The sequence below is a fragment of the uncultured Muribaculum sp. genome, from assembly GCF_910583865.1.
In the GTDB taxonomy this organism is placed as follows: domain Bacteria; phylum Bacteroidota; class Bacteroidia; order Bacteroidales; family Muribaculaceae; genus Muribaculum.
Genome location: NZ_CAJTYX010000003.1, coordinates 1 through 98736, shown reverse-complemented (window position 1 = coordinate 98736; position 98736 = coordinate 1). Strand labels below are relative to the sequence as shown.

At 49.4% G+C, this 98736-nt stretch carries 99 protein-coding genes; 47 read left to right on the top strand and 52 right to left on the bottom strand.

What is annotated here, in order from left to right; all coding sequences use genetic code 11:
• Nucleotides 1-284: 284 nt before the first annotated feature.
• On the bottom strand, nucleotides 285-1082 hold the full coding sequence (locus tag QZ303_RS01640) for an alpha/beta hydrolase (protein ID WP_295728175.1): 798 nt from the start codon (nucleotides 1080-1082) through the stop codon (nucleotides 285-287).
• Between the two features lie 148 nt (nucleotides 1083-1230).
• On the opposite strand from QZ303_RS01640, the gene QZ303_RS01635 reads away from it, so the two are divergent.
• From QZ303_RS01635 to asnS, 3 genes are all read left to right on the top strand, one after another.
• The gene (locus QZ303_RS01635; protein ID WP_295728172.1) at nucleotides 1231-1686 is read left to right on the top strand and encodes a Fur family transcriptional regulator; all 456 of its coding nucleotides are present in this window, start codon (nucleotides 1231-1233) and stop codon (nucleotides 1684-1686) included.
• A gap of 431 nt (nucleotides 1687-2117) precedes the next feature.
• A complete protein-coding gene (locus QZ303_RS01630; protein ID WP_295728169.1) occupies nucleotides 2118-3698 on the top strand; it encodes a pseudouridine synthase in 1581 nt (526 codons plus the stop codon).
• Between the two features lie 94 nt (nucleotides 3699-3792).
• Complete coding sequence (gene asnS / locus QZ303_RS01625; protein ID WP_295728195.1) at nucleotides 3793-5193, top strand: asparagine--tRNA ligase; 1401 nt, start codon at nucleotides 3793-3795, stop codon at nucleotides 5191-5193.
• Between the two features lie 88 nt (nucleotides 5194-5281).
• Here asnS and ettA read toward each other — a convergent pair whose 3' ends face one another.
• The 9 genes from ettA to holA form a co-directional block, all read right to left on the bottom strand.
• Entirely contained in the window at nucleotides 5282-6967 is a 1686-nt protein-coding gene (gene ettA, locus QZ303_RS01620) for an energy-dependent translational throttle protein EttA (RefSeq protein WP_295728166.1), read from the bottom strand.
• A 27-nt stretch (nucleotides 6968-6994) separates the two neighbouring features.
• A complete protein-coding gene (def, locus tag QZ303_RS01615; RefSeq protein ID WP_295728163.1) occupies nucleotides 6995-7564 on the bottom strand; it encodes a peptide deformylase in 570 nt (189 codons plus the stop codon).
• Nucleotides 7561-7974 (bottom strand): Holliday junction resolvase RuvX, encoded by a 414-nt coding sequence (gene ruvX / locus QZ303_RS01610; protein WP_363322813.1) that lies wholly within the window; start codon nucleotides 7972-7974, stop codon nucleotides 7561-7563. Before ruvX ends, def begins: the two co-directional genes overlap by 4 nt.
• Before the next feature lie 115 nt (nucleotides 7975-8089).
• Nucleotides 8090-8875, bottom strand: coding sequence for an SDR family oxidoreductase (locus QZ303_RS01605; RefSeq protein WP_295728156.1), 786 nt, complete (start codon nucleotides 8873-8875; stop codon nucleotides 8090-8092).
• A gap of 163 nt (nucleotides 8876-9038) precedes the next feature.
• Nucleotides 9039-9605: an HdeD family acid-resistance protein gene (locus tag QZ303_RS01600; RefSeq protein WP_295728152.1), complete on the bottom strand. Its 567-nt coding sequence runs from the start codon at nucleotides 9603-9605 to the stop codon at nucleotides 9039-9041.
• A 192-nt stretch (nucleotides 9606-9797) separates the two neighbouring features.
• Nucleotides 9798-10553, bottom strand: coding sequence for a triose-phosphate isomerase (gene tpiA, locus QZ303_RS01595; protein ID WP_295728150.1), 756 nt, complete (start codon nucleotides 10551-10553; stop codon nucleotides 9798-9800).
• Nucleotides 10554-10628: 75 nt separating this feature from the next.
• Nucleotides 10629-11891, bottom strand: coding sequence for a BT_3928 family protein (locus QZ303_RS01590; protein WP_295728148.1), 1263 nt, complete (start codon nucleotides 11889-11891; stop codon nucleotides 10629-10631).
• Between the two features lie 19 nt (nucleotides 11892-11910).
• Nucleotides 11911-12453: a DUF1599 domain-containing protein gene (locus QZ303_RS01585; protein ID WP_295728145.1), complete on the bottom strand. Its 543-nt coding sequence runs from the start codon at nucleotides 12451-12453 to the stop codon at nucleotides 11911-11913.
• Nucleotides 12454-12481: 28 nt separating this feature from the next.
• Nucleotides 12482-13519 carry a DNA polymerase III subunit delta gene (gene holA, locus QZ303_RS01580; RefSeq protein ID WP_295728142.1) on the bottom strand — a complete coding sequence of 346 codons (1038 nt, stop codon included), beginning with the start codon at nucleotides 13517-13519 and terminating at the stop codon, nucleotides 12482-12484.
• A 131-nt stretch (nucleotides 13520-13650) separates the two neighbouring features.
• Between holA and QZ303_RS01575 the strand changes: the two genes are divergently transcribed.
• Nucleotides 13651-14124 carry a type I restriction enzyme HsdR N-terminal domain-containing protein gene (locus tag QZ303_RS01575; RefSeq protein WP_295728193.1) on the top strand — a complete coding sequence of 158 codons (474 nt, stop codon included), beginning with the start codon at nucleotides 13651-13653 and terminating at the stop codon, nucleotides 14122-14124.
• Here QZ303_RS01575 and QZ303_RS01570 read toward each other — a convergent pair.
• Nucleotides 14112-14726, bottom strand: a complete 615-nt coding sequence (locus QZ303_RS01570; RefSeq protein ID WP_295728138.1) for a porin family protein — start codon at nucleotides 14724-14726, stop codon at nucleotides 14112-14114. The genes QZ303_RS01575 and QZ303_RS01570 overlap by 13 nt on opposite strands.
• 101 nt (nucleotides 14727-14827) lie before the next feature.
• On the opposite strand from QZ303_RS01570, the gene QZ303_RS01565 reads away from it, so the two are divergent.
• The 14 genes from QZ303_RS01565 (at nucleotide 14828) to QZ303_RS01500 (ending at nucleotide 29471) form a co-directional block, all read left to right on the top strand.
• A complete protein-coding gene (locus QZ303_RS01565) occupies nucleotides 14828-16039 on the top strand; it encodes a site-specific integrase (RefSeq protein ID WP_295728134.1) in 1212 nt (403 codons plus the stop codon).
• Between the two features lie 425 nt (nucleotides 16040-16464).
• Nucleotides 16465-17007 carry a UpxY family transcription antiterminator gene (locus tag QZ303_RS01560; protein WP_300300893.1) on the top strand — a complete coding sequence of 181 codons (543 nt, stop codon included), beginning with the start codon at nucleotides 16465-16467 and terminating at the stop codon, nucleotides 17005-17007.
• Nucleotides 17008-17021: 14 nt separating this feature from the next.
• Nucleotides 17022-17549, top strand: a complete 528-nt coding sequence (locus QZ303_RS01555; RefSeq protein ID WP_295728129.1) for a hypothetical protein — start codon at nucleotides 17022-17024, stop codon at nucleotides 17547-17549.
• A 63-nt stretch (nucleotides 17550-17612) separates the two neighbouring features.
• Complete coding sequence (locus QZ303_RS01550) at nucleotides 17613-18935, top strand: UDP binding domain-containing protein (protein ID WP_295728126.1); 1323 nt, start codon at nucleotides 17613-17615, stop codon at nucleotides 18933-18935.
• A gap of 25 nt (nucleotides 18936-18960) precedes the next feature.
• On the top strand, nucleotides 18961-20265 hold the full coding sequence (locus QZ303_RS01545) for a hypothetical protein (RefSeq protein ID WP_295728124.1): 1305 nt from the start codon (nucleotides 18961-18963) through the stop codon (nucleotides 20263-20265).
• A gap of 78 nt (nucleotides 20266-20343) precedes the next feature.
• Nucleotides 20344-21564: a lipopolysaccharide biosynthesis protein gene (locus QZ303_RS01540; RefSeq protein ID WP_295728120.1), complete on the top strand. Its 1221-nt coding sequence runs from the start codon at nucleotides 20344-20346 to the stop codon at nucleotides 21562-21564.
• Nucleotides 21542-22654 carry a glycosyltransferase gene (locus tag QZ303_RS01535; protein ID WP_295728117.1) on the top strand — a complete coding sequence of 371 codons (1113 nt, stop codon included), beginning with the start codon at nucleotides 21542-21544 and terminating at the stop codon, nucleotides 22652-22654. Before QZ303_RS01540 ends, QZ303_RS01535 begins: the two co-directional genes overlap by 23 nt.
• A 275-nt stretch (nucleotides 22655-22929) precedes the next feature.
• Nucleotides 22930-23925, top strand: coding sequence for a glycosyltransferase family 4 protein (locus QZ303_RS01530; protein ID WP_295728115.1), 996 nt, complete (start codon nucleotides 22930-22932; stop codon nucleotides 23923-23925).
• Nucleotides 23912-25165: a hypothetical protein gene (locus QZ303_RS01525; protein WP_295728113.1), complete on the top strand. Its 1254-nt coding sequence runs from the start codon at nucleotides 23912-23914 to the stop codon at nucleotides 25163-25165. The genes QZ303_RS01530 and QZ303_RS01525 overlap by 14 nt, the downstream gene beginning before the upstream one ends.
• A complete protein-coding gene (locus QZ303_RS01520; RefSeq protein WP_295728110.1) occupies nucleotides 25131-25967 on the top strand; it encodes a glycosyltransferase family 2 protein in 837 nt (278 codons plus the stop codon). Before QZ303_RS01525 ends, QZ303_RS01520 begins: the two co-directional genes overlap by 35 nt.
• 159 nt (nucleotides 25968-26126) lie before the next feature.
• On the top strand, nucleotides 26127-26786 hold the full coding sequence (locus tag QZ303_RS01515; RefSeq protein WP_295728108.1) for a DUF4145 domain-containing protein: 660 nt from the start codon (nucleotides 26127-26129) through the stop codon (nucleotides 26784-26786).
• A 91-nt stretch (nucleotides 26787-26877) separates the two neighbouring features.
• The gene (locus tag QZ303_RS01510; protein WP_295728106.1) at nucleotides 26878-27981 is read left to right on the top strand and encodes a glycosyltransferase family 4 protein; all 1104 of its coding nucleotides are present in this window, start codon (nucleotides 26878-26880) and stop codon (nucleotides 27979-27981) included.
• A 140-nt stretch (nucleotides 27982-28121) separates the two neighbouring features.
• Entirely contained in the window at nucleotides 28122-28655 is a 534-nt protein-coding gene (locus QZ303_RS01505) for a CatB-related O-acetyltransferase (protein WP_295728103.1), read from the top strand.
• A gap of 48 nt (nucleotides 28656-28703) precedes the next feature.
• Entirely contained in the window at nucleotides 28704-29471 is a 768-nt protein-coding gene (locus tag QZ303_RS01500; protein ID WP_295728100.1) for a glycosyltransferase family 2 protein, read from the top strand.
• A 166-nt stretch (nucleotides 29472-29637) separates the two neighbouring features.
• Here QZ303_RS01500 and QZ303_RS01495 read toward each other — a convergent pair whose 3' ends face one another.
• Entirely contained in the window at nucleotides 29638-29889 is a 252-nt protein-coding gene (locus tag QZ303_RS01495; protein WP_295728097.1) for a GlsB/YeaQ/YmgE family stress response membrane protein, read from the bottom strand.
• Nucleotides 29890-30015: 126 nt separating this feature from the next.
• Nucleotides 30016-31905: an ABC-F family ATP-binding cassette domain-containing protein gene (locus QZ303_RS01490; RefSeq protein ID WP_295728094.1), complete on the bottom strand. Its 1890-nt coding sequence runs from the start codon at nucleotides 31903-31905 to the stop codon at nucleotides 30016-30018.
• A gap of 240 nt (nucleotides 31906-32145) precedes the next feature.
• Here QZ303_RS01490 and QZ303_RS01485 point away from each other — a divergent pair, with 240 nt between their 5' ends.
• The 10 genes from QZ303_RS01485 to QZ303_RS01440 all read left to right on the top strand — a co-directional run bounded on the left by QZ303_RS01485 (nucleotide 32146) and on the right by QZ303_RS01440 (nucleotide 41361).
• Entirely contained in the window at nucleotides 32146-33168 is a 1023-nt protein-coding gene (locus QZ303_RS01485; protein WP_295728092.1) for a sugar kinase, read from the top strand.
• Between the two features lie 56 nt (nucleotides 33169-33224).
• Nucleotides 33225-33893, top strand: a complete 669-nt coding sequence (locus tag QZ303_RS01480; RefSeq protein WP_295728089.1) for a bifunctional 4-hydroxy-2-oxoglutarate aldolase/2-dehydro-3-deoxy-phosphogluconate aldolase — start codon at nucleotides 33225-33227, stop codon at nucleotides 33891-33893.
• Between the two features lie 153 nt (nucleotides 33894-34046).
• Nucleotides 34047-34244, top strand: a complete 198-nt coding sequence (locus QZ303_RS01475) for a YtxH domain-containing protein (protein WP_295728087.1) — start codon at nucleotides 34047-34049, stop codon at nucleotides 34242-34244.
• A 30-nt stretch (nucleotides 34245-34274) separates the two neighbouring features.
• Complete coding sequence (locus tag QZ303_RS01470; protein WP_295728085.1) at nucleotides 34275-34487, top strand: YtxH domain-containing protein; 213 nt, start codon at nucleotides 34275-34277, stop codon at nucleotides 34485-34487.
• A gap of 99 nt (nucleotides 34488-34586) precedes the next feature.
• Complete coding sequence (locus QZ303_RS01465) at nucleotides 34587-34961, top strand: phage holin family protein (protein ID WP_295728082.1); 375 nt, start codon at nucleotides 34587-34589, stop codon at nucleotides 34959-34961.
• A gap of 4 nt (nucleotides 34962-34965) precedes the next feature.
• Nucleotides 34966-35268 (top strand): hypothetical protein, encoded by a 303-nt coding sequence (locus QZ303_RS01460; RefSeq protein WP_295728080.1) that lies wholly within the window; start codon nucleotides 34966-34968, stop codon nucleotides 35266-35268.
• A gap of 292 nt (nucleotides 35269-35560) precedes the next feature.
• Nucleotides 35561-37504 carry a 1-deoxy-D-xylulose-5-phosphate synthase gene (gene dxs, locus QZ303_RS01455; protein ID WP_295728077.1) on the top strand — a complete coding sequence of 648 codons (1944 nt, stop codon included), beginning with the start codon at nucleotides 35561-35563 and terminating at the stop codon, nucleotides 37502-37504.
• 4 nt (nucleotides 37505-37508) lie between these two features.
• Nucleotides 37509-38843 (top strand): Trk system potassium transporter TrkA, encoded by a 1335-nt coding sequence (trkA, locus tag QZ303_RS01450; RefSeq protein WP_295728075.1) that lies wholly within the window; start codon nucleotides 37509-37511, stop codon nucleotides 38841-38843.
• Between the two features lie 15 nt (nucleotides 38844-38858).
• Complete coding sequence (locus tag QZ303_RS01445) at nucleotides 38859-40379, top strand: TrkH family potassium uptake protein (protein ID WP_295728072.1); 1521 nt, start codon at nucleotides 38859-38861, stop codon at nucleotides 40377-40379.
• A gap of 25 nt (nucleotides 40380-40404) precedes the next feature.
• Entirely contained in the window at nucleotides 40405-41361 is a 957-nt protein-coding gene (locus tag QZ303_RS01440) for a tRNA-dihydrouridine synthase family protein (protein WP_295728069.1), read from the top strand.
• Between the two features lie 30 nt (nucleotides 41362-41391).
• Here QZ303_RS01440 and QZ303_RS01435 read toward each other — a convergent pair whose 3' ends face one another.
• Nucleotides 41392-41760, bottom strand: a complete 369-nt coding sequence (locus QZ303_RS01435) for a YraN family protein (protein ID WP_295728065.1) — start codon at nucleotides 41758-41760, stop codon at nucleotides 41392-41394.
• A gap of 22 nt (nucleotides 41761-41782) precedes the next feature.
• Nucleotides 41783-42784 carry a hypothetical protein gene (locus tag QZ303_RS01430; protein ID WP_295728062.1) on the bottom strand — a complete coding sequence of 334 codons (1002 nt, stop codon included), beginning with the start codon at nucleotides 42782-42784 and terminating at the stop codon, nucleotides 41783-41785.
• A 272-nt stretch (nucleotides 42785-43056) separates the two neighbouring features.
• On the opposite strand from QZ303_RS01430, the gene QZ303_RS01425 reads away from it, so the two are divergent.
• The 10 genes from QZ303_RS01425 (at nucleotide 43057) to QZ303_RS01380 (ending at nucleotide 58029) form a co-directional block, all read left to right on the top strand.
• Complete coding sequence (locus tag QZ303_RS01425) at nucleotides 43057-43905, top strand: patatin family protein (RefSeq protein WP_295728059.1); 849 nt, start codon at nucleotides 43057-43059, stop codon at nucleotides 43903-43905.
• A gap of 395 nt (nucleotides 43906-44300) precedes the next feature.
• Complete coding sequence (locus QZ303_RS01420; protein WP_295728056.1) at nucleotides 44301-45713, top strand: gliding motility-associated C-terminal domain-containing protein; 1413 nt, start codon at nucleotides 44301-44303, stop codon at nucleotides 45711-45713.
• A gap of 97 nt (nucleotides 45714-45810) precedes the next feature.
• Complete coding sequence (locus QZ303_RS01415) at nucleotides 45811-46710, top strand: lytic transglycosylase domain-containing protein (protein WP_295728054.1); 900 nt, start codon at nucleotides 45811-45813, stop codon at nucleotides 46708-46710.
• 7 nt (nucleotides 46711-46717) lie between these two features.
• Complete coding sequence (gene uvrA / locus QZ303_RS01410) at nucleotides 46718-49633, top strand: excinuclease ABC subunit UvrA (protein WP_295728051.1); 2916 nt, start codon at nucleotides 46718-46720, stop codon at nucleotides 49631-49633.
• Nucleotides 49634-50506: 873 nt separating this feature from the next.
• Complete coding sequence (locus tag QZ303_RS01405) at nucleotides 50507-51097, top strand: helix-turn-helix transcriptional regulator (protein WP_295728049.1); 591 nt, start codon at nucleotides 50507-50509, stop codon at nucleotides 51095-51097.
• Nucleotides 51098-51147: 50 nt separating this feature from the next.
• Nucleotides 51148-51792 (top strand): carbohydrate-binding family 9-like protein, encoded by a 645-nt coding sequence (locus QZ303_RS01400; RefSeq protein WP_295728047.1) that lies wholly within the window; start codon nucleotides 51148-51150, stop codon nucleotides 51790-51792.
• A gap of 74 nt (nucleotides 51793-51866) precedes the next feature.
• Entirely contained in the window at nucleotides 51867-53036 is a 1170-nt protein-coding gene (locus QZ303_RS01395; RefSeq protein ID WP_295728045.1) for an HlyD family efflux transporter periplasmic adaptor subunit, read from the top strand.
• Between the two features lie 5 nt (nucleotides 53037-53041).
• Nucleotides 53042-56170 (top strand): efflux RND transporter permease subunit, encoded by a 3129-nt coding sequence (locus QZ303_RS01390; RefSeq protein WP_295728042.1) that lies wholly within the window; start codon nucleotides 53042-53044, stop codon nucleotides 56168-56170.
• On the top strand, nucleotides 56148-57356 hold the full coding sequence (locus QZ303_RS01385; protein WP_295728039.1) for a TolC family protein: 1209 nt from the start codon (nucleotides 56148-56150) through the stop codon (nucleotides 57354-57356). Before QZ303_RS01390 ends, QZ303_RS01385 begins: the two co-directional genes overlap by 23 nt.
• Before the next feature lie 79 nt (nucleotides 57357-57435).
• Nucleotides 57436-58029 carry a superoxide dismutase gene (locus QZ303_RS01380; protein ID WP_295728036.1) on the top strand — a complete coding sequence of 198 codons (594 nt, stop codon included), beginning with the start codon at nucleotides 57436-57438 and terminating at the stop codon, nucleotides 58027-58029.
• 186 nt (nucleotides 58030-58215) lie between these two features.
• Here the strand turns inward: QZ303_RS01380 and QZ303_RS01375 are convergent, their stop codons facing one another.
• The 7 genes from QZ303_RS01375 to QZ303_RS01345 form a co-directional block, all read right to left on the bottom strand.
• A complete protein-coding gene (locus QZ303_RS01375; RefSeq protein WP_295728033.1) occupies nucleotides 58216-59157 on the bottom strand; it encodes a GDP-L-fucose synthase in 942 nt (313 codons plus the stop codon).
• 22 nt (nucleotides 59158-59179) lie between these two features.
• Complete coding sequence (locus tag QZ303_RS01370) at nucleotides 59180-60343, bottom strand: adenylyltransferase/cytidyltransferase family protein (RefSeq protein ID WP_295728031.1); 1164 nt, start codon at nucleotides 60341-60343, stop codon at nucleotides 59180-59182.
• Complete coding sequence (gene fucP, locus QZ303_RS01365) at nucleotides 60336-61610, bottom strand: L-fucose:H+ symporter permease (protein WP_295728029.1); 1275 nt, start codon at nucleotides 61608-61610, stop codon at nucleotides 60336-60338. Before fucP ends, QZ303_RS01370 begins: the two co-directional genes overlap by 8 nt.
• Nucleotides 61611-61617: 7 nt before the next feature.
• Nucleotides 61618-62190 carry a GTP cyclohydrolase I FolE gene (gene folE, locus QZ303_RS01360; protein WP_295728026.1) on the bottom strand — a complete coding sequence of 191 codons (573 nt, stop codon included), beginning with the start codon at nucleotides 62188-62190 and terminating at the stop codon, nucleotides 61618-61620.
• 28 nt (nucleotides 62191-62218) lie between these two features.
• Nucleotides 62219-62695 (bottom strand): SPOR domain-containing protein, encoded by a 477-nt coding sequence (locus QZ303_RS01355; protein ID WP_295728023.1) that lies wholly within the window; start codon nucleotides 62693-62695, stop codon nucleotides 62219-62221.
• Between the two features lie 92 nt (nucleotides 62696-62787).
• Complete coding sequence (locus tag QZ303_RS01350; RefSeq protein ID WP_295728020.1) at nucleotides 62788-64104, bottom strand: DEAD/DEAH box helicase; 1317 nt, start codon at nucleotides 64102-64104, stop codon at nucleotides 62788-62790.
• A gap of 767 nt (nucleotides 64105-64871) precedes the next feature.
• Nucleotides 64872-66371, bottom strand: a complete 1500-nt coding sequence (locus QZ303_RS01345) for a DUF3943 domain-containing protein (RefSeq protein ID WP_295728018.1) — start codon at nucleotides 66369-66371, stop codon at nucleotides 64872-64874.
• Nucleotides 66372-66644: 273 nt separating this feature from the next.
• Here QZ303_RS01345 and asnA point away from each other — a divergent pair, with 273 nt between their 5' ends.
• Complete coding sequence (gene asnA, locus QZ303_RS01340; RefSeq protein ID WP_295728016.1) at nucleotides 66645-67679, top strand: aspartate--ammonia ligase; 1035 nt, start codon at nucleotides 66645-66647, stop codon at nucleotides 67677-67679.
• 91 nt (nucleotides 67680-67770) lie between these two features.
• Here asnA and QZ303_RS01335 read toward each other — a convergent pair whose 3' ends face one another.
• The 3 genes from QZ303_RS01335 to QZ303_RS01325 all read right to left on the bottom strand — a co-directional run bounded on the left by QZ303_RS01335 (nucleotide 67771) and on the right by QZ303_RS01325 (nucleotide 71599).
• Nucleotides 67771-69798, bottom strand: coding sequence for a ComEC/Rec2 family competence protein (locus tag QZ303_RS01335; protein WP_295728014.1), 2028 nt, complete (start codon nucleotides 69796-69798; stop codon nucleotides 67771-67773).
• Nucleotides 69799-69833: 35 nt separating this feature from the next.
• The gene (locus QZ303_RS01330) at nucleotides 69834-70763 is read right to left on the bottom strand and encodes a putative sulfate exporter family transporter (RefSeq protein ID WP_295728012.1); all 930 of its coding nucleotides are present in this window, start codon (nucleotides 70761-70763) and stop codon (nucleotides 69834-69836) included.
• A gap of 74 nt (nucleotides 70764-70837) precedes the next feature.
• Nucleotides 70838-71599, bottom strand: coding sequence for a shikimate dehydrogenase (locus QZ303_RS01325; RefSeq protein ID WP_295728010.1), 762 nt, complete (start codon nucleotides 71597-71599; stop codon nucleotides 70838-70840).
• 194 nt (nucleotides 71600-71793) lie between these two features.
• On the opposite strand from QZ303_RS01325, the gene QZ303_RS01320 reads away from it, so the two are divergent.
• The gene (locus tag QZ303_RS01320) at nucleotides 71794-72495 is read left to right on the top strand and encodes a Crp/Fnr family transcriptional regulator (protein ID WP_295728008.1); all 702 of its coding nucleotides are present in this window, start codon (nucleotides 71794-71796) and stop codon (nucleotides 72493-72495) included.
• A 38-nt stretch (nucleotides 72496-72533) separates the two neighbouring features.
• Here QZ303_RS01320 and QZ303_RS01315 read toward each other — a convergent pair whose 3' ends face one another.
• The 5 genes from QZ303_RS01315 to QZ303_RS01295 are packed head-to-tail and all read right to left on the bottom strand — an operon-like array spanning nucleotide 72534 to nucleotide 77170.
• Nucleotides 72534-73505: an AMP-binding protein gene (locus tag QZ303_RS01315; protein WP_295728005.1), complete on the bottom strand. Its 972-nt coding sequence runs from the start codon at nucleotides 73503-73505 to the stop codon at nucleotides 72534-72536.
• Nucleotides 73489-74568 carry an o-succinylbenzoate synthase gene (locus QZ303_RS01310; protein WP_363322814.1) on the bottom strand — a complete coding sequence of 360 codons (1080 nt, stop codon included), beginning with the start codon at nucleotides 74566-74568 and terminating at the stop codon, nucleotides 73489-73491. Before QZ303_RS01310 ends, QZ303_RS01315 begins: the two co-directional genes overlap by 17 nt.
• A gap of 2 nt (nucleotides 74569-74570) precedes the next feature.
• Entirely contained in the window at nucleotides 74571-75389 is an 819-nt protein-coding gene (gene menB, locus QZ303_RS01305; protein ID WP_295728002.1) for a 1,4-dihydroxy-2-naphthoyl-CoA synthase, read from the bottom strand.
• 34 nt (nucleotides 75390-75423) lie between these two features.
• Nucleotides 75424-75627, bottom strand: coding sequence for a hypothetical protein (locus QZ303_RS01300; RefSeq protein WP_295727999.1), 204 nt, complete (start codon nucleotides 75625-75627; stop codon nucleotides 75424-75426).
• A gap of 31 nt (nucleotides 75628-75658) precedes the next feature.
• On the bottom strand, nucleotides 75659-77170 hold the full coding sequence (locus QZ303_RS01295) for a DNA methylase (protein ID WP_295727996.1): 1512 nt from the start codon (nucleotides 77168-77170) through the stop codon (nucleotides 75659-75661).
• Between the two features lie 1059 nt (nucleotides 77171-78229).
• Between QZ303_RS01295 and QZ303_RS01290 the strand changes: the two genes are divergently transcribed.
• The 7 genes from QZ303_RS01290 to QZ303_RS01260 all read left to right on the top strand — a co-directional run bounded on the left by QZ303_RS01290 (nucleotide 78230) and on the right by QZ303_RS01260 (nucleotide 82140).
• Entirely contained in the window at nucleotides 78230-78454 is a 225-nt protein-coding gene (locus QZ303_RS01290) for a hypothetical protein (RefSeq protein WP_295727994.1), read from the top strand.
• Between the two features lie 11 nt (nucleotides 78455-78465).
• Complete coding sequence (locus QZ303_RS01285; protein ID WP_295727993.1) at nucleotides 78466-78693, top strand: hypothetical protein; 228 nt, start codon at nucleotides 78466-78468, stop codon at nucleotides 78691-78693.
• An 11-nt stretch (nucleotides 78694-78704) separates the two neighbouring features.
• Nucleotides 78705-79136, top strand: a complete 432-nt coding sequence (locus QZ303_RS01280; protein ID WP_295727991.1) for a PcfK-like family protein — start codon at nucleotides 78705-78707, stop codon at nucleotides 79134-79136.
• Between the two features lie 13 nt (nucleotides 79137-79149).
• Nucleotides 79150-80484 carry a PcfJ domain-containing protein gene (locus tag QZ303_RS01275; protein WP_295727989.1) on the top strand — a complete coding sequence of 445 codons (1335 nt, stop codon included), beginning with the start codon at nucleotides 79150-79152 and terminating at the stop codon, nucleotides 80482-80484.
• 55 nt (nucleotides 80485-80539) lie between these two features.
• Nucleotides 80540-80797, top strand: coding sequence for a hypothetical protein (locus tag QZ303_RS01270; protein WP_295727987.1), 258 nt, complete (start codon nucleotides 80540-80542; stop codon nucleotides 80795-80797).
• An 11-nt stretch (nucleotides 80798-80808) separates the two neighbouring features.
• Nucleotides 80809-81024 (top strand): DUF3873 family protein, encoded by a 216-nt coding sequence (locus QZ303_RS01265; RefSeq protein WP_295727985.1) that lies wholly within the window; start codon nucleotides 80809-80811, stop codon nucleotides 81022-81024.
• 66 nt (nucleotides 81025-81090) lie between these two features.
• Complete coding sequence (locus QZ303_RS01260; RefSeq protein ID WP_295727983.1) at nucleotides 81091-82140, top strand: DUF1848 domain-containing protein; 1050 nt, start codon at nucleotides 81091-81093, stop codon at nucleotides 82138-82140.
• A gap of 95 nt (nucleotides 82141-82235) precedes the next feature.
• On the opposite strand, the gene QZ303_RS01255 is transcribed toward QZ303_RS01260, so the two are convergent.
• The 22 genes from QZ303_RS01255 to QZ303_RS01150 form a co-directional block, all read right to left on the bottom strand.
• A complete protein-coding gene (locus QZ303_RS01255; RefSeq protein WP_295727981.1) occupies nucleotides 82236-82913 on the bottom strand; it encodes a hypothetical protein in 678 nt (225 codons plus the stop codon).
• The gene (locus QZ303_RS01250) at nucleotides 82889-83515 is read right to left on the bottom strand and encodes a hypothetical protein (protein WP_295727979.1); all 627 of its coding nucleotides are present in this window, start codon (nucleotides 83513-83515) and stop codon (nucleotides 82889-82891) included. Before QZ303_RS01250 ends, QZ303_RS01255 begins: the two co-directional genes overlap by 25 nt.
• 212 nt (nucleotides 83516-83727) lie before the next feature.
• The gene (locus QZ303_RS01245; protein ID WP_295727977.1) at nucleotides 83728-84234 is read right to left on the bottom strand and encodes a lysozyme; all 507 of its coding nucleotides are present in this window, start codon (nucleotides 84232-84234) and stop codon (nucleotides 83728-83730) included.
• Complete coding sequence (locus QZ303_RS01240; protein ID WP_295727975.1) at nucleotides 84231-84743, bottom strand: DUF3872 domain-containing protein; 513 nt, start codon at nucleotides 84741-84743, stop codon at nucleotides 84231-84233. Before QZ303_RS01240 ends, QZ303_RS01245 begins: the two co-directional genes overlap by 4 nt.
• Before the next feature lie 3 nt (nucleotides 84744-84746).
• Nucleotides 84747-85613 carry a toprim domain-containing protein gene (locus QZ303_RS01235; RefSeq protein ID WP_295727973.1) on the bottom strand — a complete coding sequence of 289 codons (867 nt, stop codon included), beginning with the start codon at nucleotides 85611-85613 and terminating at the stop codon, nucleotides 84747-84749.
• Nucleotides 85614-85616: 3 nt separating this feature from the next.
• Nucleotides 85617-86081 (bottom strand): hypothetical protein, encoded by a 465-nt coding sequence (locus QZ303_RS01230; RefSeq protein ID WP_295727972.1) that lies wholly within the window; start codon nucleotides 86079-86081, stop codon nucleotides 85617-85619.
• A gap of 4 nt (nucleotides 86082-86085) precedes the next feature.
• The gene (locus QZ303_RS01225) at nucleotides 86086-86667 is read right to left on the bottom strand and encodes a conjugal transfer protein TraO (protein WP_295728187.1); all 582 of its coding nucleotides are present in this window, start codon (nucleotides 86665-86667) and stop codon (nucleotides 86086-86088) included.
• 6 nt (nucleotides 86668-86673) lie between these two features.
• Nucleotides 86674-87687, bottom strand: coding sequence for a conjugative transposon protein TraN (traN, locus tag QZ303_RS01220; protein WP_295727971.1), 1014 nt, complete (start codon nucleotides 87685-87687; stop codon nucleotides 86674-86676).
• A 19-nt stretch (nucleotides 87688-87706) separates the two neighbouring features.
• Nucleotides 87707-88906: a conjugative transposon protein TraM gene (traM, locus tag QZ303_RS01215; RefSeq protein ID WP_295727970.1), complete on the bottom strand. Its 1200-nt coding sequence runs from the start codon at nucleotides 88904-88906 to the stop codon at nucleotides 87707-87709.
• Nucleotides 88890-89231: a TraL conjugative transposon family protein gene (locus tag QZ303_RS01210; protein WP_295727969.1), complete on the bottom strand. Its 342-nt coding sequence runs from the start codon at nucleotides 89229-89231 to the stop codon at nucleotides 88890-88892. The genes traM and QZ303_RS01210 overlap by 17 nt, the downstream gene beginning before the upstream one ends.
• 5 nt (nucleotides 89232-89236) lie before the next feature.
• Complete coding sequence (gene traK / locus QZ303_RS01205) at nucleotides 89237-89860, bottom strand: conjugative transposon protein TraK (protein ID WP_290159782.1); 624 nt, start codon at nucleotides 89858-89860, stop codon at nucleotides 89237-89239.
• An 18-nt stretch (nucleotides 89861-89878) separates the two neighbouring features.
• On the bottom strand, nucleotides 89879-90877 hold the full coding sequence (traJ, locus tag QZ303_RS01200) for a conjugative transposon protein TraJ (RefSeq protein ID WP_290159799.1): 999 nt from the start codon (nucleotides 90875-90877) through the stop codon (nucleotides 89879-89881).
• A 15-nt stretch (nucleotides 90878-90892) separates the two neighbouring features.
• Complete coding sequence (locus QZ303_RS01195) at nucleotides 90893-91510, bottom strand: DUF4141 domain-containing protein (RefSeq protein ID WP_295728182.1); 618 nt, start codon at nucleotides 91508-91510, stop codon at nucleotides 90893-90895.
• Between the two features lie 36 nt (nucleotides 91511-91546).
• Nucleotides 91547-91681 carry a hypothetical protein gene (locus tag QZ303_RS01190; protein WP_290456555.1) on the bottom strand — a complete coding sequence of 45 codons (135 nt, stop codon included), beginning with the start codon at nucleotides 91679-91681 and terminating at the stop codon, nucleotides 91547-91549.
• 5 nt (nucleotides 91682-91686) lie between these two features.
• Nucleotides 91687-92403: a hypothetical protein gene (locus QZ303_RS01185; protein WP_290159781.1), complete on the bottom strand. Its 717-nt coding sequence runs from the start codon at nucleotides 92401-92403 to the stop codon at nucleotides 91687-91689.
• On the bottom strand, nucleotides 92400-94901 hold the full coding sequence (locus tag QZ303_RS01180; RefSeq protein WP_295727966.1) for a TraG family conjugative transposon ATPase: 2502 nt from the start codon (nucleotides 94899-94901) through the stop codon (nucleotides 92400-92402). Before QZ303_RS01180 ends, QZ303_RS01185 begins: the two co-directional genes overlap by 4 nt.
• Nucleotides 94885-95214 carry a DUF4133 domain-containing protein gene (locus QZ303_RS01175; protein WP_290387874.1) on the bottom strand — a complete coding sequence of 110 codons (330 nt, stop codon included), beginning with the start codon at nucleotides 95212-95214 and terminating at the stop codon, nucleotides 94885-94887. The genes QZ303_RS01180 and QZ303_RS01175 overlap by 17 nt, the downstream gene beginning before the upstream one ends.
• Nucleotides 95214-95489, bottom strand: a complete 276-nt coding sequence (locus QZ303_RS01170) for a DUF4134 domain-containing protein (protein ID WP_289773223.1) — start codon at nucleotides 95487-95489, stop codon at nucleotides 95214-95216. Before QZ303_RS01170 ends, QZ303_RS01175 begins: the two co-directional genes overlap by 1 nt.
• A 153-nt stretch (nucleotides 95490-95642) precedes the next feature.
• Nucleotides 95643-96329: a hypothetical protein gene (locus QZ303_RS01165; RefSeq protein WP_295727963.1), complete on the bottom strand. Its 687-nt coding sequence runs from the start codon at nucleotides 96327-96329 to the stop codon at nucleotides 95643-95645.
• Nucleotides 96326-96628 (bottom strand): DUF3408 domain-containing protein, encoded by a 303-nt coding sequence (locus tag QZ303_RS01160; RefSeq protein WP_295727961.1) that lies wholly within the window; start codon nucleotides 96626-96628, stop codon nucleotides 96326-96328. The genes QZ303_RS01165 and QZ303_RS01160 overlap by 4 nt, the downstream gene beginning before the upstream one ends.
• Nucleotides 96629-96630: 2 nt before the next feature.
• Nucleotides 96631-97017 (bottom strand): DUF3408 domain-containing protein, encoded by a 387-nt coding sequence (locus QZ303_RS01155; RefSeq protein ID WP_295727959.1) that lies wholly within the window; start codon nucleotides 97015-97017, stop codon nucleotides 96631-96633.
• Entirely contained in the window at nucleotides 97001-97780 is a 780-nt protein-coding gene (locus QZ303_RS01150; RefSeq protein ID WP_295727957.1) for a ParA family protein, read from the bottom strand. Before QZ303_RS01150 ends, QZ303_RS01155 begins: the two co-directional genes overlap by 17 nt.
• Nucleotides 97781-98736: the final 956 nt, after the last annotated feature.

Genomic DNA, 98736 nt, shown 5'->3' with positions numbered 1-98736 from the left:
GCGACCCCGACCTTGGCAAGGTCGTGCTCTACCAACTGAGCTATTTTCGCGTTGGGCAACCGTTTTTTTGCGTTTGCGATGCAAAGGTAGATACTTTTGATGAATCAACCAAATGTTTGGCGCTTTTTTTTAAGAATATTTGGTAAAATGAATTTTTGTAAAGATCAGTCTGTTGGTTTGCAGTCTGTTGCGTGAAACACATTGCATGCCGGTGATAACCTGAACAGCATGCAATGTCCACGGCATAATGGCATTGCATGCTGTTCTTTCCAGCAGGGTGGGTATCAGAATCCGCCAAGCCATGCCTTAAGCTGGTTGAGCATCGCGTCATGATATGCGAATGATTTTTTGTATCCCCATCCATGGCCTCCCGTAGGGTATATAACCATAGACGCCGGGACTCCGGCCCCATGTAGTGCTTGATAATAAAGTATACTATTGGAAGGGATCACGGCCGTGTCATCATCGCTGAGCAGCATTATCGCGCGAGGGGTGTCTTTGGTCACTTTCAACTCGTTGGAATATTCCAGCACTTCGGATTCATTAGGATTCTCGCCTAAAAGGTTTTTCCTGGAACCTCCGTGTGTGATTCCCTTCTTCATTGACACTACGGGGTAGAACAGTATCTGGAAATCTGGGCGTGATGCCGTGTCGGCATGGGTCGCAACTGTGGTGGCGAGATGTCCTCCCGCCGAAGAACCCATTATGCCTATATCTTTGGGGTCGAATCCCCACGTCGCGGAGCTGTCACGCATAACTTTCATGGCGTTTAAGGCGTCCGTTATGGGCAAATCCTTGTTCCCATTGGGGAATGAGTATTCAACAACGGCATATGCTATGCCCATGCCATTGAAATAGGGCACCCAGTCGAAGCCCTCGTGCCCGGTGGCGAGGTGTGAATATCCTCCGCCGGGGAGGTCGACGACCGCGCGCCCTGTCGCAGAGGATGCTGGCGGCAGGAATACCGTCATTTTGGGGTTCTCTACCTTGATTATGCGCGGCGCACCTTTTTGGCCAATGGCACTACTTGATGCGAGGGCGCCGAGTGTGATGGCTGTGATCATTGTTTTTAGGTGATTCATGTGGGATTTTGATTGGTGGTGAATTTGGTGAAAGGCATAGGGTTGCCATTCGGCTTTGTAGTAATAAGAACTGTTATGGTTAACAAAGTTAGAATTTATTTTGGAGTACATCAATTATATTTGCTTATTTTGCATACAAAAAGACGTTATGACTTCCGACAGATGGCATATTGATAATATAGATGATATATATACGACGCTACAGCGCAGGCAGGTGCGCCCTACGGCCAACAGGGTAGCCATATTCCGGGAGCTGTTGAGGGCGAAGTCCCCACTGAGCATGTCTGAACTTGAAGATCGCCTTGAGACAATCGACAAGTCCGGGCTGTCGCGTACGCTTGCTTTGTTCGCCTCGCATCAGATTGTGCATATAATAGAGGATGGCAGCGGTGCGGCTAAATATGAGGCGTGCCATGGTCATGTCGGACATTCGGTGGCGGATATGCATCCCCATTTCCACTGCGAGGTCTGCGGCTCTACGTTGTGCCTCTCTGATTCGCCTGTGCCTGCGATATCTCTGCCGGAAGGATATGAGATTCGTGCTGTGAACTACATGATAAAGGGCGTGTGCGATTCATGTGCCCGCAAAACAAAAGTTAAATAACGCTAAAAATATCGTTGTCATCTCTTTTTCGTATTGAAGGCAATGGAATTATCGGATGTAAATATTGTTCTAATAAAATAGAAATCTTATCTTTGCATTGTTTTTAGGAATCGGTCATGTGAGTTGCCTTTCCATTTCCCATTGGTTCGCTCTCGCCGCAACGGCATCGTATGCTTCTCCCGGCTGAGCGTTGGAGCGGAGTCTGTTACATGATAACGTTTCCTTGGTCAATGTCAAAAAAGATATATTAGTCACTAATAATTTTTATCAACACCAACTGTTTGTAGATCGAGATTTAGCAATTTAGAAAAGAAATGTATCATGTGACGTTGGAACCCGATAGGGCACTCATACTTCACATTGATTAGAGTATGACGCCGAGAGGCCGAAACAAATTCATCAACATTTATCATTGGAATTTCACTTAATTTATGGATACTAACAACGAAGAGAAAAAGCCCCGTAGACCGCGAATAGGTGACCGAATACAGTCGGGCGAAAGCGGTGATGCCGTGTTTAACAACACCAATACTAACTATAATAATAACACATCATCGTCAGATGATGCACAACAGCCGCGTGCCGACTATGGACAACAACGTCCGTATCAGCCTCGTCAATACAACAATCAGCGTCAAGGCGGCTATCAGCCACGCTACAACAACCAGCACGGAGGTGGCGGTTATCAGTCACGCCAAGGTGGCTACAACCGTTATAACAATCAGGGTGGCGGTTATCAGCCACGTTATAATAATCAGAATGCCACACCGGCAACTGAAGGCGGCGAAGCCTCTTCGACAACTACACAGAATACAAATTCTTACGGTTCTGACACTAACCAGCAGGGATATCAGAACGGCGGTTATCAGCCCCGCTACAACAATCAGGGAGGGTATAACCGTCAAGGTGGCTATAATAACCGTCAGGGAGGCTACAACAACCAGAACCGTCAGGGCGGTTACAATAACCAGAACCGTCAAGGCGGCTACAACAGCCAGAACCGTCAGGGGGGCTACAACAACCAGAACCGTCAGGGCGGTTACAATAACCAGAACCGTCAGGGAGGCTACAACAACCAGAACCGTCAGGGCGGTTACAATAACCAGAACCGTCAAGGCGGCTACAACAACCAGAATCGCCAAGGTGGCTATAATAACCGTCAAGGCGGTTATAATAAGAACCGTCAGCAAGGAGGCCCGCGCCAGCAGGGAGGTTTCGGGCTTCCACGTCAGGGAAAGAGCTTCACACCGCGCCCAAAGCGCATAGAGTATGAGATGCCCATACCCGATCCAAATGAGCAGATCCGTCTGAATAAGTTCATGGCAAATGCCGGCATATGCTCACGCCGCGAAGCCGACGAGTTTATCCAGCAAGGTCTCGTAAAAGTCAATGGAGAGGTAGTCATCGAACTTGGTACCAAAATCTCCCACAATGATGTAGTTGAGTATGACGAGAAGGTGGTGACGCTGGAAAGCAAGTGCTATATCCTTCTCAACAAGCCCAAAGATTGCGTTACCACAAGCGATGACCCCAATGGACGCACTACCGTAATGGATCTCGTCAAGGGCGCTTGCAACGAACGCATTTATCCTGTAGGCCGTCTCGACCGCAACACTACCGGTGTCCTGCTCCTCACCAATGACGGCGACCTTGCTTCAAAGCTGACGCATCCCAAATATGTCAAAAAGAAAATCTATCACGTATGGACGGACAAGGACATATCGGAGGATGACATGCAGGCTATTGCCGACGGTATCGAACTTGAGGACGGCCCTATACATGCCGACGCCATCTCGTATGCGACAGAGACCGACCGTAATCAGGCCGGTATAGAAATCCATTCCGGACGCAACCGTATCGTGCGTCGTATCTTCGAGAGCCTGGGATACCACGTTACCAAGCTTGACCGTGTTTATTTCGCTGGACTTACAAAGAAGAACCTGCCTCGCGGTCGTTGGCGCTATCTCACGCAAGAGGAGGTCAACTTCCTGAAAATGGGATCGTTTGAGTAATATATGAAATAGTATGCCGCGTAGTAGTGCGCTATGACATCATTATAGCGCACTACTACGATGTCAATACTATAGCGGCTAACCAAAAGCTATCATACATTTAATGAAAAGAGAAAAAATCATAGACCTTTTCAAAAAGGCCGAACTTATAGGAACAGAAGTAACCGTAATGGGATGGGTGCGTACTCGCCGAGGCAACAAACACGTTCAGTTTGTGGCTTTGAACGACGGATCGACTGTGCGCAACATCCAGGTAGTACTCGATATGGCCCGCTTCTCTGATGAAGAGCTGAAACCTATTACAACCGGTTCCGCTATCCGTGTCAACGGTCGACTTGTCGAGTCGATGGGCAAAGGCCAATCCGTGGAGGTACAGGCTGGCAGTATCGATGTGTTCGGCACTGCCGATCCGGAGTCATATCCGCTTCAGAAGAAGGGCCATACGCTTGAGTTCCTCCGTGAAAAGGCCCATCTGCGTCCGCGCACAAATACATTTGGTGCAATTCTGCGTGTGCGTAGCGCTTTGGCTTTTGCCATCCACCGCTTCTTCCAGGAACGCGGCTTTTTCTACCTGAACACACCTCTGATTACCGGTAGCGACTGCGAAGGTGCGGGAGCTATGTTCCAGGTCACGACGCTTCCGTTGAATGACCTTCCCAAGACCGATGAAGGCGTTGTGGATTATTCAAAGGACTTTTTCGGCAAACCGACGGCTCTGACGGTAAGCGGACAACTTGAAGGTGAACTCGGAGCTACGGCTTTGGGTGCCATCTACACTTTCGGCCCGACTTTCCGTGCGGAAAATTCCAATACTCCGCGCCATCTTTCCGAGTTTTGGATGATAGAACCGGAGGTTTCGTTTTTTGACATAAACGACAATATGGATCTTGCTGAAGCGTTCGTGAAGTACTGTATCTCATACGCTCTTGATAATTGCCGTGATGATATCGAATTCCTTGCCGATCATTACGATAAGGGGCTCGTGGATCGGCTTAATTTTGTCATCCACAATGACTTCGTGAGGCTGACCTATAGCGAAGGGGTAAAGATTCTCGAGGAGTCGGGGCATAAATTCGAATTCCCCGTATATTGGGGCGCAGATCTCCAGAGCGAGCATGAACGTTTCCTTGTGGAGGAGCATTTCAAGAAGCCCGTCATCCTCACCGATTATCCCAAGGAGATCAAGGCATTCTACATGAAGCAGAATGAGGATGGCAAGACCGTAAGGGCCATGGATGTGCTTTTCCCGAATATTGGGGAAATTATCGGTGGCTCGGAACGTGAGGAAAACTACGACAAGCTGCTTGCGCGTATCGAAGAACTTGGCATTCCTATGAAGGACATGTGGTGGTATCTCGACACCCGTCGTTTCGGCACTGTACCTCATTCCGGTTTCGGCCTTGGATTTGAACGTCTCGTACTTTTTGTGACCGGTATGACCAATATCCGTGATGTGATACCGTTCCCGCGCACTCCTAATAACGCAGAGTTCTAAGGCGTTGAATACGATAACAATTAAGGGTGCTAACCGACTGTCGGTTAGCACCCTTAAATTTATATAGCCTATCAAGCGGCGACAGGTGTTATTCCATCAGCTTACGATAGCGGCGTCGCGGTAGCTCTTTGCCTCCGTTGCGTGCGCGCTTGAAATCCTCGTAATCGGAGTATGAACCTTCATAAAACACTACATTTCCATCAGGCTCGAATGAAAGTATATGAGTGCAGATGCGGTCAAGGAACCAACGGTCGTGGCTTACGACTACGGCACATCCGGCGAAATCGTCGAGGCCTTCCTCCAGTGCACGCAATGTGTTGACATCGATATCATTGGTCGGCTCGTCGAGCAGTAACACGTTGCCTTCCTCTTTAAGAGCCATGGCGAGATGCAGTCGGTTGCGTTCACCGCCGGAAAGGACTCCGATTTTCTTTTCCTGATCGGCGCCGGTGAAATTGAATTTCGACAGATAGGCGCGGGCATTTATGTCGCGACCGCCCATTCGGAATGAGTCGGTACCTTGTGAAATCACCTCATATACCGACTTTTCGGGAAGAAGGTCGTGATGGCGTTGGTCGACATAGGCGATTTTCACAGTCTCTCCGACATCGAATGTGCCGGAATCGGCCTTTTCCTGACCCATGATCAGACGGAAAAGCGTAGTCTTACCCGCCCCGTTGGGACCGATTACTCCGACTATCCCGTTTGGCGGAAGAGAGAATGACAGGTCGGAGAATAACTGTTTCTTGCCGTATGCCTTTGCAAGCCCGGTTGCTTCAATCACCTTATTGCCGAGACGAGGGCCATTGGGGATGAATATCTCCAACCGCTCTTCGCGTGCTTTTTGATCCTCATTGAGGAGCTTGTCATATGAATTAAGTCGCGCCTTTCCCTTGGCTTGACGGGCTTTCGGCGCCATACGCACCCATTCGAGTTCGCGCTCAAGGGTTTTACGGCGTTTAGATGCCTGCTTTTCCTCCTGTGCCATGCGTTTGGTCTTTTGATCGAGCCATGAAGAGTAGTTGCCTTTCCATGGAATTCCTTCTCCTCGGTCGAGTTCGAGAATCCATCCGGCTACATGGTCAAGGAAATAGCGGTCGTGTGTGATGGCGATTACCGTGCCGGGATATTGCTGGAGATGCTGTTCGAGCCAGTCGATTGACTCAGCATCAAGATGGTTGGTCGGCTCGTCGAGCAAGAGCACGTCGGGCTGCTGTAGCAACAGGCGTATCAAAGCCACACGACGGCGCTCGCCTCCAGACAGGGTTGATATTTTCTGGTCGTCGGGAGGGCACTGCAATGCGTCCATCGCGCGTTCAAGTTTTGAATCTATATTCCACGCATCGGCGGCATCGAGCTTGTCCTGCAACTCGGCCTGACGCTGAATGAGGGCGTCCATTTTGTCGGGATCCTCAAGAATGTCGGGATCACCGAATGATTCGTTGACCTTCTCGAATTCAGCCAGCAGATCCATGACCGGCTGAACGCCTTCGCGCACGACCTCGATTACGGTTTTGTCGGGATCAAGTTGCGGCTCCTGTTCCAGATAACCCACAGAGTAACCGGGCGAAAATACAACTTCGCCCTGGTAGCTCTTGTCGATACCGGCTATGATCTTGAGTAAAGATGATTTTCCCGAGCCATTCAGGCCTATTATGCCGATTTTGGCACCATAGAAAAACGAAAGGTAGATGTTTTTCAGGACTTGTTTTTGCGGAGGATATATTTTCGATACACCCACCATCGAGAATATGATTTTCTTGTCGTCTGCCATAGAGAAATTTATTTGAGCGGAGGAATCTTATTTTCTGCCTTTCTGAGGAGCGTAGCGCACGGGGTAATCGACACGTTTGCGTCCTGTTATTATAGCCGAAAGCTTTGCCCGCAGAAGCTGACGCCGTATGGCTGAGATATGATCTATATAGAGCTTCCCTTCGAGATGATCGCATTCATGCTGCACGATTCTGGCAAGAAATCCGGAAATTTCCTCCTCATGAGGTTGGAAATCTTCATCGACCCAGCTGAGATGTATGTGTTCCACACGTTGCACGGCCTCTGATAGGTCTGGAAGCGATAGGCATCCTTCGTTACGGGTTTCTGTCGGGCCGTCAAGTATCTCTACCCTGGGGTTGATAAGAGTGAATTTGCGTCCACGGCATTCGGGAAAGGCGTCGCCCACGGCATCTGCATCGATCACTACGATGCGCACGTTGCGTCCGACCTGCGGTGCGGCCAGGCCCACACCATCGGAATTATACATGGTTTCCCACATGTCGGCGACAAATTGTTTTAATTCCGGATAATCCGGAGTCACATCATCCGAGATTGCACGAAGCACTGGATGACCGTAAAGATATACCGGTAGTTTCATTGGTTGAACTGTTTGCTTTGAAGATAATCATTTAGAATGATAGTGGCGGCTATTTCATCGACCACGGCCTTGTCCATGCGGCGTGATTTACGCATTCCTCCGTCAATCATGGAACGATGTGCCAACACGGATGTGAACCGTTCGTCCCAGAATATGATTTCCACATTATCCGGAAGCGTCTTTTTCAAGGCCATGATGCCGGGCCGTATGTAGTTCATTGATTCGGAATCCTCTCCGCGCATGGTCGAGGGTTTGCCGACGATTATGGCATCCACGATTTCATGCTTCATATATTCCACTACCCATTTTGAAAGGTCGCATGTACGCACGGTTGTCAGTCCGGTAGCTACAATGCGCAATGAATCTGTCACTGCGATTCCGCAGCGACGCCGTCCATAGTCTATTGACATTAGCCGTCCCATTCACTGCAAAGTTACAAAATCACGGCCGCATACACAAAAGAGAAAGTCAGAGAATCCTGTCAAAAGATTCTCTGACTGTCTCTCAAGGATATTCCTTTGATGTTCAGTCGGCCGCATCATGCGCGGCAAGCTCGACTTCACTCTTATTATCAGCAGGACGTGACAGATGTATCGGCATCTTGACCCACAGGCGTCCCGGAATCAGTCGCCAGAAGAATACGGCGACAGCCCATCTGCGATCGATTACAGCAATGCGCGTGCGTCGATTCAGCGCTTTGAGTATCATCGGCACTACTTCTTCCTCCTTCATTATCATGGGATACTTCTGAGCCGGATCAAGCAGGGGTGTACGTACCCATCCCGGACGTATGTCCGTAAAGGCGATTTTGATTCCCCGCATGCGTGCCAATTGTTCCAGCGCTTCAATATAGTTCTGCTGATAACGCTTGGAGGCCGAGTAGGCCGCAATCTCGCCTATTCCTTTAGTGCCGGCTACCGACGAGATGATTGCGATATGTCCTTTCCCTACGTTTCTGAAATAATGAAACGCAGTATCGACCATACGGGTGAAACCGACCACGTTGGTCTCAGCAGTGGCTACCTCACGTTTGATTTCGAGTTCGGGATCGAAGAATCCGATTCCGGCCACATGGAAATATATATCCATGCCGCCAAGTTTTCTGATAAGATCGAGAAGCTTGCGTGGTGCTTCCTGTTTCGTAATGTCAATGGCTTCCCATTCAACGGCATCCGGGAACATCTCTTTTAGCGCTTTCATGCGCTCGACCTTTCGTCCGGCCACTCCTACACGCCAGCCTGTTGCAGCCAAAGCCTCGGCCACATGCTCTCCGATGCCGGATGTCGCTCCTACTATCACTATCTTTTTCATATCGATGCGTTTTTATATCTCTAACGCCGGTATATGTCATATTGTTGGATTGGATATGTGGGAATGTAGGCGATTGCCTGACAACACCCTCCCGTCCGGACACAAAAACGGCGGTATGCCGAATTTCGACACACCGCCTTAATATTCGTCTATGGTATGGTGATTACTCCTGCTCTCCTTGTCCTACTTGCGGTTTGATGTCGTAAGCCAGCATACATATTGAGAATCCCCAATAGATGAAGGCAAGCGAGGTAAGGAAGCTTACCATCTCCATGTTCTGTATCCATCCGGCTTCGATAAAGAAAAATCCGATGAGCATAAGTAAAATGCCGTTGATAAGATATAGCCACCAGTATTTTCCTTTATGTCCGTTGACCGAACTGATAATCATGGTGATACCCCAATAAAGGAATATCAATGCAAGAAAGTATGGGAGGATGGCCTCAGAAAGGATTATGCTCCTTACCATCAGGAAGCCGATAAACATGTCAATCATACCTCCTGCAATCCACCATCCCCATCCTCTCGGAAAATGCGGACCTGCAGCTACGATCAACTGAACGATGCCTACGAGAATCAGCAGCCATCCGAATATCTGTGATGCAATGGCATATCCGGCCACGGGCCAGAACCAATAGGCGAAACCGCATATTACCATTACGATGCCGGCTATCAACACGAGCCACCAGCTCTTTGTGTAGCCCAGAAAGTTAAGTTTTGAGAGACTCATAATAAATTTTATTTAGTTGAACTGTTTTATCCTATAACAATACTTTTTAGGAAATAGTTGCAAATGTTATCTGATTTATTAGACACTCTCTGAGATGCTCTTTGGGGGGTGGATGCTTCGGCATACAAATGAAAAGAGTCGTATAGGCATCACATCTGCCTATACGACTCTAAAAGTCTATTCTTGAAAAAATCAGAATGCTGTTACGATTCCCATAAATGATGCTGCGTCGAGGGCGGCGCCGCCGATAAGGCCACCGTCAATATCGGGTTTTGCAAACAGCTCTTTAGCATTTGAGGGCTTGCAGCTGCCGCCATACAGTATGGAAGTGTTGTCAGCGACTTCTTTGCCGTAGCGTCCGGCGATAAGGCTGCGGATGTGGGCGTGCATGTCCTCTGCCTGTTCAGGTGTGGCGGTCTTACCGGTACCGATGGCCCATACAGGCTCGTAGGCAAGGATAATCTTGCCGAAATCTTCAGCGGAAAGATGGAAGAGTGCATCTTCAATCTGTTTTTTTACCACTTCGTTGTAGATACCGTTCTCTCGCTCGGCAAGCACCTCGCCGATGCAGAATATGGGAGTGAGGTTGTTCTCAAGGGCGAGAGCGACTTTTTCTTTCAGGATCTCAGAAGTCTCACCGTAGTACTGGCGACGCTCTGAATGACCGAGTATCACGTAGGTAGCACCTGTAGAAGCCACCATGGGGGCTGAAACTTCACCAGTGTAAGCCCCGGACTTATGGTCGGCACAGTTTTCGGCGCCGAGTCCGAGCTTATCGGTATCGATTACGGCATTTACCGATGCAAGATGGGTGAACGGAGTGCAGATTACGACATCACACTTGGGGGTAACGCCCTTTAAAGCCTCGTTGACATCTTTGGCAAGAGCCACGCCTTCCTGGAGAGTGGTGTTCATCTTCCAGTTGCCGGCTACTACATTTTTTCTCATAGTTGCTAAATATATTATTGGGTTATGTATTTCTATGTGTGAAAGGTGCGTGGCCTTTCAGATGTGCAAATTTACTTATTTTTTTTGATTCATGCGTGAAAAATGCAATTTTACAGCACGACCGCTGCGGTCAAGAATCCAGAGGAAAAGCTCGAGTCCAAGAAAGAATAGCGAGAGTGTCCACATTATGGTCTTGCCTGAAAAACCGAGCGACGGAAGTGTATCAGGTTCAGGTTTGTCGAATATTTCCGAATCAATGGAGTTGAGCGTGCGTTTCCACTGTATCACTCCGTCACGCAGATACACAACAGCGATATTCCCTCGTGCTATCTCCTTTATAGAAGTGTCCTCACTCGTGAATATCGGATACGAAGCCATGGAAAGGTCGCGCCACATATCTATGCCTTCGTTGTCTGAAGCTATGATGGCGGCCATTCGTCCGCCTCTGGAATTTACATGGCGATTTATCTCATTGATAAGGTAGGTCGAGGAGATATCGGTATTTGCCATATCGGGAATCAACAGCAGTACTTCCTCGCCTGTGGAGCCGATGGCTTCGGCGGTCGCCTCGTTACCGTCAGTGTCGTAGACGGTTATCATGCCGTCATACCGGTTCTGGTCGGGTTCAGCTCCCGGTGTTGCCTCTATTCGATCCACAAATGTCCATGAGTCATCGGGAATCGAATCCTCAGAGAATTCCCGTGCCACACCATCTTTCTCATATACAAATACATATGTTGGATCGTCATCACTCATGCCACCTTGTGCGTATAGCCCGAGAGGGGTACCGGTGGGGTAGGACCGGAAATCGACCAGCGGCTGTATGTTGTAGCCGAATATCGCGATGACGAGGATATATATTATGGCGATAACGGCAACGAGCCACTGGCTGTAGGTGGTGAATAATCCACTTACCTTTGAGTTGTTGACAATAAGGTATATGATGAGAATTGTCAGCACGACATTCTTGATGAATGTGGCCGTATTGGATATGACCCACATATCGCCGAAGCAGCCGCAATCGGCCACCGGATTGGCTATGGCGATATATAACGTGAGAGGGAGCATCCCGGCCATCATCAGTCCTATGAGCCATGAGCACGTGCGTTTGTAGCTTCCCGTGAGCAACAGGAAGCCAAGCAGGAACTCCGATGCCGCCAACGTGGTGGCGACGGTGAATACCACTCCATGCGGGACAGGTATCTGCCATACGGCAAGATATTGTTCAATCTTATAGATGAATCCCCAAAGGTCTATAGTCTTGGCCAATCCGGATATGACGAATGTGACACCTACCACTACTCGGCATAGCCATACCGGGAATGTTTTATTCGTCATGATATGACGTTTCGCGGTATCATTTTTTGACTGCGAGCTTGATGAGTGCGAAGGCTGCATAATTAATCATATCCTTATAGTTCGCATCAAGGCCCTCGCTTATGAGCGTGGCCCCTTTGTTGTCCTCAATCTGTTTGGTGCGCCATAATTTCTGGAGAATTATGTCGGTAAAGGATGAAACGCGCATCTTGCGCCATGCTTCATCGTAGTCATGGTTCTTGTCGAGCATCAGAGAAAATGCGCTCTTGAGGTGTCGGTCATATAGTGCAAGGGCTTCATCTACGGAAAGGTCGGCAGTGTCGGCCCATCCTTTCTCAAGCTGGATCAATGCGATTACTCCATAGTTTACTATTCCTATCCACTCCGGGATGACTCCTTCTTCCACCCGATGCTCTCCTTTTGTCTCGAGTGAGCGTATGCGTGCCGCCTTTATATATATTTGATCGGTCAACGATTCCGGACGCATCAACCGCCACGATGAGCCGTAGTCGATAAGCTTTTTCTCGAATATGTCACGGCACATGGCACCTGCCATGCTGAATTCTTGTGCTGTATCTGCCATATTATGATATATGTAGTCAACTATATTGTCAATTGATCACACCCCGTGCGGTGAGGATTCGGAAAGTCAGGTCGTGCATTAGATCGTATGGGTCCTGACGGGATCCGACTCCTTTTGTCGAGGCATCGGTGCGGCGCAGCGCACGCAGGATTTCTACCACCTGGCGGGCGTTGTACTGCCTCATGCCGTTTTTATAGTCTTTCGACAGCCAGTTGCCCTTGCGCCCTAATGCTGCGCATAGCGAAGGCTCACTTTTGTCTCGGGTGTAATGGATAATCAAAAGGTTTGAGAAAAATGTCCACATCATGCCCAAAGTCGGAGGAAATGGGTTGTCCTTGGGATTACGACGGAAATGGTCGATTATGCGGAATGCGGTCTTTCCGTCGCGTAACGATATGGCATTGAGCAGTTCGAAATTGTTGAAGTCCTTGCTCATGCCGATATGGCTCTCTATTACTTCCGGTGTCACCATGGCACCGCGCGGAAGAGCCACCGTAAGTTTCTCAATCTCATTATAAAGCCTCGAAAGGTCAGCGCCTACATAGTCGGCCAACATGGAGAGCCCCTTCTCTTCCACGTGCAGCCCCTTGCCGGTAATCACGTGGCGTATGGCATCGATAAGCGCCCTGTCGCGGAGCTTGATTGCCTCGAACACGACCCCGCCTGCGGAAGAAATCTTTGCCGGCAGATCCTTCGACTTGACTTTTGCTCCGCGTCCGCACACCACAAGTGTGGTGGTCGAGGTAGGAGTGGAGAGGTAGCCTGCAAGCCTGTCGAGCTGCGCCGCCGGCATGGACTGTGCCTCTTTAAGGATAACGACCTGTCGGTCGGACATCATTGGATAGCGGCGGCAGGCATCGATCACAGTGTCTATGTCGGTCTCCGGCCCGTAGAGAGTGTAGAGATTGAAGTCTCGGTCGCTTTCCGGCACTATTTTCTCGAATTCCTCCACAAGCCGGTCAATAAAAAATCCCTCCTCGCCATGAAGCAAGTAGGCGGGAGCGTATTTATGAGTGCCGAGCATAGCCATCAGCTCGGCATACGTGACGGTCTTGGTTGCTGCCATAGCTTATATAAGCCTGAGAATTTTTAAATCGGTTTAATGCCCGGATGCCCGGAAATTTTTGTAAATTTACAAAAAGTTTCCTATACTGCAATCATCACCTTGCTCATATGAATACTTCTCCATGCCATAGCATAACTCCGCTCAATCTTCCGCCGCTCGACGTTTCACGGCTTCGCAGGAACGGGGACGTTGTGGAGATATTTGATCCGTTGCGTGGCAAGCATGTGGCATTGACCCCCGAGGAATGGGTGCGTCAGCATTTCGTCGGCTATATGATGAGTGCCAAGGGATTCCCGGCTGCCCTTATCGCAAATGAGATAGGCCTCACTTTGAACGGGACGAGACGTAGATGCGACACTGTCGTATTCGACCGTAGCGGAAAACCGATGATGATAGTGGAGTATAAGGCTCCGGGGGTGGCGGTGACCCAGAAAGTGTTTGATCAGATCGTGAGATACAATATGGTGCTCCGGGCGAGGTATCTTACCGTTTCCAACGGCTTGTCTCATTACTGTTGCCGCATAGACTATGCCACGCATTCCTATGCGTTCCTGCCCGAACTGCCGGACTTTTCCACCTGCTGCGGCGATAATCAGAACAGGTAGGTGACGCGTATGTCCATCGTACGGTTCTTGGCGCTGAAATGATCGAGCAGCTTGGTCTGTTCGGCATATACCATGCCCCAGGTAAAGGAGTATGACACCTGCCAGTTGCGTTTGATTTCCAGGCCTCCGCCGACAGTAAGCCCCATTTCGCCGTTGGCGTATTCAAGCGCCTTTATATGGCTGTGCCCGAAAAGGAGGCTGAAAGAGGGACCGCCGAACACGAATGGCGCGACATAGTCCTCAAGACCTGCCATCCTGGTCCATTTGAAACGGAGGTGGATGGGGATTTCCAGATAATGCAGGTAGCTGCGTACTGTGCCGAACTCGCGCCACACTTCCTTGTCGCCGAGATGGAGCTTCGCGCCACGCATCTCATAGTAGATGCCGGAACTTATTCCGAAACCGATGCCCGGAAATATAACCTCGGTGGCGACACCCGCCGACATGCCGCATACTTTGTTGACCTCGAAAAGCGACTGTTTGAACTTGAGTGTCGACATGTTGATGCCGAGCATAGGTCCATAGCGTAACTCTGCCGTGGCCTGACGCGGAGCGCTTAATATAGCGACGAGCACTGTAAGTGCGACTAAAAGTCTTTTCATTTCAGATTGAATTTGTCGGCAAAGTTAATAATATTTCCCATAAATCCCCGCTTGCGCACAAAAAAGGTTATTTCGCCTGCTGAATCCAACAACAGACTATTATGGCATCGATCAAAGTGAAATTACGCCAATCCTCCGTCGCAGGCAAGGATGGCACAGTGTTCTACCGGATACACCACCGCAGGCAGACGAGGCAGATATGCGCGGACATACACATTAATAATAAGGAGTGGGACTCCTCCCGGTCGGCCATCGTCATACCCGCCGGGTGCGATTCCGAGAGGGCCGCATCTCTGAATGCCGCGAGAGAATCCCTGCATTCCGATCTGGCGAGGCTGCGCTACGTCATCGACCGCCTCGATGACGCAGGTGTCGCCTACAGTGCCGGCGACGTTGTGGAGCGTTTTCGGTCGCCTGGCGCCGGTGTCGTGTCGTTCACGCGCAAGCTCGTCGACGACCTGAGGAAAGTGGGCAAGAAAAACATGGCCCGACGCTACGAGACGTCTCTTAACAGTTTCCTGCGCTTCACCGGCAACAGGGAGGTGGCATGGGGCGACTTCGACTCCACCCTCACCGCCGGCTACGAGGAGTATCTGCGACGCCGCGGATTGTGCCGCAACTCCACATCCTTCTATATGCGCAACCTCCGCTCCATCGTAAACCGCGCCCTCGAGCGCGACTGCGCTGTCCCGGGCAATCCTTTCAAGCACGTCTACACCGGCATCGACAAGACCGTCAAGAGGGCCGTAAGCCTCAAGACCATCTGCATCATCCGCGACATGGAGCTTGGCGGCTCGCCCCACCTCGAGTTCGCGCGCGACGTGTTCATGTTCGCGTTCTACACCAGGGGCATGTCGTTCATCGACATCGCCCACCTAAAGAAATCCGACCTTGCCGACGGAGTGATCACCTACCGGCGCCGAAAGACTAACCGCCCCATACAGGTGCGCATCGAACCGGAGACGGCTACCACCATAAAGCGTCTGGGCGCATGCGGCTCTCCCTACCTCCTGCCGATAATCACCGACGACTCCGGGAGCGAGGAGGCGCAATGCCGAAACGCCTATTTCCGCATCAACCGCAATCTGAAAAAGATAGGCGAGATGCTCGGGCTGAAAACCCGGCTCACGCTCTATGTCGCCCGCCACGCATGGGCGAGCATCGCCCACCACAACGATGTCCCCGTCTCTACCATAAGCAAGGCCATGGGGCACGACTCGGAGACGACAACGCTCATCTACTTGAGCACGATTGATTCGTCGGCGGTTGATGCGGCCAACCGCAAGATAATGACATTGATGAAAAAAGGGTAGGGCGGCCACGCTTGCGGCCCACGTGTGTTTTAAAAATGATAACTCTCTTGGGAAGAAACTGATACGACACGATATGTCCCTGGTTTTCAGCATGAAAGTTGCGATGGAAATAACCATTGCGCAACTCCGACATGCATTTTCGTCAAACATATCCGCGCCTGAAAGCAAAAATCCAAAGGCAAAACATGGCTATTTCAACTATAATCGCTACCTTTGCGGTGTCGTATCAGTTTCTTCCCAAGAAACATGCGCACAGTACGGATTAAAACCAATCGCACACACGTGACAGAAAAGGTAACCCGCCGAGGCCCGTCAGTCAAGGCACTCCGGCATCCTTTCTTTTTGTACCGAGACTGCAACTGCTTGACTTTCAAAACCGTTTGAAGTCAGGCAGGACTTGAAAAATTATCCGCACCCCACGAAACATGCCTCTCGATCCTTCCGAAAAACAATGGTTTGCCATGCGCGACCTCAGTCGCCGCAACGCCAACGTCATGGCGCATGACACCCTTCGCGGAGAAGGTCTGGAGGTGTTCACCCCCTTGACCGAACTACTCATCACCATACGTGGACGCCGACAGAGACGTCTCGTCCCCGTCATACAGGACCTGCTCTTCGTCCACGAGTCAAAGCGGCGTCTCGACCCGTTCGTGGCCCGCTGCCCCAACCTTCAGTACCGCTACTGCCTCGGCAAGACCGCCGACGAACCGGCCACCGTGCGCGAGGCCGACATGCAGCGTTTCATCCGTGCCGTCGCCTCCACCGACGCCCCGCGCTACTTCATGCCCGGCGAACTCACCGACGCAATGCGCGGCCGGCGCGTCCGCATCATCGGCGGACAGCTCGACGGCTTCGAGGGACACCTCCTGTCCGTGCGCGGAATGCGCACACGCCGGCTCATCGTCGAAATTCCCGGACTCATCTCCTCCGCCGTAGAGGTGCAGCCCGAGTTCATACAATTCATCTGACCGCACACCCACACATGGCTCCCGGACTCGAACTACAGCGGCGCATCGCCGAGAAAAAAGCCGTGATCGGCATATTCGGGCTCTCGCAGCACGGCTTGCGCATGGCCGTCAGCTACGCCCGCGCCGGGTTCAAGGTCATATGCCTCGACCTGCGCGATTTCAAGGTCGATATGCTCCGCCGTGGCATAAACTTCGTCCGCGACATATCCGACTCCGAGCTGCTCGCCCTCGTCAAGCGCGGGCTTATCGTAGCCACCCCCGACTTCTCCCTCCTCCGCACCGTCGACTACCTCGCCATATGCGTCCCGTCGCGCGAGGCCGCCGCTCATGATGCTGCCGGCGCCGCTTCCGACGGCTCCCCCTCCTGCGACATCGCCGCCATCTCCGGCATCGTGGCCTCCAACATCCGCCCCGGCCTTATCATCGGCATCGACGACCGCGCCGAATCCATCCCCCTGCGCTCCCGCATGGAGGCCGCCCTCTCCCGCACCGGCTTCCGCTACGGCTTCGACTACCTATTCGGCACCCTCTCCCCGCAGTAGGGTCATACCCCCCGGTGTGTCCGCATCCATCCCCGACATACAACCATCACCCATATATGACTTATGGAAAAAGAAAGATACAACATAGCCGTGGCCGGAACGGGCTACGTAGGGCTTAGCATAGCCACGCTGCTGGCGCAGCACAACCATGTCACCGCCGTCGACGTGATCCCCGAGAAGGTCGACCTGATCAACAACCGCAAGTCGCCCATACAGGACGACTATATCGAGAAATACCTCGCCGAGAAGCAGCTCGACCTTACCGCCACGCTCGACGGTGCGGCGGCATACCGCGATGCCGACTTCGTGGTCATCGCGGCCCCGACAAACTACGACCCCGTCAGGAACTACTTCGACACCTCCCACGTCGAGGAGGTCATCGACCTCGTCCTGTCGGTCAACCCCGGCGCGGTCATGGTCATCAAGTCGACAATCCCCGTGGGCTACTGCCGCTCGCTCTACCTCAAGTACGCCGCACGCGGCGTGGAGCGCTTCAACCTGCTCTTCTTCCCCGAGTTCCTGCGCGAGAGCAAGGCGCTCTACGACAACCTCTACCCCTCGCGCATCATCGCCGGCATACCCAAGATCATCGACGACCCGCGCTTCGACGGGGAGAACTCCGCCATACTCCGCGTGGCCGACATCGACCGCCTCGACCGCGCCGCCCACACATTCGCTGCCCTCCTCCGGCAGGGTGCGATCAAGCAGGACATCCCGACGCTCTACATGGGCATGAAGGAGGCCGAGGCCGTCAAGCTCTTCGCCAACACCTACCTCGCCCTGCGCGTGAGCTACTTCAACGAACTCGACACCTACGCAGAGGTCAAGGGCCTTGACTCGCAGGCCATCATCGAGGGTATCGGGCTCGACCCGCGCATCGGCACGCACTACAACAACCCCTCGTTCGGCTACGGCGGCTACTGCCTGCCCAAGGACACCAAACAGCTCCTGGCCAACTATGCCGACGTGCCGCAGTGCATGATGTCGGCCATCGTGGAGAGCAACCGCACGCGCAAGGACTTCATCGCCGACCGCGTGCTGCGCATGGCCGGGTGGTACGACTATTCGTCGCAGACCTCCTACAGCCACGCGCCCGAGCAGGAGTGTGTCATAGGCGTGTACCGCCTCACGATGAAGTCGAACTCCGACAACTTCCGCCAGTCGTCCATCCAGGGCGTGATGAAGCGCATCAAGGCCAAGGGTGCGACGGTCATCATCTACGAGCCGACCCTCCCCGACGGCACCACCTTCTTCGGCTCTCGCGTGGTCAACGACCTCGCCGAGTTCAAGCGCCTCTCCCACGCCATCCTCGCCAACCGCACTTCCCCTGACCTCGCCGACGTGGCTTCCCGCGTCTATACCCGTGACCTCTTTTCCCGCGACTAATTATAAAATCTCATACAATAAAATCATGTGGATCATTGACAAAGCTCGGAGAATTAAAACACAGTTACAGATAGAGCATTATCTTGACTTACCTACATCAAAAATCTCCTCAGAGAGGCAAAAATCTCTCTGTTCCTTGTTGCGAGATGCACAAAAAAATGTTCCATTCTACCGCCAATTACTCGCGAATCAATGTATAACTTATAAGAATTGTTTTAATATTCTTCAGTCTTTACCTATAATATCAAAATGCGATTTGCAAAATAATCCATCAATGATTGCCAATTATGTTAGAGACAATTGGAAGTATTGGTTAAATACTGGAGGATCAACAGGAGTTCCCCTTAGATTCCCCATTGGAGGTAGATCAAAATTTGAATTAAATAGAGAACTGTTTTGTCAAGCTGATCTCTATGTTAAAATGGCAGGGACATATAAAATAAGGATTGCAGCCGTTGATGGATCTAGAGTTGATGAGCCTCGAATTAACCATAACGAATATTGGATTGACAAAGGCGAGAATTTCCCATATGGCAAATTTCATTATTCGACACTTCATTTAAACGATAAAACTTTCTACTATTATTTACAACACCTAAATTATACACAACCTGACGTTATTCGAGGATATCCATCGGGCATATATGAATTGGCACAATATATTCAACATTACAGCGAACAATTAAACTTTATCCCCAAAGGGATATATCTTACCAGTGAAAACATTTTAAAATATCAAATAGACACTATTGAAGCTGTTTTTAAATGTCCCGTGTGGGGACAATATGGACATTCTGAAAGTTCCGTATTTGCTATACGCTATCCTCATAGCGATCAATACATCTGCAACCCATTGTATGGTGTTGTTGAAATAATAAAAGAAGATGGTACACATGCAAAAATTGGAGAAGTAGGAGAAATTGTAGTAACCGGTTTTAGCAATAAGGCATTGCCCTTTATACGATATAGAACCGGGGATTTAGCAGAGTATGGAGGAGAATCGAGAGATGGAGTCTTAATTAACCAACTTATGGGCCGCTCTGTAGAGTATATATTTGACAATGCGGGCAAAAAAAGGTTTCTTGTTGGATTAATATTTGGGGGACATCTTAAAGTTTTTAATGATATGTCTGCATGGCAGTTACAACAAGATAAAGTAGGAGAAATAATAGTACGTGTCGTTAAAGGTCTCACTTATTCTGACGAATCTGAAACGGAGTTAATTAATTTCTTTGAATCCAATAATATAAAGCCCAAGATACATTATATCGACAATATTATTAAAACTAAACGAGGTAAACAAATCTTTCTTATTCAAAACATAAAATAGATAAGATTGATTTAAATGTCTAGACTGAATACATACATAAGGAATTTGACAACATATTTTGGTGCTTCCTTAATTCCCATGGCATTAAGCCTGCTTTCTAATCCATGGATTGCCAAAAATATGAGCCCGGAAGATTATGCTATAAGCGGCTACTATAGTTCATACACATCACTTATCCAACCAATTATTATATTCTATCTGATTCATTATTATATTAAAGAATATTATCGAGTAGAGACATCTAAACGATTAGAATTATTTGCTATAATAGCAAGAGCAACTATTTGGTTTTCCGGAATTATCTCAATAATATGTTTCATCGGCATATTAATATATTTGAAAGTCATAAATAACGGATTTCAATTACCTATACACCCTTATCTTGCGTTAATGGTATTTTCACTTCCTCTTTGTGGTTTGATGAATTTACAATTAGCACAGTATCGAATGAAGAGAGAGGCAAATAAATTTTTTTTGCTATCGGTGGCTAATGGAGTATTGAATATCTTTCTTTCAGTTACGCTCGTTGTTATTCTGAAATTGGGAGCAGTAGGAAAACTTTTAGGGCCAATGTTATGTAATGTAATAGTTTTTTTTATAATGCTATGGAAACATCGTCATCTCTTAAAGGTCCCCACTAACCCAATCTATTTCAGACAAATAATAAGATTCTGTTTTCCATTGGCATTAAGTGCAATGTTAGGCTATTTTACTAATGGTTTTTCTACTACATATTTGGAAAAAGTTGGTGAAATTAATGAGTATGGTGTATATATTGTTGGTTATTCCATTGGAAGTTATTTGTCTGTATTTGGAACTGCAATAGGTAATACATTCCAACCCGACCTTTATGAAACTGTAATTAAGAGAAATTGGAAAAAATACATTTCAATAATAATTATTGAGATATGCATGGTGAGTGTAATCGTGTTGATTTTTATATTTCTTGCCCCATATATAATTTCCATTTTAACCGCAAATAGATATACAGATGCGACTCCATATGCTCAGGTTCTGGCACTATCTACAATAACGAGTACAATATATTATTTAAGTAATCAGTTCTCTATCGCTACAAATAAACCAAAATTGTATTTATATACTTCTATAATTGGAAGCGTTATTATTGTGTTGACGATGCCAATGGTTGTTGGTAAATGGGCTTTTTGGGGTGGAGCATGGATGAACGTGTTATCATTTTTGGTACTCACTACAATTAATATTATCCTATTACTTGGCGGCAAATACAGATTAAAAAAACATACTAACTCATCTAATGAAACTTTGCTGCTTCTTTAATTATCCTCCCTTGTATCGTCAAAGTATATACAAGAGAATAGATGATACATTTGATTGCCAATTTTACTTTGGTCGTGAAGTAGAAGGGACTACAAACAGTGGTATCAAGAAACTTGATTTTTCAATCTTTAAGAGATGCCCTAAAGAGTTTGATAACCTCATGGTTTTCGGTCGATACCTTTGGCGAAGAAAGCTTCTACGATTAGCATTTTCTAGTAATGATACATTTATCGTGACAGGAGATTTTTGTTGGACTTATCTTCCATTTCTATTTCTTTGTAAACTTATTGGAAAACGAGTATATGCATGGGGACATGGCGAAAAATCAAACAAACGCAAGGCCTGGAAGTTTGAGAAATACATTTATAGATGGTTGACTGGATATTTTACTTATGGAAATGGAGGACGTAAAAGATTGATGGAATTCGGTATTCCCGGGGAGAAAATACATGTCATATATAATTCTCTTGTAGACCATATTGATGGTGCATCTAATATTGCTTTGAAAAGTGATATCTTGAAGAAGCATTTTGGAAATGGTAATCCGACAATTGTTTTTATCGGAAGATTGACTCCTCAAAAGAAACTCGGTCGACTCTTGGATATGATGTATGCCCATAGATGTCAAGGGTTACAGTACAATATGCTTATCATAGGAGATGGATGTGAAATGGAATCGCTGAAAAAGAAAGCCGCAAAATACGAATTGACCGACACTATTTGGTTCTTTGGCGAATGCTATGAAGGTACAGAACTTAATACCCTGTTGTATAATAGCGACTTGTGCGTGTCTCCAGGTAATGTCGGTCTTACTGCTCTGCATACGATGCAGTACGGAGTTCCCGTAATATCACACGATGATTTTGAAACTCAAATGCCTGAATATGAGGCGATAATCCCCGGCAAAACCGGGGCGTTATTTAAAAAAGATGATATGCACTCTATGATAGAGGTGGTAGCTGGATGGCTGAGTAATCATTCGTCACTTGAGAATAGAAATGTTACACGAGAGGAATGTTATGCGGTAATTAACGAGTATTTCAATTCGACTTATCAGATTGAACTTTTAAAAAAAGTTTTGAAGAAATGAGAGTACTTTGGGTATCTACGTCCAATACATTCTATAATCACACCTCAGACTCTACTAACAGCTCCTATAATGGAGTAGGATGGGTAGCGGCTCAACAGATTGAGATCTTGAAACGTCCCGATATTGAGTTGGCTATCATGTTCATGACAAATCGGATTTCGGATAACCGACGTATCGTCGATGGTGTACACTATTATCCAATAGTTGAGCATGTCGGGATTTGTGCACGGTTAAAGCGATTCTACTTTCCTCCGAAGAGATCAGTATATGATAGAGTGAAAGATCAGGTAGAATCGGTATTGGCAGACTTTCATCCGGATTTAATCCATGTTTTCGGTCTTGAATGTCCTTTGAGTGAGATTATTGAGAATATCGATATTCCGTCTGTCGTGCATCTGCAAGGAATTATAAATCCGGTTGCGATTTCATACCTACCATTCGGTTTCAGTTCAGAAACTCTTAGAAAACATGGAGTATGGTGGAGAGAGAATATATTTAATAATGGTTTCAAGTATTACTATAATGAAACTCTCAGACGCTGTAAACGCGAAAAGCAATTATATAAAGTATTGAAATGCTGTACTGGGCGTACCGATTGGGACAAGGCCGTTACGGAGCTATATGCACCACAATGCCAGTACTATAATGTAAATGAAATACTACGTCCCGATTTTTACTCTACATTACCGATAAATCCAAGGGATAAAATTGAGGTATTAAAAATAGCATCCACTATAAGCGAGACAATATACAAAGGTCTTGACTTGATTGTGAAAACAGCAAAAATATTGAATGAGTTCGATATCAAGTTCGAGTGGCGAATTATTGGGGTAAAAGCTAATTCCGCGTACGTTAATTTGGTGAAACATACTCTTGGCATGCAAATTTCCTCCAACGTGGTATTCGAGGGAGTAAAGAACCCTCAGGAAATTATTGAAATATTAGATACTACCGATGTATATGTTCACCCGTCTTATATTGACAACAGCCCCAATTCTGTGTGTGAGGCGCAACTATTGGGTGTCCCAGTCATTGCCACGAATGTCGGTGGTGTATCTTCTTTGATAACCTCGGGAGAAACTGGCATACTCGTCCCTACAAATGAACCTCATATCCTTACATCAAAACTGATTGAAATCAAAAATAATTTTGAATTACGTAAGATGTTGTCTTTGAGTGGACGAAATGCAGCTCTTAAAAGACATAATTGTAATGATATAATAAATAAAATAATTGCAATTTATCAGAATCTGACAAATGCAAAAGCATAGATATCCGACAATATTTTCAGACTTCAAAAAAAACTGGTTGTTTCTTGTTATTTTGGGGATAGGGACAATACCTTCAATATTCATGGGATACAGCATGTATATTTTAGTTCTTTTGTTCCCTATTATATTATTTAATTCATCAATACGACTTAATGCACCAATAATCGTATCGTTGCTTTTTGGCATATTATACACAATTCCATTATATGCCCATACAAATCCACCTACACCATCGAATGCAGTTTTTTATATGACTTATCCGGTGCTTTTCTATATGATTCCTAATTATCTGTTGGAAAAGTTCAAAAATCCCAATAGCATGTTAATTGTACTGATAATGGTGGTGACTTGTATCGCGAGTTGGTCTATAACGGTGAATATTGAGGATACCGTGGTTTCTGGTGAATTGGTCAATATGAGGCGAGCTTTAAGTGAAAACCTTAAAGATATACAGGGGGTTACAAGTGCGACAAACCATAATATGATGTTAGCATTGGCTATAGGTGGAATAGGTATGCTTTTCTGCCAGACAAGAAGCCATTTTGACAAATCTGTTAAGGTGTATCTCATAATTCTTGGTGGCTTTGCTTTATTCTCAGCTTTTCATTTGGTGAACCGCACAGCAATAGTGTTGGTTGCGGCTGCATGCATTGTAGGCATGTTAGTCGGAGGCATATCTGCAAAAAGAGCCATCGCCCTCACTATGACTACTCTCACTCTGATAATAATCTTTAGTATCGCGATGGAAAGTTCGACATGGGTGTCCGATGTATTATCTGGTTTTGAATCAAGAGAAACAAACTCGGCCTATGGAATGACAACTGTCGGTAACCGAGATGTGAGGTGGCTAGCCGCAGTATCACAAATTCCAATTCGCCCGTTTGGTGATGACGCATTACGATTTATGGGGGGAACGACATATGCACATAACACATGGTTGGACTGTGCCATTCAATCCGGATGGATTCCATTTATATTACTCATATATATCACATGGAAAATGCTTGCTTCCGTAATCAAGGTAGTGAGTAATAAGTGTGTTTCTTTATTTGACCGCTCTTATTTGGCAATACTCACTTCCGTGATGATTCTTCAATTGATGGTTGAGCCTGGTATTCAAGGTGTTTTTCTCCTTTTCTTGATGATTTTTTTCATGTGGTCATATGCAAATGGAATGAATTATAAATATCTTATCTCAAAACGTAATGGGAACATTAGCGATATTACTTACGGTGCATGACCGTAAGGCAAAGACTATAGAATGCTTGAAGAGAGTCCATGACCAGCTTCCAATTGATGGATGGGAAACGGATGTGTATCTGACAGATGACGGTTGTACTGATGGCACACCAGAGGCTGTGTCTGAGTTGTTTCCTTTGGTTAATATCATCCAAGGGGATGGCAATCTTTTTTGGAATCGTGGAATGAGGTTGGCTTGGAAAACTGCCGCTAATACAAAAGATTATGACGCCTATCTTTGGCTAAACGACGATACAAATCTTTTGTTGAATGCAATATCTGTAATGATTTCAGCTTTGGAAAGTGAGCCTGATTCGATTATCGTTGGCTCGACTGCAAATAAGAATAATAATATTACTTATGGTGGACGATTGAACTGTAAACTAATATTACCTAACGGAGAGTTGCAACGATGTAATACTTTTAATGGCAATTGTGTTCTTGTATCAAGATATGCATTCAGTAAGATTGGAAATCTTGATAACGCTTATTCTCATTCTCTTGGAGATATAGACTATGGACTTTGTGCAGCCCGGCTCGATATAAAGGTATATGTTGCACCCGTAGTGATTGGATATTGCGAAAAAAATCCACTCCCTCCCAAATGGATGCGTCCAGAATTATCATTACATGAACGTTATAAGGCCTTATTCACTCCATTAGCCTATACTAATCCTCCTGAATATTTCCATTTCAAGCGTAAACATTGGGGAGTTTTTACTGCTTGTCTTGCCATGTGTTCAATAACGTTGCATTTATTGGCGCCAAAATTATGGCAGAATATTAAATACACCCATGGATAAATTGTATGACATTACTATATTATGGAAAAGCCACATCAAATCAGATGTTATTGCCCGCAATGTGAACGGAATACAAACCATATAGTATTGTTCTCGGCTACGGAGCGGTCGGATGACGAAGATTATTGGTGGGAAAGCACATATTCCGTGGTTAAATGCATGGGGTGTAACGGATTACAGTTCCATAAGGAGGACATTGATGAGTCAGACTTCGAATATTTCGGCGACGGTAACATTCAGCCTAATCCGAGAGTCACGACCTATCCGCGCCAAAGACACAAAGTCGCACCAATAGGCCACACCTGGGACTTGCCACCGATTGTACGCGGACTATATAAGGAGACCATGGCTTGCCTCAACAACGGACGCCTACAGCTCGCCGCCGTAGGATTCCGTGCTATCATTGAGGCCATCTGCCGAGATGCCGAAGTAGCGGGAAAGAATTTGGAGACTATGATTAACCACCTCGCCAAGGCACATATCATAACGGCCAAGGATCGCGAGCATCTCCATGCCATCCGCTTCATGGGCAACGACTCAATCCACAGTTTAAAGAAATATCGCGAAGAAGAAGTCGTAATTGTAGCCCATATTGTCAATGCAATCCTAACGAGCCTCTATATCCTCACCAAGGAGGTGGAAAACCTTGACATGAAGCCCATAAGCCGATACCCCGAGTTTGAGACCATCCTCAACGAGAGCGTAGCCAAGCGTTCGGTGGGTGAGATCGATATACTTCGCAACTTCATCAAGCATGACCGCCGCATACTCTCGGAGGATATCCCGAAGTTTGAGGCTGAACTCCAGGCTCATCGCTGACGGCACATACAAGAAACTATCACTCTGTCCATCACCTGCGGCAGGACGCTCACAGCAATATAAGATTGAAAGCCTGTAATTCTCATAAATAATGGGAAAACTCTGTATCATTTATAACTTCGCACAGCTTTATCGAGAACCAGTATTCCGGCTTATTGATTCGAACTGGGAATGTGACTGGTATTTCGGACGCAACATTACCGATATTAAAGGAATGCCTTCTGACGCCTTGAAACGTACTACGTATGTCGATAATCGCCGTCTAATAGGCCCTATGGAGTGGCAGAATGGAATCGGCAAACTGATGCGTGACAGCCGCTACGATTGCTACCTCATGCTCGGCGAGCCGATGGTGCTCTCCACTTGGTGGAATCTCATACAGCATCGCTTATTTTATCCGCGCAAAAGGGTATATCTTTGGTCTCATGGATGGTATGGCCGGGAAAATTTCGCCAAGAAATGGCTCAAACGCTTGTTCTTTGGATTGGCCGACCATGTGTTTACCTACGGCGAATATGCACGGCAGCAAGCCATCGCCCAGGGATTCGACGGCGACAAGATAACGCCGATCCACAATTCTCTCAATCATGCCGCTCAGTCGAAGTTGCGAGGTGCACTTACACCTTCTGATATATACCAAAGCCGGTTTGGCAACGATTATCCTATACTACTCTTTATCGGAAGATTAACCCATGTGAAGCGTCTTGATCAACTCCTCGATGCGCTCGACATGCTCGCCCGTAGAGGAGAGCATTACAATCTCGTGTTCATTGGCACGGGTGAAGCGCATGCAGAGCTTGAGTCTCAGACGAAGAGTCTCGACCTCGATGACAAAGTATGGTTCTACGGTGCATGCTATGATGATAACCGTAATGCGTCGCTCATCTACAACGCAGACCTATGCGTGGCTCCCGGTAATGTCGGCCTCACGGCAATGCATACAATGGTGTTCGGTACTCCAGTACTTACACATGATGATTTCCCATGGCAAATGCCAGAATTCGAGGCCATACGTCCGGGAAAAACGGGCGCTTTCTTCCATCGCGGGGATGTGGCCGCGCTTGCTGACGGAATAAGCAAATGGTTTGCCACTCACCCGGATCGCGAGGCCGTGCGCCGCGCATGCTACCGCGAAATAGATACCCGTTGGACTCCAGAATATCAACTCGATATCTTGAAGAAATACTTACGATAAATATCTTTACAATGCCTAATATTACACGGATTGTAAGTTTTGGGTTGGACTACTTAAGCAATTTTTTCAACCCCGCTATCTCAAAATTAAGTCGAGTCGAAAAGTCCGTTGTGTCAAGAAAAGCCAAAATATATCGGCATGTGAAACTCGATCATTCCAGTATCGGAGACTACACATATATCGGTCCAAACTCAAGAGTGGTTTATTCTACAGTCGGTAAATTTTGTTCTATTGCCGGAGAAGTGTGTTTGGGCTTGGCAACACATCCATTGACGTATATTTCTTCTTCACCAATATTCATCTCCACGAATAATGCCACAGGCCATCGATGGACAACGAAGAATGTAGATTTTCATGAGTACGTCCCAACAAAAATAGGTAATGATGTGTGGATTGGGACACGGGCCATTATTATGGGAGGAATAACAATTGGTGACGGGGCTGTTGTGGGAGCAGGAGCGGTCGTTACTAAGGATGTACCCCCCTATGCTATAGTGGGGGGGATACCTGCGAAAATAATTCGCTATCGGTTTGATTCTGGAACTATAGATGTATTATTGAGATTAAAATGGTGGAATTTGTCCTCCCGAATTGTCAAGAAAAATATCGGTATATTCCAAAGGGCAGATTTCATAAGGCATTTAGAATCTTTGGAGAAAGGGAGTGCGTTATAGCTCACTATTGGAGAACGGCTTTTTCACAGCAAAATATCAATCTGACGTATGAAAATTTCTATCGTCACCGCCACTTACAACAGTGGTGCGACTCTGCGTGACACCATGGAGAGCGTGTTGGCGCAGGACTACGACGACTACGAGCACTTGATTATTGACGGCGGCTCGAAGGACGATACGCTCGCTATCGTGAAGGAGATGGAGCCGCGCTACGGCGGTCGGCTGCGCTGGATCTCGGAGCGCGACCGTGGCATCTACGACGCCATGAACAAGGGCATACTGATGGCCACGGGCGACGTGGTGGGGCTGCTCAACTCCGACGATTTCTACACTTCGTCCGATGTGCTGTCGACCGTCGACCGCAACATCCGAGAGTACGATGCCGTGTATGGCGACATACACTATGTGGACCCCTCCGACCTGACGCGCCCGGTGCGCAACTACTCGTCGGCGCCATTCCGGAGGTGGAAGATGCGCCTCGGGTTCATGCCCGCGCATCCGTCGTTCTACTGCCGCAGGACGGTCTACACGCGCTTCGGTCTCTTCGACCTCGACTTCAAGGTGGCCGCCGACTTCGAGCAGCTGTTGCGCCTGATCTACGTGAACCGCATATTCACGCGCTATATCCCGAAGGATTTCGTGACGATGCGCACCGGCGGCGCTTCATCGTCGGGTCTGGAGAGCCACAAGCGCATCATCCGCGACCACATGCGCGCCTACCGCAAGAACGGCGTAAGCTCCAACCTATTCTTCGAATCGCTCCGCTACGCCTACCGCATCGGGGAGAAAATCAAGTTCGCCGTCCTGAAAAAATAGCGCCCCACACGCGGAATGAATGGCACGATGCACGCTTAGGCTGACTCTCGGTGCACCATATGTGCTCCGTGCGTTTCCTTGATAATTATAACGACAACGGCCATCCGGAAAGAAAAGTCCGGATGGCCGTTGCTCGTTTAATGGGTTTTATAGAGCGCGACCGGGGTCACCGGTTGGTGGCGCGGCTCAGGATGCCCACAATCCAGAGGAGCACCACGGCACCTACTACCGACGTGATCAGGTTGCCGATTATCCCGGCGGAGGTGATGCCGACGAGGCCGAACAGCCATCCGCCGAGCACTCCGCCTATTATGCCTACTATGAGGTTGACCACCAGGCCGAAGCCTCCGCCGCGCATCAGCTTACCTGCGACGAATCCGGCCAGAATTCCTATCAATATATACCACACGAAACTCATAATCTGTTAAAATTAAGGGGTTATAAATTACATGTGAGACAAAATCGCTCTACATGGTAACGCATCCGGAGTCCGTGCGGTTCAGCGCATGTTTAAAAACAGGGGCGTAGGCTCGGGGAGGAAGGCTCACGATTTCTCGGACAGTTCGAGCCAGCGCATCTCTTTCTCGTCGAGCAGCTCCTTTATCTTCTGATAGCGCGCCGCCTTCGCGGCGATGTCATCAACGGTGTTGCCGCTCGCGAACAGGGAGTCGAGCGCCTGTTTCTCCTGTGTGAGGCTGTCGATCTCCGCAGTAAGCTCCTCGAATTCACGGTGCTCCTTGAATGTCATCTTGTTGGCGTCGCGCTCGCGGCGTGGCTTTGCGCCGGAAGCTGCGGGTGCGGCGCTGCGGGCTTCCGTTTTCTCGCGTTCGATCTTCTCCTGTTCGCGGCGCCATTCGCGATAGTCGGAGTATGAGCCGGGGAAGTCGCGCACCTTTCCCTCGCCTTCGAGCACGAAAAGATGGTCGACGATGCTGTCGAGGAAGAAGCGGTCGTGGCTCACCACCATAAGGCATCCCTTGAATCCGGCAAGGTATTCTTCGAGCAGTCCGAGGGTCACTATGTCGAGGTCGTTGGTAGGCTCGTCGAGGATAAGGAAGTTGGGCGAACGCATCAGCACCGCCGCCAGGTGGAGGCGCGCACGCTCGCCGCCGCTCAGGGTGCTGATGTACTTCTGCTGGTCGGCGGGCGAGAAGAGGAAGCGGTTGAGAAACTGCATCGGGGAGTAGTGCTCGCCGTCGTTGACCACCACGTCCTCGGCCATGTCGGTGATGGCGTCGATCACGCGCTTGCCTTCGTCGAAGCGTATGCCCTCCTGGCTGTAGTAGCCGAAGCGCACGGTCTCGCCGACATCCCAGCTGCCGCTGTCGGCGGCCACGATGCCCTGGAGCATCTTTATGAAAGTGGACTTGCCCACGCCGTTAGGACCGATGATGCCGACGCGTTCATAGCGTGCGAAAGTGTAGCTGAAGTCGTCGAGCACCACCTTCTCGCCGAAAGCCTTGCTGACATGCTTTGCCTCGAATATCTTCGACCCGATGTAGCTTGACTTCACATTGAGGTCTACAGTCCCGTCGGCCGAGCCTGCGGCGGCAAGCTCCTGCCTGCGTGCGTTCAGTTCGTGGTAGGCATCGATGCGGTATTGCGCTTTGCCGGCTCGTGCCTGCGGCTGACGGCGCATCCATTCGGTCTCGCGGCGCAGCGTGTTCTTCACCTTCGACATCTCGGCGGCAAGGGCCTCTATGCGCTCCTGCCTGCGCCGCAGGTAGTAGTCGTAGTTGCCGTCGTAGGTGAATATCTGCCGGTTGTCTATCTCGATTATCTTGTTGGTCACGCGGTCGAGGAAGTAGCGGTCGTGGGTCACCATCAGAAGCGTGACACGGCTGCGTTTCAAGTAATCTTCGAGCCATTCGATTACCTGTATGTCGAGATGGTTGGTCGGCTCGTCAAGGATTATCAGCTCGGGGTTGCCCAGTATGACTCTCGCCAAGGCCACGCGCTTCGCCTGTCCGCCGGATAAGTGGTCGGTAGAAGCCGTAAGGTCGGTTATGCCTAGCTGGGTCAGGAGCTGCTTCACCCGATCCTCATACTCCCAGCCGCCTGCGCTGTCCATCAGATGTATGGCTTCGTTAAGCGATTCTTCATCGCCTGACGATAACGCTTCCTCATATCTGGCTATCGCATGGCACATGGCGTTGTCGCCTTGCAGGCAGGCCTGGATCACGTTGTTGCCCGGAGCAAGGGTAGGGGTCTGGTCGAGGATGCCCACGCGCAGATCGTTTCTGAAAACCACGTTTCCCGAATCGGGACTCTCTTTGCCCGCTATTATATTAAGGAGTGTCGATTTCCCCGTGCCGTTCTTGGCGATGATTCCGATCTTGTCGCCTTCATACACGCCAAACGTCACATTGTCGAAAAGCAGACGGTCTCCGTAGCTTTTGGTCAAATTTTCTATTTGCAGGTAGCTTGTTGCCATCTCTCGCTTATTGATGTTGTCGGGCGCAAATTTAAGCAAAAAAGCGATTGTATGATAAATTTATCGCAATAAATTTGCAAATAACAATCGCGTGTGGTAAATTTGCAGTGTTATAAACGTGATATCATCCCCTATGGCATGCTGCTGTGCGGGAATATGCCCAAAACTATCGTGGCGGGAGCATGATATTGACGTTAAAATATTAAATTTGCAGCACCAAATTAATCTCAATAAACAGATATGGGAAAAGTAATCACACTCGGCGAAATCATGCTTCGCCTTTCCCCTGCCGGATGCAACCGCTTCGTGCAGGTTGATAATTTTGATGTAATCTGGGGCGGCGGCGAGGCCAATGTGGCCGTGAGCTGCGCCAACTACGGCCATGAAGCCGTATTCGTCAGCAAACTGCCAAAGCACGAGATAGGGCAGGCCGCTGTAAACGCCCTGCGCCGTTACGGCGTGTCCACCGACCACATTGCCCGTGGTGGAGACCGCGTCGGCATTTATTACTGTGAGACCGGCGCATCCATGCGTCCCTCCAAAGTCATCTACGACCGCGCCCATTCAGCCATATCCGAGGCTGATCCCGAGGATTTCGATTTCGACAAAATAATGGAAGGTGCTGACTGGTTCCACTGGAGCGGCATCACTCCCGCTATATCCGACAAAGCCGCCGAACTTACACGTCTTGCCTGCGAGGCTGCCAAGCGCCATGGTGTCACCGTGTCGGTCGACCTCAACTTCCGCAAGAAACTCTGGACATCCGAAAAGGCACAGTCCATCATGCGTCCGCTCATGAAGTATGTCGACGTATGCATCGGCAACGAAGAAGATGCAGAGCTTTGCCTCGGATTCAAGCCCGATGCCGACGTGGAAGGCGGCAACACCGATGCCGAAGGTTACAAGGGTATTTTTGCCGCCATGATGAAGGAATTCGGATTCAAATATGTCGTGTCTACCCTGCGCGAGTCCTTCTCGGCCACACACAATGGCTGGAAGGCCATGATCTACAACGGCAAGGAATTCTATCAGAGCAAACGCTACGACATCAACCCCATAATCGACCGCGTGGGCGGCGGCGACAGCTTCTCCGGCGGCCTTATACACGGACTGCTCACCATGGCTGACCAGGGCGAAGCACTTGAGTTCGCAGTAGCTGCCTCCGCACTCAAGCACACTATCCCCGGCGACTTCAACATGGTCACCGTCGATGAAGTGAAAGCCCTTGCCGGTGGTAGCGCCAACGGTCGCGTACAGCGCTGATAAGTTAAGATGCCCTCTTAACCATTAAGTTGATTCTGGTTTATATTAAAGAAAAAATGGCAAGATTCGATAAGATACAGGTCCTTCAGAAGATTGGTGACACCGGCATGGTGCCGGTGTTCTATCATAAGGATGCCGAAGTGGCATGTGCCGTGGTGAAGGCATGCTACGACGGGGGCGTGCGCGCCTTCGAGTTCACCAACCGTGGTGATTTCGCCCATGAAGTGTTTGAAAAAGTAGTTAAATTTGCCGCGAAGGAATGTCCCGAGATGGCCATAGGAGTCGGATCGATTGTAGATCCGGCTACTGCGGCTCTCTACATACAGCTTGGTGCATGCTTTGTGGTTGGTCCGCTCTTCAATTCCGAGGTGTCGCGCATATGCAACCGCCGTCTCGTGCCCTATACGCCCGGTTGTGGTACTGTATCAGAAGTCGGTGCGGCCCAGGAGACCGGATGCGACCTCTGTAAAGTGTTCCCCGGCGATGTCCTCGGCCCGAAGTTCGTCAAAGGCCTGAAAGCGCCGATGCCTTGGTCGAAGCTGATGGTCACAGGCGATGTGGAACCGACCAAGGAAAATATCGAAAGCTGGATTAAGGCTGGAGTGTATTGCGTGGGCATGGGTTCCAAACTCTTCCCCTCCGACCGCGTTGCCGCTGCCGACTGGGCCTACGTCACAGCCAAGTGCCGCGAGGCGCTTGCCTACGTGGCCGAAGCCCGAAAATGATTCCGCTCTCCGGATGAGATGGTCAAGTGTGTGTGCAATTCGGTACGGCATACTGAACATTTTAGCAGAAGTTCTGTTTTAATTACAGAATATTCCGACATGGAAAATTGAGTAACATTACATAATTCATTCAAACAAAACGCTAATTTTCTTATGAAACCCTTGCACATAATCCTTTCGGTCATCGGCGGAGCAGTCGCCGGTGCGGCAGTCGGTCTGCTTTTTGCTCCTGAATCAGGCGAAACGACTCGCGACAATATACGTCGTTTCCTTAAGGAGAAAGGCTTGAATCTCCGCAAGGACAAGTTGGAAGAACTTGTCGACGAGATTGCCGATGAAATCAAGAAGTAAGCATACTCTACCGCTAATAACTACGTCGAAATGAACAATACACTCGGACTCATCAGCGCCTTTCTCGGAGGCGCAATCGTCGGTGCCGGCGCCGCTTTGATATTTGCCCCCGAAAAAGGCTCGGATCTCAGGAAGCGCATTGTAGAAATTCTTCGCAGTAAGGGCATACTTTGCTCCGATAGCGATGTCGATGCCCTTGTCGAGAAACTCACGAAAGATCTCGAAGCTGAGGTCTGCGAATGAGTTTTCCCAAGCCACATATGACAACACCGGCCGGAGTCATTCTAAAATGACTCCGGCCTATAAAATCGCCCTCACACATATATTATTTACTCCACGGCCATGAGTGAAAAAACAGAAGAAATGCGTTCCGTATGGAAGGCCATGCTGACGTATCTGAAACTACAGATTGAGAATCTTAAGCTGGTTTCTACAGAAAAGTCGGCTATATTGATGTCTACCTGCGTAGTCGCAGTCGTGTTCGGTATTCTTATGGCTTTTGCATTACTCTTCATATCCATCGGTCTTGTGCTGTTGCTTGCTACGGCATTGCCGGTATTCTGGTGCTTTATAATTATGGGTGGTGTTTATATCGTGGCCGGTATAATCGTATATTTCATGCGCACAACACTCGTCACCAATCCTATAGCGCGATTCTTGTCACGCTTGTTCCTTGACGAGCCTAATGCTGAGAACGACAATAAAAATACCATCTGAAGCCATGGCTACCGATTCATTACCCCCTCACGATCCCGCATCCTCCGCAAGGCGGTGGAACGGCTATACCATAGACGACCTGCGCTATCGTCGTGCTGTAAATCAGGTAAAGACCGAGATGATACGCGAGCAGCTTATGTCTAAGGCTTCCAAGGTTACCAACCTGAAGGCGCTTGGCGCTTTGGGCGGCAATAAGCTTTTAGGTAAGATACTCTCGGGATTCTCTATGCTCGACTATGGAATCCTGGCATTTCAGGGCGTAAAACAAGCTACACGTATTTACCGCTTCATGAAGAAGCGTAGATAAACAGTTTCGCCGGAATTTAATGGATGTTGCATGGGCATGTGACTCCAGTCGCTATGGTGACGCCTGCATTGCTATTGTTTTTGTGAATAAACTTTGGTAATTTTGCATTCTAAACCAGAATGCATGAATGCTTCATTGATTTTCCGGCTAATATGCCTTACGGCATTGTGGATTATACTTTGCTACCTGCTCATAAAGGGGCGGGGTGTAAATCTATGGTCTATATTCGTTATCGTGGCATCGGGAATCACGGTATTTGTGCCTCTTTACAAAAAATACATGCGCAATGGAAATGGAAAAGCCTGACACCCGTCCGGAGGAAGGCGAGAAATACCCCCTTCTTAAAGCCATCGACTCTCCGGCCGACCTGCGCAGACTACCGCAGTCGGCACTCCCTGCCGTGTGCTCTGAAATAAGGGAATTCCTGATCAATTCGCTATCCAAGAACCCGGGACATTTTGCATCAAGCATGGGTGCTGTAGAGATTACGGTTGCACTACATTACGTATTCAACACACCATACGACCGCATTGTATGGGACGTGGGGCATCAGGCATACGGCCATAAACTTTTGACCGGGCGTCGTGACCGTTTTTCGACCAACCGAAAGTTTGGTGGCCTAAGCGGATTCCCGAATCCGGATGAAAGCGAATATGACACATTTACCGCAGGGCATGCTTCCAACTCCATATCTGCCGCACTCGGCATGGCCGTAGCATCAAAGCTGCGCAAGGAACCGCGACGCAATATAGTGGCAGTTATCGGTGATGCCTCCATATCCGGTGGCCTTGCGTTTGAAGGGCTTAACAATGCCGCCATCACTCCCAATAATCTGTTGATAATACTCAATGACAACGACATGTCGATAGATCGCAATGTCGGTGCGTTGAATTCATATCTTACCCATATAAATACTACAAAGGCCTACAATACGTTCCGTTACAAGCTTTACCGGCTCTTGAGACGCATGCATCTCGTAGGTGAGCAAAGCAAAGGTTTCATACTGCGTTTCAACAATAGCGTGAAATCTCTGCTCGGGAAGCAGCAGAACATATTCGAGGGTTTGAACATACGATACTTCGGCCCGTTTGACGGCCATGATATAGACCGTGTGGTACGTGTGCTCAATGACATAAAAGACATGGATGGCCCCCGTATACTGCATCTGCGTACCATAAAGGGCAAGGGATATCGTCCCGCAGAACAGGATCCGGCAAAATGGCACGCTCCGGGACTTTTCGATGCCGCTTCCGGAAAACGGATAAGCGACGGAGGAGCTTCGGGTGTCGCAAAATGGCAGGATGTATTCGGCGAGACTTTGTTGGCTATGGCCCGCGATGACCGACGCATCGTAGGCATCACGGCTGCGATGCCGTCGGGCACCTCTATGAGTATAATGCAGGCTGCTATACCCGAACGGGTATTCGATGTCGGAATCTCTGAAGGGCATGCTGTAACCTTTGCAGGCGGACTCGCGAAAGAGGGAATGCGTCCTTTTGTAGCCATATATTCTTCATTCACGCAGCGCGCTTACGACCAGATAATCCATGACGTTGCCATACAGCGGTTGCCCGTCACCCTTTGCCTTGACCGGGCCGGAATCGTTGGAGAAGATGGCGTGACACACCACGGGGTATTCGACATGTGTTATCTGCGTCCGATACCGGGCATAATAATATCATCCCCGATGGACGAGCTTACATTGCGGTCATTGATGCTTACCTCGGTGAAAGGCAATCATGGCCCGTTCGTGATACGTTATCCGCGCGGCAAGGGCAACGACTCCGATTGGCGTGAAAAGAAGCCGCAGGTAATTCCGGTGGGTAAAGGACGGAAATTACGTTCAGGAAAGTATATGGCCGTCCTCTCTATCGGGCCGATAGGCAGATGGGTGGCTTCGGCGGCCATACGTGCCGAAGCCGAAGGGATAAGCGTGGCACATTACGACATGATATTCCTTAAGCCTATCGACGAGGACATACTTAAAGAAGTCGCCGGAAGCGGCTCTCCTATAATAACCGTGGAGGATGGCATGCGCGAAGGCGGCCTCGGATCTGCAGTTGTAGAGTGGATGACTGCGCATGGCTATCATCCTGAAATAGCAAGAATAGGAATTCCTGATTGTTTCGTAGCGCATGGGAAGGTGCCTGAACTCATGAAACTGTGCGCAATGGATGAAGATGCCATTTTGACAGCCATAAGAGAAATGTCCACAGGGACTTCAATCCAGTCGTAAGATTATGAAAATTGTTATAGTAGGAGCCGGAGAGGTCGGTTCTCACCTTGCAAAACTCCTTTCCCGTGAGGAACAGGATGTAATGCTGGTGGATGACGATGCCGAGCGCCTTGCCAGCATAGATGCCAACTACAACCTCATGACGCTACGTGGAAGTGCCATATCTTTCAACACTCTTCGACAGGCTGGCGTGGAGAAGTGCGATCTTTTCATCGCCGTCACTCCCGACGAGACCCGCAACGTGACATCTTGCGCTATTGCAAAAAGTATCGGAGCTCGAAAGACCGTGGCGCGTATCGACAATTACGAATTCCTCGACAAGCATAACAGTGACTTTTTCACCCGTCAGGGAGTAAATGCCTTGATTTATCCGGAGTATCTTGCCGCTCAGGAAATTGTTACAGCACTACGTCGCAATTGGGTGCGCCACTGGTTTGAACTGCATGACGGCAAACTTGTGATTGTTGGCGTCAAGCTTCGTGAAAACGCCCGTATAGTAGGCATGCACTTGAAGGATTTCGCCCGCACCGAACATAATTTTCACGTCGCAGCAATCAAGAGAAGGCATGAGACGATAATACCCCGTGGCGACGATCTGCTTAAACCGGGCGACATACTATATTTTGCTACTACCAAGGAGCATGTAGGCGACCTTCTTGGACTGTGCGGGAAGGAAGAGTATCGTATTCGGAAGGTAGTGATCATGGGAGGAAGCCGTATTGCCATTCGACTTGCACATATGGCCGGCGACGAATTCAGCATAAAAATAATTGACAACGACATGGCGCAGTGCCGACGTCTGCCGGAAAAATGTCCGAACTGCGACATCGTGTATGGCGATGCCAGAGATATCGACGTGATGCGCGACGAAGGTGTAGATGAAGCCGATGCTTTCATTGCCTTAAGCGACAGTTCGGAAACAAATATACTCACATGTCTTACAGCCAAGGAGCTTGGAATACGAAAGACTGTAGCAGAAGTTGAGAATCTACAGTTCATCTCGGAGGCGGAAGGGCTGAACATAGGCACGGTAATCAATAAGAAACTGCTCGCCTCAAGCAAGATCTTTCAGATTTTGCTTGATACGGACGTTACGTCATCAAAATGTCTGGCTCTTGCCGATGCCGAAGTTGCAGAAATAGAAGTCAAGCCCAACAGCAAAGTCACGCGAGGCCCGGTAAAATCATTGTCCCTCCCTTATGGAATGACTATCGCGGGACTCATACGTGGCGACAAAGGAATGCTTGTGACGGGAAATACACTGATAGAGGCCGGAGACCATGTGGTGGTGTTCTGCTTGTCCGGAGCGCTGCATAAGATCGAGCGCCTCTTTAGCTAACGAAATGTCCGGCATATGATAGCCTGCTTGAACAAGAGAAAGAATGTGATCCAGCGTGTCACTATTTTCGGGAATGTAAGGAAGATAAACTTCCCTATGCTGATAAGGGTGCTCGGATGGCTTCTCATGATTGAAGGAATTTTCATGTTTGTGCCGACGGTCACATCTGTTATATATGCCGAAAGCGACGCAATGGTTTTTCTGTTATCGGCAATTGCGACTCTTGCTACCGGAGCGGTGATGACTTTCTGCATCCGACCATCTAACACTCAGATGGCCAAGCGTGAAGGATTCCTTCTTACAGCCCTCGTGTGGGTGGTATTCAGCTTATTCGGTATGATCCCTTTCATATTCAGCGCTTACCCTCTTAGTGTCACGGACGCGTTTTTCGAGACGATGTCGGGATTTACCACCACAGGCTGCTCTATATTTGAATCTGTAGATGTGTTAAGCCATGGAGTCAACATGTGGCGTTGCCTGACACAATGGCTCGGTGGAATGGGTATAATTCTCTTCACGCTTGCCGTCATCCCCATGCTCAACTATTCCGGAGGCATGCAGATGTTCAACGCTGAAGTCACGGGCATCACACATGAGAAATTGCGTCCGCGCATCAGCCAGACAGCCAAAAGTCTATGGACAATATATTTCGTGCTGACGACAATCCTCACCTTGTTGCTTTGGGCCGGTCCGATGGACTTTTTCGACAGTGTATGCCATTCGTTTTCCACAGTCTCGACCGGAGGATTTTCCACTCATGACAGTAGTATCGGTTTCTGGAATTCCGACTACGTAATGTGTGTGGTCACCGTCTTTATGTTTCTTGGAGGAGTCAACTTCAGTCTAATGTATAAAGCCAGCCATGGGGATTGGCGCTCCCTGTTGCGCAACGATACTTTTATGGCATACATTGCGACGCTGTTTGTGATGTATGTGATTTTCGTGATAAGCATAATTCTCGCCGGACATGCCAAGACAATAGAGTCGGTCACCATCGACCCGATATTCCAGATAATAACCACTATAACGTCTACCGGACTTACCGCCGATAATTTCGAAAACTGGGGGCCTTTGGTGTTGTCACTTTCATTCTGCCTCATGTTTTTTGGAGCATGCGCCGGATCCACGAGCGGTGGCGCCAAAATCGACCGTCTGCTTTATCTGCTCAAAAATACCAATAACGAACTCTATCGGTCGGTACATCCTAATTCCATCCGTTCTGTGCGTATCAACGGCAATGTGATGGCACCTGAGGTAGTCGACAAGGTAATCGCTTTCCTGTGCATATACGTGATGGTAATCGCTGTCGGCGGTATAATGCTTACAGCAATGGGGCTTCCGTTCATGGATGCTTTTTTCAGCTCTTTCAGTTGTGTGAGCAACACCGGACTTGGAGCCGGAGTTACCGGTTATGGAGGTGGATACGAAATAATTCCCGACTTAGGCAAGTGGGTCCTGTCGATACTCATGCTTATCGGGCGTCTTGAGATCTTCACCGTGCTTATATTGTTTACGCGCGCATTCTGGAAGAAGTAACCAAATATAGGGCTGACACACATACATGAATAAGGAGATTTATGCAGCCCCGTTGCAGGGCTATACCGATGGCATGTGGCGACGAGCGCATTCCAAGATTTACGGAGGGGTAACAGCCTACTTCACACCTTTCATACGCATTGAGAAAGATGACGTACGGCCACGAGACATTCGCGACTTGAGTGCAGGCACATTCGGAGATGTAGCGGTCATACCACAGATTATATTCAACAGTACGGATGAGTTCGAGCGGTTGGTAGACAAACTGGCGTCCCTTGGCAAGAAACGCATAGACCTCAACCTGGGTTGTCCGTTTCCTCCGCAGGTCAAGCATGGAAGGGGAGCCGGAGCTTTGCGCCGGGAACTCATGGAAAAGGTTGCGGAGCTAATAAACGGCAGGTATTCAGAATTATACTTCTCCGTCAAGATGCGTCCGGGAATATCGTCATGCGATGAATGGCTTCCATTGTGTGATATTATCAACTCAATGACACTTTCGCATGTGACGATACATCCGCGTATCGCAATCCGGCAATATGAGGGTAAGGCGGATATTGATACATTCAAGAGAATGAATGAGCATATCAACCATCACATAGTATATAACGGAGATCTACGGGCTACGACAGACCTGCATGAAATATCGGACAGGTTCGACGGCACTATCGGTATGATGATCGGTCGAGGCCTATTGATGAGACCGTCGTTGGCGGCTGAATATATCGAGGGGGAAGAATGGAGCAGAAGCCGACGGATGGAGGCTTTGTGTGAATTCCATAGTCTGATTTACGATGGGTATGCCGACCGATTGTGCGGAAACGCCCAGATCCTTTCCAAGATCAAACCTTTTTGGGATTATCTCGAACCGGAAATAGGGCGCAAAGCATGGAAATCTATTCACAAGGCAACTTCTTTGCCCTCCTATTTGTCTTTCGTCGAAAAAGCCTTGGCAGATAGTGGCAATTCAGCTTTTGACATTTAGTTTTTTTAAAAGCTCTACAGCCGATCCCTTTCATATAGGAGGATAAAACGCATCTCGGATATGCTCTATGCCGGTTATGGCGCCGTTCCTGTCTGCCATCACAAGGCATATGTCGAAACGCACTTCGAATGGTATGTCGTGTGATTTCACATAGGCATCGGCCGCACGTATTAGAAGGTGCATCTTGTTGCGGGTCATGCCCTCAATTCCCGATAATCCGGAATCTGAGGTGCGTGTTTTCACCTCGACAAACACCATTGTCGTGCCATCCATTGCCACGATGTCAAGTTCAAGATGACCGATTGACACATTACGCTCGACTATGGCATAACCTTGTGAGGCGAGATAATTGCAAGCGGCATCCTCTCCAATTTTTCCGAGGATATTATGCTTAGCCATAGATATTGGGATTGCCGACAGCTCAGAACAGCTTGTAGGCTATACGGAAATTCACTGACGGGAATACCTTGAATGTATTGATTATGTCAACGTAATCGCCGACTTTTCCATTGACATTCTCTACGTCGTTCACGAGATCGATACCCTCATGCGTGACGATCTTCGGACTGCCCCCCCAGAACATTACACCGGCATCAAATCCGATTGATAGGCGACCGGATTTCCCCACTTCATTGCAATAACCGAATCCAAGATACGGACGAAAACGATTGACAAGCGCCTTGGCACGGACAAGACCGTCACTACCGGGACGCATCATATATGGGCGTCCATCCTTGAAGTCACCGACATGTATGCCAACCGCACCACGTTCGATAAGTTTATCGGCCAATTCAGGGGACATATAGTAGTCATCATATCCCGGTATCATAGGCTCATCCCAATATGCTCCGCTTTTCGCAAAGTCGTAAAAGTGATTGTAGATATTCACTGCAAGAAGAGAGGGCATTTCTTCGATGGTATTGCGTGCGGTGGCTATCTTGCTGGAACCGAGATAGAATCCGGCGGTAATATGCCAACGCTTGTCTGCCCATGGCATTACATCGACCATGAACTTGAAATTCCAGAAAGACGGGCGTCCTTGCATTTCCACGCGTTCATCAACATGTATGTTGGTGATTCCATACATCAGTTCCTGAAGTTTACCGAAATTACTTTCCGTTACACCATACCCGCCTTCAGGACCTACATCTTCCTTATAGCTTGTGATGCTGAATGACATGGGGACTGCAAATTCCGGCATGTAATCGACACCAGCCCGCAGTCGGACCCAATCTGTAACGTTGGTTGACAGATCAAGTCCGATACCGGTTGACCCAAGAGAAAGTCCCACATCAAGATGGTTGAATATATTTTGGTCAATACGTACGCCGTCATCGGCGGCAACAACGGATTTTACATTCTGTGCATTAAGAAGAGTGGGGGAGAGGACCACGGTCAATGCCGCAAGAACTGGCAATTTCATATGTTTGTCGTAGAATAAATGCGTGATTAGTCAAATTAATGCGTAAAGATACGAATTATTTCTAACATATTATGTATTATCGACTTAATTAATGCGGACATTAACATATCGACAAAGCTTACATATGCGTTAATGCGTTTATTTCCAAACGCTTTTGATGACAAGGATAGGCGCGGTATTCAACATAATCAATTTTAACATATTCCCATGGGGTTAAAATGCCGGTAATCACTATATTTGCAATAAGTAAAGTTGAATTCCTCGAGACCATAATGAAACGTGGACTTATTTTAGAAGGAGGCGCAATGCGCGGGCTATTCTCTGCCGGAGTAATCGATGTTATGATGGAACATGGATTGCATCCCGATGGCATCGTAGGAGTTTCTGCCGGGGCTGCGTTCGGATGCAATTACAAGTCCGGGCAACATGGACGTGCATTGCGCTACAACCAGCGCTTCGCGAGAGATTCGAGATATTGCGGTATCCGTTCGCTCATATCGAGCGGCGATCTGTTTAATGCCGAATTCGCATACCATGTCGTGCCGAACGTCTATGACATCTTTGATTCCAAGGCATTCGAATCTAATCCTATGGAATATTATGTCGTATGTACCGATGTGTCTACGGGAAATGCCGTATATCATAAATGCGATAATGGTGGTGACACATTCTTTGAGTGGGTAAGAGCTTCCGCATCAATGCCTTTGGTGTCTAATGTCGTAGAAATTGACGGCATGTATCTGCTTGATGGCGGAATTTCCGATTCAATTCCTTTGGAATTCTTTGAGAATGAGGGATATGATGCGAACATAGTAGTGCTCACACAACCGGAGGGATATATGAAACACAAGACAAGTCTTGCTCCTTTGATGAAAGTTGGGTTGAGAAAATATCCGGAACTTCTTAGGGCTATGTTGCATCGCCATGAAATGTATAACCGGCAACTCGACTTTGTCCGTGAAGCCGAAGCTACAGGCCGCTGCATGGTGATCCGCCCGGAAAACAAATTGCCGATAGGCCATGTTTCTCATAGCCCAGCCAATATGGAACGTGTATATGAACTCGGTCGTCATGCTGCTTTGAAATCCATTCCTGCAATGCGGGCTGTCTGGAAGCAATAATTCGGATCATAAGATGGTCTTAACTTATGGTAATTGTCAAAATCCTGAAGGTTTCATGAGGCGTGCAGAATAAGACAGGGACATATACACATTTGTCCCATAACCTGTATTATGTTAAATTGCATCACGAGGGGGCAAGCCCTGGGTATGGTAGTATCCCCTCCCGACTCTATTGTAGAAACCATATACATGGTAGGTATCGGTCTCCATGAAAAGTCCGAAAAATCCGGGAGACTTCAGAACGTTTTTTCACTTCGTTATTGAATCTGCGTTGTTTATTAAACGACCTCTTACTACGATTTCCTCTTAATTTCCTCTTAATGTTTCGTAAAAATAAGGTGGCAGTATCTGTTTTTGCTTGCCCGTTCTGATAAAACGGATTAACTTTGTATGTTATGGCATACTTAAACGAATACATAAGGTCATCATCCGTCGAAATGACATATGCACGCCTGTGCATGCCACTGTGTCTGGCTGTGTTCGCCCTATCCCCGTCGTTGGCCCGAGCGCAGATAAGCATCGACGGACTGCCCCATGCACCTGTCATCGTGAATCCGGAGCCGTCTACCGGTCTATCGGCCCTATATGTAATAGAGACTATTAGTAACGCATCTGTTACATACGAAGCAAAAAATGCCTCGCGCCCGGTATGGTACACATTTGGACAGATGGGAGCAGCATATGCAGACCCGATTCCGGAAAGTGAAATTGATTATTCCGGCAACGTATCCATATTGGGTAATATTCGTCCGGATTGCGGCTATGTGATTGAGGACGGGAGCAGCCGCACTTATTTCTGGGTTATTGATTACTCCAATCACGAATTAAAACTTAACGCGCTGTCCACCAATGAAGAATCGGATTGCAGCACTATGTTCCTGCAACTTGACGGTCATGCCTCCCCAATTTATTATTATAACATAAACGGACGAAGGCTTGAACTGTCACGTGAGATGACTCTCAGCTATGCAACAATGGAATATTCCGCAGATTCTCAATCATATGTTGAGACTGAGACTAAAGAGACCATTCCTAATGCCGAAGGAGCTATACATTGCGCAGCCGCCCTGTGCGACACGGAATATACTCTTGAAGGAGATAGATTCCTGAGAGCATGGGGTATGCCAGAGCAACAGGTAAGCACACCAATGATCGCAGCGAGACGTGTGGAAGCTCATACCGAGGCACAACAGATATCCGACACCTCGGATAATCAACAGCATGTGTCAACCGGAGACGATAACGGAGCGCTTGGCGGGTCGGCCCCTGTCGAAATAACTTTCTCCGCCCAGGTAACACCTGCGGCGCTTTACACAGAATGGCAGCTGTCAAGCTACCCGGAATTCGACGACATAACACTTCGTGACAACAATCTTGAATTCTCCCGCAGTTTCCGCGACGCAGGCACCGTATATGTCCGTTTCGTCGCAGCCGATGCAAACGGCGGTTGCGAATTCTATTCCGAGGTCTACCAGGTCAATATCGGAGAATCAGATTTGCATTGTCCCAACGCGTTCTCCCCCCAAGGATCACCCGGGATAAACGACGAGTGGAAAGTAAGCTATCGCTCGATTACGGAATTCAAGTGTAGCATTTTCAATCGCTGGGGCATATGTGTCGCCACTCTTGACCATCCATCACAGGGATGGGACGGTAAATACAAAGGGAAATATGTGGGTTCCGGAGTATATTACTATGTAATCAAGGCAAAAGGAGCAGACGGGCGCCAGTACAATCTGAAAGGTGACATAAATATCATAAACTATAACAATGAGGCCGGTCAGGGTACTATGACCCCCGCGCCTTGATCTATTTTAACAACCTATTCACTTAAACGACATGCACTATCATAACAGAATCATAACAGCCGCATTGATATGCGCATTTCTAACCGCCGCGCCTCAAATGCAGGCAAGGCATAATGTCAAGGAGGGAGATGCATCTGCTTTATTCAGCACGGTAATCAATCCCGACATACCCTCAAAACTGGATTTTGCAGGACAGACCATCAATCTCGACCGGGTTGACCTATATGAACGCCTCGACCGAGAACTGACTTCCATGGCATATACCCATGGCAACACCCTGCTGACCATAAAACGCGCCAACCGCTATTTCCCAAAACTACTGCCCATCCTTAAAAAAAACGGTGTACCTGAGGACCTGATATACCTCGCGTGCATTGAAAGCACGTTGAATCCCCGTGCCTACTCTCCGGCCAAGGCCGCCGGCCTATGGCAGTTCATTCCGTCCACCGGCAAAGAATACGGTCTTGAAGTGAATGAATATGTCGATGAGCGTTATCATCCGGAGAAGGCCACTCGTGCGGCATGCCGCTATCTGAAAAACGCTCTTGCAAAGTACGGCAACTGGGAGTCGGTGGCCGCAAGCTACAATGCGGGGATGGCCAGAATCTCAAAAGAACTTGAGGCACAGAAAAGTAAATCGGCCTACGATCTTTATCTCAACGACGAGACTTCCCGATATATATTCCGCCTTCTTGCGATGAAGCTCATCATGGAGAATCCGAAGGCATTCGGCTACCGTATTACCGCAGACCAGCTCTATGCGCCTATCCGTACACGCAAAGTCGAAGTAAACACTCCGGTAGAGGATTGGGCCGTATGGGCCGACAAGCAGGGCATCAGCTATCTCACCCTTCGAGAATTCAACCCTTGGATTCGAGCCAAGTCGCTTCCTAACAAAACCGGCAAGACTTATACTATCGAGATTCCGGTCGCCGATGATATGCTACGTTCTACGCGCAAACAACAGGTGTATAACCATAAATGGATTGTTGAGTAACGAGCTTATGAAAGATAATACACTACTATCAGATAGCGATGGAGTCGTTTCCACGGGAACGGCTCCATCGCGTGAAAAGGCTTCCATTCCCGGAACCGACAAACTTTCGGTGCTCGGTGCACGCGTGCATAATCTCAAGAATATCGATGTAGACATACCGCATAATTCCCTTACGGTGATAACCGGTCTGAGCGGAAGCGGCAAATCGAGCCTGGCGTTCGATACCATCTTTGCGGAAGGACAGCGCCGATACATAGAGACATTTTCCGCTTATGCCCGTAACATGCTCGGTTCGCTCGAAAGACCGGACGTGGATCGCATAACCGGACTAAGCCCCGTAATAGCCATCGAACAGAAAACCATCAACCGCAATCCGCGAAGCACCATAGGCACTACCACAGAGGTGTACGACTACATGCGATTGCTCTATGCCCGCATAGGGGTGGCACGCAGCTATCTCACCGGAAAGACCATGGAGAAATATACCGCAGAAAAAATAGTGTCGCTGATCCTTTCCAAATATGACGGGCGTAAGATATACATTCTCGCCCCTCTTGTGAAGAACCGCAAGGGACACTACAAGGAACTCTTCGAGCAGCTACGCAAGAAAGGGTATCTTACGGTGAGGGTCGACGGTGAACTCCGCGAAATAACATTCGGAATGAAGCTCGACCGCTACAAGAACCATTCCGTAGAACTCGTGGTAGACAGACTGAAGGTGGGCGCGAAGGATTCGACACGCCTGTATGATTCCGTGGAGAATGCCCTACGGCAGGGTGACAAACAAATGATGGTCTACGATGTAGACGACGAAAGCATAGGCCACTACAGCCAGATGCTTATGGATCCGGAGAGCGGAATATCATATCGCGAGCCGGCGCCGCATAATTTCTCGTTCAACTCTCCGCAAGGCGCCTGCCAATGCTGCAAAGGTCTCGGTTATGTTAACATAATCGACCGTCAGAAACTCATCCCCGACCCGTCGAAGTCGATATACAAAGGTGGGATAACGGCATTAGGCGCATATAAGAATAATATGATTTTCTGGCAGATTTCGGCAATATGTGAGAAATACGGTTGCACTATAAAGACACCGATATCAGAACTGCCGGAAGAAGCCTTGAATGATATTCTGAACGGCACGGACGAATGGCTGAATCTGAAAACCGATGGCCAAAGTACTTTCAGCTATTTCCATAGTTATGACGGAATCCTGAAATATATCGAGCTACAGCAATCTGATGACGCAGGCAGTAAAGCCCAAAAATGGAGCGGTCAGTTCTATTCAAGGGCAACATGTCCCGAGTGCGAGGGGCGACGTCTCAACCGCGAAGCCCTGCATTTTTTCGTGGATGACAAAAATATCTCCGATCTTGCACGCATGGACATAGGCGAACTCTATGAATGGGCATGCCATGTCGAGGAGCGGCTCGATTCACGCAGCCGTATGGTGGGTGGAGAGATACTCAAGGAGATACGTTCACGCCTCCGGTTCCTTGTTGATGTGGGACTACATTATCTGTCACTCGACCGGGCTTCCGCTACCTTGTCGGGCGGCGAGAGCCAGCGTATCCGCCTCGCGACCCAGCTTGGCTCGGAACTCGTAAATGTAATGTATATTCTCGATGAGCCGAGCATAGGTCTGCACCAGCGCGACAACAAACGGCTGATCGACTCTTTGAAACGGTTGCGTGACGCCTTCAATACGATAATAGTGGTCGAACATGACAAAGAGATCATGCTTGAAGCTGACTACATTGTCGACATAGGGCCGAAAGCCGGACGAAAAGGAGGCAACGTGGTTTTTGCAGGCACGCCTGAGGAGATGCTTGCCACTGACACGCTTACCGCACGCTATCTGAACGGCGCATGCGTTATAAAGCGTGACAAGGCTCCGCGTATGGGGAATGGAAAATACCTCCGCCTCTATGGCTGCACGGGCCACAACCTGAAAGGAGTCGATCTTGAAATACCTCTCGGCAAGCTCATATGCGTGGCCGGAGTTTCAGGAAGCGGGAAATCGAGTTTGATCAACGGTACGCTCCAGCCGATCCTCAGCCGCCACTTCTACAATTCACAACAAGAGCCGCTGCCATATAAGGCAGTCGAAGGAATTGAGAATATCGATAAGATAGTGACCGTGGATCAATCTCCGTTGGGCCGTTCGCCACGTTCCAATCCCGCTACTTATACCGGTGCGTTCTCCGACATACGTGCGCTGTTTGTAAACCTTCCGGAAGCAAAGATCCGTGGTTATAAGCCTGGGCGGTTCTCATTCAACGTGGCCGGCGGACGTTGTGAGGCATGCAACGGCAACGGGTATAAGACTATCGAGATGAACTTCCTTCCTGATGTGCTCGTGCCATGCGAGGTCTGCGGAGGAAAGAGGTATAACCGCGAGACGCTTGAGGTGCGGTATAAGGGCAAATCAATCGCTGATGTGCTTGATATGACCATTAACCAGGCTGTGGAATTTTTCGCAGGAATACCGTCAATAATCAAGAAGCTGCAGGTATTGCAGGATATAGGCCTTGGGTATATCAAGCTCGGGCAGCCGTCCAATACTCTGTCAGGAGGCGAGAATCAGCGCGTAAAGCTTGCTACGGAGCTTGCAAAACGCGATACTGGGCGCACGATGTTCATACTCGACGAACCGACTACAGGACTCCATTTCGACGATATAAACGTATTGCTCGGTGTGTTGAACCGCCTGGTCGATAAGGGCAACACGGTAATCGTAATCGAGCATAATCTCGACGTGATAAAATGTGCCGATCATGTAATCGATATGGGCCCGGAAGGTGGAAGGGATGGTGGAATGATAATGGCCATCGGAACGCCCGAAGAGATAGCCGGAGGCTCGTCTCCGACAGCTGCATATATAGCGGAGGAACTTGCTGATATATCAAATACAAAAATCTGAAACTCTGAATAATTGAACTAATGAGGTGCTGCGGTGTGTCGAAATTCGGCATACCGCTTTTTTTGTACCATAATGGTGGGGTTTCGTCAATGCCATACTCCTATTGGCGTTTTCAGGTGATAATACATTGAACTGGAACGCAGGAAACGCCGTGTTCTTTTTCGCCAAGGAATTTCTGCTTTAAAACATGTCGATTTATTTGCAAATTTCACATTTCGTGTATTAAAGAGGTGAATGGATGTTAAAATGCAGGGTATAAGGGGATTGTATAGTTAATAATATGTTATTTGCAAATCTTAACACTATTATTTGGCGTTATATTTGCAAATGTCAATTGAATTGTTTTGCAAACAAGAACGTGATTTAGGGTGCAAATGCATATCGAATTAATCCAATTTGCGATTGCAATCAATTGATTTTAAGAAATAGGATTTGCGTCTCTAAATTTATTTTAGTGAAATAATTCTTAAAACTGAATTGTTCGACATGTATGGGGTGTTTATCCAATAGACGCTGAAACTGTTTTCAAATGCAAAAATAAGCCGTTAACATACCAAAATATCATCCACAATTACCAATTACTCATATTAATTAGCTTTAACTATTTAAGTGCATATTTAACTAATTGGGCGATTCGACCAAGGATGTACGCCTTTGCATTTAAATATATGATATAATAACTTATTATTCATATTATTGAGCGCAGAAGTTAAAGCAACAATATAACATATTGAAGATTGTATAGAATGTGTTTGCAAATCGGAGCAATGTCTGGTTTGAAAAATGAAATTCATTAATGCAAATTAAAAATTTGCAATTTACAAAATAAAGCTTTACATTTGCATCGGTAAAATTGCAAATACGAATACCGATATGGATATTGCCACCCGCTTAAAAGAATTCATTGACTACTCAGGCTTGCAAAGCACACAGTTTGCTGATGCATGTGGTATCCCGCGTCCATCCTTTTCACAGTTGCTTCGTGGACGCAACCGTAAGGTAAGTGATGAGGTGATTACGAAAATCCATGAATCATTCCCACAGTTATCGGTGTTGTGGCTGATGTTTGGCGAGGGGGATATGCTGACATCTGGAAATATAGCAATCTCAGAGGCTGAAAATGGCGTGAATCCCCCACCCCCATTCTCGGAAAACCCTGCAAATAAACTTGATACCATGCCGGAGACGACTCCGGTGAGTGTCACGGATTTCAATCAATCTATGCAGACGCCTATGCCTCCCCGCATTGATGGTCCGGGATTCGTGGCTGCTCCTATCCCTTTTACCGTTCCGGTCCGGGAAGCGGCGTCGATGGAAGAATCCAATAGTCCTGAGGATGCGACTCCGACATCAGGGCATCAACATCGCCTTGCAAAAGAGCCGGCTGTCCCTCCACGCAGAGTCGTGAGCATAATGGTGTTTTATAGCGATCAAAGTTTTGAAACTTTTATTCCGGAAAAATAATCATGATATAATCCAAAATCCGTACCTTTAATCCGGTAAATTAAAAAATTATGGTAGTAAAGTATATTGATGAGATGTATGTGGACGTGACGAATCTTTCCGAACTGTTCGACAGAGAGGGGATTCAGCATTTTCCGATATCCGAGGTCAATTGGCCTGAAGAATATCCATACAGGCCGGATGTGCGATTCCGCATGGCGCATAACGGCAGCAGTATCATGGTTGAATATATCGTGAAAGAAGATCATGTACGAGCCATGGCCGGCATGGATAACTGGCATGTATGGGAGGATTCATGCGTGGAGATGTTCATTGCGTTCGATGACTCCCATTACTACAACATCGAATGTAATTGTGTCGGGAAAGTTCTTCTCGCATGCGGACCTGATCGCAATGAACGCATGTATTCCAGTCAGGAGCAGGTGGGTCTTATCAGGCGTTCGCCTTCAATACCCGACATCGAACCGTTCGATAACCGCAATGCCCCGGAAGTATGGAGCATGAGGCTTGTTGTGCCGGTCAAGGCGTTTTTCAACGATGACATACAAGACCTCCGGGGAAAGGCCGCCAAGGCGAATTTCTATAAATGCGGCGATAAGCTTCCGGTTCCGCACTTCCTTTCGTGGAGGCCTATCAGAAAGCCGATCCCCGACTTTCATTTGCCGGAATATTTCGGAGAAATCGTCTTTGAGTAGTCTGATTTCACGGCTCGTCTATGGGTTTTATGGTTTGCAACAGAGTTGCACGCGGATTTACATAAATTTGTGCCATGAAATCCAAACTCCCAATGAAATACGTGAATATCCCTTATTGCCGGAGTGCGTATGCACTTACGGCAACATTTGTTTTTTCAAGTCTGATCTCTTGTTCCGTGCACGATGACCATAAAGATGAAAGTCGTGACGAACATTCAGCCGAAGAAATCGTACTCTCCCCCCACTCCGCGGAACTCTTCGGGGTAGAAATATCCCGCGTCGGAGACAGTGAGACGCAAAATGTGATTCCGGCGTGGGGGGTGCTTGAAGCACTGCCCGGCACCGGCCGTCAGATATTGTCGTCACGTTCGTCCGGAATCGTAAGATTGTCTCCTGCCATAGTGGTAGGGGCTTTATTGCGCCCCGGCGAAAGCATAGCGTCAGTGAGCGGAAAAGGGATGGCCGGCGGCGACGCCAATGCCATAGCTGCCGAGGAACTCGACGCAGCAAAAAAGGAATTAGCACGAATTGAACCTCTTCGCAAGGACGGTATCGTGAGTGAACGCGAATATCAGGCCGCGCTTGCCAATGTGCGAAAACTTAGTGCTTCATATAGCGGACATGCAACAGGAAGCGGCGTAGTAGCACCTCAGAAGGCCACCGTTACCAAAATCCTCGTGGCCGACGGTCAATGGGTGGATGCCGGAGCACCGATAGTAGAGACTGCCACCGATAGCCGCCTTCTTCTAAAGGTCGATTTCCCGTTGTCGATGCGTGGATACGTCGACAGAATTAACGATGCCAATTTCATTACCCCAGACAACTCGGATCAGGTGCGGTCGGTAGGTGGTCTGGGAGGCTCATTTCTATCCGACATGAAAGGCTCGTCAGCCGCTGTCGGCGCATACATGCCGGTTTATTTCTCTGTGCCCAATGATGGCTCGCTCGTCGCAGGCTCATATGCCGACGTATGGGTAAAACTTAGCAATGACAGCATTGGGAAAACTTGCTTGATTCCATGTGGTGCGGTCGTGGAGACCGAAGGAGAACATTTCGCCTACGTGAAGGTTGGAGACCATGGCTATGAGAAGAGGAGGCTTAAGCTTGGAGTGACCGACGGAAAAAATGTTGAGGTCAGGTCTGGCCTGATGGCCGATGACAGCGTAGTAATCAATGGAGCCATGATTCTAAAAATGGCTGAGAACAGTGGAAAAATTCCCGAAGGACATTCCCATAACCATTAACTGACATGCTTAACCGAATAATTAAAGGCTCGCTGTCCCGGCGCAAATTCGTACTGCTGACAGCCGCACTCTTGTTGGTCGGAGGATGTGTGGCCATGCTTCGAGACACGTTTGATGTGGACATATTCCCCGATCTCAATGCTCCGACCGTAGCCATAATGACAGAGGCTCGGGGGCTTGCTCCTGAAGAGGTGGAGAAACTTGTTACGTATCCGATTGAGACCGCCATGGGGGGTGCTCCCGGAGTACGAAGAGTACGCTCTTCCAGCTCAGCAGGGTTCTCCGTCGTATGGATTGAACATGACTGGGGTGTTGATCCCTATAAGGCACGACAGGGAATCTCGGAACGTCTGGCAGGTATCGGTGCTTCGCTTCCTCCGGAAGTAGGCGTGCCGGTGATGGGACCTCCTACTTCAGTGCTTGGAGAAGTACTGATCATAGGGCTAACAAGCCGCACGGATTCTCTTGCGACAGATTCAATCACTACCATGCAACTTCGAAGCATAGCTGACCGTAAATTGCGCCCTGCCCTTCTCGCGATAGAAGGCGTGGCTCAGGTGTCGGTGCTCGGAGGTCAGGAGGAGGAGATACAAATCAAAGTCAACGCTCCCCGCATGCGTCACTATGGTATAACCCTTGATGAGGTGATCGCTGCATGCGACGGCATCAACACCAATTCTTCAGGAGGGAGCCTGAGCGATTTTGGAAACGAATATCTCGTCAAGGGGAGCATCGCCACCGAACGTGTCGAGGATCTTGCCATGACGGTTGTGAAGATTATTGGCGATTCTTCCGACCCGACGTCAGGTACGCCGGTCACTCTCGGCGATATCGCTGTAATCGAGCGAGGTGGCGCCACTCCCCGTATAGGAGCCGCAGGCGAACGTGGACGTGAAGCTGTGTTGCTCACAGTGAGCAAGCAGAGCGGGGCTTCCACTACGCGCCTTACAAAAGCAATCGAAGATAAGCTCGCACAGCTCGCCCCGACACTGCCCAAAGGCATGAACATATCGACGGACATCTTCCGGCAGGCCGATTTCATCGACAGTTCGGTGAGCAACCTACAGCAGTCTCTTTTTGAAGGAGCAATATTCGTGATTGTAGTGCTTTTCTTCTTCCTCATGGATATCCGCACCACACTCGTGTCGGTAATCGCCATACCGATGTCAATCATTGTGACAATACTCGTACTGCATTTGCTCGGACTTACCATCAATACTATGACTCTTGGAGGTATCGCCATAGCGATAGGGTCGCTTGTCGATGACGCGATAGTCGATGTGGAGAATGTCTACAAACGGCTACGGGCCAACAGGGCATTGCCGGAGGAGGAGAGGCGCAATGTGATAAGCGTCGTTTACGAAGCCTCGCGTGAGGTGCGTATGCCTATATTCAACTCCTCGCTCATCATCATGGCAAGCTTCCTCCCGCTCTTTTTCCTCCATGGAATCGAAGGACGCTTGCTCGGCTCGCTGGGAATTGCGTTCATCATATCGCTTATCGCTTCAACAATCGTGGCGCTGACGTTGACGCCCGTGTTATGCAGCTATCTGCTTGATAAATCCGCGGCACGTTCTGCCGACAAGGAGCCTATTGCCGCCGCATGGCTGCGACGGACGTACGGAAAGGGGCTTGCCAGCAGCATGCGCCACAAGCGCGCCATATTATGGTGCGTGGGAGTATTGTTCGCTGTATCCATGTTCATGATATTTACTCTTGGAAGAAGTTTCCTTCCACCGTTTAATGAAGGTTCTTTCACCATCAACATCAGTGCTATGCCCGGAATCTCCCTTGAGGAGAGCGACCGCATCGGCCGTACCGCCGAGAAGATAATAATGGAGGTTCCCGAGATAAATACTGTGGCACGCAAGACCGGGCGCGCCGAACTCGACGAACATTCCCTCGGAGTGAACGTCAGCGAGATCGAGGCGCCCTATACGCTTTCATCGAGAAGCCGCTCTGAAGTGGCGGCAGACCTCCGTCATCGTCTCGCGGAGATTCCCGGTGTCAACATCGAGATCGGTCAGCCTGTCTCGCATCGCATAGATGCTATGTTGTCGGGAACTGAGGCGCAGATTGCAATCAAGATATTCGGTCCGGATCTGTCGGTCCTCCACAGAACGGCCACGGATATATCCTACGCTATCGGCGATGTCAAAGGCATTGCTGACGTAGCGGTAGAACAGCAGGTTGAGCGGCCGCACCTCGAACTACGTCCACGACGTGCTGCAATGGCCTACTATGGAGTCACACCAGGGCAGCTTGCCCGTTGGGTGGATGTAAATATAGGTGGAGCGGAAGTAGGCAAGGTGTATGACGATGGAATCCCTCGCTCAATAAAACTTATGAGCGATGACAGAGGGCGCGAAAGCATCGATGGAGTGTCGAATCTCACTATCGACACACCTCGTGGCGCAGTGCCTGTGTCTTACGTGGCCGACATCGTATCAACCGGAGGCCCCAACACCATAAATCGTGAGAATCTAAATCGACGTATCGTGGTATCGGCCAATGTAGATGGACGCGACCTGCGCGGTACGGTCGATGACGCACGTCGCGCGATAGAAGAGAAAGTGACAGTGCCGGAAGGATACAATATCGTGTACAGCGGACAATTTGAAAGCGAAGCCGCTGCCACACGCACACTCGTGTTGGCCTCCATCGGTGCTCTTGTAATCATCTTGCTTCTGCTATATATGGAATTCCATGACCTTACCGAGTCGCTGATCATATTGGTGAACATGCCTTTGGCAATTATCGGTGGCGTGCTGATGCTGCGCGTCACTTCAGGAGAGCTGAACATTCCGGCCATTATTGGTTTTATATCCTTGTTGGGAATTACAACACGCAACGGCATGCTGCTGATCTCGCGCTACAATTCATTAAAGCACGAGGGCCTGTCTCTTTCTGAAAGAATAGCCAGTGGCAGCACGGACCGACTGCTTCCCATAGTGATGACCGCGCTTACTTCCGCATTGGCACTCGCGCCTCTTGCCCTGCGCGGAGGAGATCCCGGTAATGAATTACAATCGCCTATGGCTATCGTCATACTGGGAGGATTACTCACCTCTACCCTATTGAACATATTTATAATCCCAATTCTATATTATTATGCGCAGCGTCGCAAGAAATAAATATCTACGGGTTATCATAGCGGCTGTCGCTACGTCGGCGATAATGCATGCGCACGCTGATAACTTCAATTCGCTCGTCGATCGGATGATAACTATGAATCCGGGACTTAAGAGCGACTACTACGCGAGAGAGGCCGAACGTGAGTCGTTACGCTCCGCCGCCACTCTGCCGGATCCGGAAATCGAGGGCGGATATATGTGGAGTGCCGGAGAGGCCGGCAATAAGACGGACATTACTATAAGCCAGTCGATGGAGTGGCCCGGAGTCTACGGGGCATTACGCCGTGAAGCGAGATTACGTTCGCAGGCCATCGACGCCTCCAGGCAGGTACAGATCAACGATGCGAAAGAAACCGCGCGTATGTTGCTCGTCGACGGGGTCTATATACGTAAATGTGCCGATGTGATGTCGCGCCGGATAGCATGCATCGACTCTCTGCTTGAAATCGCGACAAAGGGGGCACTACGTAATGAAATAACAGTCCTCGATGTGGAGAAATTGAGAATCGAGCGGCTTGAAGTGCTTTCCCGACAGAGCGAGATAGACGTGGAGCGTGCACGTTGCTTGTCGGCAATAGGATCATTCGTCGGCTCGTCCGACAGCGCCAAGGTCATTCTGCGTGCTATTGACGGATACCCTGACGAAATTCTCCACCCATTGGCTCTATATAGCGCGAACTCATCAGCCATGCCGGAGATTGAGCAGTCACGAATCCTGGCGGAAGCATCACGTGCGCGAAGCGATGCCGAACGTCGGCGCGCGTTGCCTTCGCTCACTGCGGGATATCATTTCGCCCACGAGGACGGGACGCCTTTCCATGGATTCGTAGCCGGACTTTCAATACCCGTATTTTCCTCTCGCGGGAAAGCGGAAGCCGCACGGCTGGAGAGTCTGGCAGAGCAAGCCCGTGCCGAGCAACAGGCCATAGAACAGAAGGCATCAATCGACGCTCTACATGCTGAAGCAATGAATATGCAACAACGATATGAGTCTTATCGTAAAGTGCTTGAAGGTTCGTCTACTCCCAGACTTCTCCTCCGCGCACTCGACGGAGGGCAGATAAGCATGATGACATATCTTATCGAATCGGCCTCATATACCGACGCGATACTACGGATGCTCGAAATACAATACCGATACCAACAGTCGATGGCGAGGATAGCACGTTACGCCCCTCAATACTGAGTCTCAGCTTGAACCATACCATGCCTTTTAGCGTTATTCGGACAGATGAACATATAAATCTTCCGAATAACGTTTTTTTATGGAAACAAATGTATATAGCCAACCGAAGCTCCCGTATGCTTCCGATGCACTCGAACCTGCCATCAGCGCCGAAACCATCAGCTACCATTGGGGTAAGCATGAGAAAGCTTATATCGACAATCTCAATAATCTTATCCGTGATACGGAGTGGGAGGACACACCTCTCGAAGAGATTATAAAGACATCCGACGGGCCGTTGTTCAACAACGCGTCACAGGCCTGGAATCATATCTTTTATTTCTTCTCTTTCTCTCCCGACGGAGGAGGCGAGCCTGAGGGGGCTTTGGCCGAAGCTATCACGCGTGACTTCGGTTCGTTCGACGAGTTCAAGAAACTTTTTGAAAAAGCCGGTGTAGGACTTTTTGGATCAGGATGGGTATGGCTGTCGCAGGATAAGGATGGACGCCTATTCATAACGCAAGGTCCGAATGCCGCCAATCCTCTGACGCAGGGCCTTAATCCCTTACTCTGTTTCGATGTGTGGGAGCATGCCTATTATCTCGATTTCCAGAACCGTCGTGCCGATGCTCTTCATCGGCTGTGGGACATCATAGATTGGGATGTAGTCTCATCTCGGTATACGGTAAAATAATTTAATCAGCTCTATTTGCAATAAATACATCTATAAATCGCACTTTTAGCATAATGTGATGAATGCCGGGGGTAGAACTCGTGAGAGCGACACCCCCTATTCGTTTCTATGGATTTGCAGAATAAACGTTGTCCCGGATATCCTAATTAGGATCAGCCGGGACAACGTTTATAACTTGAATGCATGTCAGCGCTCTGCGCGCATGGGATTTGAAAGGAAATCCTCGTAGGCGAGTTTTACACCCTCCGGAAGTTCGGTCTTGTAGGTCCATCCCAAAGCTTTCGCCTTGCTGACATCGAGCAATTTGCGAGGGGTGCCGTTGGGCATTTCGGTATTCCAAAGTATCGTGCCATTATAGCCTACGGTCTTGGCCACAAGCTCGGTAAGCTCCTTTATGGTAAGTTCCTTCCCGGTACCGGCATTCACAGTTTCGTTGCCTGAGTAGTTGTTCATGAGGAACACGCATAGATTGGCGAGGTCATCGACATAAAGGAACTCCCTCAACGGAGTACCGTCACCCCAGCAAGTCACTTCCTCCAGACCGGCTTCTTTGGCTTCATGGAAGCGGCGTATAAGCGCGGGAAGCACATGAGAATGAGTCGGATGGTAATTGTCATTAGGACCATAAAGGTTCGTGGGCATCACTGAGATATAATCGGTGCCATATTGACGGTTGAGAAACTCGCAGTATTTCAGTCCTGAGATCTTTGCAAGCGCATATGCTTCGTTGGTTTTTTCAAGTTCCGAAGTGAGCAAGCATGATTCAGGCATAGGCTGGGGAGCCATCCTTGGATAGATACATGACGAGCCAAGGAATTCCAATTTTTTGACGCCATTTTTCCATGCGGCATGGATAACGTTCATCTCAAGCATCATGTTGTCGTACATGAAATCGGCGAGTGCCGACTGGTTAGCCTCTATGCCACCCACTTTGGCTGCGGCAAGGAACACATAGTCCGGTTTCTCGGCTGCGAAAAAATCATCTACGGCCTGTTGGTTTATGAGATCGAGTTCCTTGTGTGTGCGGGTTATGATGTTATTATAACCCTGACGTTTCAGTTCCCGGACAATGGCAGAACCGACCATTCCTCTGTGTCCGGCAACATAAATCTTCGAATTTTTTTCCATAGCAGATGCTTTTGAAATTTGTCTACTCTTTTCTTCTTATCTTTATCTGTATTATATCGTCATCCTGTGGAATCTCATCGACTACGAGAGCAAGATGACCACCACCGCCCGCGCCGAGCATCTTCCATGCGAGAGCACGATTGCTCCACCGATCGATGTATTCTTGTACTCCCGGTTGTATCATGGCCGGGAACATGGCTGTCTGCGCATCAAACGAGTCGCGGAATGCATTAGCGAAATCATGCAAGTCGCGCCTTATGATAGCATCCCAGCAGCGGTCGGCTGCACCGGTAAGCCGGCGCACCTTCTCGGAAGTGATATCCTTCCCTTCGACAACCGAACATCCCGGACGTCTCGGGAACATTGGAACAAGCACGATATGCTCCTCAAGCCATGAAAGTATCTCCTCATCATGACATGATTCAATTCTGGATGGCCAATAGTGGCCATCATAGAAATGCCGGTTAAGTCCGGACATGCATATGCCTATCGCATCCTGCGCTCCGGAGATATGGCCCTTGTTCTCCGGGTCGTTCTCGAAACAGAAAAGCAGGCGTGCGAGCATCTCCTCATTGTAATTCGGAAGTTCGTAGGGCCAGATTTTCTTGGCGGCGTTGCGGGTTGAAGTCGACATGCCGCCTCTCTCCATGAATTCCACGGTAGGCTCTATCGACATGGTGATGGCCCACCCGGCTCCATGCTCAGACACATAAGGCTGATCGATCCACGTGCCTGCTATGTCGACGCGATATGGCAGATGTGACTTCACTCCCTTTCGCAGCGATGTGGTCGAGCGAGCTTCAAGTCCCGCATCCGGCACGCGCTCCAGTTCGACGTATTCTATGCCACGCTTACGACACAATTCACGTTTAAGGTCGGAGCCTCCGTCGGAGTTCACCACGAATATGTCGGGGTTGACTCGGTCGATTGTCTCGAGGAAATCAAGCATTCCGCTCCCCGGATTTATGTAAGCATCCGTCACATAGCGGATGGACTTCACCATATAAAGGCGCTCCTTTTCGGAGTATACGGTCTTTCTGTGTTTCAAATCCTCGATGGTCTTGTCAGAACCGATGCCTACATAGAGGTCGCCATATCGCGACGCCTCCTTGAAAAATGCCACATGCCCGGAGTGGAGCATGTCGTAGCATCCTGAAACGAATACTTTCTTTTTATTTTCAGCCATAGATGGTAGATTTTTTGCGTGAGACAATTATCGACGAGGCATAACCAAGTATCACCACGAAGCAGAGCAACGACACTATGAAAGATGCCGATATACCGGCGATATCGGAAATCCAGGCTTGCAGTGGTGTCAGCAAAGCGCCACCGAGAATCGCCATTATCAATCCTGAAGCGGCAATCTTATTGTCGGCCGGACTCATCCCTTCGAGCGCGATTCCGTAGATGGTGGGGAACATCAGCGACATCGTAGCGGATATACCCACAAGGGCCACCACAGATACCATTCCTGACATAGTGACCACACACGCGGTCAGGATGATCGCCACTGCCGATGCGTACATGAGCAAACGCACTGGGGCCACATACTTCATGAGCCACGTGAACATGAACCGGAATAGTGTGAACGCCAATATGGAGTATAGAAACACCATTGAAGCCTCTTTTTCAAGACAATGAAGCTCGGACATTACGTAACGTATGGTGAACGACCATACGCATGTCTGCACACCTACATAGAAGAACTGGGCTACGACACCGAATCGATACGACCTCTTACGCCACAAACGGTGCAATGTGTCCCTCACGGGAGCAGATTCCGTCTCGTCCTTGAACTTGGGCATACGGGCAAACATTATAAGGGCAAGAAGTCCCAACAGGGCAATACCGATTATCATGTAGGTACCCGATATGGCCGACAACTCATGGCTCTGTATGCTCATCAGCTCGGTTGCCGACATGTCACCACGTTCGGCGGCATCGGCGGCGTTAAGTTCCGACAGTATGAAGTGGCGGCTTATAAGTATGCCGCATACGGCTCCCACCGGATTGAACGTCTGGGCAATGTTGAGCCTTCGTGTGGCATTCTCGCGTTCGCCCATCGACAATATGTAGGGATTGGCGGTTGTCTCCAACACGGCGCATCCGCATGCCATGACATAAATGGCAAAAAGGAAAAACGGGTAGCTCGCCGTTTCTCCTGCCGGATAAAAGAGCATTGTTCCGCAGGCATAGAGCAGCAATCCCAGTATGATACCAGACTTATAGGTATATCTCCGAATGAACAACGCTGCAGGAAGTGCCACGCAGGCATATGCGCCGAAGAACGCGAACTGCACCATCGATGTCTGCAGATCGCTCATTGACATTATGCGCCGGAAAGCGGCAAGAAGCGTATCATTCATATTGTTGGCAAGTCCCCAGGCGAGAAAAAGAGTGGAGACAAGGAGGAAAGGTACGCCGATACGCACCGTGTCGTTGGATCTGGCCATATTATTATCAGTTATCTATGAGAGAAAGAAATTCCTGCCTTAACGAAGCATCGTCGGCAAACACTCCGTCATAGTCCATCGTGACAGTGGAGCTGTCCTGCTTCTCCACACCGCGCATTTTCATGCAAAGGTGTTCGGCGCGACACACTACCATCACTCCCTTTGCTCCGAGCGTGCGGCTTATCTCACGGGTGACCTCGGCGGTAAGGCGTTCCTGCACCTGTAGGCGTCGGGCGTAGACGTTGACCACTCTTGCGAGTTTTGATAGCCCGATCATGTTTCCGTCAGGGATGTAGCCTACGGATATTTTGCCGAAGAACGGCAATATATGGTGTTCACAGAAGGAGTAGAACTCGATGTCGCGCACCACTATCATGCGTGATCCTGCATATTCGAATATAGCCTGCTTCATTACCTCCGAAGCGTCTTGTCGGTAGCCTTGTGTGGCATAATATAATGCCTTAGCTGCCCGAACGGGCGTTTTTTTCAATCCTTCACGGTCGGGATTCTCTCCGATAAGCTCTATGATGGCTCTGTAGTGTCGGGCTATCTCCTCGATAACCATGTCCTGATCCTGCATAATGTCAGTCTGCGGTTGTTTTTCCTGTTTATTCGCCTACAATAATCCGGTCGCGCACCACTCTTATCTCACGGCTATATCCCGGGAAAGCTTCCTTAATTTCAGCAGCGGCTTTGTCGGCCTCGTCATGCGTGCGGAAATTACCTATGCGTGTGCGCCAATACGGGGCCTTGTATTCCACATACGAGGGGTAGTCGGCAAAACGCGATACCACATTGCGTGCCCGTGTACGTGCCTCGTTCTTGGCTGTACGCGGATTATTGTCAGCGAATATTTGTATACGGTATCCTCCTGTACGTCCGTGCGCCACAGTGCGTGCTTGTTCCTGCTCGTTAGCTTCGGTGGCACGCAGGCGCTCCCTGAGGGCGTCAGGCATCCTTATTATTATGATGCTGTCGGCTGCGATATGCTCTTCAATTGAAGGGCGGCACAAGGCGGTGGTGTCATCCGTAGTCTGGGCATACGTAGCCGAAAAAGTGGCGGCTATAGCGAGTACCGCTGTCATGAAGCACCTCAATGATAGCAATTTCAAGAACCTGGATTTGCGTATATTCATAATGTTACATTAATGACTGCAAAATTACAAAAATAAATGATTCATCTCATAACAGACACCCTTACTTTCTTGCCTTTCAGCTTTTGCGCAGACAGGCGAACCGCCAACCCGTCTGCCATGCCGGCAGGAACGGCGGCTATTGCATTATGGTCGCGCACTACTATGCGTCCCACTCCGGCGGGATCCACGCCGCCCTGTTTTATGATAAACCCCGCTATGTCGCCTTTTGATATCTTCTCTTTCTTTCCCGCATTGAAATAGAGAGTTTCGGCAGATGCACGGATTGGATTGTCGGAATGGCCTGTAGGAGAATATGATCGGTCGAACACTATGTAGTCGGGAATAGTGTCGGATTCCGAAGCGAGGACATAGACCGTGCCGGTGGCGTCGACACGTGCGGTGCGCCCGTTGCGGTGAGTCCACGTCTCTTGCGATAGAGGCATATGGTAGTGCACTATGGCGCTTACCGAGTCTATGTCGAGACCGCGCGCCCCGAGATCGGTGCTCACCAGAACAGGTGTCGAGCCATTGTTGAGAAGATCGACGGCTTTTTCCCTATCGTTCTGTTCCAATGCACCATGATATAGGCCTACCGGCAACCCTGCTCCTTTTAGGTGGCGGTAGACCCTGTCGGCACTCTCACGATGGTTGACAAAGATTATCACGCGACCGTCGGGAAGCGACCGCATAAGGTCTGTGAGCGTGTCAAGTTTGTCTTTTGATGGACTCTCGACCTCCACTATCTGCATTCGCGACCGCAGGTCGGCCGACTTCTCCAAGCAATCTATCGTTGCTGTTTGACCGAGTTTCAGGAATTCGGGGATGTCAGTCAGACGTGTGGCAGAGGTCAGTATGGTGCGTTCGCGTCGCGGCATCACTCGCAGCAGCTTCTTCATCTCATCATGGAATCCAAGTTCCAGTGACTTGTCATATTCGTCAAGCACGAGCACACGCGTGGTGTAAAGGTCTATCTGCTTGCGCATCACATGGTCGAGTAATCGTCCCGGCGTAGCCACTACTATATCGGGCATCGGAGAAAGTGAGTTCTTCTCGTCGATCATGGAATGGCCGCCATAAAGGGCCACAACCTTATATCCGGACGCAAGTTCTCGGACAATGCGGAAAATCTGCATCACCAGCTCCCTCGACGGAGCTACGACCACACCTTGAATCTCTCCGTATGGTTTTTGCAGCGTGGAGAGCATCATTGCAGTAAAGGCCAATGTTTTGCCGCTTCCTGTAGGCGACAAAATCACTACGTCCGACGAGGGCGACGAAATTGCGGCTTCCTGCATAGGATTGAGCTTATTGATGCCCATACGTGTGCGGATAGCAGCCAGTATTTCTTGTAGTTCCATGTCTGTTTGTGGGTTTGAAGTACAAAGATAGAATAAGTCAAGGGCAAAGCCAAATATTTATTTGAGTTTTGCCGGGGCATGAGTATGTATGAGTATATAGGCGCTCAGTCAAAAATGAGTACACGTTGGGAACAAAAAACAATTGAGCGGTTTTTAAGACACAATATGCTTTATATCTCATCGTTCAACGAGGCAGCCCCATCGAACTGTTAAAATCAGAAAAAAAATCCACCAAAGCAATGCCAATTAGCCTAATTTACGTTAAAAGGGGTGCGTAATACTTGCACATGTCATTAGGCATGCCTACCTTTGCAAGTGTGTTTTTCATAGTATTAGATTAAGATAAAGGTTTAAACGGGAAGAGATGTCGTGAGACATCTCTTCTTTTTTCGTCCTAATCAACCGTTTCGCTCCAAGTATAAATAAAGAATACCAAACGTCGATACGCGTTGGCGATAGTATTTTGCAAATTTCATAACGAAATATTTTGTATTCCAAAAATAAGATATAACTTTGCAAATGAAACTTCATGCGAACTAATCTATACCCATTACATCGCATCCATTATAACATCTATTTTATGGGCAAAAAATCCATAACGGATGAGAAGATGGACAATTTGACAATTCATCCATACCATAATTCACTAAAGTGGCACCCGCCGGGATGGCGGATGCCACTTATACCATACCGAAGATGCCGTCAACAGGCAAATTTTTCTCGAGAATGTTCGGGAGGGCAACATAATATTTTTTTTTGCGGGTTATTCACAATTTATATGTGACCATAAAACGAACACCTGTCGTGCTCGACTTGACACGCGGATAATCGCGGTATCGCGTAGACCGATAATAGTGGCTTACCGATGCAGAAAGGTAGAGACGATTCCACACACGCAGATCGGCCCTCAGTTCGCTGACATTGAATGATGCCGCAGAATGATCTCCCTGAACATCGAGCGTACGCGGATCCGTTCGTGCGAGGTTCGTATTTTGATGATATCCCTTCCACGTAAACAACCGATAATATTCATGAGACAACGACGCGGAAAACCTGTCACGGTCAAACACCACATTAACTCCCCCCTTAAATGAGAATCCGCTGGCAAGATTGTAATTGCGTTCGTCCACATGATAATAGTCGGACAGAATTGACCCGAGAATCACTAGATTGCCATGTGCATAAGCATCAAATGTCCATCGCGGCATACGTGCATCCCTGAACATCCAGCCAGCACCAAGGCTTGCAGGTATGCCAAGCTTGTAAGGGACCCTGGATACCCGCGTCTGATCCGCCTTGCGTATAGTGTCAGAATCGTAATAGTCAAAATGCTGATACAGCCCTATGCTCATCTTTCGAGATGCTATATCATATATCTCACGCGCGATAAGCCGCCCTTTTATATTCAATTGGCTCAAAAGCGGCTGCTTATTCATGACGGAAAGGTCGGCTCGGACAGTGAAGTAATCAAACGGTTTGGTAGAAGAGACTTCGAAACGGTCACCATATTCAACATTTATTTCGGCAGTCGCACCGACGGCAGATTCCGATACCTCATTATTTAGATACATGCCACGTGCCCCGAGAGACAACTCCACCGACAGCGGAGGAGTGCCATAAAGACGTCCGCGCGTAGGCCTCACACGCCAGGCATCCCCCGTGATAATACGCGTAAGCCCCCTCATAGGGGAAATGACGAACACGGCTGCCTCACGTCCGAATCTTGACGCTCCTGTGTCACGATCGTCGATCACCGCATCCGATGCCCTGAAGAGTACCTCTCCAATTACCGTTCCACCGATCGGAGTGGCTATTATATCGTTTGTAGAAGGATATTCGCATTCCATGAACAGTTCCCACATGGCACTTCCACCTATGGCGAACATGGCGGACTGCCAATAATTGAAACCGTTGCTACGAGCTGAATTGTAATACAAGCTGCCGTTATATGGATGAAGAAACATGTTCGTACCGAGTTTGTCGTTATCCCATTTGAACCCTTTGCGAAAATTCTCTTTCACACTGTTCATGCTGATATAGGCAAAGTCGCCACGTTGTATATATCGGTCAAATGCCCAAAGTCCCAGATTGAATCCTACCACCTCGCCGGTAGTGCGCCAAAAGTGCGGCTTGCTATAGTAGGTGACATCGGCGCTGTCCGGAGAAATCGCCGGGAGTACCCTAAGCTTTATAGGCATCTGAGCCACGGCATCCACAGTGGCAATAAACGCACATATTGACAGTATTATATACCTAAAGAAAGCCATAAGTTCCTCTTGTCTCTACATAGTTGTTACAAAACTATAACAATGTTGAATCATGTGAGTTCGGAAAACAACATCCATTTCCCATCTATACGATATGCTTAAACGGTGACATCCAATTCTATTATCTTCTTCCCGAAAAGTACGCTCACCCTTGACTTTGGGCTCAAAATGCAACCATAATGTCTATTCTGAAAACTTTTTGCTACAAATATTTGCATCTTAGAAAACAAATGATTTACTTTGCAGCGTATAACTCAACAAAAGATATAAAACATGGCACTTATCATTCCTCGAAAATACAAGCAGAAGCTTCTGCCCGAAACAACCGAAATCGCCATAAAGGCGATAAAAGAAGGATTCCAGACCGAACTGGCACGCGCGCTCAACCTGCGTCGTGTCACAGCTCCTCTCTTTGTGTTAAGCGGCACAGGCCTTAATGATGACCTCAATGGAGTTGAACATGCCGTCGCATTCAAAATCGATGCAATGGGTGGGGCAAAAGCGGAAGTAGTGCATTCGCTCGCAAAGTGGAAGCGCGTAAAACTCGGGTCCTATGATATAGCCCCGGGATTCGGATTATATACCGACATGAATGCAATCCGCACGTTTGAGGATCTCGACAACACACATTCATTGTATGTCGATCAATGGGATTGGGAGAAAACCATACGTAAGGAGGATCGCACGCTTGACTATCTGAAAGACACCGCAACGAAGATTTACGATGTAGTTAGGATAATCGAGGACCGGATTTACCGTCAATTTCCACACATTACCCCGGTGCTCCCCGAGAAACTCACTTTTATCCACTCAGAGGAATTGCTTCAACGCTACCCGGGCCTTACACCTCGCCAACGAGAAGATATGGCCGCAAAAGAGTATGGTGCCGTATTCCTGATAGGAATCGGTAACGAACTTAGCAACGGAGAACCACATGACGGACGCGCACCGGATTATGATGACTGGATTAGTACAAACTCCGACGGTTATCATGGACTCAACGGCGATCTCATATTCTGGAATCCGGTGCTCGGCACATCCTTCGAGCTATCATCCATGGGCATACGCGTAAGCCCCGAGTCGCTGCGGCTGCAACTTGAGAAGCGGGGATGCTCCGACCGTAGCGGACTCCAGTTCCACAAAGCACTGCTTGACGGGCAGCTTCCCTACTCCATCGGCGGCGGCATAGGTCAGAGCCGTCTCTGTATGTTTATCCTCCAGAAAGCCCACATCGGTGAGGTGCAGGCCTCGATATGGCCTCAAGAGCAAGTAGAAGCCTGCAAGGCAGTCGGCATATCACTTATCTGACCATTCCTTATTTCTCGATTTGTTGCTATAATCATTAACCTCCGGAGGATGCTGATCCTCCGGAGACAATCGCCACTAAACTCTCTAAGAATTACAAGCAGTCACCGGCCTCCTTGAAAGATATGCCGCGAAGTGAAATGACGGGGACCGGTGATTCAGATGAGATTGATTCATACATATTCTCATGGCGTCTTTTAGGTATGTCGCCTGAAAGAAGTATCCGCCGGGGGGATAGCGAGTCGACCACTGCCTGCCAGTCGCCACGATATCCCTGGCATATCACTGCATAATCAGCATTTAGGAATTCCCGTCGGGGTGTTCCCACTATACTATCGTGTCCTACAAGCACACACCGCTGCGGATGAGAGCTATCCGTAGGCAGATATGCCACCGGACCATCGTACAACGAGGCGGACTCTGCTCCTATGCTTTCGAAAAAGGCGGAATATTTCATGCGATACTCTGCCCGCAATGATTCCGCTATAGTAGGAGGAGCGTTAGTGATCATACTCACCTCCGAAGAATCATTTGTGCGAAATATGACGGTAGTAAAATATGAACCCTTGGGTATAAACCATCCCGGATGCGCGTCAGTCTGTCCTGGCACTCTGACAAGAATACATATGGCGATAATCCCTGACACAAAAATCGCTCCAATTACAAGGTTGCGACGCCACAATGCAATTACGCCGGTTATCAGCGTAACGTAATACGCCACCAACGCGGCGCCATGCACTTCATGCCATCCGGACAAAGGAGAAGTCATGCCTGCGACTACAGAGGCCCAGTGGTAAATTGACCAATACACCACATCTACAGCCTGACACAACCATGTCGGATCGAAACCGACGGCTTCGCAGGCCATAATCAGCAGCCCGCCAATCATCAGTACAGGCAATACAGGCACGACAGGGAGATTGGCAATCAGGAAGTAGGCCGGAAATACATGGAAATAATATAATGCCACCATACCGGTGCCAAGCATCGCCGCCAGAGATATGGCAGAAGCCGCCAGAATCCATCTGAGCCATCGAGGCACACGTTCAATTGCCGGCATTACCACCGGCATGATAAGCAGGATGCTGCCGACAGCAAGAAAAGACATCTGAAATCCCGGAGTCCATAACTGTTCCGGAGCGACAAAAAGGATAACGAGGGCGGCCACGAACATCCCATTCATAGATACGTAAGGTCTCTGCAATATGATTCCTCCACATACCATTGAAGCCATAAGAGCGGCACGTGTCACCGATGCAGACAATCCGGCCACAAAAGCATAAAGCCATATGCCTACAATCACAACCGCGCACCTTACGCGCCAGTCCCACAACAGCCCTAACGGAAACAGGAAAAAACCGAATACCATTATGACCATCCCGACATGTAGACCGCTCAGAGCCAACACATGTGCGAGTCCCGAAGATGAAAACACATCACGAGTATCCTCCGATAAAAAATCGTCGTCTCCGACAAGAACAGCCATAAGAAACGAACATGTGTCCATTGATAAACTGCTGCGCATAAGTAATGATGCGGCCCATGTACGTGCGTTCCAGGCATAACGCCTCCATGTATTTTTATGTCCTTCCACTACGATTGAATCGGAAAAGCATGTGGCAGATATGCCTCTGATGGCAAGAATCCTCACATAGTCGGGAGCATACGGTGCGTCATCGTTGAATGGTACAGACAGTTCACCATTGAAACGTATCATGTTTCCGGGCATGATATCTGAAGCAAGTCCATGTGGCAAATGCACAAGGGCTGCCATATGCGCAGTTGCGACACTGTCGAGCCTGACCATTATATGAACTCCACGGTCATTTTCGGAAACATCAAGAACCTCGGCGCTCCACCACCTTTTCCCTGAATTCACTATGTCGGTTACGTCGGGCAACTTGTGGTGTTGCATATCAATACTGCCTACACCTGTGAAAAACAAGAATATGCCTATGCTCCTGCTCCATTCGGGCAGGTATCGAGATGCAAGTACCGCACATATGCCTGTCGCAGATATACCTGCAGCTTCCCACAAAACCAATCCTTCAGACAAAAGCATGCCTGCAATGAATCCCACGAGAGGAAACATTGCAGGCACGTATGAGAGAGGAGGGCGCATATATGGAGAGGGAGGTTTTTGCTATACAGGATGCGTCATGGAATGGTAAGCTCCACTACAATAAAGCTTGATACACCTATAAGAATCCATAATGCCACGGCAAGAAGCAAAGGACGTGTGCCCACCGACTTTATTGTTGAGAGCGAAAGACTTGCCCCGATGAAGAACAACGTCAGCACAAGTCCCTTCTTGGCAAGCCATACAAGCCATGTACTGACGGCTTCCGGCAACCCGCAATAAGTATTGACTATCATTGCAAGGATAAACAGGAAGATAAACCAGGGAATACTTATTTTGGCTTTTTTGTCACGGAAGATAAGCATTGTCACAAATGCCATCGGGATTATCCATAACGCACGCGTAAGCTTTATGAGGGTGGCAAGCTGAAGAGCCTCGGGCCCATAGGCATCCCCGGCCCCGACTACCGACGAAGTGTCGTGAATGGCGATTGCAGCCCATGTGCCGAACTGTTGTTGGCTCATGTCAAAGAAATGCCCGATCGGCGGGAATATGAACAAGGCTATTGCATTAAGAATAAATATCACTCCCAGGGACACGGCCATCTCTTCTTCATCGGCATGCAACACAGGACCTACGGCGGCAATAGCACTTCCGCCACATATTGCAGTACCAGAAGAAATCAGGTAGGCGGTCTTGCGATTTATATGCATCCAATAACCGAACATCACACCGAATACCATGACACCGACCACGGATACTACGGTGAACAACATTCCCTCACTGCCTGATTTTAATGATTCAACAACGTTCATGCCAAAACCGAGACCGACCACCGAGGCTTGAAGCAGATATTTACTGCTTTTTTTATTGAATTTCGGGAAAGGACAACCGAAACATAGAGCAAACATCAGACCAATGAAAAGTGCCGATGCCGGTGTTACCGGATTGTATGCCGTTACTATGTCCCAAGGGAACAAAACGATGATTATTAAGGCGATATACATCCATCGCCCGATTGCGCTTAATGGCATATTATTTATGAAATTAGTTTATTTGTTTAGAACTCAGTTTATTGGGCTTATCTTTCCTGCCATATTTGCCATGACACGAATGCCTGCAATAACAGCATTTCAAGTCCGTTTTTGGTTTCAGCGCCCATCTCGGCGGCCTTCTTCATGAAAAGGGTCACATCCGGATTATAAAGCAGGTCGTAGCATAAATGAGCCGGCGTAAGCAGGTGATAAGGTATATCGGGGCACTCATCGACGTGCGGGTACATGCCTAAAGGCGTCGTATTAACTATTATCTTATGTGAGTCCATTATCTCAGGAGTAAGATCATCATATGTGATCACACCATCACGAGGAGTGCGTGAGACCATGACCGACTCTACTCCCAGATTGTTCAATCCCTGTCTTACTGCCTTGGCCGCCCCTCCCGTTCCAAGTATCAGAGCCCTTTTCCTATCGGAAACAATCAGTGGCTTTATTGAATCTGAGAAGCCGATTATATCCGAGTTGTATCCCTTGAGCTTTATGTCATTGTCTTTTTTGCGGATGAACTTTATCACATTCACAGCCCCGATTTTCCGTGCGTCCTCGTCAATGTCGTCAAGATACGGTATCACTTGCTCCTTATATGGAATCGTGACATTCAATCCGGCCAGCGTGGGATATTCGGCAATCACTTCCATGAGATCGCCGATGTCGGGTAACTCAAAATTGAGATAACGGGCCGGTATGCCTTCGGATTCAAATTTTTGATTGAAATAGGTCTGTGAAAACGAGTGCGTCAACGGAAATCCAATCAATCCGTATATGCGTTCTATCCGTTCTGCCATAGGAAAAAATTTATTGACACAAAGGTATGCAAATTCCGGGTCATGAGCACAAAAAAGGATTAAAAATCACAGCATAACGGCTTATTTCAACAACTTTTGTACTTGACGCAGCATTTTTTATTTTATTTATGTTTCGTATTCAAAAATATTTGTAACTTTGCACAGCATGTTGCACAACATAGCTACGCGACACGATGATTACTAAAAGTACATTGGAACGGGTGATTTCCGAAGATTTATCAGAACTTTGGTCGACGCTAAGCAGCGATGACAAGCATTTAATTATTGATAACTTCACTACTCACACCTTTAAAAAAAACCAGATAATATATGCTGAGAAGGAGGCGCCGGAATTTCTATGGTGCCTGCTCAAAGGCAAAGTAAAGCTCTACAAAGATGGCATAGGCGGCCGTCAACAGATATTGCGCCTGATTCGTCCGGTACAATATTTCGGCTACAGGGCATACTTTGCCGAGGAGTCGTATGTCTCCACAGCTGCGGCTTTTGAACCATCTACTTTGGGCTGTCTGCCAATGTCACTTGTGCAGGATTTGATACAGAACAACGTAAAACTTGCATGGTTCTTTATCAAAGAGCTTTCCCATAACCTTGGTGGCTCAGACACCAAGATTGTCAATCTCACCCAGAAGCATATACGTGGCCGTTTGGCTGAGGCTCTTATCGCCCTACGCGAAAGTTACGGCTACGAAGATGACGATGCTACCCTGCGCATCTATATGGCCCGCGAGGATCTTGCCAATCTTTCAAACATGACTACATCAAACGCCATACGTACTTTATCATGTTTCGTAAATGAGAAGATACTCATTGTCGACGGACGTCGTATAAAGATTATCAACGAATCAGCACTCCGTAAGATAAGCAAATTCGGTTGATTGTTTCTCACAGTAAGGAATTCAAAGACTACATATCATCAAGGAAGCACGCGCTTTATTTTGCCGTTTGAGGCATAAATAAAGCGCGGTGTGTTTATTACCGCCTTAGGCACACTGTGCCTTTCAAATACCTCGCGCGCGCGTCGCATTATCCGGTCACATTGCATATCGGTAGCATTCTCCACGACTATTACCGCCTCCTTCCCCCACCGTTCGCTCGGACGTCCCACAATATAGAACCGACAAGACACTGTTCCCTCAAGGAGTTTTTCCATAGCCTCGGGATGCAGTTTTATTCCTCCCGAGTTGATTACATTGTCATAGCGTCCAAGCCATTGGAATTCATTAGCTGACACCATTCGGACCATGTCATTAGTGACAATTCGCCCAAAAGTGTAGTCCGGAGCATCTATCACCAGGCAATCTCGCGAATCGGTTGAAAAACGTATACCCGGAAGCGCGGTATAAGTCAATGATTGCGATTGTAGATTTCTTAAAGCTACATGGCTGCATGTCTCGGTCATGCCATATGTAGACCACGCTTCGATTGGCACGGTACGGAGGCGTTTCTCAATATCAGCCGATACTACCCCACCACCGATGATTACGCTCCTGACATTTGATATATGCGGGCTTGACAGCAACCCTTCTACCTGCGACGGCACCACGGCGGTAAGGTCCACCCGGTCGATACCCGCAGGCAGTTCCGAGAGCGGGCATCTTGACGGCTGTTCCACCACAAGGGTCGCACCGCTCACGAAAGCACGTACCACCATCATCTTACCGGCGATATAATCGGTAGACAGCGGCAAATGCAGCACTGACGTGGAGTCTATGCCGAAATGCCGACATGTCGCCAATGCGGATAGGCGCATATCCTTTTTTTGAAGATACATCTCCTTAGGTGTACCTGTAGAGCCGGACGTATGGGCCTTCACTATCGTGGACGATGATATCCATTCATCCACAAAAGCCTCTGCGAGACCATCCTTGTCAATAATCCGCGTCATACTTTTCAGGATTTTTCCAATCGAAATCCGGGATTTCCCAACCGTCCCTCGGATCGTATCTCAGTCCGTCACCGACCTGGCGCAACGGGGATGGGATATTGTTCACATACAGTCGTCCCGTACCCAATCCCTGCGGAATGGTGGTACGCATGTTCGCACACCATTGTGCTATGGCATTAAGCCCGATGTCACTTTCAAGCGCGGAAGTAGCCCACCAGCCGATTCCACGCTCGGAGGCGAGGATGGACCATTCCGCGGCATCTGCAAAACCACCGCAAAGCGAAGGCTTCAGAATCACGTACTGAGGATGAATCAAATCGAGCAACGACGCTTTTTCATGAGTAGACCGGCAACCGATCAGCTCTTCGTCAAGAGCAATAGGGATAGGGCTTTTCCTACAGATTTCAGTCATAGCCTCAGGCTGTCCGGCTCGAATCGGCTGCTCGATCGAGTGTATGCCGAATGCGGACAACTCGGCAAGATATTCCATCGCATTCTTGGGAGAAAACGCGCCGTTGGCATCAAGGCGAAGCTCCAACCGGTCGGAGGCGTAGCGATCACGGATGTGGCGAAGAAGGTCGATCTCCTCCGCAAAGTCAATACCGCCGATTTTCAGTTTTATACAGCGAAAGCCGGCTGCAATCTTCTCGTCGATACGTTCAAGCATACGGTCGTGGCTTCCCATCCATACGAGGCCATTGATCGGTATGGCTTCTTCGCCGGCTGTCCACGGTCCGGGCCACAGGATTCTCCTTCCCCCATTACGCAGATCCGCCAATGCGCTTTCCACTCCAAAACGTATAGAACTGCTATTCACAGAGATTATGGATGTAAGTCCATTACAGGATATGTCGGCACACACCTCGCGCAGCCATTCTTCATATTCAGGGACGTCATCGACGCCAAGTCCGCGAAACAGCGCACACTCTCCTATACCGCACACGTTTGGACGGCCCTCGTCCCATATGCGGATAAAGTAGGTCTCCTTATGGGTCATCACAGCCCGCGATGTGACAGCCGGTTCGCGGAAAACGAGATTATAACGGCAATATTCCGCTTTCACGATCAACCGGGAAATTTCTGGAACTTGCTGAAGTCGGGATCGCGCTTCTCAAGGAATGCATTTTTGCCCTCCTGCGCCTCCGCCATAAGATAATAGAGCATCGTGGCATCTCCGGCAAACTCCATCATTCCGCGCTGCCCATCAAGTTCTGCATTGAGTGCACGTTTAATCATACGTATGGCCATAGGACTACGCTTCAGAATCGTCTCACACCATTCCACTGTCTCATCCTCAAGCCGGTCGAAAGGCACCACCTTGTTCACCATGCCCATCTCCTCGGCTTCCTGTGCCGTGTACTGCCGGCACAGAAACCAGATTTCACGCGCTTTCTTCTGGCCGACACATCGTGCGAGATAGCTTGATCCGAAACCGGCATCAAAACTGCCCACCTTTGGCCCGGTCTGTCCGAAGCGGGCATTCTCAGAAGCGATGGTCAGGTCGCATACCACATGGAGCACGTGGCCTCCGCCTATGGCATATCCGTTGACCATGGCGATCACAGGTTTGGGTATACTGCGGATGGACTTATGCAGGTCGAGAACATTCAAACGAGGCACACCATTGTCGTCAATATAGCCACCGATCCCTTTGACTTTCTGATCGCCGCCGGAGCAGAACGCCTTGTCGCCGGCTCCGGTAAGAACAACGACGCCGATATCGGACCGTTCACGGCATATTGACATGGCATCTAGCATCTCAAAATTGGTTTTCGGACGGAAAGCGTTATATACCTGAGGACGATTTATGGTAATCTTGGCGATACCGCCGTATTGCTGGAAAAGGATATCCTCATATTCCTTTATTGTGGTCCATTCTCTCATATCTGTCAAAATTGTATGCAAAGTTACGATTTTTTCATTTGTCACGAGATGTTTCCTTGCCGTCAAGAGCGTCATATTCTTCCTGATTGGCACGTGCTATATCACGAATCAGTTCGTCATGCCCTGTAAGGGCTGCAAATGGGGCGAACTGTGCCGCCCGATTCTCCATTGACATTTTGGGATGAGTGGCGGACACATGGTGAGGCATGTCGATAATAGTATTATAGCGTTCAGGCATTGAAATTTTTATGATGTTAAAAATGACTTTTTTATCTGCGGTGGCCGCCTATCTGGAAATTTCTGTCGCGCTGAGTGGAACCATCGGCAAAATTCAACCCGCGCAATATCGAATTCTTTCCGTGTATCTCCTTTATTCTCAATAGCGCTCTCTGAAGGCTTCGCTCACGCCGTAAATTGTTTTCTTCTTTTTCTCTTGAGGCATCGAGGTCATCGTAGTCCACGAATAGTTCGAGTTGTCGCACGGTATTACGGGATAAAATCACATCACGTTCCGCAATCAGGTGATTGACAGTGACGGTAATGCGGTGAACCAGTAGCATCGGGTTCACCGACTTGTCAAACAGATCCGCCACAGCTTCGGTAATTATTCTCGTTGATGACGTTGGAAAAGGAAGATTCACTGTGGAATGCGCATGAAACGGCACACGACGTCCATAGAAATCCGTGGATATACGGCCATGATAACGGGATGCCGTGGCAGGATCAGCCAGCGATGTGGAATCATAACCGACAACCAACATAATCTGGTCAGCGACCAAGCCTTTGTCGAGCATGTCAAGAGATATGGTTTCAGCCATTTCGCGCGCGACTACTCGAGCCTTGTCGACAGGATACGGGCATTGAAGCACCTGGCCGCTACTCATCGAACGGGTCTCCGGACGATACGCTTTCACTTGTTCCATAGTGACCGGCTCCCATCCCCATGCATGATCAATCAATAGCTCGGCATTGACTCCGAAAAGAGAGTATAGCAGATTTTCATTCTCGACAGAACATAGGGCTACATCACCCATCGTGTTCATCCCATAACTTTCAAGCCGCTTCGATATCCCGTGGCCTACTCGCCAGAAATCCGTAATCGGACGATGATTCCACAGAAGTCTGCGATAACTCATCTCGTCAAGTTCGGCGATACGCACCCCATCGGCATCGGGCTTCATCTTCTTGGCGACTATGTCCATGGCGACCTTACATAGGTACATGTTGCTCCCGATACCTGCCGTGGCTGTTATTCCTGTTGTCGCGAGCACATCGCGGATCATACGCAGGGCAAGTTCATGAGGAGTGATGCCATAGTTGCGCAGATATGATGTCGCGTCAATGAACACTTCATCAATAGAGTAGACATGTATGTCCTCCGGTGCGATATACTTAAGATAAACCTTATATATCTGTGCGCTGCGGCGCATGTATTCAGCCATCCGGGGTGTTGCTATTACGTAATCCACGGCAAGTGCCGGGTTGGAGGCAATTTCGCTCGCATGAATGGATTTTCCGGTGAATCTCCCGTATGGAGCCATATGGCTGCGTTGGCGGTTCTCCTCCCGGATGCGTTGCCTGACTTCAAAAAGCCTCGGTCGTCCTTTCAATCCATGAGCTTTCATTGAGGGAGATACGGCAAGGCATATCGTCTTTTCAGTACGTTCGACATCAGCCACTACAAGATTGGTGTCGAGCGGGTCAAGCCCCCTGTCGACACATTCCACCGAAGCGTAAAACGACTTCAGATCGATAGCTATGTAACTTCGTTGCCGTGACATATCTACAAAATTACGGAAAATTTGTGATATATGACGTAACTTGCTGGATTTTAGTGCGTCTATGTAACGTGATTGTACTTAATTCGTACTGATTGAGAAAGTTGCCGCAAACGGAGAAAATTGAGTTTTTGATTTTTAACATCTGTTTTTAATTTTTAATTGCCTCTTTTTACTCCCACAAGGTCTGATTTTGGACTTTACCCAATCCCCGACCTTGAAACCGCATCTGCTTTTTCAGTGCGAAAAAGACACGTTTTGACGCTGCAAAGATAGCGATTTTTATCGGCATGGGCAAACGTGGCGGGACATCGGCTTGCATCAGACCGTGCCAGGGATGTGTCCGGAGGCCACGCTCCGATCCGGACATACTGCAACCCCATGTCCCGCCTGACAAGTCCACGCGGATAGAGACCGCATGACATTCGCCCGATAGAACGACAGGGCGGACATCATCCGGACACTATCCCTTTTGCGGGACTATTTATCGCGTTGCCGAAACCTGTTTACACTGACTGTCCCTTTTATCTTTCGTTGCCAAACGGGATGCCGGAAATACAAAACCGGTGAAAGTGAAAGTAAGAGACGGCCTTTCACCTGCCCCGGCATTTGCACATCCCGCATCCCGTTGATTTCAATCCACGCGGATAAAGACCGCGCACTTCCACGGATCGGCGATGCCGTACCGCTCCCTGTGCGCGGACATTATCCTCTGCGGGATTACATTTCCGTCTTTTTATTTTTCTTTCCGCTGCCGCCACCAACGTGGCAGCAGGGGCGATTATGTTTTCATGGGCTTTCTTACCGGGGGAGCCATTTTTGGGTCAGGACGTACCATTGACAAACGGGTCTGTATGGGTTGCTTGACTTGACTGAACGTGCGGCGAAGGGATATTCTCCCGGCTTCGGCATAAAAATCTCCAGACCTCCTTGCGTCGGCTCGTATTTTTATGTCGAGGCCCGAACATCCCTTTTCTTCCGCCACACGCCTTGCAGGTGTCAAGCAACTCATACAACCACACTGTCTTTGGACGCATGGTTCAAAAAAAAGCTCCCACCGATATGAAAGCCACAAGAAAACATAAAGATTTTAAGTCAAGGCAAGCTCGCCAATCCTCCTATCTATACCGCATAATCACAAAGGCGGTCAAGGTGGTGGCAATCATCATCGGAGCAGTAATCGGGATAGCGTTGTGGGCAGTGGTCAGACCCATATTAAGGGGCATAGGCTGGCTCATATCAATCCTAACCGCAGCAGGGGCAATCTATTGGTTAATGACACTCTAAAATTCAAGAATATGGCAACGAAAAGAAACTCCAAGACCTTGGAACAGCAAGCACGATACTACGGGGTTGACGATATATCCGAGTATATGGTTGAAACATACCTCAACAGCAACATATCCACATACCGTCAGCTATTCCAAGAACTACGGGGCGAGAGTCGCAGAGAGTTTGTAAGACGGCTCTTTGAAATGGAACTCAACCACACCGATATAGAAAAAATGATACTGACAATCCTCTAAAACCCACGACTATGGCAACGAAAGAAAACAAAGGCACACAAGCCTTCAACGACACTATCAAGGCTTATCTCGAAGAACGAGCAGAGAATGACGCATTGTTTGCCGTAAAGTTCGCAAATCCCTCAAAATCCGTGGAGGACTGCGTGACCTATATCCTCAACCAAGTGCAGAAAAGCGGTTGCAACGGCTTTACCGATGCGGAGGTGTACGGAATGGCAATCCACTACTACGAGGAAAAGGAAATTGAGGTCGGCAACCCAATCAACTGCAAAGTGGTGGTGAACCATACGGTAGAACTCACCGAGGAGGAAAAGGAAGAGGCACGGCAAGAGGCAATAGCCAAACTCCGAGACGAGCAGGTTGCGAAGATGCGCAAAACCACCGCGAAGAAAGCCACCGAAAACAAACCACAAGTTGAACAACCAAGTCTATTTGACTTTTAACCCCCATACCGCTATGAAACCCAAGACCGCAATACAAAAGAAAGTGGCACAACTCTCAGCCACCCTCCGCCCTCTTACCGCCAGGCAGGAAGAATGGGCATATGCAAACTGCATCGAGCATTTTGCCTACCGAACCAAGAGCGGGATACTTACCTGTTCCGACTGCGGACACCAATGGAAAAGTGGGAACGGCAGTCTATGCGACAACCTTGCAGGTTGCAGATGTCCTCACTGCGGTGCTGAACTAAAAGTGTACGAAACACTCAAACGTACCGACCGACAGACGCAGTATTTCAGCGTTATCACCACTCACAAGGGTTTTCAGTTAATCCGTGTTGCGCAGATGGAATCCGTCAGCAAGAAAGGCGAGCCGAGGAAGAACTACTGCAAGGAGGTGGTGCAACGTTGGATTTCTCCCGACGGAAAGGTTACCACAATGGCGTTGCTCCGTGGCTTCACATTTATGTACGACTGCGACAGCTGGTCTGAATGGAGCGGAATGGAGATACGCCCACATAACCCACTATACGATAATGTATGTGTATGGGGAAAGACATATCCACACAAAAGGTATATACCCCAACTCAAGCGCAACGGATTTAAGGGCGATTTCCACGGCATATCTCCCATAATCCTTTTCAAAAGGCTCTTGTCCGACCCACGGATGGAGACGCTGATGAAAGGCGGAAAGATTGAGGAAATGAGATACTTTATGCTCAATCCGACAAACACCGATGACTTTTGGGCATCGTACCTAATCGCCCAACGCCACCGCTACCAGATCAACAACATATCCATGTGGTGCGACTATCTCCGAATGTTGGTGAACTTAGGCGAGGACATACGCAACCCCAAGAACATCTGCCCGGAAGATTTCATAGAGGCGCACGACAAGGCCAACCGCAGGATTGAGGCAAAGCACCGAAAGGAATGTGCCGAGGCACAAAGGCGCATGGAGATAGAAAGACGTGAGCGTGAACAGCGGAGATTGCTCCAAGAGCAGCAGCGAGAGGAGGATTTCAAGGCTCTCAAATCCAAGTTCTTCGGACTGATAATCACCGACAATGAAATATCGGTGAAGGTGCTTGAAAGCATCGAGGAGTATTACGAGGAGGGGAAGGTGCAGAACATCTGCGTTTTCGGCTCGGAATACTACAAGAAAGCCGACACCCTCGTACTCTCGGCAAGGATAGACGGCAGGATAATTGAAACGGTGGAGGTTGACTTGCAGACACTCAAAGTGGTGCAGTGCCACGGCAGGGACAATGAAGACACCGAGTATCACCAGCGCATCATCGACCTTGTTAATTCCAACGCCAAACTCATCCGAGAGAGAATGACCGCATAAACCCATAACCCGACTACCGATTGAAATATATCGGTAGTCACCAAATCCCAAGAATATGAACGTGACATTTGAACATACGACCGTCATTTATGACAATGACATCGCCGAGGTGCTTATAGGCTTTGTGAACCACATACTTATCGCCTATGACGAGGACACTCTAAGGAGATTGATAGCCGACTATGCGGAGAAATCGGCACTTGACCGATACTTCGTATATGGATTTGGCAAGCATCATTTTTGGCTCTCCCAAAAGAAAGTCTCCGACCCCGAAAAGATATTCAACTACCGCATACTGATTGTAAAATTCTAAAACATACCGATATGGCAACAAAAATGACAAGGTACGGGGTATCAACCACCGTCAGCGGAGAACAATATGAAAAGTTCTATTCCTCCCACCGGGGAAAAAAGGCAATACGCATAATGTACGATTGGCGCGACCCCGACACAAACGAACTTTTCTCCTGCGTCGCACCCACCCTCAAAGAGTGCAGACAAAAGCGTGACGAATGGATAGCGAGACAGCGAAAAAACTAATAACACGGAACGGTGTTGAGTGTTAAGGACAGCGACACCCTACACCGCTCCATAAAATCCACCTATATGAACGACAAGACTGAAATAAGGCTTGACAGCGGAAAGACCGCGACAGCCCAATGCCCCGTGATAATATCCGCAAGCAGGAGCACCGACATCCCCGCCTTTTATTCCGAATGGTTTTTCAACCGTCTCAAAAAAGGATATTCGGCTTGGATAAATCCCTACAACTCATCAAAAATCAACATAAGCTACGGGCGCACCAAATTCATCGTGTTCTGGTCAAAGAACCCCAAACCGTTGCTTGGACACCTTGACACGCTTGATGAACTCGGCATCGGCTGCTACATACAATACACGCTCAACGATTACGGAGAGGAAGGCCTTGAAAAAGGCGTACCCCCTTTGTCACAGCGCATCGACACTTTCCGTATGCTCGTTGACCGTCTCGGCAAAGGCAGGGTGATATGGCGTTTTGACCCTCTTATCCTTACTGACCGCATAGACGCGGACTTGCTCCTGCGGAAGATTGAGGCTGTCGGAGACGCTCTGAACGGATATACCGAAAAACTTGTGTTCAGCTTTGCCGACATCGTTTCGTACCGCAGGGTCAAGTCAAACCTTGAACTCAACGGGATACGCTACACTGATTGGTCAGAGGAAATGATGCGCGGTTTCGCGGGGGAACTCTCAATGCTCAATAAAAAGTGGGGATATGAACTCGCTACCTGCGGGGAGCGCGTTAACCTCTCGGAATACGGCATACAAAAGAACCACTGCATAGACGACCGCCTCATAGTCCGTTTCGGACACCGCTCAAAGGAGTTAATGGAATATCTCGGCGCAAGGATTATACAACCCTCGCTCTTCGGCACGGATGTTCCCGAAAACGCCATCCACCTTGACGGAAGAGGTTTCGCGGTCATAACGCAGGACAACCGCGACAGGGGACAGCGAGAGGTCTGCGGTTGTATGAAAAGCAAGGACATCGGAGAATACAGCACCTGCCCCCACCTTTGCGAATACTGTTATGCCAACAGCTCAAAGGAGTGCGCACTTCAAAATTGGAGGCTCCACCGACAAAACCCCGACGCCGAAACCATAACCGGAAGATAGATTTTTATTTCGTTGCATAGCCAGCCCCCGCCAAACCGTTGAAGGCTTGACGGGGGCATTTTTAGCTCAAAATTTCGGCCGCCACAGGCGGCTTATCATTGCTCGTCTGGAATGGCTCTGTAATACCATGTCAAATCCGCTGGATTACAGGGAACATTTTTATTCCAATATATACCAGATATATCGCTATTGACGTAAAATATTTGAGTAACCCCAGTCTCATAACCAGTCCAAGTGTCAGGAACAGTGGTATGAAATCCGACTTTCGTCAGTGAGGGAGGGTTAAATCCCATTTTATTCTCAGTGGCATATTTGTTGTTGGACGGAAAAAGGCTATACCCTTTAGAAACTGGTAAGTCTTTATAATATGTTATGAACTTACCGATATAGACTGTGGTCGGATTAATGCCATATTTTTCTAATCCTCCTAATAGATATTTTTTATTATCTTTTGGCTTGGATTCTCTGTCATAACCTGTTGGCGCGATAGCTCTGGAAACCATAACATCATCAATGTCATTTCCCATATTTATGGTGTCAAAATTGATGACATAAGTGGTGGTATCTTCCAATACGATTTGCTCCCCATTGGAAAGAATAACGGTTTCCGTACCATCGGCATTTTTAACTAATGCATTTTTAACGACTGCACCATCGGCAAGCGCATTTGCATCATCAAGAGCATCAGACGTACATGCTCCAACCAAAACGCTCATAACGCCAACGAAGGCAATGACAAGCATCTTGTTCATTTTTTTACTGTAAAATTCCATATTAATTTATTTGTTAATGGTAAGTCTATGTAAACACCCGCTAATTTATCGTTATAACCGATATATCTAAAACAAGTATAGAATACATATTTAGGATATTGATTGTTATAATCGATATCGAAAGACCTATTAGAAGTCCACGGAGAATATCCCATGTTATTAAGTGGCATAACCGGAATATAATCTTCCCCCGATAAGGGAATTGGCATATATGACACGTACTTTATTGTAGCGCAATAAAATACTTTGTTTGGCTCAAGTCCATATTTTTTTATCCAATCACCAAATTTTGCCTTTTCCCAATGTCCTATAAATCTATCATCATATCCTTCAATAGAATATGACTCTTCTTGCAGATAAGGACCCCGATTATTAGAAATGAATGAATATTTACATGGGAATAGCGAAGTATAGGAATGTAAAAAATCAGACTCATTGCCATAGTAAACAATTTCATCGCTACTAAGAGTAATCCTATTCCCATCAGTCATAACCAATGGTAAATCATCATCCTTATTACAGGCCTGCGAAATGACAAGAATTAACAATGCGCTCAAAATCTCTAAGGCTCTATTCCTTTTTCTTTTGAGTACATATGACATCTGTATCCTATTGCGATATACCATTCGACTTAAACGTTTAGTAATTTACGTTCACAAAAGTATGTAAAAATGTTTTAATACGCAAATTAAGCGGCAAGATTTTTACTAAACTTCTTGCCGCTATTGTATATATTCCTGTTAATTTGGATTTTATATATGGTTTTATCCAAGCATTTTTTTAGATTATAATTAGCATGAAAACCATAATGTTTTTATTTTTGGTTATGAGAATCATAAAGATAAAGAAACTCTATAATTCGCCTTCGATGCAGCTGCTTATGGAATTTTCCCTTGTAACGGCAATGCGATGTGTAGGACTTGTAGATGTCGCGGTTGCCCGATTTGAGTCGTCTGTAAACGCCGGATTTGTTGACGACACCGGGACCGCAGTTGTACGCCAGCACACCGAGGAGCAACGCATCATCCGGTCTGAAATCGTCATAGAGGGCGATGAACCTGCGGAGATCCCTGCGGAGCAGGGCATCCGCCTGTCTCTCGGTGAGCTGGACACCGCGTCTGAACGGCTCTCCCGGCTGCACCATATGTCCGTATCCGACCGCCGGCCAGTGGCATGGGCGGTGGAGCGTCTCGAACTTCTTTATAATCAGCACGGCACGTTCAAACGGAGGCAGGTCCATTATGCTTTTTCTCGCGTGGGCGGCGGGCGTTGTTGCCGCAAGGGTCAGCAACGCCACGAAGAACATTACCAGCCTCCTCATCGCACCACCGGGATTACGGGATTGACCACCGGTCTGAGGATGTCCGTACTGTCGTTGTCCTCCTTGTCATTGTTGTTGAACTCGAATGTGCGTTCCCACGGGGTCGAACCGAAATTGTCCTCCACAACGACGAGGTATCTATGCTCCCCTGAAGATTTCGCCGTATAGTTCAGGCGGAAAGTCTTGCTTTCAAGCAATACGCGGTCATTGTTGACCAGCACCGGGCCGTCAACAAGTCTGAGCGAGCCTTCCCCGTCATACTGGAAATAGCGGATTGTGTAGAGGGTGTTGGTGTAGCTGCCTTCGGGTACGATTTCAAAACGCAGCTCCACGGTCTGACCCTTGACAATCTTGTCGGTAAACGGCATGACCTCCACGGTAAAAGGATAGGACTGTTGCACGTCGAGGTCGTCGGAGCATGACGCGAGACCGCACACGGCGGCTATTGCGAGGGAGACGAGAGCCATGAGGCCGAATGTTTTCCTGTATTTATTCTTGATGATTTCCATAATTCAAAGTCTGTGTTTAATTGTCACTTTCCGGCACGAGGCCACAAGATAGTCGTTCAAATCCTTATGTTCCGGATACATCGCCGACTTGTCGATAACCTTCTCCGCGTATTCCCTGCGGAGCGACGCGAGGGCACTCCGCCCGGCAACGTCATTGTCAAGGTAGCAGAGGATGCGGTCGTATCCGTTTAGAAACGGTTTTGCCTTTGCGAGATTGGCTACCGAGTTGAGCACCACGGTGTCCGTCCCGTCGTTCAATCCGAGGCGTTCCGCCGAAAGAAAGTCGATAAAGCCCTCGAACACGTTGCACCGTGGATTTCCCCTCCGGATGCAGGTGATGTTCTTCGGAGGAAACGCGCCTTTCCAGAACCTGTTCCTAAGCTCGTATCCGTGGGCGTTGTTCCCGAACCCCACGGCATAATAGTCCTTGCCGTGCAGCCGGTAATCCACCTGTACGCAATACCGGGCGGCAATATCCGACGGTATCCCGCGCTCCGCGAGGTAGCGCAGCAGGGAGGGGGATTCAAGACGTGAGACACTTACGTTCTCGAATGTCGGCTCCTCCTTGAAAGGGACAGGTTTGTACGGCTCCGCGACAGGCATCCTCATTGTCTCGGCGATATAACGCGCCTGTCCGATGAAGTCCGTTTTGCCCGACAGCTCACCGGCAAGGGTGAATATGTCGCCTCCGGCACCTGTCCCGAAGTCGAACCATACCCCGCGCCCCGGCCTGACATGGAATGAGGGTCTGCGCTCGTTGCGGTACGGGGCACGGTACCACAGTCCCTTGCTGTCGCGTCCTGTCGGCTCATAGCCGAGATGATGAAGGAAGTCTACAAGGGATATTCCTTTTATAGCATCTATATCCATAATCTAAAATCTAATTCTGCGTCTGGGTTTGGGCTGCTGTTGCTTGGGCTGTTCTTTCGGCGGCTCAACCTTTGTGGCTGCTTTTAGCGTTTCAGGCTTACTGACTGGCATTGCCACCACAACATTACCCTCGGCTTCCTTCCCATTGGCGGTAACTCCGTAGGTTTTGAAATCCCTAACCCCTTTCATCTGCGTTGCGATGTAGAGGTTCAACTCGGAGCGGTTGCAGCTCCCTGTCAGCTCGTAGGCGAGATCATAAATGCCGCCGTAGTATTTTTCAGGCTCATTGCTGTCATACCAGCCGTTCTTTTCAGTGTCAACCACCATAGTGGCGTTGCTGTCGGCTGAATAAGGCGCATTGTATGTCAAGCGGTTGCCGTTTCTTTTTTTCGGCTCATAGCCGAGAGCCTTCATAAAATCCTCCAGCGGAAGATTCTTGATGTCAAGGTCTATCACAATCAATCCCATAGCCTTATTCGATTATGAATTTTACACCGACGCCATACTCCGTATGGTAATGTCCCGTGGAGTTGCCGAATACAAACCGCTCCCTAACATTGGCGGTCAGGGCGATTTTATCAGAGAAATAAAAATCGGCTTGCAGGGAGACGGCACCGCCATAGATGAACGAGTCGCCGTTGTGGAGAGTCGAGCCGTCTGGCAATGATTTGTCACCCCAGTTGACAGTCTCGTATCCTCCGAGGGCCGACACGCCTCCATAGATGTGGAATGTCTGCGAGTAGTCACTGACAAAGTGTAGGTTGTAACCGGCCTCCCCTGTGAACTGTGCCACAGGGATGCGGCCTTTCTCTCCGTAGGGCTTGTAGGTCTGAAGATAACCGCCTCCGAAACTCCAAGTGTCGGCGTTGCCCTTGAACACTGAATAATGTATACCGAATGAATAGCCGCAGTCGCGGGATTTGCCCGTATAGAAACCGTCTGCCATGCCTGCCTTGATTTCAACCGCCGACATGCCGGGGAGGCATCGCTGGGCCATTGCCTGCCCTGCGAACAGGGCAAGCATGGCAGCGATTATGAATATCGCTTTTTTCATCATCGTTTACTGTATTGAAAGTTCGTCAATCACATTTGCGCGTACAATATCCGCGTTCTCCACGACAAAGGTCTGGTGACGGCCTCCTTCCTTCTCGGCAACCTCGACCACGAGCTGCTTGTCGTCGGGAATGGTGAATTTCTCCAGAGCGAACACGGTGCGTTCCGATGATTTTCCGGGTACCGTCACTACATAGTTCTGGGCACGGAGCGGTTCAAGCACCTGTTCCTGCATGGCCGTCCTCTTCACCACTTTCTTGTCCACGATTTTGAATGACACATATTCGATGTCAAACGGGATATTGCTGGTGTTCTTTATTTCGGTGTGGAAATACAGCAGTCCGTTGTTGGCATAGATTGATTTCAGGAGGAACTGCACACCGAAACGCTTTGAGCCGATATGCTTTATCTCGCGCTTATTTTGTTTGTATATGCTTTTCATAATCAGCTTGACAAGCATCGGACTCTCGCTGCCGAGGCGTTCAAGATAGATTTCCTGCGCGTTGTTGGGACGGTTCACTGCCTCGCCGTCGTGGATGAAGTCGGTCATCTCGATGTTCAGCAACAGCGGTTCCTTGGCGAATTTCACGTTAAAGGTGAAAAAGCAGCCGTCATCGGTGATGACCGAGAGGTTTGTCTCCGACTTGAACGACTTGGAGGCGGATTTGACGCGCAGCACGTTTTTCGCTCCGTCGGCGAGTCCGGCCACGATGTCCTCCCCTCCGAGGTCCACATATACAATCTCCGACGGGAAGATAATGTGCGTGGTCTTCTGATAGCATACCTCCAGCGCGTGGGGCGGTATCATTCGGTCAAATCCGACCTTGCGGGTAAGACCGCTGAACTTGTCGCCGTCGGTGTAGTTCTCACCGTACACGTTTATGTCGTGTTCAGCGACCGCCTCAGTGTCAGGAGACACATGGTTATCTGTGTTTTTGACCGGCTTTGTGTTTTTGGCAAACGCCGGGGTTGCCATGCCTATTACGGCAATGACCGAGAGGATGATATTTCTTGCCTTCATATCTGTCTGGTTGTTGTGGTTATACATCTTCGGGCTGGTGGAGCATCACACGGTATCCGGCTTTGAGATGTACCTTGACCGTGCGCATTTTTTTCGTGAGGTACTGCGACACTCCGTTGATAAGCCCCCTGCCCACGTCGGAGGCTATCTGCGCCCCGGTGTTGGTGGAAATATTGATTGAACTGCCCATAGTGGACCCCATGTTGGCACCGATTTCATGCAGGGCGTCGGACTCCATAGAGCCGGGGATATTTATGCCCTCCTGTCCGTCGGAGTCATAGACCTGCAATTCCACCTCATATATCGAGCCTTGGCACTCGACGGACGAGATTTCAATCTCCAGTCTCTCGCCCTGAATACGCGCGGTCCCGACGATTGCGGTGTTGCGTGGTACAAGGCGGTTGCCTATCCACATGGTCTCGGTGGTACGGAGCCTTACACTCTCGCCGTCAGCCACACTCTGGTTTCCGGCCACCACTGCGGCTATGGTGTTCTTGTTAATAGTTCTGGACATACCGACCGCGGTTGTCAGCCGTCGGGTGGCATTGGAGGCATTGAGCGAGGAAACGACATCGCGGCTGACCTGTGACACCGGCAGGACATTCCTTTTGCCCTTCTCTTCCTCTATTGCCGGAGGTGGCGGGTAATTTCCGCCGTTGCCGTTGCCCATATATTTTGCCGCCAGCTGGTATGACCGCTCCAGCATCGCCATCTCGTCGGGCTGGGCCGAATTTTGCCGTGCCGCCTCGTTCTGCGCCTCCAGTTCCGCAATGCGCTCGTTGAGTGCGTCAATCTCCGCGTCGGGGGTCTCCTCCTCGACAAAGAAGTTGTTGAGCGACTCCTGCACCTCGCGGTAGCTTTGTGCAGACTGCTCGATCGGAGTGGAGGCAGAGTCCGTGGCAGCCCTCTCCGGTATCGAGTCCGACATCCTTATCGAGACCTGAAGCACGCTGTCCTGTCTTGCCTTCTCCTCGCGGAGTGCCTCATCCGCGAGTGCCTTCAGCTTGTTGCCCTGCAACCCGTCGCTGTCACCTTCGGGCAGTTCCATGTTGGCCTTTCCCTTGGCGGTGTCCTCGCCGGGAAGGTACGAGCCGAAAATCAGCCACATCGAGCCGAGGAAAATCAGGACGGCTCCCGGTATGACGATAAGGTATTTTTTTAGTTTCTGCCTCTCGGCCTCGGACTTGGATCCGAGCCATTCGCTAATCCTCGTTTTCAAATTCCGGGATGCCATATCCACATACAGTCTTGTTATCCATGTCCGGCGAACCGCCGTCACTCTCTACCGTTATGTCGAGACCCTCTATGTGGGCCGGCTCCGCAAGTGTGGCGGCTGCATGGCCGCGTCCTATACGGTAACAGGCGTTGCCGAATACGAAAAACGCGGTGAGGATGAACAGCGACAGCAGCACGGCAATCACCGCGAGACGCCGGTTTTCAGGGATTCCGTTGCACCTGCGGCGCAGGAAATTCCCGACCGCCCCCTTGGGGACGCTCCACACCTTATTATATATGGAGCGTCCGATTGATTTTGACAGTTTCATTTCCGTTATCTTTTTACTGTTGAAATATCCCTGTTTTCAAGGATGTTGAATCCCTCGATTATAAACCCGTTGGGGTTGTCGTCGGAGCGTGACGAGTTTGTAAGGCGGCATACTGTCACAAGGCTTCTTTCGGTGACGTTGCTCTGGCGTATAATCATCTGACGCGCATAGGTCTTTGCTGTGTAGGGATAGTTGTCAAAGTCGCACAGGACGCTATCAACTATGCACACCTGATTTATGTTGCCGGAAATTATGCGGTTGTAATAGCCCTTCTCGGAATAGTCGGAATAGTAGTTGTACGCGCTCTTGTCGGAGAGTATGAGGGCACGGTTTATGTTGTGCTCTATGGCCGATTTGTCGGGCGACAGCGAGAAGAACAGCTCGTGAAAGCGTCTGACGTGTTCCCTCGCCTCCGCCGGGCGGTTCTGGCTCATGTCCTGTGACAGTGCCAGCATCAGCGATTTGCCGTTGTCGAGGACATAGATTTTCTCCCGCTGCTTTTCGGCGAAGTTGAACACCGTCACGAGTGCCACAGTCACCACCGCCGCGCACATCGACACGAAGACTATGCCGAAAAGACGTATCTGCCGGAAGGAGGTCTCGATGTTTTTAAGCGATTTGAACTCCATTTAATCGTTGTTTGAATATCATTTGAACAGTCTCTTGAAACGCCCGACCGCATTGCCTGCGGCCGCACCGCCGAGACTGCCCGCGACCGAACCGGCCTGTTGCGCGGTATTGTTGACGGCCCTGCCGTAGCTGCCCATGCCCCCGGCCTGTATTATCCAGCCCGCGACAGTCGGGATAGTGAAGTAGCCGATTATACCTATTATCATGAAAATCAGGTATGTCGTGTTGCTGGAATCGAGGTTTGCGTTGGGGTTGTTGGTAAGCTCGGAGATGTCGTTCTGCAACATCAGGACTTGGATTTTCGCCAGTATCGTGGAGAACAAGTCCGCGACGGGCAGCCACAGGTAGGTCTGGACGTAACGGCATATCCACTGCACGAGGGTGGTCTGGAAACCGTCCCACACCGATATTGCGAAACTTACCGGGCCGAGTATCGCCAGCACTATGAGGAAGAATGTCCTTATGGTGTCTATCGTCAGCGACGCCGCCTGAAACAGCAGCTCCAGCAACTCGCGGAAGAAGTTCTGAATGGCCTTCTTCACCTTGTACATACCACGCTCTATATACATCCCGGCGGCAGTGCCTACCTCGGTAACTCCCAGCTCGTCAATCTGACGGTCAAACTCCGCGTCATCCACGAGGTATGCCGTGGAGGGGTCTCGCATCATGGCCTCGTATTCGAGCCTGTCCTTCTCCTCGCGGTATTTCTGCATATCCAATGTCTGGCCGTCGAGCATCGAGGCTGTACCCTGCACTATGGGCGACATTATGGAATTGATAGTGCCGAGCACCACAGTCGGGAAGAACATGATGCAGAATCCGACGGCGAAGGGTCGAAGAAGCGGGAACACATCCACCGGCTCCGCCCTTGCCAATGACTGCCATACGCGGTATGCGACATAGAACAGCGCGCCGAGTCCGGCTATCCCCTGGGCCACCCCCGCCATGTCGGAGCAGAGGGGCATCATCTCGTCATAGAGAGAGCGGAGGATTGTGTGCAGGTTTGAGAAATCTATCGCGCAAAGCATGGCTTACCAGTATTTTTGCGCGCCCTTGCCGTAAAGGTTCACCACCCTCTGGGTGTCGGCCTTCTTCTTGGCGCGGAGATACGACACGGAGATGTTCTTGTTGGTGTAATATGCCGTCAGGTTGCGGAAACGGCTCATCTCCTTATAGCACCGGTCCACTATGTCCATGCGGTCCTTGTCGGTCATGGACATGGTTGTGATGTTCACCACGTTTTTAAGTTCTCCGAGGACTCCGTTGGCCTCCTCCAGCAGCCGGGTGTATCCGGCGGCTATGGCCGAGAGTTCCGACGACGTGAAGTTGGGGTCGGTGAGCATCTTGCGGAAGTTGGTCACATAGGTCTCGCTGATGTCTCCGAGCATGAGGACGGTCTGCTGCACCTTGCGGGCGTCGCGCACAAGGTTGTTGACCGAGCGGAGTGCGTCGTAATATTTCTTGCCCTGCTCGTAAATTTTAACCGTCTCCTGAAACGACTTCACCATGTGCGTTGCCGTCTGCGACTCCTGAACGAGAGACTTCGAGTTGTTGACGATGCTCTGGGCGATGTTGGAGGGGTCAATCACAGTCCATTGGGCGTTTGCCCTCCCCGCGCCGAGAAGGAGGCACATCAGGAGTGCCGCCATAATGTATTTCAGTCTTACCATGTTTGTTATTTTTCGTTAGTATATTCTGGAGGCTATTCCTCCTATGAGCCTTACACCGAGGGAGAGTGTCCACAACGCGAGTCTCAGGAGGAGGGCGACAGCGGCGACACAGGCCGTTATGATTGTCAGTATTATCCTCAGTACGTTCATACATCTTATTTTTCGGGTTCGTTAACGGTCTCCTTAAAGGGAGTCTCTGAAAGTCCTTCAAGCGTGGCCTCCGCTTTTTGCGGTTGGTCCGTTTCCGGTTCCATCGTGACATCCTGCATTATGTGGGCGACCATGCCTGTAATATCGGAGCGGAGTGTCCTTTCAGGAAATGTCGATTTGCGTCTCATAGTCATGCCGAGTTCGGGAATGAAGATTGTGTCGAGCAGCCCGTCATAGGCAAATGTCCAATATTTCTTTCCGTTACCCATATAGAGGTTCTTGTCGAAGGTCTCGGAGTCCATATAGCGCAGCACCGTGTGGTCATGGTATATCCCGTTATAGTCAATGCCGGATATGTCGGCACGCCAGTAACCGCGTTCCTCGTATATGTGCAGGGTTATGCCGGTAACGGGGTCGCGCCATTCGTCACGGATTTTATCGCGCGGATCTGTCTCTTCCTCAATGGGGAATCTGGAATTGAGGGCTTTTGTCAACGCCTTGCCCGTGTCTTCGGCGAAACGGTCTGCCACGATGTCAGCAAGAGCCGACAGGAAAAACCTGTCCCGTCTGCGGAGACTGGCCGGGGTCCTGAAAAGCAGGAACAGCAGCAACAGGGCGTTCAATGCGCACAACAGGACAATTATAACACGGTAGTTATAAATTATCGTCGGTGATAGTGACGACATGAAGTCGCCGAGTGTTGAAATAATCTGGTCAATCATAATCCTTTGTCTTCGTTTGCCAATAGTTTAATCGCGGCCTCTATGTCGCCTCCGAGACGCCGCGAGGTTTCCTGCACCTTGATTTTCTCGGTCTCCTCGGTGGTGTAGCAGTAATACTCCTCGCGGCTGACCTCGGTCGCATAGACCGCGGACTGTGTTCCGCCAAGACCTATCCATACCTCCTTGTAGAGCCTGTTGGGGTTGTTGGCAAGGTTTATCGACAATACCTGTGCCTTCTCCTTGTCGGTGAGTCCGAGCAACGACTGTATCTGGTCAAAGCGGTTCATATACTTGCGCTGGTCGAGGAGTATCTTGCAGTCGGAGTTGTTGATGATAGTCTCCTTCACCACCGGCGACGATATGATGTCGTCAACCTCCTGCGTCACCACCACGGCCTCGCCAAAATACTTGCGCACCGTCTTGAACATATATTTGAGGTACTCGCTCATGGTGGTGGTTGACAACGCTTTCCAAGCCTCTTCCACGATAAGGAGCTTGCGGATGCCCTTCAGACGGCGCATCTTGTTTATGAAGGCCTCCATGATGATAATCGTCACCACCGGGAACAGCTCCTTGTTGTCGCGGATGGAGTCAATCTCGAACACCACGAAGCGTTTGTTGAGCAGGTCGATGTTCTCTTTCGAGTTGAGAAGGAAGTCGAAACGGCCTCCGTGGTAATACTGCCTCAGTGTCGTCAGGAAATTGTCTATGTCAAAGTCCTGTTTATATATGGGTATGGGACGCTGTGCCATTTCCGTGCGGTATTCGTCGCGCATGAACTCGTAGAAGGAGTTGAAACAGGGGACAATATTGCCGTCAGACCGCATCTTGTCAAGGAACATCGACAGCGCGGATCCAAGCTCACCGCTCTCGGTCTTGCTCACATGGTCCTCCTCCGACTTCCACAGCGTCAGCAGCAGGGTCTTGATGCTGTCCTTTTTCTCCACGTCGAACACACCGTCTTCGGTGTAGAAAGGGTTGAATGAAATTGGGCTGTCCTCGGTGTAGGTGTAATAGATGCCGTCCTCCCCGTGGGTACGGTTGCGGATAAGGTTGCTCAACCCCTCGTAGGAGTTGCCGGTGTCTATCAGCAGGACGTGGGCACCCTGCTCATAATACTGGCGCACCAAGTGGTTGGTGAAGAACGACTTTCCGCTGCCCGACGGTCCGAGTATGAACTTGTTGCGGTTAGTTGTTATGCCCCTTTTCATCGGCTCGTCGGAGATGTCGAGGTGTACCGGTCTCCCCGTGAGCCTGTCAACCATCTTTATGCCGAATGGCGACAGCGAGGAACGGTAGTTTGTCTCGGCGGTGAAGAGACAGGCCGCCGGCTCGATAAACGTGTAGAAACTTTCTTCGGCAGGAAAATCCGCCTCGTTGCCGGGCATCGCCGCCCAGAACAGTGTCGGGCAGTCGATTGTGTTGTGCCTCGGCATACATCCCATCGTGGCGAGCTGTCCGCCGACATCGTTCTTGATGCGGCGCAGCTCCTCGGCGTTGTCGCTCCATGCCATTACGTTGAAATGCGCCCTGACCGACGTGAGTCCGTAACTGTGCGCCTCGTTGAGATAGAGGTCTATCCACTCCTTGTTGATAGCGTTTGAACGGCTGTACTTGGAGAGGCTGTTCATGTTGCGGGCGGTCTTTTCAAACCTCGCGAGGTTCTCGTCGTGGTCGTCGACGAACACATACTGGTTATAGATGTGGTTGCAGGGCAGCAGCAGTCCCACGGGCGACGCGAAGCTCATGCGGCAGTCCGAGCGGTCGGTCGACAGCCGTTCATAGCGGTTGTCGGTGCCGACTTTGGCGGGGAGGTCGTCGGTGTCCGACAGGGTGTGGAGGCAGAGCATATTGTCGCCTATCCTCATCTGCTGTGCCGAGAGGTCCATGTCTTCAAGACAGGCGACATCATCCATTGAGAGGGACATATATTTCTCAATCAGTCCCGAAGATGTGTCCGTGCCCACCAGCTCCTCATCCGTGAGGCGGCGCAGGGTAATGTGGCCGGAGTCGTTGATGATGCGCTCGAACTGCTCCACCGACTCCATGAATTTTACGACGGCCTCGTGGTCAAGTTCCTTCGGAAGTATGCGCCCTCGGCAGAGTGTCGAGAAATTGCTCTGCTGTCTCGCCCTCTCGCGGGTGGTCTTGGTCAGGAACAGGTAGCAACGGTGGTCGAGATACGGCCTCTCGTTGAAGTGCCGCTCAAAGGAGCGGTCAAGGAATGAAAGGCCCTCCTTCTGCAACTCCGGGCGGTATTTCCCGCTGACGAATATGTCCTGCTTGTGTACCACCGAGAAACGGGGCAGCACCTTTATGGCCTTGCACCATGCCGAGTGCATGGCCCCGTATTCTGCGGAGGTGACGGTGAACAGCTCCGGGAGCCCCACCTCAAAGGCCACCGTGATGTCGGCGTCCTTTGAGATGATGCAGCCGTGTTCCACGGCCAGAATAGGGAGCTTGCTTTCGAGCGTAGTCGCTTTAAGCGTGTTTCGCATTTCTTGTCTTTATTAGTCGTTTGATACGCTTGCGGTTGATTATGTAGCGCGGATGAAACCTTGCCGCGCCGAGTTTCATGAGTCCGTACTGCCCGTACTTGGCATTGAGCCGGAAGGTGAGCCACACGAGGGAGGGGGCGGCCACGGCGGTGAAGCCGATACAGAACCACTGGGGCACCCCCGCGACATACATCACCACGAACAGTATGAACATTGACAGCAGCCCCACGGCGAATATGAAGAGGTATTGCGCTTTCAGTCCCCGGTATTCCACGCTGCGGCCTATGCCTTTGTTTATCGGGTATTCGGCCATCAGAGGAAGAAGGATTTGAGGATTGTGGCTGCCACTATAAGGAAGATACAGGCACCGAACCAGCTTGCGGCGGTCTTTGAGGTGTCGGGGTCGCCGCTCGACCATTTGGAGTAGCATTTGACACCTCCGATGAGACCCACCACCGCGCCTATGGCGTAGATAAGTTTCACGCCGGGCTCAAAATACGAGGAGACCATGTTGGTTGCCTCGTTGATACCCGAAAGGCCGTTGCCTGCTGCGCTCATGAACTGCACCGAGCAGAGCACCATGAGCATGGCGAGGACGAACCGTCCTTTGAGAATCATAATTTTGTTTTTTGCTGTTTTCATACGGGTCTTGTATTGTGCGCCGGGCTTTCATTCTCCCGACGCGGTTTGTGTCGGGGCCTCGACGGGCCTGTGCTGTGCCTTGCACGGCATCATCCGTAATCAGTCTTCTTCATCTTCGTCTTTTTTATGTTTCACAAAATCCGGGTCCCGGAGGACACCGCCAATATCCACGGGCTTTGCCTTGGCTTTAGGGGCGGGGCTGCCTTTCTTCCTGACGCGCTTCGCGCTCTTCATGCGCATATTCTCGGCTATGCACTCCATCACCCCGTCGCTGATGCGCCTGTCGGCCTCCATCAGCCTGCCGATGAAAACCACGTCCCGCATCCCTGACAGCACCTTGCCGGCCTTGGCCTTGCTGTCGGCATCTGCACCGGGATTGACCGCCACGCTCAGCGCGTCCTCAATCTCCTCGATGCTGTCGCCGGTGGCCGGAGGGGACACCAGTCCGGGGTCCACATCATCCATGTCGGGGTCTTCTTCTTCGCTGTCTCCGTCACCGTAGCTGCCGTAGGTCCCGGAGGGATTGACATCGCCCGTTGCCGAGCCAAGAGCCTGTCTGACGGCAAAGGTTATCGTGGAGGTGAGCGATTTCTGGAAAGTGTCCATGTCGAAGTCGCTTTTGGGGACTATCGAAAGTGGCGAGGGTGGGGATGACTGGGTATCAGGCTTTGCCTCTCCCTCCTTTCGGGCGGCCTTTGCATCACCGTCTTTTCTGCGGAACATCCACGTTACAAACGACAGGTACAGGAAGCCGCATATTATCAGTACGGACAGGACGGTGTTCATAGGCGCGTCTTTTTCTTTCCTTTCTCCATAAGGAGATTGAGTATGCCGGCGTTGTCAGACAGATGACGCAGGAGTATCCGCGTCACATAGACCCCGATAGTGAGACCCTCCACGTCAAGGAGGGGCACCGACATCTTCAGCCTGTCCACCAGTTCGCGCGGGACGAATATCCCTTTTCGCGCCCCGACCTCTCCCGGTTCGAGGAACATCGAGCGGTATGCCTCCACTTCCTGCCGGGTCAGGCACTCCATTTCCTTGGCCGGACACCCTCTTGTGTCTTTTTTATTTTCGTCTGCCATATCTAAATCTGCTTGGTTTTGTTGAACATACGCTGGATAACGTCGTCAAATTCCCGGAAATGCTGCTCCAGCACGTTGTTTACATATCCGGCTATCGTCCCTCCGTCGGAGAAGAACAACAGTAGTTTCTGAATCTTTACCTTGAACTCGTCGCTGACCGCGACCTGCTTGCCGCTCTTTATCACCCGCACATATTTCTGGGGCAGGAGGTATTTCTCCATGTACTCCACCTCCTTGGGTGAGGCTGTGGCAGGTGTTTCAGTGGCTTTCGCCGCAGTCTTGGGCGGCTCTTTGACCGTTGCCGGGTCACGCATCGCGGAGGCTGTCCTGTCCTCGTATGAGTCGAGGAACTTGTCGGCGTCGAAGTTTGTCTCACGTCTTGTCGGCATACTCTTCGGGGGTTATGGTTTGGAGAATCTCATCCACCAGTTCGGGCAGATAGCTGTTTTTGAGAAGTGCCCTGTCAGGGGGCATGAAGGTGGAGCGGAAGACCGCGCCCCGGCCTGTCTCGGTGCCGTCCTTGGTGAATTTCACGCTCATGGGGAGTATGGTCTCCAAGGACTCTATGCACATAGTGGCGGCATAGCGGTTGATGATCTGGCAAAGGCTGTCTCGGTCTTTTGCCTGCACCTTGTTCCATACGAGATATGTTCCCTTGATGCGCGAATCCCCTGTGAGGATCATGCACTCGCGGACGTTGTGCGCGAATCCGATAGAGCTTTTCAGGTCTCCCGTCTCCGGGGTTATCGGGACGAAGAGGTAGTCCATCGCGGAGAGGAGCGTCACTATCTCGCGGTCGTTGACCGTGCCCGTGACATCGAAGAACACGAAGTCGGCGGCATAGCCTTCGTCTATCGCTTTCTGGGCGGTGGCGAGTGCCTCGCCCGGCCCGCTGCTTATTATCTCGTAGACGCTGCCACCGAAACTGTGCATGAGCTTGGTGAAACGTCTCTTGACAGCGGGGTTCTCCTTAATCACCAGCTTGTCTTTCCGGCGGTACTCGACCATGCTGTGCTGCCTTGCGTCGCAGTCTATGGCGAGGACCTTTCTGCCGTAGAGATAGTGGAGGCAGCTCGCGACAAGCGTCGTGAGGGTTGATTTGCCCGCTCCGCCTTTTTGGGTGGCGAAAGCGACAAAAACCGGTTCTGTCATTTCAATACGGTGTATGTGGTTGTGGAAACGGCGGACCGCCGTGCGGCACTTGCCCGTGCCTTGGTCGGCATTGCTGACGCCGGGATTGAAAATCGCCCTGTTCCCTCAGTACGTCAGATGCCCGGTGATTGGAAGGTTCAGCCACGCAATCATACGGCTCTCCTCCTGAACGGTCATACCTCTTGGGGATAATCCCGTCACCCGGTCATTCAGTCACTCAGTCATTCAGTCATCTGAGTGATTGGTAATCCTATAATCCGGTAATCCAATCATCCGTTATTCTAATGGTTTGACAATTCGGCCAACCGGCCTTTCAGTCGCCGGAAGGACTGACGGTTCAGTGTCCGCGTCAGTCTCCGGTCTGACTTTGTGGATATTCAGCAGTTCCAATGACAACGCGCTCAACTTGGATTTCATCTGAAGCGTCGTGCAGTCGTCGGGCCGTTCAGTCATATTGTATTTCAGTTTCGTGTTTTTTCCGCTGAACGGCGGGAGGATTGTCGCGTCACTCTTCTGAATTTATCAGTATATGAGCGGTGTGTCATACAGCCAAGGAACTGGCCGAATACGCAATCATAACGCCAGCAATTCAAAAATGGTTTTCGTAATGTGCTGACTTTCCGAATATTGCCGAGCTTTTGCCGAAGGTTGCCGACCACGGAAACAATTAAGCCGTTCACGTTGTTAGGCTCATACACGCAATCATCGGCCAAAACGCGGCTGGATGCGGTGTCGCAGTCTGTGGCATAAGCCTCTTTTCGGATGCCGTAACGCGGACATCGACCCGCAGGGCAGGTCAAAACCTGCGATTTTTCGCCGCGACGGGAGGTTCTCCCGCTCTGTTTTCACAGGAAAATCCGACCTCTTTTTCACCCCTGTTTTTCAGTCATTTTTCTATGCTCACATGAGCATTGCAAGGTATGTTTTGAGCATAGTAAAACGGATATAAGCCAAGC

What these genes read in the sequence shown, in the direction of transcription:
- QZ303_RS01640 (WP_295728175.1), bottom strand. Translation starts at nt 1,082, where the DNA reads ATGAATCACCTAAAAACAATGATCACAGCCATCACACTCGGCGCCCTC.
- QZ303_RS01635 (WP_295728172.1), top strand. Translation starts at nt 1,231, where the DNA reads ATGACTTCCGACAGATGGCATATTGATAATATAGATGATATATATACG.
- QZ303_RS01630 (WP_295728169.1), top strand. Translation starts at nt 2,118, where the DNA reads ATGGATACTAACAACGAAGAGAAAAAGCCCCGTAGACCGCGAATAGGT.
- ettA (WP_295728166.1), bottom strand. Translation starts at nt 6,967, where the DNA reads ATGGCAGACGACAAGAAAATCATATTCTCGATGGTGGGTGTATCGAAA.
- def (WP_295728163.1), bottom strand. Translation starts at nt 7,564, where the DNA reads ATGAAACTACCGGTATATCTTTACGGTCATCCAGTGCTTCGTGCAATC.
- ruvX (WP_363322813.1), bottom strand. Translation starts at nt 7,974, where the DNA reads ATGTCAATAGACTATGGACGGCGTCGCTGCGGAATCGCAGTGACAGAT.
- QZ303_RS01605 (WP_295728156.1), bottom strand. Translation starts at nt 8,875, where the DNA reads ATGAAAAAGATAGTGATAGTAGGAGCGACATCCGGCATCGGAGAGCAT.
- QZ303_RS01600 (WP_295728152.1), bottom strand. Translation starts at nt 9,605, where the DNA reads ATGAGTCTCTCAAAACTTAACTTTCTGGGCTACACAAAGAGCTGGTGG.
- tpiA (WP_295728150.1), bottom strand. Translation starts at nt 10,553, where the DNA reads ATGAGAAAAAATGTAGTAGCCGGCAACTGGAAGATGAACACCACTCTC.
- QZ303_RS01590 (WP_295728148.1), bottom strand. Translation starts at nt 11,891, where the DNA reads ATGACGAATAAAACATTCCCGGTATGGCTATGCCGAGTAGTGGTAGGT.
- QZ303_RS01585 (WP_295728145.1), bottom strand. Translation starts at nt 12,453, where the DNA reads ATGGCAGATACAGCACAAGAATTCAGCATGGCAGGTGCCATGTGCCGT.
- holA (WP_295728142.1), bottom strand. Translation starts at nt 13,519, where the DNA reads ATGGCAGCAACCAAGACCGTCACGTATGCCGAGCTGATGGCTATGCTC.
- QZ303_RS01570 (WP_295728138.1), bottom strand. Translation starts at nt 14,726, where the DNA reads ATGAAAAGACTTTTAGTCGCACTTACAGTGCTCGTCGCTATATTAAGC.
- QZ303_RS01565 (WP_295728134.1), top strand. Translation starts at nt 14,828, where the DNA reads ATGGCATCGATCAAAGTGAAATTACGCCAATCCTCCGTCGCAGGCAAG.
- QZ303_RS01560 (WP_300300893.1), top strand. Translation starts at nt 16,465, where the DNA reads ATGCCTCTCGATCCTTCCGAAAAACAATGGTTTGCCATGCGCGACCTC.
- QZ303_RS01555 (WP_295728129.1), top strand. Translation starts at nt 17,022, where the DNA reads ATGGCTCCCGGACTCGAACTACAGCGGCGCATCGCCGAGAAAAAAGCC.
- QZ303_RS01550 (WP_295728126.1), top strand. Translation starts at nt 17,613, where the DNA reads ATGGAAAAAGAAAGATACAACATAGCCGTGGCCGGAACGGGCTACGTA.
- QZ303_RS01545 (WP_295728124.1), top strand. Translation starts at nt 18,961, where the DNA reads ATGTGGATCATTGACAAAGCTCGGAGAATTAAAACACAGTTACAGATA.
- QZ303_RS01540 (WP_295728120.1), top strand. Translation starts at nt 20,344, where the DNA reads ATGGCATTAAGCCTGCTTTCTAATCCATGGATTGCCAAAAATATGAGC.
- QZ303_RS01535 (WP_295728117.1), top strand. Translation starts at nt 21,542, where the DNA reads ATGAAACTTTGCTGCTTCTTTAATTATCCTCCCTTGTATCGTCAAAGT.
- QZ303_RS01525 (WP_295728113.1), top strand. Translation starts at nt 23,912, where the DNA reads ATGCAAAAGCATAGATATCCGACAATATTTTCAGACTTCAAAAAAAAC.
- QZ303_RS01520 (WP_295728110.1), top strand. Translation starts at nt 25,131, where the DNA reads ATGGGAACATTAGCGATATTACTTACGGTGCATGACCGTAAGGCAAAG.
- QZ303_RS01515 (WP_295728108.1), top strand. Translation starts at nt 26,127, where the DNA reads ATGGGGTGTAACGGATTACAGTTCCATAAGGAGGACATTGATGAGTCA.
- QZ303_RS01510 (WP_295728106.1), top strand. Translation starts at nt 26,878, where the DNA reads ATGGGAAAACTCTGTATCATTTATAACTTCGCACAGCTTTATCGAGAA.
- QZ303_RS01500 (WP_295728100.1), top strand. Translation starts at nt 28,704, where the DNA reads ATGAAAATTTCTATCGTCACCGCCACTTACAACAGTGGTGCGACTCTG.
- QZ303_RS01495 (WP_295728097.1), bottom strand. Translation starts at nt 29,889, where the DNA reads ATGAGTTTCGTGTGGTATATATTGATAGGAATTCTGGCCGGATTCGTC.
- QZ303_RS01490 (WP_295728094.1), bottom strand. Translation starts at nt 31,905, where the DNA reads ATGGCAACAAGCTACCTGCAAATAGAAAATTTGACCAAAAGCTACGGA.
- QZ303_RS01485 (WP_295728092.1), top strand. Translation starts at nt 32,146, where the DNA reads ATGGGAAAAGTAATCACACTCGGCGAAATCATGCTTCGCCTTTCCCCT.
- QZ303_RS01480 (WP_295728089.1), top strand. Translation starts at nt 33,225, where the DNA reads ATGGCAAGATTCGATAAGATACAGGTCCTTCAGAAGATTGGTGACACC.
- QZ303_RS01475 (WP_295728087.1), top strand. Translation starts at nt 34,047, where the DNA reads ATGAAACCCTTGCACATAATCCTTTCGGTCATCGGCGGAGCAGTCGCC.
- QZ303_RS01470 (WP_295728085.1), top strand. Translation starts at nt 34,275, where the DNA reads ATGAACAATACACTCGGACTCATCAGCGCCTTTCTCGGAGGCGCAATC.
- QZ303_RS01465 (WP_295728082.1), top strand. Translation starts at nt 34,587, where the DNA reads ATGAGTGAAAAAACAGAAGAAATGCGTTCCGTATGGAAGGCCATGCTG.
- QZ303_RS01460 (WP_295728080.1), top strand. Translation starts at nt 34,966, where the DNA reads ATGGCTACCGATTCATTACCCCCTCACGATCCCGCATCCTCCGCAAGG.
- dxs (WP_295728077.1), top strand. Translation starts at nt 35,561, where the DNA reads ATGGAAAAGCCTGACACCCGTCCGGAGGAAGGCGAGAAATACCCCCTT.
- trkA (WP_295728075.1), top strand. Translation starts at nt 37,509, where the DNA reads ATGAAAATTGTTATAGTAGGAGCCGGAGAGGTCGGTTCTCACCTTGCA.
- QZ303_RS01445 (WP_295728072.1), top strand. Translation starts at nt 38,859, where the DNA reads ATGATAGCCTGCTTGAACAAGAGAAAGAATGTGATCCAGCGTGTCACT.
- QZ303_RS01440 (WP_295728069.1), top strand. Translation starts at nt 40,405, where the DNA reads ATGAATAAGGAGATTTATGCAGCCCCGTTGCAGGGCTATACCGATGGC.
- QZ303_RS01435 (WP_295728065.1), bottom strand. Translation starts at nt 41,760, where the DNA reads ATGGCTAAGCATAATATCCTCGGAAAAATTGGAGAGGATGCCGCTTGC.
- QZ303_RS01430 (WP_295728062.1), bottom strand. Translation starts at nt 42,784, where the DNA reads ATGAAATTGCCAGTTCTTGCGGCATTGACCGTGGTCCTCTCCCCCACT.
- QZ303_RS01425 (WP_295728059.1), top strand. Translation starts at nt 43,057, where the DNA reads ATGAAACGTGGACTTATTTTAGAAGGAGGCGCAATGCGCGGGCTATTC.
- QZ303_RS01420 (WP_295728056.1), top strand. Translation starts at nt 44,301, where the DNA reads ATGGCATACTTAAACGAATACATAAGGTCATCATCCGTCGAAATGACA.
- QZ303_RS01415 (WP_295728054.1), top strand. Translation starts at nt 45,811, where the DNA reads ATGCAGGCAAGGCATAATGTCAAGGAGGGAGATGCATCTGCTTTATTC.
- uvrA (WP_295728051.1), top strand. Translation starts at nt 46,718, where the DNA reads ATGAAAGATAATACACTACTATCAGATAGCGATGGAGTCGTTTCCACG.
- QZ303_RS01405 (WP_295728049.1), top strand. Translation starts at nt 50,507, where the DNA reads ATGGATATTGCCACCCGCTTAAAAGAATTCATTGACTACTCAGGCTTG.
- QZ303_RS01400 (WP_295728047.1), top strand. Translation starts at nt 51,148, where the DNA reads ATGGTAGTAAAGTATATTGATGAGATGTATGTGGACGTGACGAATCTT.
- QZ303_RS01395 (WP_295728045.1), top strand. Translation starts at nt 51,867, where the DNA reads ATGAAATCCAAACTCCCAATGAAATACGTGAATATCCCTTATTGCCGG.
- QZ303_RS01390 (WP_295728042.1), top strand. Translation starts at nt 53,042, where the DNA reads ATGCTTAACCGAATAATTAAAGGCTCGCTGTCCCGGCGCAAATTCGTA.
- QZ303_RS01385 (WP_295728039.1), top strand. Translation starts at nt 56,148, where the DNA reads ATGCGCAGCGTCGCAAGAAATAAATATCTACGGGTTATCATAGCGGCT.
- QZ303_RS01380 (WP_295728036.1), top strand. Translation starts at nt 57,436, where the DNA reads ATGGAAACAAATGTATATAGCCAACCGAAGCTCCCGTATGCTTCCGAT.
- QZ303_RS01375 (WP_295728033.1), bottom strand. Translation starts at nt 59,157, where the DNA reads ATGGAAAAAAATTCGAAGATTTATGTTGCCGGACACAGAGGAATGGTC.
- QZ303_RS01370 (WP_295728031.1), bottom strand. Translation starts at nt 60,343, where the DNA reads ATGGCTGAAAATAAAAAGAAAGTATTCGTTTCAGGATGCTACGACATG.
- fucP (WP_295728029.1), bottom strand. Translation starts at nt 61,610, where the DNA reads ATGGCCAGATCCAACGACACGGTGCGTATCGGCGTACCTTTCCTCCTT.
- folE (WP_295728026.1), bottom strand. Translation starts at nt 62,190, where the DNA reads ATGCAGGATCAGGACATGGTTATCGAGGAGATAGCCCGACACTACAGA.
- QZ303_RS01355 (WP_295728023.1), bottom strand. Translation starts at nt 62,695, where the DNA reads ATGACAGCGGTACTCGCTATAGCCGCCACTTTTTCGGCTACGTATGCC.
- QZ303_RS01350 (WP_295728020.1), bottom strand. Translation starts at nt 64,104, where the DNA reads ATGGAACTACAAGAAATACTGGCTGCTATCCGCACACGTATGGGCATC.
- QZ303_RS01345 (WP_295728018.1), bottom strand. Translation starts at nt 66,371, where the DNA reads ATGGCTTTCTTTAGGTATATAATACTGTCAATATGTGCGTTTATTGCC.
- asnA (WP_295728016.1), top strand. Translation starts at nt 66,645, where the DNA reads ATGGCACTTATCATTCCTCGAAAATACAAGCAGAAGCTTCTGCCCGAA.
- QZ303_RS01335 (WP_295728014.1), bottom strand. Translation starts at nt 69,798, where the DNA reads ATGCGCCCTCCTCTCTCATACGTGCCTGCAATGTTTCCTCTCGTGGGA.
- QZ303_RS01330 (WP_295728012.1), bottom strand. Translation starts at nt 70,763, where the DNA reads ATGTATATCGCCTTAATAATCATCGTTTTGTTCCCTTGGGACATAGTA.
- QZ303_RS01325 (WP_295728010.1), bottom strand. Translation starts at nt 71,599, where the DNA reads ATGGCAGAACGGATAGAACGCATATACGGATTGATTGGATTTCCGTTG.
- QZ303_RS01320 (WP_295728008.1), top strand. Translation starts at nt 71,794, where the DNA reads ATGATTACTAAAAGTACATTGGAACGGGTGATTTCCGAAGATTTATCA.
- QZ303_RS01315 (WP_295728005.1), bottom strand. Translation starts at nt 73,505, where the DNA reads ATGACGCGGATTATTGACAAGGATGGTCTCGCAGAGGCTTTTGTGGAT.
- menB (WP_295728002.1), bottom strand. Translation starts at nt 75,389, where the DNA reads ATGAGAGAATGGACCACAATAAAGGAATATGAGGATATCCTTTTCCAG.
- QZ303_RS01300 (WP_295727999.1), bottom strand. Translation starts at nt 75,627, where the DNA reads ATGCCTGAACGCTATAATACTATTATCGACATGCCTCACCATGTGTCC.
- QZ303_RS01295 (WP_295727996.1), bottom strand. Translation starts at nt 77,170, where the DNA reads ATGTCACGGCAACGAAGTTACATAGCTATCGATCTGAAGTCGTTTTAC.
- QZ303_RS01290 (WP_295727994.1), top strand. Translation starts at nt 78,230, where the DNA reads ATGAAAGCCACAAGAAAACATAAAGATTTTAAGTCAAGGCAAGCTCGC.
- QZ303_RS01285 (WP_295727993.1), top strand. Translation starts at nt 78,466, where the DNA reads ATGGCAACGAAAAGAAACTCCAAGACCTTGGAACAGCAAGCACGATAC.
- QZ303_RS01280 (WP_295727991.1), top strand. Translation starts at nt 78,705, where the DNA reads ATGGCAACGAAAGAAAACAAAGGCACACAAGCCTTCAACGACACTATC.
- QZ303_RS01275 (WP_295727989.1), top strand. Translation starts at nt 79,150, where the DNA reads ATGAAACCCAAGACCGCAATACAAAAGAAAGTGGCACAACTCTCAGCC.
- QZ303_RS01270 (WP_295727987.1), top strand. Translation starts at nt 80,540, where the DNA reads ATGAACGTGACATTTGAACATACGACCGTCATTTATGACAATGACATC.
- QZ303_RS01265 (WP_295727985.1), top strand. Translation starts at nt 80,809, where the DNA reads ATGGCAACAAAAATGACAAGGTACGGGGTATCAACCACCGTCAGCGGA.
- QZ303_RS01260 (WP_295727983.1), top strand. Translation starts at nt 81,091, where the DNA reads ATGAACGACAAGACTGAAATAAGGCTTGACAGCGGAAAGACCGCGACA.
- QZ303_RS01255 (WP_295727981.1), bottom strand. Translation starts at nt 82,913, where the DNA reads ATGGAATTTTACAGTAAAAAAATGAACAAGATGCTTGTCATTGCCTTC.
- QZ303_RS01250 (WP_295727979.1), bottom strand. Translation starts at nt 83,515, where the DNA reads ATGTCATATGTACTCAAAAGAAAAAGGAATAGAGCCTTAGAGATTTTG.
- QZ303_RS01245 (WP_295727977.1), bottom strand. Translation starts at nt 84,234, where the DNA reads ATGAGGAGGCTGGTAATGTTCTTCGTGGCGTTGCTGACCCTTGCGGCA.
- QZ303_RS01240 (WP_295727975.1), bottom strand. Translation starts at nt 84,743, where the DNA reads ATGGAAATCATCAAGAATAAATACAGGAAAACATTCGGCCTCATGGCT.
- QZ303_RS01235 (WP_295727973.1), bottom strand. Translation starts at nt 85,613, where the DNA reads ATGGATATAGATGCTATAAAAGGAATATCCCTTGTAGACTTCCTTCAT.
- QZ303_RS01230 (WP_295727972.1), bottom strand. Translation starts at nt 86,081, where the DNA reads ATGGGATTGATTGTGATAGACCTTGACATCAAGAATCTTCCGCTGGAG.
- QZ303_RS01225 (WP_295728187.1), bottom strand. Translation starts at nt 86,667, where the DNA reads ATGAAAAAAGCGATATTCATAATCGCTGCCATGCTTGCCCTGTTCGCA.
- traN (WP_295727971.1), bottom strand. Translation starts at nt 87,687, where the DNA reads ATGAAGGCAAGAAATATCATCCTCTCGGTCATTGCCGTAATAGGCATG.
- QZ303_RS01210 (WP_295727969.1), bottom strand. Translation starts at nt 89,231, where the DNA reads ATGAAACTGTCAAAATCAATCGGACGCTCCATATATAATAAGGTGTGG.
- traK (WP_290159782.1), bottom strand. Translation starts at nt 89,860, where the DNA reads ATGGAGTTCAAATCGCTTAAAAACATCGAGACCTCCTTCCGGCAGATA.
- QZ303_RS01195 (WP_295728182.1), bottom strand. Translation starts at nt 91,510, where the DNA reads ATGGCGGCACTCCTGATGTGCCTCCTTCTCGGCGCGGGGAGGGCAAAC.
- QZ303_RS01190 (WP_290456555.1), bottom strand. Translation starts at nt 91,681, where the DNA reads ATGAACGTACTGAGGATAATACTGACAATCATAACGGCCTGTGTCGCC.
- QZ303_RS01185 (WP_290159781.1), bottom strand. Translation starts at nt 92,403, where the DNA reads ATGATTGACCAGATTATTTCAACACTCGGCGACTTCATGTCGTCACTA.
- QZ303_RS01180 (WP_295727966.1), bottom strand. Translation starts at nt 94,901, where the DNA reads ATGCGAAACACGCTTAAAGCGACTACGCTCGAAAGCAAGCTCCCTATT.
- QZ303_RS01175 (WP_290387874.1), bottom strand. Translation starts at nt 95,214, where the DNA reads ATGGCCGAATACCCGATAAACAAAGGCATAGGCCGCAGCGTGGAATAC.
- QZ303_RS01170 (WP_289773223.1), bottom strand. Translation starts at nt 95,489, where the DNA reads ATGCTCATGGTGCTCTGCTCGGTGCAGTTCATGAGCGCAGCAGGCAAC.
- QZ303_RS01165 (WP_295727963.1), bottom strand. Translation starts at nt 96,329, where the DNA reads ATGAACACCGTCCTGTCCGTACTGATAATATGCGGCTTCCTGTACCTG.
- QZ303_RS01160 (WP_295727961.1), bottom strand. Translation starts at nt 96,628, where the DNA reads ATGGCAGACGAAAATAAAAAAGACACAAGAGGGTGTCCGGCCAAGGAA.
- QZ303_RS01155 (WP_295727959.1), bottom strand. Translation starts at nt 97,017, where the DNA reads ATGCCGACAAGACGTGAGACAAACTTCGACGCCGACAAGTTCCTCGAC.
- QZ303_RS01150 (WP_295727957.1), bottom strand. Translation starts at nt 97,780, where the DNA reads ATGACAGAACCGGTTTTTGTCGCTTTCGCCACCCAAAAAGGCGGAGCG.